This window comes from Tenericutes bacterium MZ-XQ (assembly GCA_002838205.1).
Classification (GTDB): Bacteria; Bacillota_I; Bacilli_A; order Acholeplasmatales; family Acholeplasmataceae; genus Mariniplasma.
The window spans coordinates 576,714-692,056 of sequence record CP017950.1 but is presented as its reverse complement, the minus strand read 5'-3'; the positions used below and the strand labels follow the sequence as shown (position 1 = coordinate 692,056).

Below are 115,343 nucleotides of genomic sequence, written 5' to 3'. Positions count from 1 at the left end.
GGTAGTGATGGTTTAGTGTTATCAGTTGAAGATGGTTTAAAAGTAGCTAGAAAGATCGGATATCCGGTCATGATCAAAGCGTCCAGCGGGGGTGGTGGACGTGGTATAAGTATTGTTCGTTCTGATGATGAATTTAAGAACGCTTTTTCTCGTACATCTTTAGAAGCATTGTCAAATTTTGGTGATGGATCTTTATATATTGAGAAATTTATAGAGTCACCAAGACATATCGAGATTCAAGTGATTGGCGATGAAGAAGGCAACTATGTTCATTTATTTGAACGTGATTGTTCAATGCAAAGAAGAAATCAAAAAATGATTGAAGAAGCACCAAGTCCAGTGTTAAATGATTTACTCAGAAGAAAGATGGGTCAAACAGCTTTAAAACTAGCTAAAGCCATCAATTATGTGAATGCTGGAACTGTGGAGTTTTTAGTTGACGCAAAGCAAAACTTTTATTTTATCGAAATGAATACTAGAATCCAAGTCGAGCACCCAGTTACAGAAATGATAACAGGTGTTGATTTGGTTAAGGAGCAAATTAGAATTGCTTATGGAAAAACATTAAGTTTTAAACAAAGGGATCTAAAAATTAATGGACATGCTATTGAATGCCGAATTAATGCTGAAAATCCAATGAAAAACTTTATGCCAACTCCAGGAAGAATTGAAAATGTATTATTTCCAGGTGGTTTAGGTGTACGTGTAGATACCCATATATATCCTGGATATAATGTTCCACCTTTTTATGATTCGATGTTAGCTAAGCTTATTGTTTATGCACCTACAAGACTAGAAGCGATTAAAAAGATGAGAGTAGCGTTAGAGCAATTTGTTATTGAAGGTATAGATACAAATATTGAGTATCAATATTTAATTATGTATAATCCAGAATTTATCAAAGGTGTTTATGATACTGGTTTTATCCAAAGATTCCACTTACTTGTGGAGGAAAACAATAATGAATGATTTTTTAGAAAAAAGAAAAAAAAGACTAGAAGAATTCAAAAAGACAGTTAGAAAAAAAGAAGTTTCTTATAAACCAATTGATATTCCTGAAGGCTTATTCTTTAAATGTGATCAATGTGGTGCAGCAATTTATGAAAAAACGCTGCATATTGGGCATTATATATGTCCATTTTGTGATTATCATTTTAGAATGGGAGCAAACGAACGTATTGACTTAGTGGTTGATGAGGGTTCTTTTCAAGTCTTGTTCGATGATATCGTATCGGTTAATCCACTAAAAATGGAACACTATGATGATAAACTAAATATTGGTAAACAAGTATCTAAAATAAACGAAGCATTTTTTTGTGGTACCGGTGATGTTGTTGGTATCAAAACTGCAATAGGTGTTTTAGATGCATCTTTTATGATGGGTTCAATGGGTAGTGCAGTAGGAGAAAAAGTAACTAGACTTATTGAATATGCAACTAAGCATAAGTTACCGCTTGTAATTTTTTCTGCATCGGGTGGTGCACGTATGCAAGAAGGTATTTTTTCACTGATGCAAATGGCTAAAACAAGTGCTGCACTAGTTAAACACGATGAAGCAAAACTGTTATATATCAGTGTTCTAACAAACCCGACAACCGGTGGTGTTGCGGCAAGTTTCGCTTCTTTAGGCGATATTATGATAGCTGAAAAATCATCTTTAATCGGTTTCGCTGGAGCAAGAGTTATTAAACAAACGATTAGACAGGATTTACCAGAAGGATTTCAAACAGATGAATTTCAATTAAATCATGGCCAAGTTGACATGATCGTTCATCGAAGTGAAATGAGAAAAACACTATATCATATCTTAAGATTACACCCGGAAGAAGGTGGATCTAATGCATAAAAGCGCATGGGAAATCGTAAAACTAGCAAGACACCCAAAACGGATAACTTCTAGAACACTTATATCGATGTTGTTTACCGATTTTATAGAACTTAAAGGTGATCGTTTATTTAGAGATGACCCATCCATTATTGGTGGTATAGCTAAATTTCAAACGATACCAGTGACTGTGATTGCTGAAGAAAAAGGCATGAATACAGAAGATAAGATTAAACATAATTTTGGTATGCCTCATCCTGAAGGTTACCGAAAAGCGATTCGCTTAATGAAACAAGCAGAAAAATTTAATCGTCCAATTATTACGATTATTGATACTCCAGGTGCATATCCAGGGGTTGAAGCAGAAGAAAGAGGACAAGCAAGAGCCATCGCACAAAACTTATTTGATATGATGGCATTATCAGTGCCTATTATTGTTATCGTTTTAAGTGAAGGTGGTTCTGGTGGGGCACTCGCAATAGGTGTAGGTGATTATATCGTGATGTTTGAAAATGCTATTTATTCGATATTATCACCTGAAGGATTTGCATCAATATTGTATAAGGATAGTTCCAAAGCTGAACAAGCTGCTGAAATTATGAAGTTAACTGCCAAAGATTTACTTGAATTTAACATCATTGATGAAGTGATATCAGAAAAAGATGGGCTTCATGAAAATCCAACATTTGGTGTGAATGAACTCAAAGATAAAATGACAACACGTCTAAAAGAATTACGGACTTTAAATAAGCAAACATTATTAAATCAGCGATATGAAAAATTTAGAAAGATCGGTGTATTTAAAGAGGGAGACATAGATGAATCAAACACAAATCAAAGTGATCTCTAGTGGAAAATATATACCTAAAGAGACAATAACAAATCAAGATTTAGAAAAAATGGTTGATACAAATCATGAATGGATTGTATCAAGAACAGGGATTGTAAAAAGACATAAAGCATCTGAAAGTGAAGAAAGTAGCGATTTAGCTTATCATGCTGCAATGGATGCTATAAGAAAAGCAAATTATGATATTAATCAAATTGATTTAATTATAGTTGCATCAATAACGGGTGATCAAATGACGCCTTCAACTGCAAATTTTGTTCAAACAAAATTAGGGATTACTCATGATTGCATGAGTTTTGATATAAATGCTGCATGCACAGGTTTTGTTTATGGATTAGAAATAGCTGCATCAATGCTTGGGTCAGGACGTTTTCGTTCAGCATTGGTGATTGGTTCAGAAAAATTGACCAAAGTCGTTGATTATACAGATCGTAACACATGCATTTTGTTTGGTGATGGTGCTGGCGCATTGATTGTAGAACCAAGTGAAAAAAAGGAAGATCAAGCATTTTTTTACAATGCAGCTAAACCAGATGAGTTATTATCACTGACCGTTGAAAAATATATCAAAATGGATGGTCGTAAAGTATTTTTGTTTGCAGTTGATATTATGCAAAAAGGTATCGAAAAAATGCTTAATGATGCTCATTTAACCATTGATGAGATTGATGCAATCATTCCACATCAAGCAAATATTAGGATTATTCAAGCAGTCTCTAAAGCGATGAATATTCCTATGGAAAAATTTGTTTTAAATATCGAAGCGTATGGAAATACTTCAGCAGCAAGCATTCCGATCAGCTTAGATGAATATATGTTAGATCAAAAAAATAGAAATCAAAAAGTGATATTAGTAGGATTTGGTGGGGGCTTTACATACGGAAGTGCTCTCATTCATTTATGAGGCATCTATGAAAAATATTTGTGAATTATTAAATATAAAGTATCCAGTCATTCAAGGTGGTATGGCAAATATCGCAACTGCAGAGCTCGCATCAGCAGTATCAAACGCTGGTGGACTAGGTTTAATTGGTGCTGGTGGGTATGATAAAGATTGGGTAAAAAATGAAATTAGAAAGATGAAGACACTGACAGATAAACCTTTTGGTGTCAATATTATGCTGATGAGTCCACATGCAAAAGACATCGCAGAAGTTGTTGTTGAAGAAGGTGTAAAAATCGTAACGACAGGTGCTGGTTCACCTGGGATTTATATGGAAAAATGGAAAGCAAACCATATGATTGTTATTCCAGTAGTGCCATCAGCAGCACTCGCAAAAAGAGTTGAGCGTATGGGTGCAGATGCAGTCATATGTGAAGGTACAGAAGCTGGAGGGCATATTGGTGAACTTACCACGATGGCTTTAGTTCCACAAGTTGTCGACCAAGTATCTATTCCAGTCATTGCAGCAGGTGGTATTGCAGATCATAGAGGTGTTTTAGCAGCTTTTGCACTTGGTGCTAAGGGAGTACAAATAGGTACTGTGTTACTAGCGACTAAAGAGTGTCCAATCCATTTAAACTATAAGTTGAAAATCGTATCTTCAAAAGATACAGACACGATTGTCACGGGTAGACAAACAAAAGCCCCAGTTCGAGTACTTAGAAATCCAATGGCTGTGAAATATATAGAGTTATCAAATCAAGGTGTTGATTTGGAGACACTTGAAAAAATGACTTTAGGGTCTTTAAGAAGAGCTGTTTTTGATGGAGATATGGAAACTGGTTCAGTCATGGCAGGGCAAATTAGCGGACTTGTTAAGGAAATAAAGACGGTTGAAGAAGTTTTACAAAACTTGTTTGATCCAGTTGATCAATATAGATTAAGTTTGGAAGTGATGAGATGAACAAATTAGCAATATGTTTTTCTGGACAAGGAAGTCAGTACTTAAATATGGGTATTGACTTTATTGATGGAGATTATCAATTTAATAATATGGCATTAGAAGCATCACGTTTATTAGGATTTGATGTGATTGAAGCGTTTAAAGATGAAGAAAAAATGAGACAAACACTTTATGTTCAGCCATTAGTTGCACTAAAATCTATATTTGGATATGAAAAGATAAAGTCACTAAATCCAATCATAAGTGCAGTAGAAGGTTTTAGTTTAGGTGAATATACTGCTTATTTTGCTGCAGAAGTTTTTGATTTTAAACAGATTTTAACAATCATTTCAAAACGTGCTTTATATATGGAAGAAGAAACAAAAAAACAAAAGGGACTTATGGCAGCAATCATAGGGTTAGAATATGACGATGTTAAATCGGTTTGTGATGGATTTGAAAATGAGGGCGTTTTAAAGTTAGCAAATGAAAACTCACCAAATCAGTTCGTTATCTCTGGTGAAGAACAACTTGTTCATCAAGCCGTAGAATTGCTTAAAAACAAAGGTGCAAGACGCGCAGTCATCTTAAATACAAGTGGTGCTTTTCACACACCTTTAATGAAGCATGCAAGTAAGAAATTAGTAGAAGATATAAAAAATAATGTTATACTAAAACCAAAGCAAAAGAAACTTGATATGTATATGAATTTGGATGCGACTTTATTAAGCGATGATGACATCTATACACATATTGAAAAACAAATGACGCATTCAGTCAAATTTATAGATAGTATCCAAAACATGAAAAAAGATGGCATTACACATATTTTAGAAATTGGTCCTGGTAAAGTGCTTACAGGATTAATTAAAAAAATCGATCCAACCATTGAAGTTATGAGTTTTGATACATATGAAAGTTTTGATGCTGTGAAAGGATGGTTAAACACACATGAATTTACAAAATAAAGTTGCGATTGTGACAGGAGGGGCTGCTGGCATTGGTCGTACGATATCTTTGGAACTTGCAAAACATGGAGCAAAAGTTGTCATCAATTATAGAAGCAGTGAAGCAAAAGCTTTAGAACTGGTTGAAGAAATCAAATCATTAGGCTCTGACGCATTAGCTATTAAAGCTGACATTTCAGATTTTAACCAAGCAAAGACATTGGTTGATGAAACAATAAATGTTTTTGGACAACTTGATATATTGGTTAATAATGCAGGTATCACAAAAGACCAATTAATCCTTAGAATGCAAGAAGAACAGTTTGATCAAGTGATGGATACAAATCTAAAAGGATCTTGGAACATGGCAAAACATGCTGCAAGACCACTTTTAAAATCAAATCAAGGTAGAATTATCAATATTTCAAGTATCATTGGATTAATCGGTAATGTAGGACAAACCAATTATAGTGCATCAAAAGCAGGCATGATTGGTCTTACAAAATCGTTAGCAAAAGAGTTTGGGACCAAGGGTGTGACTGCAAATGCGATTTGTCCAGGATTTATTGAAACAGAAATGACCAAAAACTTGGATCCAAAATTTGTAGAAGCATATTTAAATAATATACCTTTAAAAAGATTAGGACAGCCTATTGATGTAGCAAATGCTGTCGTGTATTTAGCAAGCAATTTAGCAAGTTACATGACAGGGCAAGTGCTAGTGATTGATGGCGGGATGGTGATGTAAATGGAAAAAAGAAGAGTAGTGATTACTGGTATGGGATTAGTTTCACCAGTAGGAAATGATGTAGATGCATCATTTAAAGCTTTAGTAGAAGGAAAAAACGGCATTGATTTTATTACCCTTTTTGATACAACAGATTGGAAAGTGAAAATTGCCGGAGAAGTAAAAAATTTAAATTTCGAAGATTATATTGAAAAAAAAGAAATTAGAAGAGCTGATCGTGTAACGAATTTAGGATTGGTTGCTGCTGCACAAGCAATGGAACAATCTAAACTAGATTTAGATAAAGTTGATTTATTTAGATTTGGTACATTTGTAGGCAGTGGCATTGGTGGGTTAACAACTATTTTTGAAGAAACTAAAACATCTGTTACACGTGGACAAGATCGTATATCCCCATTTTTCATTCCCAATGCAATCATCAATATGGTTGGAGCAAAAATCGGAATCAAATATGGTGCTAAAGGACCAAACATTCCTGTGGTAACGGCTTGTTCAGCTGCAACGAATTCTATTGGTGAAGCATTTAGATATATTAGAGATGGTTATTTAGAGGTTGCCTTTGCTGGCGGTGCTGAAGCACCAATTAATGATTTAGGACTAGGCGGATTTTCAAGTTTAAAAGCTTTAGATTTTTCTAATGATCCAGAATATGCATCTAGACCTTTTGATAAAACGCGAACAGGATTTGTGATTGCTGAGGGTGCAGGGGTGATGATTCTAGAAAGTTATGATCATGCTGTAGCAAGAAATGCTGAAATTATCGCAGAAGTTGTTGGATATGGAACAACAGCAGATGCTTATCATATGACTGCACCAGATGAAGATGCAGTTGGAATTACAGCTTGTATTACACAAGCACTTGCTGATGCAAAAATCAGTGCGAATGAACTTGATTATATCAATGCACATGGAACATCAACAGTTTTAAATGATAGACTTGAAACATTAGGGATTAAAAAAGCTTTAGGTGATCATGCATATCATGTAAGTATCAGTTCAACAAAATCAATGACTGGGCATGCTTTAGGAGCAGCTGGAGCTATTGAATGTATTACAGTAGTTAAAGCATTAGAAACGTCATTAGTTCCACCAACGATACATATACGTGAAACTGATCCTGAATGTGATTTGGATTATACACCGAATGTTTTTAAAAAACGTGATATGACTTATGGTATGAACATTAATATTGGCTTTGGTGGACAAAATGCAGCTGTGATCTTTAAGAAGGTGAAATGATGAAGTTAACATTAGATGAAATCAAAGAGATTATTCCCCACAGAGATCCTTTTTTACTTTTGGATGAAATCATCGAGCTAGATACATTTAAAGGTATTGGCGTTAAACATGTTACAGCAGATGAATTTTATTTCAAAGGTCATTTTCCAGGTAAACCTGTAGTTCCAGGTGTCATATTAGTGGAGTCTCTTGCACAAGTTGGAGCAGTTATTATCTTATCTCATGATAAATATAAAGGTAAAATTGCTTATTTTACAGGTATCAAAAGTGCGAAATTTAGAAAAAGTGTCGTTCCAGGAGATACATTATATCTTCATTGTGAAGTCACTAGAATTAAAGGACCATTTGGCTTTGGCAAAGCAGAAGCATATGTGAATGATGAATTAGTCTGTGAAGCTGAAGTGTCATTTGCGGTAGGCGTCTAATGCAATACACATATTTATCATTTGACAACTTAACATCGACAAGTGATATATTAAAAGAGCATTTTAGCTCTTTTTCTCATTTAACATTTATAAGAACTGATTTTCAAACAAAAGGTAGGGGTCAGTTTGATCGTATGTGGGTTTCTAATCCTAAGGAGAATTTATTATTTAGTGTACTGCTCAAAGATATTGATGTCTCTTGTTTGGAAGATATAAAAAAATGGATGATAGAAGGCATTACATCTTTGTTAGAATCACATGACATCACTCCCCGTTTTAAAGAACCTAATGACTTATATGTTGGAGTTGATAAAATATGTGGTATTTTGATGGAATCAAGAAGCCAAGGTAATATGCTTGATTATGTTGTCATTGGTGTAGGTCTAAATGTCAATCAAACAGAGTTTGTAAACTTAAATGCAACTTCGATGAGTTTACTTAAAGATCAGCATTTTGATATAGATCAAGTCATGCAAAATCTTATAGACAAGTTAATGAAATCCTATGTTTCGTGATATAATATAAAAAAACTACAAGGGGTATATCATGAATAAAAAAACAAAAGATCTGATTGTTGTGGGATTACTTTATATAATTGCGTTTGTTATTGCATATGTTGTATATGTATTTGTTAACTTAGAGTCTATGATATTAGCGTTATTAGTTGCTGATTTAGCGGCTATGGTATTCATATATATCATGAGCTTAATTTTAAATAACGCAAGCTTATATGACCCATATTGGAGTGTCATTCCACCGGTATTTTTAATTTTTGTTTTTATCGATTCAGGTAAGACACTCACATTGCCACATTTTATGATGATGTTTGCAATTAGCTTTTGGGCAATCCGACTCACTTTAAACTGGATCAAAGGATGGCATGGGTTTACTGAAGTTGATTGGCGTTATTTAATGATTAGAGATAAAGCGCCTAAATTATATTTTTTAACGAATTTTTTAGCCATTCAGTTATTTCCTACTTTAATTGTTTTTGCACAGCTAATTGTAGGTATAAAAATATTAACGATAAATCCTAGTTTAAATCTTTTGTTTACAGTTGGATTTTTAATGGTAATACTTGCAACAGTAATTCAATATGTATCAGACGAACAAATGCGGAAATTTAGAAAAGCGCATCTAGGAGAAAAAAAATGTATTGATGAAGGTCTATGGAGACTTTCAAGACATCCAAATTATTTTGGGGAAGTTACTGTATGGTGGGGGTTATATATCATGATGGTTGGTTTATCCAATCAAATCGATTTACTATACCTTTTAGCGCCACTTTCAATGACATTGCTTTTTGTATTTATTAGTATCCCAATGATGGAAAAGAAGATATTAAAGACTAGACCTGAATATAAACTTTATCAAGAACAAGTCTCAATGATTATTCCTTTTGTTCGAAAACAAAAAGAATCATCAGTTTATCAAGAAGAAAGTTGACATTTATAAAAAAAACTATATAATTAATTTTGGGAATGATGTCTCCCTTAGTACTTACTAAAACCGCTCAATGCTAATGACTTCTACAACTTTTTTTGTTGTAGAAGTTTTTTGTTTAAAAGGAGAAGAAAGATGTTACTTAGTGTCTCACTCATTATTTTAATCAGTTTAATGCTTGCCAAAATTTTTAATGTGTTAAAACTACCTCCGATTTTAGGGATGTTGCTTGCGGGTATGATAATGGGCCCATATGCATTAAACTTAATTGATTCTAGCATCATGAACATTTCTACTGATCTTAGAGAAATAGCACTTATTGTTATTTTGATTAGAGCTGGACTATCACTTCATGTGGATGATTTAAAAAAAGTTGGACGACCAGCAATATTATTATCATTTATCCCAGCGACAATAGAGATTATTGCGATTACCTTTTTAGCACCATTATTTTTTGATATTGATACTAAAACTGCTTTAGTCATGGGTGCTATCGTTGCTGCTGTATCACCAGCTGTTATTGTTCCTAGAATGATCAAACTGATGGCATCTGGATATGGTAGGCAAAAAAGAATTCCACATATGATTTTAGCTAGTGCATCGATTGATGATGTTTATGTGATTGTATTATTTTATGCATTTTTACAACTTGCTCAAGGAGATTCATTTCATATAAGTACCTTAATTAATATACCAATATCCATTGGATTAGGCATATTTATTGGTATAATAATAGGATTTATCACACAAAAGTTTTTTAAGATTTTTCATATGCGAGATACCATTAAGGTTTTAATCATATTTGCTATTGGCTTTTTATTTATGACCTTAGAAGATGTTTTAATAAATATCATACCATTCAGTGGATTGCTTGCCGTGATGGCATTTGGCATTGCAATCAACCATTATTATCCAATACTTTCAAAAAGATTGGTTAATAAATTTGAAAAAATATGGGTTGTTGCAGAAATAATGCTATTTGTTTTAGTTGGTGCACTTGTTAATTTAGACGTATTAGCTGATGTTGGTTTATCTGCAGTTATCTTAATAAATATCGCAGTCTTATTTAGACTTCTAGGTGTTTTTATTTCGTTGATAAAGACAAAACTAAATGCAAAAGAAAAATTATTTGTTGCAGGATCATATACACCAAAAGCAACCGTACAAGCCGCAATCGGGGCAATTCCGCTTTCTTTAGGACTTGCTCATGGAGAACTTATCTTAATGATCTCAGTGCTTGCAATCATAATTACAGCACCTTTAGGAGCAGTTTTCATTGATGTTTATGACAAAAAACTCCTTCAGAAACAAGAAAAATGATAAAAAAACACTAAAAAATGATGTAAATTTTATATAACTAAGTTATATAGTACACCTCAAATAGTGCACTTTTTGTTAATTAGTGTTAAAATAGTATAGGTATTATGATTACATCATGAAACAAAGGAGCAAAACATGAAAAGAAATAAATTTATTGTGATAGGATCAGGAAGATTAGGGTCAAATATCGCAACCACCATGTCAGAACACGGGGAAGATGTTATCATCATCGATGCTCAAGATGATTCATTTAGAAAATTGCAAGAGTCTTTTTCTGGTTATCAAGTTGTAGGAGATGCAACAGATTTATCAGTTTTAGAAAACTCTTATATTAAACACGCAAAAACAGTAGTAATTACAACTGATAGTGACAATGTGAATATATATCTTTCACATTTATGTTTTTACGTCTATAATGTCCCAAGAATATTTGTCAGATTATCTGACACAGATAAAGGGAAGTTGCTTGATGGAACAAACATTAAAGCTATCTATCCATTTAACTTATCCTATGATGAGTTTATGGACTTAAACCTTGAGGAGGATGCCCAATGAAAATCGTAATTGCAGGTGGAAAACACGAAGCAGACTTTATTGTTAGTAAACTAAAAAAAGAGCATCATCAACTCATCGTTATTAATCAAGATCGTGATTTCGCGACATATATCAGTGCAAATAACAACATTGATGTTTTTCCTGGAGATCCAACTAAAGCATATACATTATCAGATGCAGAAGCACAAAATGCAGATGTACTTCTAGCTCTATCAGATAACGATACAGATAATTACATCACATGTATAACAGCTAAAAAGCTATTTAATATTAAAAAGACAGTCGCAAAAGTTAAGAACCCAAAAAATGTAGAGCTATTTAAAAGATTAGGTATTGATAGTGTAATTAGTTCAACTTACTTACTTGCACAAACGATTTTAAATGAATCTTCAGTAGAAAATATCATTAAAACTTTATCCATTGAAGATGAAAAAATAGTAATGCTTGAAATTGGTGTTGAAGAAGAATATGCAATTGTCAATAAACGATTGATGGATATTAGATTTCCTAGTAATATTAATATCAGCTGTATCTTTAGAGATCCTCATGTCATTATTCCTAAAGGGGATACATTAATTAAAGAAAACGATAAACTCATCATTATTTCAACACCTAATGATCAAGATGAGATCGTAGAATTCATTCAAAAGAGAAAATAACAATGACGGAAAAAAAACATTTAACTGGATATCCATTAATATTTAATTATTTGGGTGTGTTTGCGATATTAATAGGCATTATTAATTTAATCCCATTGCTCACCATTATATTTTATCCAAATGAGATATCAGAAGCGAAAAATTTTTATATTCCAGCCCTTAGTTCCATGCTTATTGGGTCTTTAATTGTTTTTCTATATAGAGGACGAGAAAAAGAAAGATTGGAAAGATCTCAAGATGCAATACTCGTTGTAGGTATTTGGATTTTAGCAATTTTTATATCTTCATTGCCTTTTGTATTAACGGGTAATTACAATTTTACTCAAGCGATTTTTGAGTCAACATCGGGTTATTCAACAACAGGTTTAACTGTTGTTGATGTTACAGAAACACCAAATATCTATTTATTTTTTAGATCTTTATTGCAATTTGTCGGTGGAGTTGGTCTAGTTTTAGTGTTAACTTCAGCAATCTCAGATAAATTTGGTATGAGACTTTATAGTGCAGAAGGGCATAGTGATAAACTATTACCTAACCTTGTCAAATCTGGTCGTATGATCATGTCGATTTATATAGGCTATATTCTTGTAGGAACAATCTTACTTGTCATCTTTGGTTTAACACCTTTTCAAGCGTTAAATCATTCAATCACAGCGGTTGCGACAGGAGGATTTTCAACTGAGGCAGCGAGTATTGGTGCGTTTAATAAGGTTAGTGTTGAAATCATTATTATGGTTTTAATGCTATTAGGTGGAACAAACTTTTATGTGCATTTAATGCTTCTTAGAGGAAAACTTAAAAATGTATTTGGTCATATCGAAATTAAATTACTCGGCATATTACTTGTAGTCTTTATTCCGATATTAGTTATTAACTTAATTGGCATGTATGATGGAGATTTCTTTTATACACTAAGAATTGCATCATTTCAGTTTATCTCAGCAGTTACTGGAACTGGTTTTCAAACCATTGAAACATTTACCATTATGCCTCCTACATTTATGAGCATTTTGATTATTGTCATGGTCTTAGGTGCTGGTATGGGATCTACCGCTGGTGGTATGAAACAATATAGAGTTGCATTGGCTTTTAAGAGCTTATATTGGAACATCAGAGAGCAATTCGGTCATAAAAAGACAATTAGAACTCATTTCATTAATAAAATTGGGACAAGAACAATTATTCATAAAGATGAGGTAGTTCAAAACTACTCATTCTTAATGACATACTTATTAGCTTTAGTTACTGGTACACTAATATTTACAGGTTTTGGATTTACAGTTAAAGATTCACTATTTGAGTTTGCATCAGCTTTAGGTACTGTGGGTCTTTCAGTCGGTATTGTTCAATATCATGCGAACTCACTCATTTTATGGACTTCAACGATTGGTATGTTTTTAGGAAGATTAGAGTTTTATGTCATCTTTATTGCGATTGCTAAAGTGATTTTCAGCTTAAAACCTAAAAATAAACTATAAAATACTGTAAACAGAAATGATGTTCATGCATTGTTTCTGTTTTTTTGATATGATATAGGTATCATGCAAGTTGTCAGTGATTTTTGCATCTTATGTTTAAAAACTTGAATGATTCAGTTATTTTTCATATAGTGAAGATAGGAGGAACTCTAGATGATTAAAATCATATGGAGTAAGGATGAACTCACACATCTTAAAGAAAAACTTAACAAGCACCATATCCATTTTGTTGTCCTAGATGAACAAGAGACACTACCTAAAGATATGATTGGTATTGAAATTGACCAAGACCATCAGGATACTTTAAAGAAGATTTTCCAAGTCATCGAATATGAAAAAATGCAAATGTTTTTTCCAACAAACGATGGATTTGTCCAATTGCATCTACAAGATATTTACTACTTAGAGTCTTTTGGCGAAGATATATATGCACACGTTCATGGTAAAGTTGAAGTGATTAAAAAACCACTTTATCAATTAGAAGAAATGCTAAAACCTTATCATTTCATTCGCATCTCAAAGTCATATATTGTCAACACAAGGAAGATAAACTATATCAAAGTTGGGTTAAATGCAAAGTTAAAGTTAGAACTTAAAGATGGTTCAATATTAGAGGTCACTCGTTCCTTCGTCAAATCTTTTAAAGAAAGTTTAAATTTATAGGAGGTATGAAAAATGACAACTTTAGGATGGATTATCATTTCAAGTTTAAGTTTGGTTGTTTTGTATTTACTTTATAACCTTATTCAAGAAGTTTTAATGAATAAAAAACTTAACAAATTTAAAGGAAAACTTACTGGAGATAAAACTAAAGTCACACAGGTTCTGCTATACAGAAAAGCTTATCAAGTAGTTTTAGCAGCAATGCTAGTTTTCACGTTAAGCATTTCGGGTGTTTTTAGAGAAGGTATCATTCTTGAAAATCAAAAGCTCTTAACTCAAGCACATCAAGTTGGATCAAAATCCAAATTGTTATCACTGCTTGATGAGTTACAAGATAGATATGATTATGGCTTTTTTCCAGAAGCTGGATTAGAAGATGCTGTTGATGCTCCAGCTGATGAGGATAGCCAAAGAGATTTTATCGACACGAATGTTCAAGTTGAAGGTGTAGATGAAGCTGATATTATAAAGACAGATGGAGAATATATTTATTATGCTTCAAGATATTATTCTAAGATTAACGTTGTTTTAGTTAATGATGACTACGAAGTTGAAGTCTTAGAATCTATAGATCTTGGTGATGTTTATACAGAAGATATGTATTTAACAGAAGATTATATTGTTGTTGTTGGCTATACGTATCATTATTTTCCTATTGATTATACTGAAGGTGATATGGCTATTGGCTGGTATTATCAAGCACCGACAGGTACAGTCTCTGTGATAGATAGAGATACATATGACGTCGTTTATGAAGTTGAAACGGATGCTTACTTTTTTGATCATCGAATGATTGATGATGTAATGTACTTAGTTTCTACTAAATATTTATATGATACTGAAGATGAACTTAGACCTACCTTTATTGAAACTAAAGAGGGCATGGAAACAGAATCATTTGTTGATTATGATGATATCTATTATTATGAAGATGTCTTATCCACTGCAATGACAGTGATTACAAGTATCGATTTAAGTGATTTTAGTTATGATGCAGAAGCATTCTTAGGTGGTGTCAATCAAATTTATGCAAATCAAGAAAGCTTATATACCGCATTTAGCTATTATAATTATGATCAAACTGATAATGTCGGATCCTATGAGACATTAATCATGAAGTTTGATTTAAATACTGAAATGAGAGATATCACTTATCAAGGTGGACAAAGTATATTGGGTTATGTCGAGAACTCGTACTGGATGGATGAGTATGAAGGCTATTTAAGAGTTGTAACCACTGAGTTTTGGCCAGCTAAGAATAGACTTTATGTCTTAGAAGAAGACCTCGAAGAAGATCTTTTGAATGTTGTAGCAACCATCGATGAAGGTTTAGGATTAGAAAATGAAAATGTGAAATCTGTTAGATTCAACAAGGAGATTGGTCAAGTTGTAACATTTGAACAAACTGATCCACTTTACACTATTGATTTATCTGATCCAAGAAATCCTGTGATTTTAGAAAATCCAATTAAAGAAGAAGGATATAGCACTTATATGCATGTATGGACCGAAGATTATTATTTAATCGGATTTGGATTTGATGCAACATCTGAAGGAAGAATTACTGGACTTAAATTAAGTGCTTATGATACAAGATTAGAAGAACCACTTGAAACCTATAGTTTTGCCAGTGATAGTGAAGGATTTACTTATAGTTTCTCTGAAGCCATTTATAATCCAAGAGCTTTAATGATTGATGCGACTAAAGGTATTGTAGGATTCCCGATGAGCATGTATCATTATGATGAGTTTAATTATTATTATTAAAGTTCGTTCGTCATTTTCTTTATCGATTTTGAAAGTAATGATATTATTTCAGAACCTATCTTTATATCACATGATCAAACCGATTATTACATGCAAGTAGACCGTGGTATTTATATTGAGAACATTGTAAATGATGTTGTTACGGATCGATATATTTATACATTCTCATATGAACAAGTATTGGTGTATCACATTGAATCTGATACGATTATTCAAAAAGAGACATTAAATGAAGCCGTAAACGCATATAGAGACTAAAAGATACGATATGCGTTTCATATAAGGAAAAGGTTAAGGAAATCCTTAGCCTTTTTCTCTTTGTTTGTTATAATAGAAGTGGTGGTGATTCTATGAAATATAAAGTAGATATTTATATTGATGCTCCAATAGGAGATGTTTTTGAACTATATACTTCACAAAAGCATTTTGAAAATTGGGAGATTGGATTAAAAAGAATCGAATCTGAGTTTTTAGATATATTTGAGAAAGACGCAACAAGCTTCTTGATATTTGATAATAAAGGTCAAGACATGAAGATGAAGATGACGATTAAGCAAAAAATAGAACCAGAGTATTTAGATGTTACTTATGAAGTTAAGGGAGCTTATAATAGGTGTAAAAATAAGTTTTATAATGAAAATGGCAAAACCCTGTGGGTGATGGATGTTGAATTTATATTCGAAAAGGATATGGGTATACCTATTGAAAGGTTTATCGAAAAAACAAAATCTGGCATGGATGTTTTCAAACATTATGTTTTAGAACATGAAAATAACAAATAAAACAAAATGATATTGACAAATCATTTGTTTTTTAAGACAATAGATAAGGATTGAAAGAAGGAGTGAAAAATTATGTGGGATTTTATCGTTGATTTTTTTACTGCAGTTTCATTTTGGGAACTGCTATTAATATTTGTCGCAAAAATTATTGAGGTAACTATAGGTACGATGCGTATCATTTTAATTAGTAAAGGATATCGCAAGCAAGGTACCGCATTAGCGGTAGTAGAAATTCTTTTATGGGTATTTATAGCAAGTTCGGTTATTCAAGGTGTGACTGAGGCACCGATTAAAGGGATTGTTTATAGTGTAGGTTTTGCATTAGGAGTATATGTAGGTTCATTTATTGAAAATAGAGTCGCAGTAGGTAAAGTTTTAATTCAAGTGATTTCTGATAAAACTGGAGCTGATATGATTATGCGTGTTTTAAGAGCGAATGGTCATGGTGTGACTAGTATGGATGCACACGGAAAAGATAGTGAACGTACTGCCTTAATGATCTTTGCAAATAGAAAGAATAAGTTTGCAATTATGGATTTAATCAAAGATACTGATCCCAAGGCTTTAGTCGTTGCTAATGAGGTTTCTATTGTTCAAGGTGGGTATGTGAGTCCTTGGCGAAAATTAGCTAAATAAAGTATTGGAAAAATCGAATGAATTAAGTATAATAAATATATGGTTGGAGTTATAGCTCAGCGGGAGAGCACTTGCTTGACGTGCAAGGGGTCCCGAGTTCGATCCTCGGTAACTCCACCATTTATTTTAAATATAAATAGTAACCATATGAAAAAAGAATGTTCGTGTGAACATTCTTTTTTCTATGTCGTATAATTTGATTTAAACCATTGATCAGCTGCATTGGAGAATGTAAGTGGTGTATACTCCTTATTTTCTAGATCATCAGCAGTAATATAAGCAATCATATACTTGTTAAGATCGATTTCGTCTTTTACTTTATAATGCAGACCATCTCTAGTGAGTAACTGATCTTTGGCTAGTTTTTCTGCATTTATATATATCCTTACACCTGGTTCATAAACCATATTTGGATCGAATATAAGTTTGTTATTCTGTTTTGATAAGACAACTATTTCATTATAAAAACCGAAATCTCCAAGCATAACATAATCTAAGAAATCCTCAGGGTCTTTTAATTGTTTACCAATCGGTTCGTTTTCATTTAAATCTTTATCTTTAGTAGCTAAGTTCCAAGATTTAAGTTTATAACTCTTTTTAATGCTTGACCAAGAAGCCAAAGTTGTTGAATGAACCATGACCTTGTTTTCATATGCTCTTAGTGGACCTTTATGATCATGTCCATGATAAATGATTTCAGCTTCTTTAAGGATTTCTGTTGATATTCTTAGATCAACAGATTGATTGAGTTCTTTTTGATAATAGATCAAATCCATAAGTCTATATGCCCAATTAGGTTCCATTTTATTGATGATAGCAACATAAGTATCGTTTTCATAAGTTGTAAAAATTTTCGGACCGTCTGTTGATAATTTTACAATCATAGTTCACCCCAAAGTTTTTATATTTTTTCTTTCCTATTTTAACATAAAACTCTATATTCTCATAGTTCATATGAAAAAATGTTTAGCACACTAAAAATAAAGCAAACTATGATACAATAGTTATATTAAAAAGTAGATATGAAGTATTAACACGACCGTGTATTATCATGGTTTGCTGAGACTATTGAGGGTAAAATGAACAAAGAAAATGAAAAACTACTAAGAGAATATGATGTTAAAAAACTTTTAATAAAACTTTCAATACCAGCTTTTGTTGGTATGGCTATAAACGCATTATACAATTTTGTAGATGCGCTTTTTGTCGCACGTGCTGAAGGAGAACTTGCAATCGGAGGATTAGCACTAGCTTTTCCGATTCAAATGATAGTTATTGCTGTTGGACTTATGATTGGTATAGGTGCCTCATCTGTATTTAGTAGAGCATTTGGTAGAAGAGATTATCAAAAAATGGAAGATGCTGTTAATACAGCTTTAAGAATCGATGTTGTCTTAGCTGCTTTATTTTCAATATTGAGTTATGTGTTTATCAATGAACTATTAGTTTTCTTTGGTGCAACCGCAGAAAACATTAATTTTGCATATGATTATTTGAGTATTATTTTAATTGGTCTTATTCCGCAATCCTTATCCATTGTTTTAAATAATTTGACAAGAGCAGAAGGCCGATCAAAAATAGCGATGTATTCACTAGCAATATCAGCAGGTATGAATATCATTTTAGATCCAATCTTTATCTTTGATTTTGGGTTTGGAATGGGTGTCAAAGGTGCTGCAATCGCAACTGTTATCTCACAATTTATCGGATTAACATATATCTTTTTTAAAGCGTTAGACAAAGAGTCAAACTTAAAAATCAAACTTGATCGTTGGTTTCATATAGATTTTCAAACTGTAAAAGAAATGGTTGTTGTTGGATTTCCGACATTTTTAAGAAATTCGCTTGGGGCATTTTTAGCGATCATCATTTATAATTTGATTAATAGATATGGTGGAGAAGAACCTGGTATTTACATATCCATATATGGGGTTATTAATCGGATTATTAGTTTTGTCTTCCTTCCTAGTTTTGGTATTGTCCAAGGTATGGTTCCAATTGTAGGATTTAATTATGGTGCCAAAAACTATAAGCGAATGAGAGACACCATTATATTTTCTACCAAAGTCATTATGGTTTATTTTGTTATTGGATTTTTGTTTATTCAAATATTTTCCCCTTTCTTATTTAAAATATTCAGTAATGAAAATGATCCTTTATTTATTGATTATGGTGCTTATGCATTTAGGATTATATCTATTGGATTCTTATTGGTCGGGTTTCAAATCATCGTGAGTTCAGTTTTCCAAGCACTTGGATATCCAATTAGAGCAATGATTATTACTTTATCAAGACAAGTGGTTTTCTTTATTCCATTTGTATATCTATTTACATATCTATTAGATGATATGCTAGGTATCTGGATTGGATTTGCAGCAGCTGATATTTTATCAGGGTTAATTAGTTTAGTCCTATTATGGCTAGAAATGAGAACCATTCATAAAATTTCAGATACCAGTCCAGAATTAGTTTTAAACACATAAAAAAATGGCAACTCGACTTGAGTTGCCTTTATTTTTAAATCCAAGACTGTGACCAATCTTCAATAGCTTTGATCACTGGATCTAAAGCTTTACCTTTATCCGTTAAAGTGTATTCTATTTTTACAGGAGTCGTTGGATAGACTGTGCGTTTGACGATTTTTAGTTTTTCCATTTCTTTTAATTTCTCAGAAAGCACTTTTCCAGAAATCTTTAATTCAGATTCTAATTCGTTAAAGCGTTTCGGTCCATCAAGAAGTTGATGAATGATTAAACCTATCCATCTTTTACTTAAAATTTTAGATGCACTTTCGAATTTTACACAAATTTCACTCATCTTGCTCACCTCATTCGTTCTTATTATAACCGATTATCTTTAAAAAGCAAATCACTTTACATTATTAGATTACAAATGTATAATCAAGTTACAATAAGTAAGTAAAATAGGAGGAGTCATCATGACAGAAAAAAGATTAAATATTGGAATCATTTTAGGATCAACAAGAGAAGGTAGAGTAAGCCCTCAAGTCGGAAAATGGGTGAAAGAGTTTGCAGATCAAAGAAATGACGCAAATTATGAAATTGTAGATATTAGAGATTATCATTTACCTTTATTAGGTGAAAGTGATGATGTAAGTGGGATAACAAAGTGGAATGAAAAACTAGCTAGTTTAGATGCATTTGTATTTATTGCACAAGAGTACAATCACTCAATGGCTGCATCATTAAAAAATGCATTAGATTTAGCTAGAGATGCTTGGAATAACAAATCAGCAGGTATAGTATCTTATGGCTCTATCGGTGGTGCAAGAGCAGCAGAACATTTAAGAAATGTTTTGGGTGAACTACAAGTAGCTGATGTAAGAACACAAGTATTGTTATCGTTGTTTACTGATTTTGAAAATGGTAGTGTATTTAAACCACAAGCATTACATGAAACTAATTTGAAAACTTTGCTTGATCAAGTGAATTTATGGGGACATGCATTAAAACCAATCCGTTCATAAAAAGAAGTATCGAAAGATACTTTTTTTTGTTAACTAGGAAATTCTAATTGATAATTTAAATAAAAACAAACAGAAAAAACTCATCTAAAATGAGTCTGTAAAACGAGTCAACAAATTAATCAATAAGTTTATGATAAATATCTAAAGGCACAAACTGCAACTTACCACAATGACTACAAACATCAACGGGAAAAGCAGCACCTTCAGTCTCCATAAAGTGAGCATAACCAGAAAAATTGACAGTAAGTTCAAATCCACAGTGCAGACATTTCATATCAACCATGATATCAAAATTAGGCATCGATATAAATGCATTAAATGAAGCGGCGGGGCCAGCAATGAATCCCTGCTTAACAGCTGATTTATATTCAGCATACAAATTCTTTTTTTGAACAAAAGACATATGCACAGATTTAGTTTTAAATAGTTTAGGCATCGCTAAATAACCTCTCTTTTCGGTGATTTGGTAGATATGAAGCATCAAGATTTAAAACCATAGTAGAACCACACTGACATTTAAAGATGTCATAGTGATAAGTCTTAAGCAACAAAGTTCGAAAGTGAAGTTGATGTTTAAGATAAGTCAAAGATTTAGGGTTAACTAACTTTAACTCAGAGGCAATTTTTCGTTTTGTCCGATTTGAATAAAAACCGTAATAACGAATCAGATGAAATCCTTTATCAGGGATGTGTTTAATGAGACGTGCAATAAATTTAAAGACATGATCAGTGATGATTTGAGTACCTCGTTTATGATGTTTATCTGAAATTTGATCATCTTCATGAGGATCAAAATGCCAAGTGACTTGGTGATTGATATCATCGAAGTCATCAATTCTAGATTCAGAGATGGCTGGATGAGAAGCATATCTGGCGATGTATTTAGCAATCTTTTTGGCTGTAGACAAGCTAGATTTTCTCTTTAATTGAGGCCCGTAAGTGTAAAAGCCTTTTTTATACTTATGAATGAGATAACTTCTTAAGCGATTAAACTCATTATAGATAGAATTTGTCGCATGGGTTTTCAAATAGGCTGAGATGTTACTTAAGAGTCTATATTGCCAAAACATACGCAGTCTCTCAAAAGGAAAGAAAGACATGTTGGATAGATGACCATGAGCATCAATAAAGCGTTCAGCAACTAAAGCATGGATATGAGGATTGGTCTTCATATCTCTGCCATAGGTGTGAAGAAAACAAATGATGCCAAGTCTTCTATCTAATTGGTGGTCAGCCTTCGTTTTCTTAACAGCTTTATGAAGAACTTCATTTACAGTTTGAAATAAGATATCAAATAAGTCTCTATAAAGCCAAAAGAATTTACGCATCTCTTTAGCAACTGAAAAGACAAAATGTCTATGAGGGCACTTAAGTAATTTGGATTCAATCGCAAGTGTTCGAGCTTCTCGATATCTTTGATTACAAGAAGGACAAAACCTTGAATGACAAGAAAGACCTTGGATATGAAAGTTATCACAAGTTGGGCATTCATAGAAGAAGTAGCCATATTTGAAATCACGACAATGTATCATTTTTTCAACATTTTCGATAATTGAGGGACGTAGTTTATCTTCAAAATGAAGTTTAAATGAATCCCAATAGGTAGCAAATATAGATTGAATGGAAATGGAGTTATCTCTATATACTTTTAAATTAGATAGTTTAACAAGCTCATTGTTAAAGACATGTTCACCATGTTTAAGAGCAAGTTCTAATTGATCTTTAAATTTATACTTAATCACTATAGGTTCCATAAATCTATTATACAATGTGACTTTAAAAAGAAAAAGGCGATTTTTATCGCCCCTAGTGAATTTATTCACTTTTGTTCTGAAATTTAACATTTTTCATGTTAAAATATAATGATTGGATGGAGGCACACCATGACGAAAGAACAGAAAAAACAGCACTTAATTCTAAACGATCCTAACATTTATAAAGGATTACTTATACTATCAATACCTTTGATGCTTAATAATCTTATCAAGACACTTCATGATGTTGTTGATATGTTTTTTGTTAGTGAAATACCGGGTTATTCTACAGAAGCAATTAATTCTATATCTTTAACGTTTCCTGTGTTTTTCACATATATATCTTTAGGCATTGGACTTAGTTCTGCAGGGACAGCTCTTATTAGTCAACAAGTAGGCTCTAAACAAATGTTTCAAGCAAGAAAATATGCTAGTAATTTATTTGTGATCGCTTTAATTTTAGGACTTTTACTTAATGTAGGCGCTTATTTTTTTGCAGAACCTGTGATGAGACTTATGGGAACTGAAGGATTTGTTTTAGAAAACAGTACAAAGTATTTAAGAATTAGAGCTTTTGAACTTCCATTTTTATTTATTCTGTTTGCTTTTACTGCGATTCGTCAATCATCAGGAGATACAGTTACACCAGTGATATATGGTGTGATTACTGTTGTGATTAATATCATTTTATCACCACTTTTAATTACTGTTGCAGGACTTGGAGTTAGTGGCGCAGCATATGCAACATTAATTGCTCAAGTTGTTATTATACCTTTTATTATTTATCAGTTGTTTAACAGTAAAACTGGTGTAACGATTCAAAAAGAACATCTCATTTTAGATCCTGACGTAGCTGGCAAAATTATTAGATATTCCATACCAGCAGCTTTAGGGCAATCTATTACAGCAATAGGTTTTATCATCATGAATACATTGATTGTTACATATGGAGATCCAACTGTTGCTGCATTTAGTGTTGGTAATAGAATTAATAGTATTATCTTACATCCGGTTATGGCGATTGGCGGTGTGCTAGCTGCTTATTTAGGACAAAACATCGGAAATGAAAATCCGGAACGTGCAAGGCTAGCATTTAGAAAAGCGATGGTCTTATCTGCTGGACTTATGGGATTAGGATCATTTATCGTGATTTGGTTTAGAGCACCTTTATTAGGTATATTTATCAAAGACGATCCCGTTGCTTTAGCTTTAGGGGTTGAATATATGTTTTATTTATTGATTGGTTTACCACTCATGGGTATCTTTCAAACCTTTATGGGAACCTTTAATGGAACTGGTAATACAAAATTCACTTTCGTTTTTTCAATTACTAGATTGTGGATTTTAAGAATACCAATCATTCTAATGTTTAAGTATTTAACAGATGTTGGCAGTAGTGGGATTTGGTATGCAATGTTGATTAGTAATTTCGTCATTATTTTACCGGGTATTTATTTTTATTTAAGAATTGATTTCAAACCTAAAATAGAAATTGAAAGAAAACGTAATAAACTAGAAAAAATTCAAGAAAATGTATAAGTCTTTAAGATAAATCTTAAAGGCTTTTCTTTTTTTTAGTAATCTCATGATATAATTATATAAAAGAGGAAAGGGCTTTCATTATGTATAAAATCATTTACAAAAAATCATTAACACCTACAATTACATTGATGAAGGTACTTGCGCCTGATGTCACTAGACATGCAAAAGCTGGTCAATTTATCATTTTAAGAGTTGATGAAAAGGGAGAAAGAATCCCCCTTACGATAGCTGATATTGATCATGCTTTAAAGAGTGTAACCATTATATTTCAAGTTGTTGGTAAAACAACTTATCTTTTAAATATGCTAAGTGAAGGCGATGATATATTAGATTTTGTTGGACCTTTAGGAAAACCTACAGAAATTGAAAATCTAAAAAAAGTTTTGGTTATTGGTGGCGGTGTCGGCTCAGCAATCGCATATCCTTTATGTAAAGCACTATTCGAGCAAAATACTCAAGTAGAATTAATTTTAGGATTCAAATCCAAAGATCAAATCATTTTAAAAGAAGCCTTTGAAACAGTTACAAATCATCAATATATGACGACAGATGATGGCAGTTATGGTGAAAAAGGATTTGTGACAGATCAGTTGAATAAGATATTAAAAAAAGATCAATCATATGATCATGTTTTTGCAATCGGACCAATTCCTATGATGAAAGCTGTAAGTGATATGACTAAAAATTATCAAATACCAACAACAGTCAGTTTAAATCCAATCATGATTGATGGAACAGGCATGTGTGGAGGATGTAGGGTTAAAGTTGGAGATGGCATAAAGTTTGCCTGTGTTGATGGTCCTGATTTTGATGGTCATCAAGTCGATTATGATGCCTTATTAAAAAGAAACATGGCTTACCGATTAAAAGAGCAAAAAGACTTCGAAGATGTACTTAAAAGAGGTGAAGCATGAAGAACCTTTCATTAGAGAAAACAAAAATGCCTTTATTAGATAGCGAAAAAAGGCAGAATACGTTTTGTGAAGTCGCATTAGGATACAATTTAGAAGATGCTGTTTTGGAAGCAAATCGATGTCTGGAATGTAAACATAAACCATGCGTAGATGCATGTCCTGTTCATATCGATATTCCAAGTTTTATTCATGAAATCAAAGAAGAAAATCTTGAAAAAGCTTATCAAATCATTCTAAATGAATCGATGTTACCTGCGGTTTGTGGTAGAGTGTGTCCCCAAGAAAACCAATGTGAAAAAGTATGTGTCAGAGGTATCAAAGGTGAAAGTGTAGCCATTGGACGTTTAGAAAGATTTGCTGCAGATTATCATTATGAACATAGCGAATTAGGTTGTGGTTTTGAAATCAATAGAAATCATAAGAAAGTTGCAATTGTAGGTAGTGGACCTGCAGGATTATCTTGTGCATGTCAACTTTTAAAATTAGGATATGATATCACTATATTTGAAGCACTACATATGCCTGGTGGTGTTTTAGTTTATGGTATTCCAGAGTTTAGATTACCAAAAGCAATTGTAGAAAAAGAAATTCAGCAATTGATGATACATGGTGTTAAGTTAAAAACGAATACAGTCATCGGTAAAACTTTATATCTAGAAGATTTGTTTGCTGATGGATATAAAGCCATATTTATTGGAACAGGAGCAGGATTACCTCAGTTTTTAAATCTCCCAGGAGAAACTCTCAATGGTGTTTATTCTGCTAATGAATTTTTAACAAGAGTCAACTTAATGAAGGCATATGATTTAACATATGATACACCGATTTACAAAGGACAAATCGTCTCTGTTGTTGGTGGAGGTAATGTTGCAATGGATGCAGCCAGAGCTGCACTAAGATTAGGAGCTAAAGAAGTTCACATCATCTATAGAAGATCAATGGAGGAACTTCCAGCAAGAAAAGAAGAAATTGAACATGCCAAGGAAGAGAACATTGTTTTTGATATATTGACAAATCCAGTTGAAATATTAGGAAATGAAACTGGCTTTGTAAGATCTGTGAAATGTATGAAAATGGAATTAGGACAACCTGATCAATCAGGAAGAAGACGACCTATACCTATTGAAGATTCGTTATTTGAGATGAAGACTGATGTTGTCATTATTGCTGTTGGCACGACACCAAATCCACTAATATCTCAAACTTCTTCAGATTTAAAAACCAATGAGAAAGGGTGTATTATCACAAAAGATGATTCAGGCTTAACGACTAAAGCACATGTTTATGCAGGTGGAGATACAGTCACAGGGGCTGCAACAGTCATTGAAGCGATGGGTGCTGGAAAAAAATCGGCTTTAGCCATACATAAACTATTATCTTAATGAAAAAAGGGAGACTTTATGAGAATTAAAACACATCCGATTTTAAGTTTTGAACAAAAAGAAGAAATTGTATTTACTTTTGAAGGTAAAGAAGTTATTGGACAAAAAGGAGATACAATTGCATCTGCACTGGTTAATTTAGGTGTTGATGTATTTAGTTATAGTATTAAATTAAAGCGACCAAGAGGTTTTTATTGTGCGATTGGTAATTGTGCTTCGTGTAAAATGATAGTTAACGGAAAGCCAAATGTTAAAACTTGTATCACTAAGTTGGAACCACATATGGATGTTAAGATCCAACATGATAAGGGGGTCTACAAATGATTGAAAAAGACGTGCTCATCATTGGTGGCGGACCATCAGGATTATGTGCAGCATCCATGCTCATTGAAAGTGGACTTAAGGTGATGATTGTTGATAGAGGATTATCATTAGGTGGTCAACTTGTTAAGCAAACACATAAATTTTTTGGATCTAAAGAGCAATATGCAAAAACTAGAGGTTTTGATATTGCTAAGATCTTAATTGATCAAGTAAAGGACCATGGAAACTTAGAAGTCTTACAAGAAGCTACTGTTTTAGGTTTATATAAAGACAAAGTAGCAACTATTTCTTACCAAAATGAATATTTAAAAATCAAAGCAAAAACAATCATTGTTGCAACTGGCGCTAGTGAAAAGTTTTTGGCTTTTGAAAATAATGATCTACCAGGGATTTATGGTGCAGGAGCTGTCCAAACTTTAATGAATCAGTTTGGCGTAAAACCTGCAGATGAAATCATTATGATTGGATCAGGTAATATTGGCCTTATTGTAAGTTATCAACTATTACAAGCAGGTATCAAAGTTAAAGCTGTGATTGAGGCTTCATCAAAGATTGGTGGCTATAAGGTTCACGCATCTAAGCTAAGAAGGCTAGGAGTCCCAATTTACACCAATAAAACCATTAAAAAGGCGATTGGAACAACAAGAGTAGAAGCAGCTGAAATTGTATCGTTAGATGAGAAATTTAATGAAATTGAAGGAACATCAGAGATTATAAAGATTGATGGCATATGTATTTCTGTAGGTCTAGCACCGAGTTATCAACTGCTTGATATGGTGGATGCTAAATTAGGTTATATTCCTGAACTTGGTGGCACTGTTGCTTTAGTTGATGAAAAACATATGACAACAGTTGATGGCATATTTTCTTGTGGTGATTCTATCGGTATAGAAGAAGCATCATCAGCGATGATGGAAGGTTATCTCACAGGTTTATATGTTTCAAAATATTTGAATCAAGATCATTCGAAATATGTTGAACTTGTAAGAAAATACGAAGAATCTTTAGCACTTCTAAGAGGTGGTCCTTTTGGAAGTAAAACTAGAAAAGGATTAAAAGATATGAAGGAGATGATGGCAGATGTTAGATAAAACAGGTGTTGCTACAAAAGATTTAGTCTTATCAAGATTTTTTGATGAAAAAATACTTGCAAGACCTAAAGCGATTTTAGAATGTTATGAAGATATTCCTTGTAATCCTTGTTCAACAAGTTGTCCTTTTGATGCCATTCATATCGGAGAAGATATCAATAAACAACCAAAATTAGATCCTGAAAAATGTACAGGATGTGGCATTTGTGTTACTGCTTGTCCAGGACTTGCAATCATCGTTGCACAGATTAAGTTCAATCAAGCTGTTTTTAAAATTCCTTATGAGTTTAACCCTAAACCAAATGTTGGTGATAAAGTTGATGGAATTAATCGTAGTGGAGATAAGATTTGTGATGCAGAGATTATCAAAGTAACTACAAATAAGAAAAATGATAAAACAGCACTTATAGAAGTTTCAGTACCAATAGAATATCTACATGAATTTGTAACAGTGAGGATTTAATATGGATAAAAAGAAAATCATCATGTGTCGTTGCGAAGATGTTACCTTGGCAGACATCCATAAAAAATTAGATGAAGGATATGAAACATTTGAAGATTTAAAGAGACTTCTTAGAGTTGGTATGGGGCCTTGTCAAGCCAATACCTGTGGACATATCATCCAAAGAGAAATCGCAAGTTATTTAAAGAAAAAACCACAAAATATTAAACCCCATAAATCAAGACCTATGGTTCAAGGTATCTCTTTAGAAAGTATTGCTAAGGAGGCCAAGAAATGAAAAAACATGCAATTATCATTGGTGCTGGCATTAGTGGAGTTAGTATTGCATATCATTTAGCGATTAAAGGTGTAAAAGATATTTTAGTCATCGATCAAGGATATTTTACCAATGGCGCTACCGGTCGATGTGGTGCAGGTATTAGACAACAGTGGGCGACAGAAATGAATGCGATTATGGCTAAAAAGAGTATGGAATTCTTTGAGAAAGCTGAAGAAATATTGGAGTACGATGGTTCAGTTGAACTCAAACAAGAAGGATATTTGATTTTAGCAACTACTCCTGATGAAGTAAAACAGTTTGAAAAAAATGTAAGCATGCAAAATAAGCTTGGCATACCTTCAAAAGTAGTTTCTAAACAAGAAGCTTTAAAGATTGTCCCACATTTAAATGAGGATGCATTTATCAGTGCAACATTTTGTCCAACAGATGGTCATTTAAATCCATTTAAAACGACAGAAGCTTTTTATAAAGCAGCATTAAAACTAGGTGTTGAGTTTCACTTTTATGAAGAGGTTACGGGCTTAAAGCTTAAAGATGATCGTGTATCTCATGTCATCACTAATAAAGATACTTATGAGACAGATCTTTTAATCAATGCTGCTGGTGGGTATGCGAAAGAGATTGGCGAAATGGCTGGTATAGATATACCTGTTTATTCAGAGAATCATGAGATACTTGCTACAGAACCTGTTGAAAAAATTCAAGGACCGATGGTGATGTCATTTTCGAAAAACATTTACTGCCAACAAGTCCCACACGGAGCATTTTTAATGGGAAGATCAAATCCAGACCAAGAACCTGGTCATGATATCTCAAGTTCTTGGCAGTTTTTAGATGAAATGAGTAAAACCGTTTGCGATATGATGCCACTTGTTGGTAAACTAAATGTAGTAAGACAATGGGGTGGATCTTATAATATGTCGCCAGATCACCAACCAATTATCTCAAAAGCAAGTGAAGTCTCAAACTTTTACATGGCTTGTGGATTTTCTGGTCATGGCTTTATGTTAGCTCCAATGACAGGGCTTTTAATGTCAGAGCTTATTTTAGGATTGGAACCAACCGTCGATCTTAAATTTTTATCGATTGAAAGATTTAAAGATCAAGAGATTCATATAGAAAAATCAGTTGTATAAGAAAAGGAGAGAGAAATATGGCAATTTATAGCTACAAAACAGAACCACTTACAGATTTTACAAAAGAAGAGCATGTAAAGAAGTATGAAGAAGGATTAAGAACGGTTTACACTTATTTAGGTCAAACCTATGACTTAGTCATTGATGGCAAGCGTGTAAAGACAGACAAAAAGATGGATTCTTTAAATCCAGCAAACTTTAAAGAAGTTGTTGGGACCATCCATCAAGCATCCATCAAAGAAGCTGATGAAGCAATGAAAGTTGCTTTAAAAACGTTTGAAACTTGGAAACTTGTTGATCCTAAAGTTAGAGCAGATGTTTTATTTAAAGCTGCTGGGATCATTCGAAAAAGAAAGTTTGAGTTTGCTGCTTTAATGACTAAAGAAGCAGGTAAACCATGGCCAGAAGCTGATGCAGATGTTGCAGAAGCGATTGACTTCCTTGAATATTATGGTCGTCAAATGTTAACGTTAACTAAAATTGATGATGTTGTATTAAGTCGAAGAAACATTGAAAGAAACGAGTATCGTTACATACCTCTAGGTGTTGGTATCGTTATTCCACCTTGGAACTTTCCGCTTGCTATTTTAGTTGGTATGACAAGTGCTGCAGTGGTTTCTGGTAATACTGTGATCTTAAAACCTGCCTCTACGACTCAAGTCATTGCTTATAAGTTTGTAGAAGTATTAGAAGAAGCGGGACTTCCAGCAGGTGTTGTCAATTTCTTGCCGGGTAAAGGTAGTGAAATTGGTGAGTATTTAGTTAATCATCCAAAAACAAGATTTGTTTCATTTACTGGTAGTAGAGATGTTGGTATTGGTATATATGAAAAAGCTGCAAAAGTTCATCCAGGACAAATATGGCTAAAAAGAGTTATTGCTGAAATGGGTGGTAAAGATGCAATTATTGTTGATAGTGAAGCTGATATAGAACTTGCTGCAGAATCCATTGTAAAAGCAGCATTTGGTTTTAGTGGACAAAAATGTAGTGCATGCTCAAGAGCTATTATTGTTGAAGATGTATACGATCAAGTGGTTGACCGTGTGAAACGTCTAACGCATCAACTAAAAGTAGGTAATCCAGAAAAGCTAGAAAACTTTATGGGACCAGTTAATGATCATTTAGCATTTAAAAAGATTACAAGTTATTTTGAAGTGGGCGAAAAAGAAGGAAAATTACTTGTTGGTGGTACAGCAAGTGATGAAAAAGGATATTTCATTGACCCAACCATTTATTATGATGTTAAACCAGATTCAAGACTCATGCAAGAAGAAATCTTTGGTCCAATCTTAGCAATGTGTAAGGTCAAAGATTTTGATCAAGCATTAGATGTTGCAAACAACACTGAATACGGACTTACAGGTGCAGTGATTTCAAATAATCGCATGAATTTAGAAAAAGCTAGAAATCATTTCCATGTTGGAAATTTATATTTCAATAGAAAATGTACAGGAGCCATCGTAGGATATCAACCATTTGGAGGATTTAATATGAGTGGAACTGATTCAAAAGCTGGTGGTCCAGACTATTTGATCCTACATATGCAAGGTAAGACGATTTCTGAAGCTTTATAAATACAAGTGTATAAACATTTTAAAGAAGGCTTTACATAGGCCTTCTTTTTTTTGAGATTTTTATCGTCGCATAAGGCATATTTAAATTTCAATGCTTTTATCATTTTTTTTAATGTTATAATAGACTTAAACGAGTTAAAGTGGTGATAAATCCATGGATCAAGAAATAAAAAATTATACAGAAGATGTTTATAAAGAGACACAAAAAATCATTGATTTATTTGGACCAAGATTAGCAGGATCAAAAAGTGCTTTAGATGCTGGTGATTATATCTATGATTCAATCAATGAGTTTGCAGATGATGCTTTTAAAGAAGAGTTTTATGTCTATCAAGGTGCATTTCTTGGTTGGATAAGAATTTTGGTTTTTAATTATCTATGTGCACTTGTTTTTTTGTGGCTTGATTACGCATGGATATCATTTGTTTTGCTCATTTTGAGTGTGATTGTATTAGTTTTACAGTTCTTTTTATATCTACCTTTATTAGATAAGTTTTATCCAAAGAAAAAAGGGAAGAATGTATATGGCAAAATCGAGCCTAAAAATGAAGTTAAGCAGCAGATTATAATCAGTGGACATCATGATAGTGCTAGAATCTTTAACTTCTTTATTAGACAACCAAAACTCTATAATTTAAGGACTACAGGATCTATCGCATTAGTCATCATTTTATCGCTTGTATCCATGATCAGCTTTCTTACACCTTGGTTAGATGAATTATCTTTATATGTGAATATCACTTTTAGTATCACCTTTTTACTTGTTGGTCAAATGTGGTTTTTTGCAAGTAAAAAAGGGACACCTGGAGCAGGAGATAATTTAGTTGCTTCAATGATTGCTCTTGAGATTGGGAAGCATTTTAAACTTAAGGAATCTTTAAAACACACAAGAATCATTGTTTTAAGTTTTGATGCAGAAGAAGAGGGTTTAAGAGGTGCAAGAGCATATGTGAAAGCACATGAAAAAGAACTCAAAGAGATACCTACATATTTATTAAACGCTGATTGTCTCTATGATGAGAACGAAATGTTCTTTTTGACCAGTGATTTGAATAACTTTGTGAAGTTTGATGATGGTTTTACTGATGAATTATTAGATGTTTCAGAACTTGAAGGCATTTTTACTTTCAAACAACCTCTAGCGTTTCTAACTGGGGGAACAGATGCAGCAGAATTTGCAAAAAAGGGGATTGCCTCAACAACCTTAATTGGGATGCCTTGGTCCAACAGCAATCGTAATCAAAGTTATCATACGCCTAATGACACTCTAGAACATGTTCATTTTGAAGTCGTATATAATACAATGAAATTATTCATGGCTTATATTAAATATAAAGACAATAAAGTAGGTGCAAACGTTGAAGGAAGTTAAAAAAAGTTCAAAAAAGGTATATGAATGTTCTTTTATGAGTCTTTATGAAGATGATGTTATGTTGCCATCAGGCAGAACATCAGAAAGAATATATTTAAAACATCCTGGTGGAGCTGCAATGTTAGCTACAACACAGGATGACAAGATTATTTTAATCAAACAGTTCAGATATCCACTAGATGAAATCATATATGAAATACCTGCAGGTAAAATGGACGTTGATGAAGAGTCGTTCATGGCATGTGCGATTCGGGAACTCGAAGAAGAAACAACCTATCGATCAGATCATATTTCATTTTTATATGAACTATATCCATGTGTAGGATACAGCGATGAAAAAATTCAAATCTTTAGAGCTAAACATGCGTATAAAGTTGAAGATCCCCTTGCTAAAGACTTAGATGAAAACATTGATGTCTATCTGTTTACCAAAGACCAAACAAGAGATTTAATGCTCAAAAATGAGATCAAAGATGGTAAAACATTGATCGCAATTCAATATTGGTTAAACGAAAAATGATTGTATATAAAAACATTCATTTTTTCTTTGGCAGGGGTTTAAAAATAGCCAAAAAAAGCGTATAATAAAACTATGAAAGCGTTTTTATAACAAAGTACATAAGGAGAACTATTAAAGATGCAAATGACCGCTGTGATTAAAGAAAAAAGAGATAAGGGATGCAAACTAACGACCCGTGAAATCCCAAATCAGTTAGGTCCAAAAGATGTCTTAATTAAGGTGCTTGCGACATCGATTTGTGGTACAGATGTTCACATTTACAAATGGGATAAATGGAGTCAAGGAAGGGTTCAACCACCAAATATTATGGGACATGAATTTGCTGGTGAAGTCATTAAAATCGGTAAAGATGTATCTAAAGTGAAAATTGGTGATATCGTTTCGTCTGAAACGCATTTAGTTTGTGGTACGTGTGAATTTTGTCAAAGAGGGGAATATCACATTTGTGAGAATACAAAGATCATTGGTGTCGATACTGATGGTTGTTTTGCTGAATATATTAAAATGCCAGAGTTTAACTTAATTGTTAATAATCGAGATGTCGATCCAAAATACTTATCGATTCAAGAACCTTTAGGTAATGCAGTACATACCATGCTTCATTTTGATATTGTAGATAAAGATGTTGCAGTCGTTGGATGTGGTCCTATTGGTCTTATGGGAGTTAATATTGCTAAAGCAATGAAATCGAGAAAAATCATTGCGATAGAAGTTAACCCATATCGTATAGAATTAGCAAAAAAACTAGGAGCTGATGTTGTCATTAATCCTAAAGAAGAAGACGTCATCAAAAGAGTTTTGGAAGAAACAAACGGTAAAGGTGTAGATGTAGTTACAGAGTTTTCTGGAAATAAATCTGCCATTGAGGCTGCTTTTAAATATGTGAAAGCAGGCGGAAAAATGTCTATGCTGGGTATCACCGAAGATGAGATTACATTTGACTTATCCAATGATTTTGTCTTCAAAGGTATTACCATGTATGGTGTTGTTGGAAGACTTTTATTTGATACATGGGATAAAGTGAGTTATTTAATCAACAATCAAATGTTAGATTTAGAAGATATTGTAACACATACACTTCCACTAGAAGATGTTGAAAAAGGCATGGAGATTATGATGTCTGGACATAGTGGAAAAGTTGTATTGATACCAAAACATAAGGAGTGAGATTAGTGTCATTTTTAACAAGTAGAATTGAAGAATTAAAAAAAGATGGTGTATATCGTAAGTTACCAGTAAACGAAGGACCTTGTGATGCAGAAATCATACTGAATGGTAAAAAAGTCATCAATTTATCATCAAACAATTACCTAGGATTCGCGAATCACCCAAGATTAAAAAAAGCAGCAATCAAAGCGATCGAAACATATGGTGTTGGTTCAGGTGCTGTAAGAACTATCGTTGGGAATATGGACATTCATGAAAAATTAGATGAAACGATTGCTGCATTCAAAAAGGAAGAAGCAGCACTCGTTTTTCAATCTGGATTTAATGTGAATGCTGGCGTTATCCAAGCGATTACAACAGACAAAGATTTAATCATATCAGATCAACTCAATCACGCATCTATCATTGACGGTACTAAGTTATCAAAAGCTAGTCGTGCTGTCTTTAAACATAGTGATATAAAAGATTTAGAACGTATTTTAAAAGAAAGCCAAGGAAAATATGAGCAAATGCTTATTATTACTGATGGCGTGTTTTCAATGGATGGAGATATTGCAAAACTACCAGATATTGTTAAACTGGCTAAAACATATGGGGCACTCACTTATGTAGATGATGCACATGGTTCTGGTGTTTTAGGTGAAAGAGGTAGAGGTACTGTTGATCACTTCCATCTACACGGCCAAGTTGATTTTATTGTTGGTACATTATCTAAAGCCATTGGTGTTGTGGGAGGTTATGTAGCAGGTTCTATGGAAATGAGAGATTGGTTGCTTCATCGAGGTCGACCATTGTTATTTTCGACTGCAATGATGCCGGGAGCTGCAGCAGCAATCATCGAAGCATTTCATATGTTAGAGACATCAAGTGAATATACGGATAAATTATGGGATAATGCTAGATATTTTAAAGACAAATTATCAAAATTAGGCTTTGATATCGGTCATAGTGAAACACCAATTACTCCAGTGATGATAGGAAAAGAAGCGCTAACTATGGAGTTTTCGAAGCAATTGCTTTATAATGGAGTATATGTTTCAGGTATTGTTTTTCCAACTGTTCCGAAGAATACTGGAAGAATTAGATGCATGGTTTCAGCACTTCATACAAAAGATCAACTTGATCGTGCAATTGAAATCATGGAATCTACAGCTAAGAAACTAAATATTTTGTAAGAAATGAGGATCTTTCTATGCTTGAGCAACTAAAAAAATATTTTGATCACTTCCATGAGGCTGTATATATTGTTGATACACATAGGAAGATTTTATATTATAACCCTGTAGCTGAAACGATATCAGGTTTTTCCAAAGAGGAAATGGTTGGATCACATTGTTGGGATAATAAACTCAATCACATCGATGAAAGTGGTAAAAAATTGTGTTTAGATGGATGTCCGTTACAAAAATCAATCAAAGAAAACATCATCACTGATAATTATGTTTATCTTCAACATAAAGATGGATATCGAAAACTCGTTCATGTTAGAGCAATTCCTTTAGAAATTGAAGGCAAGATTATGGGTGCCATTGAGGTATTTACTGATGAGACATCAAAATCATTACTATTTGAAGAAGAAAAAATCACACAACTTATTAAGTATATTGATCCACTCACTGGATTACTAAACCGTCTTTTTATGAAAACAAAGCTCAACACTCTTTTAAAAGATAAAAATCTACAAGAATGGGGTTTATGTTTTATTGACTTAGATAACTTTAAAAGAACAAATGATTTATATGGACATATAGTAGGTGATAAGATATTAGAAGCTGTATCTAATACCATCTTAAACGCATTAGATCAAAATGATTTAGCATTTAGATACGGTGGAGATGAACTTTTAGTGATGTATCATAAAGCAGATGAAACAACTTTAAAAGCAAGAGCTAAAAACCTACAGATTTTAATTGATGCAACCACACTTAGAGATATCGATGATCCATTGATGACTAAAACATCAATGGGACTGACCATCATGAAAGAAAACACGAAACTTAAAGATGCAATTCATGTCGCTGATCAAGCGATGTACATTGCTAAAAAACAAGGAAAAAATGGCATTCAATATTTGGATTTAGAACAATATTTAACTAAGGATAAATTATGAGTGAAATTAAATATTTCGACATTGAAAAAAAGCCAGTTAAAGAAAAGATATACTTAACACCTTTAGCATGGCTTTTATCTTTACCAACCATATGGTTTAGAAGATTAAAAGTGAATAAAGTAGGCATTAAGGGATTAAAACCACCTTATATTTTACTTTGCACACACCATGCTTTTATCGATTTTAAAGTCACTACAAGGGCAATTTTTCCAAGAAGAGCTAATTATGTGATTGCAATTGATGGCTTTATTAAAAGAGAAAAATTGCTGCGCAATGTCGGTGGTATCATGAAAAGAAAGTTCACCAATGATACAGTCTTATTTAGACATATTAAATATGCTCTAGATAAGCTTAATTATATTGTAGCCATATACCCTGAAGCAAGATATTCTTTAATTGGTACAACCGCAATTCTTCCTGAGTCTTTAGGTAAAATGGTTAAAGCTTTAAAAAAACCTGTCGTTGTTCTAAATATGCACGGTAACTATTTAACACAGCCTGTTTGGAATTTGCATATGAGATATGTACCTTTAAAAGCAGATATGACAAAAATTTTGGATATTGAGCAAATCAATGCCTTATCAGTTGAGGCTATTAATGATAAAATAAAGACCGCTTTTGAGTATGATGAGTATCAATGGCAGTTTGACAATAAAGTAAAGATAGGCTACAAGCATAGAGCAAAACAAATGCATAAAGTTCTTTATCAATGTCCTTCTTGTAAAACTGAACATGAGATGGATTCAAATTTCAATAAGATATGGTGCAATCATTGTGGCAAAACTTATGAAATGGATGTTTATGGTAAGCTTAAAGCAACCAAAGGTATCACAGAGTTTTCTCATGCGCCAGATTGGTATGAATGGGAAAGAGAAAATGTTAGAAAAGAAGTTGTATCAGGGCATTATCATTTTGAAGATGAAGTCAATGTAGAATCACTTCCAAATAGTAAAGGATATATACCCATTGGACAAGGAACACTTATTCATAATCTAAAAGGATTTCTTTTAAAAGTTGATCATGATACATATCCCATCGATCTGAAGAAAGAACCGTTATCCATGTACGGATGTCATATTGAATATGATTACATGAAAAAAGGCGATTGTATCGATCTATCAACAATCCATGATACGTATTATATTTATCCAATCCATAAAAAAGATGTTGTAACTAAAATCAGTTTAGCAACAGAAGAAATATATAAATTAGAAAAAGAGAAGTTTAAACATGCAAATAAAGTGTGAACACATGAAAGACATGACAACTTGTGTAACTGATAACAAGCAAGAAGTGAGATATATGTTATCAAATGAAGTTGCAGAAGTTGATCAAAAAGAAATTGATATCATCGAAAAATACATACTCAAACCATCTGCTCATAGAAAAAAGGTCATTTGTCCAATTTTTTATACATGTGGTGGGTGTGATTTTTTACATACTACTTATGATTACCAAGTTCATCTTAAAGAAAAATACGTTGAAAATCTCTACAAGGATGAAGGTTTGTTTCATAAAGTTCATCCAATCATATCAAGTGATGTTCCACTACATTACAGACATAAAACAGTGCTTTCAGCAACCCCCAAAAAAGGTAAATTAAGATTAGGCTTGTATCAAGAAAAATCCAAAATGATTACACCTTTTTTAGGATGTTTTATCCATGATAAAAAAGCAAATGAAGTGTTTAGAACGATTGAGCAATTACTCAATCAATTTAAGATAGCAGCATATGATATTGATAAGAAACAAGGAATCATCAAGCATGTGATGATTAGAAAATCTCATCAAAGAGGAGATATGATGGTTGTTTTCGCCACTCAGGGCAATCTTTTTCCAAATGCTAAGAAGATATCACAAATACTTGTTAAAAAGCATCCTGAGGTAAAAACAACTGTTCAAAACGTGCACAATAAAGATACACATCTTGTCTTGTTGGAACAAGAGAAAACCATTTATGGACCTGGTTATATTTTAGATCAAATCGGAGACTTATCATTTAAGTTGTCACCAAGATCTTTTTATCAAGTGAACCCAGTTCAAATGCAAAAACTATATCAAAAAGCAATTGATATCGTAGATATTAAAAAAACGGATATTGTGTTAGATACATATTCAGGGATTGGTACTTTATCACTTTTAATCGCTAAAAAAGCTAAACAAGTTTATGCAATTGAAGTGAATAAAGATGCACATCAAGATGCACTTGATAATAAGAAGCATAATCAAATTGCAAACATTGACTTTATATGTGGTGATGTTGGTGAACATATGCTTAAGATCAAATCTAATATTGATGTACTTTTTATGGATCCAACTAGGGATGGCGCAAGCAAGTCATTTTTAGAGGATGTTATGAATCTTAGACCTAAAAAGATTGTATATATATCATGTGAACCTAAAACACAGGTTAGAGATGTTAAGATGTTATCTAAACTTTATGATATTAAGAGTATTCAACCTGTAGACATGTTTTCACAAACTGTTCATGTTGAGAGTGTGGTATTGCTTTCATTAAAAACATCTGAACCCACTTAGTCTTTTAACAGAGTGTAGTTTACCTTACTAAAATCCTATCATTTCAAATATGAATATAGTGATAAAAAGATTATAGGAGTATGATGCTAAAGATGAAAAAAGTTATTTTAATTATGGGACACCTTGCGTCATTAAAAACAACAATGGCTAAAAAGTTAGCAAGAGAACTTAATCTTATGTATTTTTGCAAAGACGATATTAAAGAAATCTTAGTGGACCAAATTGGCTATCGTGATCGTGCAGAAAATCTTAAGCTTTCTCATGCAACTTTTTTTATGATGTCACATGCAATTTCAAATATGCAAATGGATGGTATTTTGCTACTAGAAAGCAATTTTAAATATCATGAGTTGGATATCTTAAGAGAAAAGCATCAAGATGTCCAGTTCATCAGTTTATTTTTAACAGGAGACTTACTATAATAAGTCAAGCAATAAATGATAAAAAATAGTAAAAGACCTCACATGGAAGCCTATATAAGTTTTATGAACAAATAAGAGGTAGCTACACCCTCATTTGATTATTTGAAATGTGAATGATCAAATGTCAGTTGGTTGACACCTAAATAGTATATCGTGCGTATTAGTTTTCTAACAGAGTGAACCATGGCGACTTTATGATGTTTACCTTCAGCACGTTTCTTAAGGTAATAATCATAGAGTTTAGGATTCAATCTTAAGCCCGCAAAAGTGATTTGCCAAAAAGTCATTCTAAGTAATCCGGATCCACGTTTGACGATATGTCCTCTGGTTTCTATTGTTCCTGATTGATTGACAGATGTATCCAGTCCAGCAAATGAAACAATTTGAGCTGGATTTGTAAAGTTTTTAAAATCACCAAGTTCGGCGATGATAATTGCTGCAGAGATGATGTTGAGACCTGGAATGGTTGTCAGTGTTTGATTGATATTTTCCATGAGATGGATGATTTCATGTTCAACAGATTCAATGATTTCAGTTAACGTCTCATAGTGTTTTATGGAGTGTTTAAGAAGTAACAGATCAGACTGAGTTTCATATCCAACTGATGATTTAGCTAAAGATTTAAGTTTTTGAACTCTAACATAAGATAATCTGCCTTTAGAGTGACTTCTAATGGATTCATAGTCATTGTTAGAAAGTTTCGAAATTCTTGCTCTGGATTTGAACTTTTTAAGGATGAACATCGCACTACTAGAGAGTCTTTCGTTAAAAAAAGGTTTAAACTCAGGAAAGATACGATCAAGGATGTTTGTCAGTTCAATGAGTGTTTTAGAACGATTGACCATTTGAACATGACGATACCTTACCAGTTGTTTTAATTCGTTGATGTGGTAAAATTTAGTATGTAAGGTCTTGTAGTCAACAGAACCTAGCATACTTGAAATCGTTTTGGCGTCAACTTTATCTGTCTTTGTCTTACGTAACGATAATGCCTTGGAAAACATGTGCGTTAAGTAAGGGTTAAATTCCAGATAAGTATAACCAGATGCCGTGATAAACTGTTTAAGGTTTGATCCATAGTGTCCTGTTGACTCAAGACCTATTCTTATTTCTTTTGACTGATCTAAAGATTTTAAGACCTCAAGAAATAAATCGAAACCTAAACGATTGTTATCAAAGCTGAATGCTTTGATTTGAATACCTGCTTCAGTAGCTATGAAGCAGTCGTGTTTGTACTTAGAGATATCAATTCCGATTAAGTACATAAAAACACCTCCAATATAAGTTTTAGCACTGGGTAAGTCACAGATTTCTTATTTATGTAGTCTTGTGATGAAGCGTCAAGCGCTAACTTACTGATTGACATTAAAAATAAGAACTGTGGTAAGAGTCTCCTCCAATAGTCAAAGCTATATATAAATGACACAAATCCACAGTGCTTAATTTAATTATAACAATAGAAAGAAAGGAAGTTATACTCTAACTATTATTACAGTTTTGAGTATACAAGATGTAAATGTTCTATATGATAGATATTTAAAAAGACAAAAAAATAGACACGTTGCTCATCTTTCAACAGGGGAGATTCCTTTTGATATTTTTAAAGAGTCGATGTTTTCATATGACTCTATCAAATGTCTTGGACAATCTTATTTAATTGATACAACAGATGACCATCATGTCTATGAAAATATTAAAAAAATAACAACAGATTTTATACAACAATAAGGGGTGAGACTTATGAAGAAAGTCAGTGTAATTTTTGGAGCTCCCGGTATCGGGAAAACCACAGCAGCAAAAGTTTTATATCAAAGAATAAATCATGCTCAATATGTCGATGTGGATGATCTATGGCGTATACATCCATTTATCGTAAATGAAGAGAATAAAGTTTTAGTAGAAACCAATTTAAAACATTTGTATCAATCTTTTTTAGACCATCCGACGTTAGAGCATTTCATAGTGACATGGGTTGTACCAACTGAAGGTCTAAAAAATCTAATCTTTGAATGGTTTAAAGATAGTGAAGTTCATTTTTATCGTTTAGTTGCTAAAGAAGATGTCTATCTTAAAAGATTAATCAATGATCATAGAGATCAAACTAAGTTTGATGATTACAAAGCGATTAACTCAAAAAATGAATATAAAGATGTGAAAACAATTGATGTGTCTGAGATGGATATTAAAGATGTAGTTGATGTGTTGTATCAAGAGCTAAAGGGTGTTAACAATGGAGCATAAGTTAGAGCAATACATAGAAGATTATAAAATTATAAAGTTTTTAGGTAGAGGAAAGAGTGCATACTCATATTTGGTAGAGAAAAATGATGTATTTTATGTATATAAACAAATGCATCAAGAGAAAATAGATTATTATCATTTTGATGATAAACTAGAACATGAGTTATCAGCATATAAGGTATTAAAAGACAGTTCCATAAGAATACCTAAGTTGATCTCTTATGATCAAGAGAAACAATACTTAATCAAAGAATATATAGATGGACCCACGTTAGCAGAATATATTAGTAAAGGTACCTTTGATATCGATGCATTTTTAACACTTTATGCACATGCAATGGTTTTGGAAAAGCAAAAAATCAATATCGATTATTTTCCGACAAATTTTATTTATAAAGATGGCGAAATTATCTATATCGATTATGAAATTAATGAGTACCATGCGTCATGGGATTTCATCCATTGGGGCAGCCTTTTTTTGTTTCATCAAAAAGGATTTTTGCAGTATTTAAAAGATTTCAAAGATACAAGTTTACTTCTAGATGATCAAGGTTTACCTCAAGTAGATCCTGTAAAAAAAGAGCATGATGCTTTTATGGAACTTATAAAACTGCTACCTATTTTAGATATCATAGAAAAATTACAAAAAATTGAGATTAAACCTGTAATCACAAGAATATCGACAATCAATAGTGGCTTTGCAGCAAAAGTTTTTAAAATTGAAACTAAAGTTCAGGCATACATTTATAAGGTTTATGATAACTTATCAATTAAAGATAGTATTCGCCTAGAAATAAAAGCATATGAAGAGCCAAATCAATATATGCCAAAAATGTACGATCATGGGATGCATAATGGTTTTATCTGGATATTGTTCGAGTTTATTGATGGCGAAAAGACGATGGACTTATATCAAAAGACACAAGAAACTCGTCTTATCGAAGCATTTACAGATGCACTCATCAATGTTCATCAAGAAACTAATCAGCAAACATCTCATGATTTTATTGATGAAGAAATTCATCAAATAGAGCGTATTAACTCTAACTTGAAAGATCAAGGAATATCAAAAATCATTGAAGTCTTAAAAGAAAAAAAAGCAGACATAAAAGCATGTCCTTTATCAAGAATCCATGGTGATTATCATCCATGGAATACACTACATAAAGACGATCAAATGTATATCATTGATTGGATGTATCGATATGGCGATTATAGATATGATGTGATGTGGACATATGCACTTTTATATCGTAGCGGATTTGAAGAAATTGCAAACTTATTTTTAAAAAGATATCAAGATAAGCATCCGATCATCGATATGGACTTTTTCTTGACACTCGCAAATGTAAGATGGTTTGCGAATGTAAAATTATCATTAGTTAATAAGCAACAAGATGATTTATATGATATCATCAAATTTCAAAGAGAAAAACTAAACGAACTAAATCCGTTTTTCAAAGAGAAAATATTAAAGTTTAACTAAAATAAAGCCGTTTTAATGACTTAATCTTGATAAATTGTTATTATAGAAGTATAAATATGGCATATAACTAGGAGAAAACAATGAGCAACGAAAATAAAATACAAGCAAATGAGAAAGCTTGGGGAAAACTATCAAAAGATCATTATGAAACATATAGAAAGAGATTACTTGATCCTCACACAAAATTAAATCCTTTGGTTGAAAGTGAGTTAGGAGATATCAAGGGGAAACGTGTTTTACATCTTCAGTGTAACACAGGTGCAGATTCCATATTACTTGCTAGAAAAGGTGCAATTGTCACTGGTGTTGATTTAGTTGAAGATAATATCAAATATGCAAGACTGCTTGCAAAAGAGTTTAAAATGACTGATTTAACATTTATAACATCTGATGTATTAAAACTCATAGGAAAGATAGAAGATAAATTTGATTTAGTCGTCACTTTTGATGGTGTTATTGGATGGCTTCCAGATCTAAAGCAATGGGGTAAAGTGATTTTTCATTATCTAAAGCCTAACGGCGAGTTTTATCTTCATGATGCGCATCCAACAGCACTTATTTTTGATGAGGAACACATGGCTGAAGGAAACTTGATAGCAAGATATCCTTATTTTGGAAAAGATCCTGATATGGATCCTTACATCGGTGGTTATGCATCTGAAGCAAAATTTGCTGAAAACTATTATTGGAATCATACCATGGAAGATATTATCATGGGACTTATCGATAATCATTTGTCTATAACTTACATCAAAGAGCATGAAAAGTGTGTTGTAGGTATGGGTGGAAATTTAATTGATGATCAGGGATTATCTTATTATAAAGATTTCTTAGGCAAAATACCTATGGTATTGAGTTTAAAAGCTAAAAATAAAGGAGAGATATGATGAAAGCAGATACAATTCATATGACCTTTGAAAACGGGTTTGTTGGAGAAATGATTTCTCCATCAGGTAAAGTTAAAATAGGAAAACAAGATAACGGAGTTGCACCTTATCACATGCTGTTTGGCGCACTAGGATCTTGTTTTTATGCAACATTCTTAAGTGTTTCAGATAAAATGAGATTATCATTTGATAAGGCAGAAATTGAAATTTCAGGAACGAAAAGGGATCAAAGTCCTGCAACATTAGAGCAAGTTCATATGACACTTGTTGTCTATAACCCTTCAAATGAGGAAAAATTAAGAAAAGCAGCGCAATTAGGAGCTACTCATTGTTCAATTCATGAAACAGTGAGCAAGGTTGCGAACATCGATTTAGAAATTATTTTCAAATAAACGCTTGATCTCTAAAGTGGAGGTGAGTTTGTGAAAATCAAAAAAATAGTATTGTGGGCTTTACTCATGGTTGTTCTGATTTTTGGTGCAACCCTAGGGTATATGCTTATTTTGGATATCCCATTTATTGATGCTTTATATATGACAATCATTACGGTGTCTACAGTTGGATATAGCGAAGTTGCTGATATGACCCCACTTGCAATGTGGTTTTCAATCATATTCATCTTAATTAGCTTAGGCATGATTGGATATTTGGCGAAAGTCGTATTTGATTTTATTGGAGAAGCAAACTTCAATCTCACTTGGAGGAAAAGAAAAATGAAAAAACAAATTGAAAACTTAAATAATCATATTATCATTTGTGGAGCTGGTGAAACTGGTATCAATGTGATTAAACAAATGATTAAAAGAGATGTTGATTTTGTAGTCATTGATCACGATCAAAAAACAGTTGAACAGTTAAATGAACTTGATTGCTTATATATTTTTGATGACGCCACTAAAGAAGAAGTTTTGGTTCAAGCTGGTCTAGAAAAGGCAAAAGGTATCATTACTACTTTATCAACAGATGCTGACAATGTCTTTGTTGTACTAACAGCAAGACAACTTAACCAAGACATCCATATTATTTCAAGGTTTCATGAGAAATCAGCAGAAAAGAAACTTATTTTAGCGGGTGCAAACCAAACAGTATCACCAGATGAAATTGGTGGTAAAAAAATGGCTGCACTGATGATTTCTCCGCATGTACAGTTTTTTGTTGATAATATCATTGATACTAAAAACATGTCTATTGATATGGAAGAAGTTGTCATTAATGAAGACTCTATACTCATTGATAAGAAATTAAGAGACGCAAAAATTTCAGAAAAAGCTGGTTTAATCGTACTCGCAATTAGAAGAAATGAAGATGATTTTATCTTTAATCCTAAAGCTGATGAGATCTTAAAAGTGCTCGATAACATGATTGTTGTAGGCTCTAAAGATCAAATTCAACGCTTAAAAGAAATGGCTAATGATTTAGATTAAAGGAGTTTTCATGGATTATATCAAACATATACAAAATTATGAACCAAAAAATGAACAAGAATTGATGGACAAAAAAGCAATGCTTGCTTTTATTGAAAAAGAAGATGATCATTTGTTAAGATCAAACTTAGTCGCACATTTAACATCATCAGCCATTGTTGTCAATGAAACGATGGATAAAGTCTTGTTTTGTTATCATAATATCTATAAATCTTGGAGTTGGGTTGGAGGTCATGTTGACGGAAATCCCGACTTTTTAAGCGTTGCTATAGAGGAAGCGAAAGAAGAAACAGGCGTCAAAAATATAAGCGCTTGCTTTGACGATATTTTTATGATTGATAATATCTATGTACATAATCACATCAAGCATGGTGTTTTTGTTCCTGATCATCTGCACTTAAATGTTACGTATTTACTCATTGCTGATGAAAATGATGAGCTCACACATAAGCCTGATGAGAATCAAGGTGTCAAATGGTTTGATATAAATCATGTATTAAATCATGTATCCGAAGAAAGAATGAAACAAGTTTATATAAAAGCATTTAAACATATGAAAAATCGACGTTGTATGATCAAGTGAATTAAAAATTTGGAGGGCAATCATGCAAACAATGAAAGATTTACTTAAGTGGGTTGATGAAGTTAAAAACTTATGTCAGCCAGATCGTGTTTATTGGCTAAGCGGGAGTAAAGAAGAAGAAAAAGCATTTTATGATGAACTGGTTAGCAGTGGGAAAGCTATACAGTTAAATCCTTTATTAAGGCCAAATTCATATGCCTTTTTCAGTGATCCATCTGATGTTGCAAGAGTTGAAAAAAGAACATTTATTGCTTCAAAAAAAGCAGAAGATGCTGGACCAACCAACAACTGGATTGAACCTAATGCACTTAAAAAAACAATGACATCTCTGTATAAAGGTTCCATGAAAGGTAGAACGATGTATGTGATTCCATATATGATGGGACCACTGCACTCAGAAATATCTAAAGCGGGTATTGAGATAACAGATAGTTTATATGTTGTCGTAAATATGATCAAAATGACCCGTGTTGGATATGATGTCATAGAAGAAATCAAGCAAGGAAAATCATTCATTCCAGGGCTTCATTCAGTAGGGGCTCCGCTAGAGAATAACGAGAAAGATGTTTCATGGCCATGTGCGCCTATTGAACATAAGTATATCGCACACTTTCCAGAAGAAAGACTGATATTGTCTTATGGTTCTGGATATGGTGGAAATGCATTACTCGGAAAAAAATGTTTGGCTTTAAGAATAGCATCTAAAATCGCGAAAGATGAAGGATGGATGGCTGAACATATGCTTATTTTAAAAATTACGAATCCAGAGGGAAAATTTAAATATATCTTAGGCGCTTTTCCAAGTGCATGTGGAAAAACAAATCTATCGATGTTAGTTCCTACGATTTCAGGGTGGAAAGTAGAAACTGTAGGTGATGATATTGCTTGGATTTGGCGAAAAAAAGATGGGAAGCTATATGCGATTAATCCAGAAAAAGGATTTTTTGGGGTTGCCAAAGGCACATCTTATAAATCGAATCCTAATGCAATGAAAGCCATTGAGAAGAACACTATATTTACAAACGTTGCTCTAACTGATGATTTAGATGTATGGTGGGAAGGTATTGACCAAGAAAAACCTAAACATCTTAAAGATTGGCAACAACAGGATCATGATCCATCAATGAAGATTCCTGCTGCACATCCAAATTCTAGATTCACCACTGAAGCAACCGAATCTCCTGTCTTAGCAAAAGAGTGGGATGATCCAGAAGGTGTATTGATTTCTGCAATACTCGTTGGGGGTAGAAGACCATCAACCATACCACTTGTACATGAGTCATTAAGTTGGAACCATGGCGTTTTTATGGGCTCAATGATGGGTTCTGAAATTACTGCAGCAACCATTTCTGATGATATTGGAAGGGTAAGAAGAGATCCATTCGCAATGTTACCTTTTATTGGATATCATGTTGGTGATTATCTAAATCATTGGATTGACATGGGTAAAGATATTGATCCTGATTCGCTTCCTAAAATCTATTATGTCAATTGGTTTAGAAAAGATGCTCATGGCAATTTCTTATGGCCAGGATTTGGTGAAAATTCTAGAGTCTTAAAGTGGATATTTGAACGTGTTGATAAGCAGGCAACTGCAAAACTCACACCTATTGGTTACATACCAGAACTCGATAGTCTTGATTTGTCAGGCCTAAATATTACAAAGAAAACATTCAAAAAATTAACAGATGTTAATGTTTATGAATGGTTAAAAGAAGTTGATTCAATTCGAATATATTATCAAACGATTGGTCAAAAACTACCGCTTGCTTTAGAAGAAGAACTCAACCATCTAAAACATCGATTAAAAATGGAGTTATATGAAATGAAAAAACATAAAATGGGTTGTTATCTAAGTCCTATTGGACACATTTTATACGAACATGAGAATCATCATTTATATGGGTTAAGTATTGAAGAAGACTTCCATGAAGAAAGTTTTGTTTTTGAAAATGATGATATGATTGAACATGAGTTATCAGATTACTTTCATGGAGATCTAAAAAATTTTGATGTAGATGTCGTCTTTGAAAAAGGTACTGATTTCCAAAAAAGAGTATGGAATCAACTTTTACAAATACCCTTTGGACAAACCAAGAGTTATCAAGATATCGCAAATGCAGTAGGAAATCCTAAGGCTGTACGAGCTGTAGGTCAAGCATGCAAAAAAAATCCAGTTGGTATTGTTGTCCCATGTCATAGAGTGATTGGAAAGAACAATAAGTTAACTGGATATTCTGGTAAGCATTATATTCATTTAAAGAAAAAATTATTAGATATGGAAAAAGCGTTCCTCAGATAGGAACGCTTTATTTTACATGTTTATTGATCATGTGATATAAGTCTTTTGATTTAAAAGGTTTATACAAAATATCAGTCATTCCAGATGCATAACAGGCTTTAACATGATCATCATAAGTGTTAGCAGTCATTGCGATTATCGGTATGTTTTGATCTTTTTCACGAAGTTCTTTAGTTGCTTCAAAACCATTCATTTTTGGCATTGATACATCCATCAAAATGATGTCAAATGGATAATCTTTGAACTGATTCAATACTTCTATACCATTCTTAGCAACTTCAACTTTTAATTTAGCATTTTCTAATAACTGTTTGGTTGCTTTAAGGCTCAGCTTGTTATCTTCAGCTATTAAAACTTTTATACCTGGATTTGGCATAACTGTAGTATTCTGATCTACTTTTACTTGTTCGCTAGATAACTCAACTGGAAAAGAAATTGTCATTTTTGTACCACTGCCATAAGTGCTTTCAACATGAATGTGTCCATTTAAAAGATTCATGATCGTTTGAGTAATTGATAATCCTAATCCAGTGCCACCATAGGTATTATATATATCACTGTTAGCTTGGGAAAAAGGCTTAAATAGACGATTTATCTCTTTATCAGTCATACCTATGCCTGTATCTTCAATAGATATTTTTAATAAATGATCTGAAGTAACATCAGTTTCAACGTATAAACCTCCGTCTTCAGTGAATTTAATGGCGTTCGACAATAAGTTTGTTAATGATTGTTTAATTAAACTTTCATCCGATATAAATGTTATATTATTATAATGAGTTGTTCTAAAATATAAGTTTTTTTGCTCAAGGTTGCTTTTAAAGATATGGTGCATATCATCTATGAGTTTACTCAATAATATAGGGCTTTTTTTAATGACATAGTTACCTTGCTTCATTTTTGCGAAGTTTAATATATTATGAGTTGAATCAATCGTTTGGTTTAATGCTAACGTCACATCATTAATCAAATCCCTTTGACCATCAGTAAGCTGACTGTCTTTCAATAAATCAATTGTAGAACTTATGGTTTGTAAAGGGGTTTTAAGTTCATGACTCATTTCATATAAAAAAGATTCTTTAGCTTTAATTTGTTGTTCTAGTTCTTGGATCTTTTCTGTATATATGTTTATTTCATCTACAGGCACAAAATACCCAATATTGTTTTTATGATTAAAAATGATTTTCATGATATGGTTTGATTTTAGTTTAAAAATGGAATGACTGTCAGGTCTATTTTCTTTAATGATTTGAATGACTCTTTCTTGATCAAGTTTTTCAAAAAGATCAATAAACTTATCACAAGATAATTGCTGATTGACAGCTAAATATCGAGATAGTTTTTTTGACATCATCACGTATGCTTGATTGATGACTTCAAATGACATAAGGTTGTCATCCATTTCATAATCATCATTTTTCTTCTTTAGTCTTAGTTTCATTAAATTCACCATCTTTCAGTCATATTATAACATTTAAAAGTCAGTTTATTTAGAGTATAATATTTTGTTTCAAATAAAATATCTTTCTATATTTAACATTTTAATGGTAAACTAATGATAAACATCACACATCATAGATGTTTTTTAAAAACATATTCTGATATATAATAGATATATATGACATTCTTGAGGTATAAACATGAAGCGTTATACGATTAAATTGGGCATAGCATTTATCTTATCATATATACTACTCATGGTGGTAGTTGTTTTTGCGTATACTCAAATATCATCAAACTTCATGATGAATCAAGCAGAAGCCAATTTAATTAAATCAGGAGAGACTGTTACAAAAACCATTGAGATGCAACTGAATTACGATTATGATAAATTTAAAGAAAAAATCGATTTATATACTGCACAAAGTTTAAACCCGATAGAAGAACTTTTAAATCAAGATATTCCACTTGAGGTTATCGATCAACCATTTAGTTATTTTGGTGTAATGGATGTGATCAATAGAACTGTAACTATTGGAGAAAATACATATACATATGTAGATAGTTATCAAGTAGCAGATTTTGATCAAAACTTAGCATTCTATAGTTTTGATCGAGCTTTTGGAACGTCCAACTTGCCAATCATGTATGGTGTTTTTAAAGTTAATGAGTATATTGCGTTTTTCGAACTCGAACCGTATATTAATCACTTTCTGACGTCTGAAACCATTGAAAATGAATTTGTTTTTATGGGTGATGAGAACACCATTTATTTAACATCTCATTTTAGTGGAACACAATCGCTCTTTTATAATTATTTAAGAGATTCAGGTTATTCTGAAGATTATATAGACGTTATTAAACAAACTGTAGTCAATCACGAATCAGATATTTTTAGTCTAAATTTTCTAGGTACCGAATCTATATTATCATTTGTACCTTTAGAGATATCGTTATCTACTAGAGTATTTTATCTTGTTCAAATCTACGAAGAAACTCTTGTAATTGACTCTTTAAGTTATCTTTCACAAACTTTATGGGCATTATTTGCAGTAATTTTTATATTATTTTCTGTTACACTCATTGTTTTATATAAGATACTAGAACAAAAAGTTCATGATATCGAAAATGCTAGATTATCATTATATTATACAAAACCATATATCATGAAAGTTAGAAAAAATGGTAAAATCAAATCTTACAATAAAGCATTAAAAAACTTGTTAGGTAAAAATGATCGTTTTAAATATCTCATGGATTTCGATATTAAAGATGTACCTGAAGAAACACATATCGAAGAAATGTTACAACGTCAAAAATCGTTTACAGTTATTTTAGAAATTGCAGATGATGTAAAATATATCCATTTTGTCACAACCAGATCAACTGGTGGGTTTATTCTTGTTGGGGATGATATTACCCATATCGAAGGACGTTTTGATCAGTATCAAAAACTTGCATTATACAATCCAATTACGAATTTGCCAAACCAAAATGTGATTTTAGCAGATTTAACAGAGATCTTTAAAGATGAAGAAAAACTTGCACAATATAATGTACTTGCGATGTTCGATATTGTTTCGTTTTCTAAGATCAATCTTGTATTAGGTGAAGAAAGTGGAGACAGATTTTTAAAACTCATTGCAGAACTCGCCAATGAATCCTTGGAAGGATATCCTGCAAAACTTTATAATATTAAACAAGATCAATTCACAGTGCTTTTTAGGGGAATCGATAGTTTTAATTGGATTAAATCATGGGTAGATTTATTTTTACAAAAACTTGATAAACCAATTACAATGGATCGAAACTTCCTAAATGTTGATATAAAGATTGGTATCTTCAATATTGAGCCACAAAGATATGAGATTTTAACTCCTGATATATCATTAGAAAAAGTTAAATTAGCACTTAATCATGCCAAGGAAAGTACGGTTAACCCTTCATTTACTTATGATGTTGCGTTATCACTTGTTGCATCTAGAGAACAAAGAATGGAAATAGATTTAGCCAATGCGATTACCAACCAAGAGTTTCAAATGGCACTTCAAGCTCAATACAGTAATGATTTGGAAAGAATTGTTGGTTTTGAAGCACTTATTCGATGGACTAATCCTAAGTATTCAAGTGAATCACCACTTAAATTCATTCAAATGGCAGAAAAAAATAATATGATTGTAGATATTGGACGCATTGCACTTCATGAAACATTTATGATCGCAAAAGAGCTAGAACCCTATAATGTTCATATCTCATTAAATATTTCACCTGTTCAAATGCTTCAAGCAGGGTTCGTCAATGAAATTATGACCGTCTTTGATCAATACGACTTGAAAAAAGGTAGTATCAGTTTAGAGATCACCGAAACATTTTTGATCGATTCATTTGAACTTGTCATTAATAAACTAAACATCCTGAAACGTCATGGTTTTAACATCCACCTTGACGACTTTGGTACAGGTTACTCATCATTGCAGTACTTAAGAGACTTACCAGTCAATACAATAAAAATTGATAAAGCATTTATTGATGATATTGAAAGAGATGTTCATAGTAGAGCAATCGTAACCATGATTTCAAATCTTGCTAAGAACATTAATTTAGATGTTATTGCAGAAGGTATAGAAAACGAAAAACAAAATCAGCTCGTTTATAAAGCAGGTTGTAGTGTCATTCAAGGTTATATTATTTCACCACCAGTACCAAAACAAAAAGCAATTGAACTCATAAAGGCTTATAATATTGATAAAACGAAAACACTTCAAGTACCAAAAGCTATGAAGTCTAAGGAGGCTAAGCGATGAATTTTTTAAGAATATATGAAGCGAATCCAGGCATGACCATTGTATTGTTTGTTATTGTTATTTTGGTACTTCTAACCATGATATTCTTTTTAGCAAAATCATTTTTCAGAGAACACAAACGAATTGCTGAAGAAAAAGCCCTAACCATAGAAGGTGTCTTGACCAGATCAGAAATCCATTCAGTTATATCAACATATATTGCTAGATCAAATGATCAATTGCAGTTTAGTTTGATTTATATGGACTTAGACAAGTTTACTGATTTTGTGAATGCTTTTGGAAAAAAAGAAAGTGAAAAGATTATAGAAAGAATTATCAAAAACGTTGAGTATATTTTACCTAAAGGTGTGAAGATATCACGCATGCAAAACGATGAGTTCTTAATATTCTTATCGATGGACTTTGATAGAACAGAAGTTGTTGACTTAGCAAATAAAGTCAAGTTGGCTATTGGTAAACAAATAAAACTCTTTGGAGATACTCAGATAAACGCAACAGCATCGATCGCAATTGCTTTTTATCCAGTTCATGGATCAACACTTAAAGATTTATTAAACTCGCTTCAAATCGCAACTTATATCATTAAAAAGAATGGTGGCGACAATATTAGAGTTTATAGTGAAGAGATGAGTGATCAAGGTGGAGAACATGTTGAGTATTATTATCAAATCAAGCATGCCATTCAGCATAAAGAGTTCCAACTTTTCTATCATCCGATGATTGATGTTAAAAACAATGATATTTATGGTGTAGAAGCATTAATTAGATGGAATCACCCAGAACATGGATTGTTATCACCGTTTAAGTTTTTAGGTATTATGGAACAGTCTGGAGATATTCATTGGATTGGTTTGTGGGGGTTAGAGTCACTGGTTAAAACTTATCAAGAGTTAAAACAAGTATTTCCAAAAAAAGATATTAAGTTTTCAATGAACTTAAGTCCTAAACAATTAATGAATCAAACACTTCCTGATGATTTCCAAAAAATACTTAAGAAGTATAGAATGAACGCTGAACATATTATTTTAGAAATTATCGAATTTGCCATCTTTGAAAGACAAGAAACGATCTTTAACAATATCAAACAACTTAAAGAAATGGGATTTAATATCGCAATCGACGGATTTGGATTAGATTATGCAACATTATCTAAGGCTGAAAAGATGGATATTGATATTATCAAGTTGGATAATGAGTTTTTAAAAGAATCAGAAGCGTATATGAAGGCTAAATTTGCAACATTGCTTGTCGATTTCGCACATAAGAATGAATATAAAGTCGTTAGCGAAATGATTGAAACCAAAGAAATGATGGAAGAATCTAAGAATTATGACATCTCAATTATGCAAGGTTATTATTTTACAAAACCGCTATCTGCAGAAGCCTTAAGAGGGTATATAGGGACAGAAGCTTGGAAGCATCTACTTTAATCAATTATAGTTAATGAAAAGTAAATCAAAACAGATCAAAAGAAGGTTGTACAAAATTCAACCTTCTTTTTTTTGGCTTCATTACTTATTTCTTACATTCTACTTAAAAAAAAGTGAAATTAAATTGAAATATTTTAAAAAAACTATTTTTAATAACTGTGTTCAAGATAAATACTGATATGGCTTAAAAATATCAATAGGCCAATCTCTTTGATGAATATCACTTGATTTGATTGAAACATGGTTTGATATGACATATTTTAATGCCGCATTTAAGTGCTTGTCATACTCCAATTGATACTTTAAATACTTCATGAACCTAAACCACATCAAGTAACCCTCTAAATGTTTCGTAGATACGCCTCTAAATCTTCTAAACCAGGTTTTTAATTCACTATGATAATTATTAATAACTCCTAAACTGTATTCATCTTTGGTGTGTTCACCAGAAGGAATTTGTGTAACTGAACATTCTAATTGATGAGCAATATCAAAATAAGATGATTTACTATCTGATGTGATATGACTACCCGCTTTAACCTTACCTTTAATGGCATCGAAGATATCATCTTTCCACGGATTTCCTTGACCAACGACCTTCGTTAAAACCTGATCATTTTCATCAAGTGCGATAAGAACACAAACATGTTCATTAGAAACACCACGTAAAACGGCGGGTTCACCTTTCTTCTTAGCAGATCTTGGCATTTGTTTACCTTTCCAAGGACCCTTCATGTTAAGAAGAAAATAAGTTTCATCAATCTCTATTTCCCCAGACAGTTTGACAACTTCCTGATAGTCTTTCATCGCTTCGATGACTTTATGACGCCACGCAAAGGCAGTAGTCGTTGAAATCCCAACTTCAGATGCACTCTTTCTTAAAGATAGACCATAGAGCATACATTTGATAAACATCAACCACTGTTCATATGACTTCTTGGAGTAACGAACGATGGAATGATGGGTATCTGAAATAGATCTACTGGTTTGAGGATTGAGATACTTTTGACGACCAGTAGGTGTCTTACCGTTTCTAACATATCCGTTAGGAACTCGACGCTCTCTAAAGATGATTTTATGAAGAGCATTCGCAGCATCATTGATTATCTTTTGATTCAGCTGCATTTTCTTAAGCAGTTCATTATAATCATCAGCACATAAAGTTTGAATGATTGGGTACAATGTTTCTGGTGTTATAGCTTGATTCATGTTTGGTAGACTCCTTAAATGATAAATGTCCTTAAGCAACCAGCTTGAATAGGAACTTTCTTATCGCCAAACAAGAAATAGTGTCCAAGCTGGTTGATTAAAGACATCAACTTAAAAGGTATTCTATTCACTATTCTTGTTTGGCATAATCATTTTACCAAACGTAAGGTTATTATTCAATTATGAGTTATACAAAATCAGTATTTATCTTGAACACAGTTTTTTTAATAAAAAAGTAATGATTTCTTAAATAGTAAGTAATAGGTATAGTGATAGAATATGTCCGTGAAATGAGGTGATGTCATGAGCCATAAAAAGATTATAAAAGCTGAAAAAGCATTAAAAACAAACAAAATATTTAAAATAGGTATTATTTTGTCTGGATTATTTTCTTTAGCATTTGGCGTTGTTACATTTTACGGACAAGATTCAGGAAATTTTATGATGAGTATTGATCGAGATGCATATACTAGAGGTATTATTTTATCAACATCTGAAGATTTCGAGTATGCTCAACCAAGATTAATGACTGATCCAGTTGATGAAGCACGTGATTTAACTTACAGATGGTTAAAGATCAGTGAGGTTATGGATGCAGAAGGCAATTATGATGATCCCGATTTTGATTATGTTGCATATACTTTCTATATCAAAAACAATGGGGATGAAACAGTTAATGTCTCATATCACATTAAAATCACTGAAGTCTCAAGAAATATGGATGATGCAATTCGAGTTTTAATCATCAATGATGGTGTCGAAAAACTTTATCAAAAGGAAGATGCAAAAGATGAAAACAATGCATATCCAATTTATCCACCTTCTATCCCAACAGCAAGTTTATTCACTTCAGATGAGATTATAACCAGAGAGCTATTTACAAATTTCAAACCAGACGATGTTAAAAAATTTAGTGTTCTTGTTTGGATTGAAGGCTATGATCCAGATACAACAGATGACATCTTAGGTGGGAGCATCAAAATGGAAATGATCTTTTCTATAGAGAATAGATGATGAAAAAGCTATATATTTCCTTATTAACATTCGTCTTGTTCACTGTTATATTCGGTACAGTTACATATGCTTGGATTACAATCGCAACCATAAATAACATTGAAGGTATGTATTTAAGTGCTTCAACAGGAGATGAATTACAAATATCAACTGATGGATTTCATTTCAGCTCAACTCTAGATGAAGAAGCAATGCTAGAAATATTTAAGAATCAATCGCTCACTGATGTGACAACTATAAATGGGATTGATTTTTATAAAGGTGGATTAAACCCAACTGGACCAGCAAGAGTGAACAAAGATTATTTATCATTTGAGCTTTGGTTTAGAACAACAACGCAAGAAAGACATGTTTACTTAGTTAATGATGTATCAGATCAAATGAGTTATGACATTAATATGGAAGGTACTTATGTGATCTCAAAAGGTGTTGAATGGAAATCGAACGCAGATTTTATGTATGCTGAAGATGATATTGTAAGGGCTGGTGAGACTAGAACTTATTATGCCAAAGACAGTATTAGAATCGGATTTCAAGAAGTTATAGACTTACCTTATGATCAACGAGGTCATGATTCACTAAGAACATTGATCTATGATCCATCAAGGAATCCTCAAAGAGGATATGGATCATCCTATGGCGCTTATAGTTACTTTATAAGTACACAAGTAGAAAGCATAAGTTTACCTAAAGAAATGCCGCATACAGCTTATGAACTTACAAAAATTGCTGAAGACAATCCTTATCAAGCACTGGATAATCAAAGCCTTATCACTGAATTACAACCAACAGGTTACTATAATCAAGATGGAAAAGAGATTTATCAATCAAAAGTGATTGTCAATATATGGATTGAAGGCTGGGATGCAGATGCATTCAATGCAGTTTTAAGGGATTATCTAAAAATCCAACTTCAATTTAAGAATTTAAAACAAGCGATGGTTTAAACATAAACAATATGTTTACATAAAAAATATTAAAAAAATAAAAGGAGAATAGAAATGAGAAAAATTTCTAGAAGATTATTATTATCTACACTTACTGTTGTGTTAACAGTGATTGCGCTTGGAACAACAACATTTGCATGGTTTACAATTACCAATACAGCTAGAATTAGTTCATTTGAGACACAAGTTGCCGCTGAAGAAGGGATTGAAGTTGCAATTGGTATCATTGATGAAAGTTTATTAGATGCTGAAGAAACTAAATTCAAAGTTAACTCACCAGCTCATTTAAACTGGGTTACAACATTAACTGCTGCTGATATTGAAGAATATATTCAAGCACATGTTGAAACAGGTTTTAGATTTGAACATTTAACATCAAGTGATGGTAGAACATTTAAGACATTTACTTCAGATGCAGTTGGAAGCACTGTTCAAACAGGGTTTGTAAAATTACCAATTCATTTTAGATCAGGTGATGTTTATACAATTAACTGGTCAGCTGTAACACTTGCTGGTAGTAGCCCACTGCCTACATGGGTGTCAGATGTAGATTCATTTGTGAATGTTAATGGTGTAACTGTTTTACGTGGTGATACAATTTCAGTTGATCCATCGAATTCCATTAGAATTAGTTTTGATGATGGTACTACTGCAACAGTTTATGAAAAACCATATGCTGTAGGTTCAAACCTTGTACTAGGCACAGGTGGTGACCTTGGTGTTGCAGTTGACCCTGATAATGATCCAGGAACCGATAATAGTTATATCCCTCAAAATGTTGGTGCACATAGCTATTACTATGCTAAAACAAGTCTGTATCCAGATGGCATCAATGCTGTAAACACTGTGACTACAACAACTGATTTATTAGCACCAGATCCACTAAATGGTACAACTGTTCTAACACTTGCTCCTGGTCAATCTGCTGTTGCCGGTATGGAATATTATGCCGAAGCTACAATTTATATTTGGATTGAAGGTTGGGATCCTAATGCATTTAACGCAATTTTAGATGAATATGTTAACATTTCATTTACATTCAAAGGCGTAGTTATAGAGTGATTTCTATTTGAGGATAGATGAGGTTGCCTCATCTATCCCTCCTTATTTGGAGGGAGTATATATGGGTAAACTTAAAACAAGTTTAAAAATTGCAATGAATATAAGTTTTTACTTAATTATTATTGGACTCATTTTATTTGCAGTAGCAAATACAAAGATTAAAAAAGAAAATAACGTCGCAAACATTTTTGGGTATGGTTTTTTATCTGTACAATCAAACTCTATGTTTGGTGATTTTGATGATTCATTTGAAAAAGGAGACATGATTTTTGTCAAACTATTAGATGAAAATGAACGTGAAAATTTACTTGTTGGCGATATTATCACATATTATGATATGAGTATTAGAGCTTTTAATACACATAGAATTGTAGAAATTAATGTAGAAGAAAACTACTTGGTTACTCAGGCTGACTATAATCAAGTTTCTGAATCAACAAATACTGCGCCTGATCAACCAATTGCACTTGATCAAGCAATTGCGATATATGATGGACATATCGCAAATTTAGGAACCACTCTAGATTATGTTCAATCACCTAGTGGATTCGCAGTTGTAGTGATTTTACCTGTTGTGATTATCTTATTTTATGAAGCATTTAAACTATTTAAAAATATTATGGCTCTAAATAAAGAGAAACTAGAATTAAAGTATAAAGAAGATTTAGATAAAACTCATGAATTGTTAGAAATAGAAAAACAAAAGATGAGAGAAGCACTGATCAAGGAACTTAGACAAAAAGAAGAATAAATTTAAAGTTGGAGATTAATATGGTTGAATTTGCTCGTTATTATATCAACTTCATCAGAAAGTTCTTTCAAGACATTGGCAATTTCTTTAGCACTATTGTAAAAGCATTTGCCGATTTACTTTTTAAGAACACTCAAGAAAACTACGAAATCTTCATTGAAGCTAGTGAAAGCTATACTGCACTAGATTGGATTATTGGATTTATCGTCATTTTAATGAACCTGATATTTATCGGGTTTTTACTGATGAAATTATTTCAACTCTTAGGTAAATATATTCGATTTGTTAAAACAGAAATCGAAAAAGCTGAGCTTATCCAAGAAGTTGCAGTCTTAAGTAAACGAACAAAAGAGATCATTGAAGAGAAAAATAGAATCTTAGCATTACAAGTTGCAAATTTAGGTAAAACACCTCAAGAAATTGAGAATGAAATTCAAGATCAAGGTGTTAAAGATCTTATAGAAGAACCTGAAAAAGAAGAAGATGAAGGTATTAACTCTAGATTTGTGAAACTCACAAAAGTAGATATGAAATATAATTATCAAAAAGAAAAACTGTTTATGACTGAAGATGATTATATATCACTTGAAGAAATGACCACAAGATTTATTAATTTCTCAGCCTCACAATTAGGACTTTATTACAATAGAAAGATTATTTCTGCATTCTTTGCAGGTATGGCTGCATCAAAAACTATGATTTTAGAAGGTATTTCTGGTACTGGGAAAACTTCACTTCCTTATGCAATGGGTAAATTTTTTAGTAATGATGCGCATATCATCGCAGTTCAACCTTCATGGAGAGATCGTGCAGAAATGTTAGGATACTTAAATGAGTTTACAAAGAAGTTTAATGAAACAGACTTTTTAAAAGCAATCTATGAAACGACATATAGAGAAGATATCAATATCGTTGTACTAGATGAAATGAACTTAGCACGCGTCGAATACTATTTTGCAGAATTATTATCACTTCTTGAAATGCCTGATCCAAAAAAATGGTTGGTTGATATCACCAATGATACAATTGATGGCGATCCAATGAACTTAATTGATGGAAAGATATTGCTTCCTCAAAATGTTTGGTTTATTGGTACAGCCAATAAAGATGATTCAACATTTATTATTACAGATAAAGTTTATGATAGAGCAACTCCAATTGAAATCAACACAAAATCAAGTTTTATCGATGCACCAAAAACAGATGGTGTACGTATGAGTTCTGACTACTTAAACAAACTTTATAAACAAGCACAAGAAGATCATCCGATACGTGTTGAAACATTAGCAAAACTCGAAAAACTAGATGATTTCATCACTGTGAACTTTAAAGTGACTTTTGGTAATCGTATCATGAAGCAAATTAGAACATTTGTTCCAGTATATGTTGCATGTGGCGGTACAGAGTATGAAGCTTTAGATTATATGGTCGCAAGAAAGATTTTTAGAAAATTTGAAGGATTAAACTTACCATTTTTACAAAACGAGATTGCTGATTTAGAAAAAATCATCATTAAATTATTTGGTAAAGATCAGTTTGTGGAATGTCAAACATTCTTAAAAGAGTTAAAGATGTAAATCAAAGTAGGTGAAGTCATGAGAACAACTCAAATGAATATGCTAAAATCTATAGGATTTTTAATGCTATCTGTTTTCATGCTAGCTGTAGTGACATACGCTTGGTTTACAATAACTTATGAGAATAATACGAGTTTAACATCTAAGATATCAGGTGTTGAAGCCGAATATACATTTTATGTATATCAAAATCAATATCACTCAGGATCAAGTGCTTTAAATTTATATGACAATACTTGCACAGTACTCAGTCGTAGTGATTTATGCTATGAAGAAGTCACAAATCCAATTACACCAAAACTTATCGATGGAAGCGTCGCTCCTGGAGAAAGATTTTCATTTGCAATAGCAATCAATTCTATTGGTACAAATCAAGGATATGTTGATTTAGATATGGGTCGCATAGAATCTATTGGTTACGATATTGAAGCCAATAAAATTCAAAAAGCTTTTGGTTATGAAGTGACTAAAATTAGTCATTACCAAAACCAAGTTGAATCGGTAGATCATAAATCACTCTATCAATATCAAACATTTAGACATTTTGAAACAACTGAAGGACTTTATTATGATTTAGTTACTGATGTACCAATGATTTATGATATAAATTATCCATCAACGGTTATTATATACTTTGACGTTTATTATGATCCTACAATCTTTGGACAGGATTTAGATGGAACACCACACACCAATAGTCATGCATTTATTAATCAATCGATTATCATCAATGATATATACATGAATGTAACTTCCACAGCGAGTACACCATGAAAAAATACGTATTAGCTATGGTCGTATTCATGTTACTTTTATCGATGACGATGACTTTAGTTTATGGTTGGTTTACATATGTCCAAAGAAAATCAATTTCAACGTTTACATCAAATGATATTGATGTAATAGTATATTTAAACGAAAACTTAGCTGTTGAAACGATGGATTTATCTAATTTAGCATTTGTAGATTTTGAAGATGATATCTTGAATGACACTAATAAAGCATTAAATAATGTTGCGGAAGTCATGCATTTTGAAATGATTTTATCGGGGAGTTCACCTGTTTCTAAAAGTTTGATTACTTTAGATATTTATGACGGTTCCCATCCATTGATTTATCTTATTATGACAGATGACACAATTGTTGATTATCATAGTTATTTATTAACAGTAATAAATCCATTGGATACGAAAACAAATATTTTAGCGCAAATAGACGCACATAACGATTCACAAATGAATTTTTTAAGTTCACATATCATGCTTCCTGGAGAAACACAACATTTTAAAGTTGTGATTTGGGGAGACTATGATGCTTTAAGTGAGCCAAAAGATATAAAAAATTATCAAACAACGATGGCAGTTCAGTTTAGAATTGTCAATGCGTATGGTGATGTATCATGAGAAAAAACTATGTCATAATGATATTATTAATGATTGTAATGTTAGTCATAACATCATTAAGCTATTCATATTACATCAATGAAAAAGACTATAATTTAAATATAGACACTGATATTTATCAAGTTCATACAGAACTATCTTTTAATGGTGTTTTACATGATTACTTGAGTCCATATTATGATATTGAAAAGCATGCATTTATCATTAACTTGTACGATGATCAAGCAAACAACTATATTGGTAATTTATCTTTAGATTTAGTGTTTGAAGTGCCTATTGCATCGAAAATGAGATTTAAACTCAATGAATCTTATAAACTTACTAGATTTTATAATAATCAAGAACAAACAATTATCACTGAGATTATTTATCAAGAAAACATCAATGAAACCTATCATCCGTTTTCGTTATTAAAAAAAGGAAGTTATACAGACTTGTTAAGTCATAGCGATTATTATATGTATGCACTAGAAACATTTATGCCGGGACATCTATATAAGCTTAATATTATATCAGGTGGTATGGAGTATCCTACAAAAAATAATAGTTTATATTTTGAAACATGTTATTTGTATATGGATTATCGATTCGAGTTTGTTCAAGCTAACCGTTTTTCTCAAGTTTGGCAAGTGGATCCTTTGTTACTTAGTTAGGTGATTTTAATGAAATTTATGAATATGAAAAAAATAATCATCCTGTTTATCATGTTCGCAATGTTTCTAGCTTTAGGAACTTTTTTTCATATTGACAAAATTCAAGCGAATACATATTTAGATAATGATCCATGGTATGGAACTGATTTGGACTTTACAGAAATCAATCCATCATTCATTACATATGAAAGTAAGTATGTACCTTTTGAAACTATCATCAACAATCCTTTATTAGCTGATGAGGCTAAAGTATATGTGATAGAATCAGCATATGATCTTTATATGTTTTCAACTTTAAATAATGGTGTTGATTATGATATATATAGAAGACTTAGTTATGTCTTGGGTAATGATATCGATTATTATGATGTTGTTATAACAGATAGTTCTAAAACATTTGAACCTGTTGGATTTAGATATCCATTTTTAGGGACTTTTGATGGACAAGGTTTTGAAATTACCAATTTATATTTAGATACAATCTATGATTCCCTCACATACGAAGAGAAATATTTAGGATTGATCTATTTTTCCATGTTTTCTCATGTTGGAAGTAGTGGTGTAATTAAGAATTTAGGATTAATCAATCCGCTCATTATCCAACCAATTGAATGGGGAGCTATGCGCTATGTATCACCTTTAATTGGATTAAATGAAGGACATATACATCATGTTTACTATATTGATTTTAGAGATCATCAAGCAGGATTACATGCGGAAGGTGCATTTCAAATTTCAGGACTTGTTTCAAATAATCAAGGAACTGTTGAAGAAGCATTTGTTGCTAGTCCCCACATCAAGAGTTTAGCAGTTTTAGAAAACGAATCAGATGCTGCTGTAGTTGGTGAAAACTCTGGATATTTATATCATGTTTACTATGATCAAGAATTATTGCAAGATCAACAGACATCAAGGACTTATGGTATTGGACTTAATACTAATGATTTTCAAAATGATTTACTTTTTGACCAAGCATGGTATTTTAATTATGATTATGAAGGATTAACAGATAATCTTGATTTAAAACAACAATATCATTTGGATCAAACGTATCCGAATCTTCAAGGATTAAAAGTTAACAATCAAGTATTGGAAATTAATGATGCAATCGATTTGGTCTATATGAACGAACTTTTATCTAAAAGCAATTTATTTCGTTCAACCACCTATCAAGTTGTTCATGATATCGACATGAATCAAGTATCATATAATGCTTATAGACAAGCATCATTAGGCTTTAATGGTGTTTTAACATCAAGTCTACAGGATGAAACTTCAAGATTATATGAAAGAGATCCTTTACAAGGCGGAAATATTTCATATCATACAATCATTGGATTAGAAATTACAAATGCATCCTATGTAGGAAATCAAGCTATTTATGGCTTGTTTAGTGTTTTATTTGGTTGTGTTGAACATTTGAATTTCATCGATACCAAAGTTGTAACATCAGATATCGATGAAACATATGAAAGAGATTATCTAAGTGTGGGCATCATTGCTGGACAAACCAATTTAGGTGTTATATATGATGTTCATATCAGCGGTGAGATTCATCTTGAATCTACCACAGAAGCGATTGGAAATATATCATTAGGCATGTTTGTTGGTCAAGGAAGCGGAAGGCTTGAAAGTATTTCTTCTGAAGGTAGTATATATTTAAATGAACAAACATTTCAAACAAAATTAGATGAAAGTTCAATCGGTGGTATCATTGGTAAAGCTGACGAGACTTATATTATAGAAAGCATCGATAACACGTATAAAGAAGGTTTGTCATATATCAATCCATTTGAAGGAACGACATTTATTGGTGGTATGATCGGTTCTGGATCAGTAGAACAGTTAGATCATTTAATATCTAAAGGACATATCAATCTAACACATGCGTTTCATCAAAATATTTTATATGTAGGTGGTGTTTTTGGTAAGATCAGTTTATTAGAATCAAATATCTCAAGTCTATATCATACAGGAGTTATTGATGTTTTAGTCAACCAAAGCTTAACCATTCGTATGAATGGTATAGGACATGTGATATCTAATGATGTTAGTCATATGTTAACCAGCATCACAAATCATGGAGAACTTAATTTGATTTCTGACCCATTTTTATCATTAACTGAATTAAATCTCATGGATATTAGAGGTTCTTTTGGTTTAACTGTTGATGGAAGTGCAACTATTTATGGTCTTTATCAAACCAAAGATCAACTCATTGATCTATCATTGATAGATAGTTTTAGCGGTGTATTAACGCACATTTCAGATGAAGTGCTTCATGCAACAAAACTATATCAAAAAGGGAATTTTATCTTCCAATCAAGTAATGATTTAACACAAGACCACATTCAGATATCAGGTTTACTCCTAGGGTCACATTATCATCTTGATCATATAAGACAAGAAGGTTATATTGACATTAATGTTTATCATCAAAGTCAAAGATTTGATCAAGGTATTTTAGAGGTTTCTGGGATATTTGAAACTTTAAGTGATGGATATCAAGCAAGAAATATTTATCAAGGTGGACATATATCTATTGAAAAAGATGTTTTATTAGAAGTCAACTATGATGTTAAAGTAAGTGCTATAGGGATAAGACACTTAAATACTTCATTTTTTGCAGATAAACACATAGATGAGATGTCGATTGAAATCACTGATCAGATTGGTTCTATAGATACCTTTTTAAACAAAGGGAATGTTTATGTTTCTGGTCACTTTGATGGTAATGTAACAGCAACTGGAATCATGCTTTATAATTACGGGTTAATAACTCGAGTTATAAATTTGGGTGATGTCGAAATATTTAATGATGTTTTGACTTTAGACGATAAAGTTCAAGCTTCTGGTATTGTACATCAAATGATTGGCTCTTATGCACAAATAAAAGATTCAGCAAATCATGGTAGTATCAAAGCTGTTTCTAACACATCTTTAGGATATGCACATGCGAGTGGATTGGTGCTAAGAAATGATCAATTAGAAGATGGTGCTGATGTAAGCAATGGAAATCTACATAAACATCAAAAAATACTATTTAGTATTAATTATGGTGACATTTATGCTTTTAATAACTCTGATGAATCAAGCTATACAGTAAGCAATGAAACACGGGCTAAAGCATCAGGTTTTTTGGCTTTAGGTGTCTTATCAACAATCAACAATGCTAATTTTGGAAATGTATTTTCAAATCATTTGGCAAGTGCAATGATTGGCTTTTTATATCTCAATAAATTTGGAACTTTAGGGTATGATGAAGTATTCATCTCTAATCAAATGAATTATGGTAGAGTTAGAGAAATCACAGGATATAACAGTGTTGATCAATTGTTTAACATAGATATGAATCAAGCACCTCAAAACGTATCATATCATGCTTATGGCGCTATTGTTGGTAAAATCCATACAGGTACAAGTTCGTGGTCTTTTGCTGGAGATGTAGAGTATCCATTGGATAGAATTTACTTTGGATACTTATTAAACTTTGATGAAAAAATCGATATGTTTGATCGCGCTCCAACTTTATCAAGTACATGGTCTGATGTATATGGTGGAGATACTGAAGCTGCTAATGATGTAATTTTAGAAATGCAAAAATACATGGCGACAACAAATCCTGATGATCAATCAGCACCACCGTTTAACGAGTTTTATGCTGGTGGTTTTATTGGTCAATATTTAGGTAAGCAGATTTCATATTATGATTTAACAGATACTGAAACCGGTATGTTTTATGAAGACTTCGCATTTAGAAATCAACGACCAGCATACAAAGGTACAGATCAATACATTTTGGATTATATTCAGTATATTCCTAGAGAAAAGATAAATGATTATATGGTAGATAGATTAGAAGCAAATACCATCAATGAATATCCTGGTATGTATGCATTATCCAGTAGCAAAGGTATTGGGAATGGTATTTTCATTCCTGATAATTTTGAACTAGAAGGGTTACACGAGTATCATCAAGCATCACCTGATGGAGATCTAACTTATCTAGGAGATCCACATATTCCAGAATCTATTAGTCATGATTTATACACATCAATGAGACAAATCAAAGTTGATTTTGCTACAACCATTTATGATTTGGAAATCAAGCAAATTAATGGTAACGGTGAGATTATTGAACAAGGTGTTACATTAAAAAATCCTGTTATTGATCAAGAAAGAGCACTCATCACATATTATCTGCCTTCAAATGCAACTATTTTAGGTGATCAAACACCTACAATTATGAATGTTAATAGCTATGTTGAAGTATCACCACATATGACTGGCGCTAGAAAAGTGCTCGATCTTATTGGAAGTGGTGATCCAACATATACTTGGTTAGGCACACATAAAAAAGTAGATAATCAAATGGTTGAAATCGGACCTTATAAAGAAACAGGTGTATATAATCTAACATCAAACTTAGTATTTACTGACTCTACATCAAGAAGTAATCCATTATATAATTACTCAGGTGAAATATATGATACTATTGGTTCAACAAACCATATATTTACGCACAATCCACATATTTTAGAAGTTATTTGGATTTGGAATTACTGGTATACTGATGGCTATCAAGTGACTCCAAGTGCTGTTCAAAACCCAGGATATGCGCCTTATGAAGCTTACATGCAAAGTGGATATCCAACATTATACAAGTACGTTGGCCCATCAACTGAAGCAATTACTTATGTAGCTTCTGATAATATATCTGGAGTTTATGTCTATGAGCCATCTGATGTGAGGTTTATTGCAAATACGCAAGAAGGAACATATCAAATATCTGAATCAGCAAGTTTTGAATACTTAGGAACATCTCTTTTAGAGCCTATTAGTATTCCTAGAAGTTATGGTGTTTATGATCTAATGTCATATGAAGGGCAATATATAGACAGTGTAGAGGATCATTATGGCATGATCAGAGTTTATTCAAGCGCTTATAATTCAACAGATCCTTCAACATATAAGGATTATGATATTCGTGTTATAAGGACAGCCGATGAGTCTATTACAAATGTCTTAAGTTTATCTGTTAATGGCATGGATGCATTAAACCCTAGTGATAGTACACAAGAACTTACATCATTACTTAATTTAAATGGCACAAATGAAAATATTTTAGAAGTATCTTATGAGACGTATAACATCGCTGATTTATACGATATCATTCAACATGTAGAAGTATATAACTTTGATAACCAAGTTAAAATTCATTCATCATATTATCGATTAGATCAAGGAAGTGTAAGTACAGCATCAACCTTTGATAATTTGAATGGCTCATGGGGGCATGGTTCGTTTAGTATTAGTTTTACACCTCTTGAGCATTTTCCAAGTGGTAATTATGTACTAAAAACAACACTTTTAAGTGGTTCAGTTTATAATGTTCACTTTACTAAAGATGTCAGTAGTGAAAAAAGTGTATTAAACATGGTTTATCAGGGTGAATCAATGACTCCAACTGATAGTATTTATACATCATCTATTCCATATGGTATTTTTTATGATGCATCAGATGCACATACGAACATGGTTAATTTTACTAATCTATCAAGCTTTAAAGATGTGAGTTATGATATGATTAATGAATCTATACCTTCTTACTTAGAATCAATGACTATCTCATATTTTGCTTCTATTAGAAGTATAAGCTTGGATATTACTAAACTTATAGATAACAGATATCAATATGATATTATCTATACAATAGAAGCAGAAGATCAATCTACATCTGTGTTTACACATCGATTAATTGAAACTAGTATAGCATCAACACCAACTGATTTATATAAAAATGGTGGTCAAACAGAATCTTTACAATCCGTAGATGTTAAATATGAGGAAGCACCAAATATACGTATGGTCTACGATTTAGATCAGTTCTATATTTCTCATATTGATTTATTAGATGTTACACACACGTTTACACCATTAAATATGGCCGAAATTGCAGCACTTAATCAAGATTATTTTATCTCTAAAATTGAGGACGTCGGTTATGAAATTAACTTAAACAAAAATACTCCAAAAGGCAGCTACGAGTTTCAAATGCTATATGCAAATGAAATCACTCTTTGGGGTGAAACATTAACATGGGCATTTTCATTTGATTTGTTGTACATTAACAAACTTAGAAATAATGAATCAAAAGTTGAAGATATTTTGTTTGTTTCAGATACAATATTCTCGGGATTTAATACAATTGTTGATTATACATATATTGATACTGTAAGTTATGAAGGATACATGAATGATCCAAGTACAAGAAATATTAATGTATTACCTACCACTGGAGTTGTGTATAATGATTATGACGATTATCAGATCTATTATGTGATTGGACAAGTTCAAAAAACAAATTTGTCTTCGTATGAACCAGTTTTTTATATCAGTGATTACGCAAGAATCAGAAGAGTTATAGATCAAACACACATACATTATGATTATCAATCAGAAGATTTAACAGCTGATTTTGCACCTATGGGAGACACATTTAATTATGTTCAATATCGAGTTTATGCTGAAGATTATGATCAAAATCATATGAACTATACAGATTATTATGTTGCTGTACAAGATGTTACTAATAACATTCGTTTTGAAGTTACTATTGATAATCAGACTGGAGATTTGATAGAGGATATCTATTTTTCTATTGATATATGTCAAAGCGAAACAGAATGTGATGATACAACAACACTTTATCAAATGGGTGCCTTTGCATTATATAATGATTTGAGTGATTCATATGAACTTAATCTATTTCAAACAACTATGCATGGGACTTATATGATATATGTTGATCTAAGCATAGGATACACATATCAGATTATATTAGAAGAGAGCCAAATTGATGGCACAAGTTTTTATCTCGAAGATTCAATATTGCCTAGAAAATACCATATAACCATTGTCATAACAACAACTTTGGATCAAAATGAGTGGGGTTATACATATGAAAATACTCCACTATCATAAAACAATACATTTTTCTTTACTAAGTAAAGAGGATTTAAATAAAAAAAATAAAGCAAAAAGTGTTGACAAAAAGATTGACTTGTAATATGATTAAGGTACATATGGGAGAAAATCCAATGTTAAAGGCAAACTTAAGGGAACTTAAGGACGCAAAGCTAAAGGGCCTAGCACAGGTAGCCAGTTGTCATTAGAGATAATGATGCTGGCTTTTTATATTTTTAAAAGTAGATTAAAATTAATGTTATAAAGGCAAACCTAGGGAAACCTAGCGACGCAAAACTAAAGGGCCTGTTAAATGGTAGCCAGTTGTCATTAGAGATAATGATGCTGGCTTTTTGCTTTCCCAAAATGAATAAAAAAATAATGTTATAAAGGCAAACTTAAGGAAACTTAAGGACGCAAAGCTATAGGGCCTGAAAATGGTAGCCAGTTGTCATTAGAGATAATGATGCTGGCTTTTTGCATCTTATAAGAACAGGGGTGATGACATGCGACTTTCTACGATATTACAAGTGAAGAGAAGAAAACTAAGAAATCGAATATTCACCTTAGGGGTTATTGCAACTGGGATTATGAGTATCGCATTCGCTGTGATCACATTCTATGGTCAACAATCAGGAAACTTCGTTATGTCAATAGATTATGATGCATACAATAGAGGAATTATCTTATCTAGTGATGAAGATTTTACAAATCCGTCTCCAAGACTAATGACTGATCCTATTGAAGATGCAAGAGATATGACTTATAGTTGGCTAAAATTAGACGAGGTACAAAATACTGACGGTAACTTTGTTGATCCTGATTATGATTATGTAGCCTATACATTCTATTTAAGAAATGATGGTTTAGAAACAGTGGATATCACTTATCACATTAGAATGACTGAAATCCATAATGGTTTAGATGAAGCTATAAGAATTCTAGTTATAGAAGATGGTGTAGAAAACATGTATCAAAAACTAGATAAGTTAGAAGCAGGAGAAGAACCCCCTTATTATCCAAGTGTTATGCCAAAAACAAAACTATTCGTGAGTGATTCAATAGTTGCTAGAGAAAATTTTGTTAAGTTTGAACCAGGACAGATTAAAAAATTCAGTGTGATTATGTGGTTAGAAGGATATGATCCGGACACAACAGATGAAGTTTTAGGTGGAAGAATTAAACTTCAAATGAACTTTGCGATCGATGGATTGAACTAAGGTGAATCTCATGAGTATAAAAAAGGTATATATATCAATACTCACACTCATCTTAATGTTTGTCACATTTGGTACAGTAACATTTGCTTGGATAAGCTTATCAACAATCAATAATATCGAAGGATTGTCACTTGCTGCATCTGGTGGAGACGAATTACAAATTTCACTTGATGGCGTAAATTATAATTCGCAATTAACAGCTGAACAGCTTTATGAGATGTTTGAAAACATTAGATTAGTTGATGTAACTTCTACAGATGGGATTTATTTTGAAACTGGTGGCTTAAGAGATAAAGAAGAAGCAGTTCCAAATGAACATTATCTTACATTCGATTTATGGTTTCAAACATCAGTTAGAGAAAATCATGTTTATCTTGTAAATGATGTATCAAATCAAGTTGCATATGATACTTCAGCTGTAGGAACATTTGTTATCTCACATGGAGTTATGTGGACAGCAAAATATGATTTCTGGTATGGACCTGAAGAATCTGATATGATTTATAAAGGCGAAGAAGATAGATATTATGCAAGTGATAGTGTAAGAATTTCAATCTTAGAACTTAAAGATGAAACGAATGAAAATGACTTGAGAAATGAAGACGATTTAAAAAAATTCTTATTTGATCCTAGTGGTGATGAACTTAGAGGTTATGGAGTTCCATATGGACAATACAGTTATTTCATCGCTAGAACAAGGTATTTTATAGGACTTCCTAATGATATACAGGAAGTGAGTTACAGACTTACAGAAATTGATCCAAATAATCCTTATCAAGCATTAGATGATGAATCACTAATTGCAGTTTTACAAGAAACTGGTGAAATAACAGAATCTGGCAAGACTATTTACCGAGGAAAAGTTAGAATTAGTATTTGGATTGAAGGTTGGGATGCGGATGCATTTGATGCAGTTGAAAATGATAGACTAAAAATACAACTGCAGTTTAAAGCACTCATACCACCGCATGAACAAGGGTTAACTTAACGAAAGTTAATTAAAATATAAAAGAGAAAATAGAAAAAAATTTAAGGAGACTAGAAAAATGACAAAATTAACAAGAAAATTATTATTATCGATTATTACGGTCGTTCTTACAGTGGTAGCACTTGGAACAACGACATTTGCGTGGTTTACACTAACTAATACATCAGTTGTACAACCATTTGAAGCTGAAATCGTAGCTGACTCAGGGATTGAATTAGCAATAGGCAGTCACAATACAGGACTTACTAATCCGACCTCTTTAGAATGGGTTACAACTCTAACAACAGAAGCTATTCAAGATTATATCGAGGCAAACTATGGTACTTCTCCAATCTTTAATCATGTGACTACTCCAAATGGAATTGATTTCTACACTTTAGGTGCAACAGCAATTACAGGTACATCAAGTGGTTATTTAGAAATCCCATTAAACTTTAGATCAGATACTGCACAAACAATTGAATGGACATCCGTTTCTATGACTTCAGATTCATTGCCATGGACAGCAGATGTAAGTTTTATTGATGCATCAGGAACAGCTAGAACAGCTGGTGATATTTTTGATATTGATGCTTCAAATGCTATGAGAATCGCAATGCTTGAAGTTTACGGTACTGGAGATCATGTAGTTGCTTATGAAAAACCTTCATCAACTGCTAATGTTGTTTTAGGAACTGGTGGAGATTTAAGAGGTACTGAACTGGATCCAGATGCTACACCAGCAAGTGGTGATGAGTACTATCCAGGTGCTAATGGTGCAATGAATTATTACTATGAAAAAAATAACATGCTTCCATTTGATGCTGATGCTGTAACGACAATATCAACTGTAACAAGTATCGCTGGTGTAACTGTTATTACTATGGAAGATGTATCAGGATCTACAACTGATTATCAAGCAGATTATTTTGGTCAAGTTATGATTAGAATTTGGTTAGAAGGTTGGGATGCAAATGCATACAACTCAATTCTATCCAGAATGATTACTACAGAATTTGTATTTACAGGTGTTTAATATTTAATAAATATTAAGGTTTTTATAAAAGAAAATTAGCTTTCTAGTCTGGTAAGTGCGTTTAATTGCTAAATGCACTTACCAATCCTCTTGGATTATGCTAGAATAGACAGTGAAGGATAACAATTAAAAAGGGAGTAATTTAAATGGAAAACAAAAAGAAATCAACACCTAAGAAAGTATTATCAATTACGCTTAATTCATTGTTTTATATGATCATTGTCGTATTGCTAATCTTTTCACTTGCTAACATTAAAGTTAAGAAAGAAAATAATATTGCTAATATTTTTGGCGTAGGATTCTTATCTGTTCAATCAAACTCGATGTTTGGTGATCAAGCCGATTCATTTGAACAAGGTGACATGATTTTTGTGAAAATGTTAGATGAAGAATCTGTTATGGAATTAGAAGTGGGAGATATTGTTACTTATTTTGATATGACTATCAAAGAGTTTAATACCCACAGGATTGTTGAAATTAACGCTGAAGAAGAATATTTAATCACTCAAGCTGATTATAATCCAGTTTCAGAAAACACAAATACTCAACCCGATCAACCGATAAATTTCGATCAAGCTATTGCTACCTATTCAACAAAAGTATCAGGATTAGGTAACACTTTAGATTATTTACAATCTCCAACTGGATTTGCACTTTTTATCATATTACCAGTTGTGTTTATTCTTGCATTTGAAGGTGTTGTTCTTGGAAGAAATATTATCTCACTAAATCGTGCAAAAATGGAAGATAAATATGCACAAGAAAAAGAAGATACAAAGAAACTTTTAGAAGCCGAAAAAGAAAAGCTTCGTGAAGAATTACTAGCAGAGTTAAAGAAGGAAAACGAAAAACAATCTAAATAAATAGCTAGAAAGATCAAGGAGCGCATATGGTAGAGTTTGCTCGTTACTATATCAACTTCATTAGAGAGCTTTTTGCAAATATCGGTGAATTTTTTAGAAATCTTTTTGAAGTGTTTGCCGATTTATTTTTTCATGATGTTGTTGAATATTTTCAAAAGTTCATACTTTCAAGTACACAATATACATTGCTCGACTGGGTAATGGCTTTTGTTGTTTTGATAATTAATTTAGCCTTCATTGTATTTCTTGGACTTAAACTTTATCAATGGATATCTAGATATGTTAGGTTTGTTGGAAAAGAAATGGAGAAAGATGAACTTCTTGAAGAAATATCTTTCTTAAACGAAAAAACAGTTGAGTTAATTGAAGAAAAGAATAAGATTTTAGCTCTAAAGGTTTCAAACTTAGGTCTTTCCCCTGAGGAACAAAGAAAAGCAGAGAAAGACTTACTCGAAAATGAAGAAGAATCTGCAAAAGGCCCATCTAGGTTTACAAAACTTATTGCGATTGATAAAGAATATGAAAATCGCATGACACAAATCAGAATGAAAGAAGAAGACATGATTTCTTTAAGAGATTTGGTCACTAGATTTATCAACTTTTCAGCTTCAAAACTTGGTTTGTTTTACAACAGAAAGATTATCTCAGCATTCTTTGCAGGATTTGCATCTTCTAAAACAATGATTCTTGAAGGGATTTCTGGTACCGGGAAAACATCACTTCCTTATGCAATGGGTAAATTTTTTGGGAATGATTCCAAAATCATTGCTGTTCAACCTTCTTGGAGAGATCGAGCTGAAATGATTGGTTACTTAAATGAGTTTACTAAAAAATTTAATGAAACAGAATTTTTAGAAGCTATTTACGAAACAACTTATAGAGAAGATATATGTATCATTGTATTAGATGAAATGAACTTAGCACGTGTCGAGTATTATTTTGCGGGGTTATTATCACTACTCGAAATGCCAGATGCTGATCAATGGTTAATCGATATTGTACCTAGCTCAGAACCGGCAGACCCAAAGCATATTCACAAGGGTAAAATATTACTTCCACAAAATGTATGGTTTGTTGGAACAGCAAATAAGGATGATTCAACTTTTACCATTACAGACAAGGTTTATGATAGAGCAACCCCAATTGAAATCAATACAAAATCAGACTTTATTGATGCTCCACCGACAGATGGCATCACAATGTCTAATGATTACTTGCAAGAAATGTTTAGACAAGCAAATAAGGATCATCCGTTAAGCTTAAAGGCTATCCAAAATTTGGAAAAACTAGATAAATATATTACTGAGAACTTGAAAGTTACCTTTGGTAATCGTATCATGAAACAAATTAGAGCATTTGTTCCTGTATATGTTGCGTGTGGTGGCTCTGAAATTGAAGCCTTAGATTATATTGTAGCTAGAAAGATCTTTAGAAAGTTTGAAAGCTTAAACTTACCGTTCTTACAAACTGAAATTAGTGAATTGTCTACTTTATTGGATAGATTATTTGGTAAGAATGGATTTGTTGAATGTCAAGCATATTTAACCACAATTAAGAAATCATATTAGGAGTCCAAAATGAAAAAACTTAAAGACTTAAGAAATTTTCATCAAGAACTAAATTCAGTTTATCATGATTTGGAAATGGATTTTCCTTTTCCGAATGACTTCTATCAAGCCTTTTTATCCGGTGAAAATGAAATGTATCAAAAAAGTATTACAGAAATTAAGACATTTCATGAAGATTGGATACAGACCATTGAATCATTTTTTCCAAGTCTGAACAAAATCATTAAGGATCCTAAATCGGGATTAAGATATGAACAAGAAGTAGTAGCAATCGAAAAAGCTAAAAAAACAAATAGTGATTCAGTTAGACACTTAGCTGCCAATACACATCTAATAAAAGAGATGCGTGGTGGTGATGTTATTCCTAAAAGAATACTAACAACACAAGCAGAGATTGAATATGCAATCTATGAGAATAGATTTATCAAAACATTAGTTGATCGATTATTTGATTTTGTTAATAGAAGACATGATTTAGTTAAGAAAAATGTGGATTCATTTAATAAGAAACATTTTGATCTTAGATCGAAATTTCAAATTCAAGATTCAGAAGTTGATATGCATGTGAACTTCCAAGTAAAAGAAGATCTTGCAGATGAAAATATTAACAAAATGAATAATGAACTGTTAGGCAGAATTCACAACTTGTTAAAATTAATTAATGGCTTGAAACTAACACCATTTATTCAAGATTTGAAAAATGCAACACCTGTAAAACCTCCAATTATGCAAACATCAATATTGCTTAAAAATATTGATTATAAAAACTGTTATACATTATGGCTTTATTTAGATAAATATCATACATTAGATTTTGATCTAGATGTCAAAGAGCAAAACCTGACATTTGACCGATTCTATACAAAAAACATTTATCAATTAGCCTTACAAACATTTACTACTGTGTATGCAAATCAAAAAGCATTAGAAGATCATTATCAATACTTAGATATTCAAGAATATCAAAAAAGAAGTCCTAAAATTCTTAAAAAAAGAATGGAAGAACTTGTTGAATCAGATCCATCAATGGATGTTGAAGATGTTGCAATTAATCAATACTACTTAGAGCAGCAAAAAAAGCAATTTAAAAAATCGCTTGATCAAAATATAGAAGAGTCATCAAGTTTTGAGATTGCATTAAAAAGAGCGCTAAGAGAAACCATTGAAATCTCAAATGCACTTTACAAGTCATACTTTGATTTAGAAGATACAATGGATGATGATTATATCTTTAAACTACTAGTCAAAGAGGATAAAGAAGAAGAACTCCTAAATTTAAAAGAAAAACTAAGAGTTTCAAGAATTATTAGAGAGGTTAAAGAAGTAGATTATAACAACTCTATTCGTCTTGAAAAAAGATTGATGAAAGATATCGATCAATTAGATAAAGAATTTATAAAAGAAAACAAGCGTAAGATTAAAGAGGATGCCAAGAGAGCTGGTATAGAAGAAAAGATTAAGTTAGAAAGACAAAATTTGAAGAAGAATCAACAAGAACTTTCTAAATATTTAAAATTTGTTTCTGATACAAAACAAACACTAACATCCGAACATCAAGCTATTACGCAAAAAATAAATGAAACAAGAAAGCAAATCAAAGCTGAAGAAAAACGACTCCTTGATGAAGAAAAGAAAAAAGCACAACTTATATATAATCAGGAGTTGAAGAAGATTAGAGATAAACAAAAAGCAGAACGTAAACGCATGGAAGAAAAACTCAAGAAGCAAAGAAAGCTTGAAGAAGAAAGACTTAAAAAGCAACAAGAAAGAATAATCAAGCAATCAGAAGAAAGACTAAAAAAACAAAGAGAAAAGCTTGCGCATGAAACATTTAAGAAGATTGAACAAGCGATTAAGGAAGAAGAAATAAAATAAGGGATGTGAAGCTATGAGACAATCAAAATCTACATATAGACGCTTAATCATTGTTTCATCAATGTATATTGTTTTAGCTTTATCTATCCTATCGGTTTCGGTTTACGCCTGGTTTACTCTTACCAATATTAATAGAGCAAATCTTGTATCACAAGTTTCTGGTGTGGAAGCTGAATATCAGTTTTATATTTATCAAAATATGATGCATGAAGGTAGTCAAGATTTAAGTATAATAGATAATGTGTGTTCTGTAAGTGGTGAAGACTTGTGTTATGAATATATTCCAAATCCTACTTATCCACATTTGATTGATGGAAAAGTTGCTCCTGGCGAAAGATTCTCATTTGCTATAAAAATTATTAGTGTTGGATCTACAAATGGTAGGCTTCAATTAGACCTTGGAGGTCTTCAGTCTATAGGATATGATATAGAGGCTAATAAAATCCAATCAGCTTTCGAGTATGAAGTCACTAAAATCAGCTACATCGAAAACGATGTAGAAACAGCAGATCAAAAGGACAACGGTATCATTAATTATTATAATCAAGCATTTAATGTTGTAAATGATTCAATATATCCTTTGGTATCAAATGTACCATTAGGGGTGGAAAATCATTCGAATTCAATTATTGTAGTTTATTTTGATTTATATTTTAATCCAACAATATATGGCGAAGATGCATTTGGTACACCATATACAAACAGTAACATATTCATGGATCAAATTTTCAGAGTCAATCACATTTATATGACAGTATCAACATAGGGGAGCATATATGAAAAAAACACTTACAGGTATATTTTCTGGATTAGCCATTTTAATATTTATTCTATCCATCGGATTAATGATTTCGGGAACGATAGCATTAAGGAGAAATGAACCTGTATTTGTTTTTGGTAGAGCTGTAGCTGTTGTACCTACAGATTCAATGGTAGGAAATGAGCCTGATTCCCTGGATGTCAATGATATGGTTATCATTAGAAAAGCAACCATAGATGAAGTTGAAATTGGTGATGTTATTGTTTTTCAAGGTGTAAATGGTTCAGGAAATCCTATCTTAGTTATCCATAGGGTTGTTGATATTCAAGATGAAGGTATTATCACAAAAGGAGATAATAATTCATCAATTGATCAACCAAGTTATCAAGATTATGTGTCAAATGATAATTTTCAAGGCATTTTCCAGACAAAAATTACATTCTTAAAACCACTATCTCAAATGATGTCATCATCTAAGAGTCTTATTTTTGGGGGATTAGCAATTGTACTAACGATTATGCTCATTTCAGAAGTTATTCATCTCGTTAGAACATATCAAGATGAAAAAAATGAAGCCATAAAGAAGAAACATGAAGAGGAAATTGAAGCTTTAAAAGAGAAGCAAAAACAAGAAATCATAGAAGAGATATTAAGAGATAATCAAAAGTAAATCACTATAAAAATTTGGCAAAACTAGGGTGACCTAGTGACGCAAAGCTATAGGGCCTAGATATAGGTAGCCAGTTGCATCTATAAGAATTTATAGATCGACTGGCTTTTATGCTTTTCAAAGGAGGTAAACATGAAAAAAATATATGTATCAATGATTGTTATTTTACTCATAGTATCGACAATTATATCTATTTCATATGCTTGGTTCACATACGTTGAACGAAAAAGTTTAGCCTCTTTTGAAGCAGGTGAACTCTCTATTGATCTAAAAGCGAATGATTTAATGTTTGATTTTGACATTACACTACAAGATATAGTTTTTATTGATTATGAAAACGATCTAATCTTAGATAAATATGATACATTTAATCATTTGGCATCATCAGTAAAAATAGATATTCTTTCAAATGAAGACTCACCACTATCAAGACATTTAATAACTATAGATGAGTCTATATTAGATGATGGCCTCTTATATGTCATCATTTATGAAGGTGTTAATTTAGATGACACTTATACACTCATATCTGATTATCATACATATATTGCAAATGTTATTGCTGGGTACTCAGATAAAGCATCACAACTTCAAGCAATTAGTGATCATAATGCACTGATGATCGAAACTATGCACGATACTGTGATGAAACCATTAGATCAAATGACATTCCAAATTGTATTTTGGGGAGATTATAATGAACTCCAAAATCCAGAAACATATTTAGAACAAATATTTGAGATTAACTTGTTGATAGAATCTATAAATCACCAAGGAGACTTGATACCATGATTAGAATAAGAAAACTCAGGTTCTGGATGTCGCTGACGACTTTTATCTTAATTTTCATGACATCTCTCATTGCAATATATGCATATTTTCAAATTCAAGAAGATCATGGGATTGTGATCTTATCTGGAGAGTTTGAAGTTGAACTATTAGCATCATTTGACGGTGTAATTGTGGATTTAGAAAGTGATTACTATGATCATGATAAGAAAAAAATTGTTGTGAATATGTTTGATGAGAGTGCAGATAATTTTGTAAGTAAACTAAAGATAGATGTAAAGGTTACTCCTGTCATTGCCGCAAGAATGCGGATAAAAATCAAGCAAGAAACAGAGCTTATCAGATATTATATTGATCAGAATCCAGAAAACCCAATCCCACCATTAAAAGAAGCGGTTTATCATAGTGATCAAGGATATCCATATTATCCATTTTCGCCTCTCAGATTTGATCCTAGTTTTACAATAAAACAAAACGATGATGGTTTCATGTATTATGATCAAATTATTCCAAAAAGCAATGAAACTATTATTCCAGTGATTGAGTATGGAGATCCATATACGATTAGAGTGAATAGCGTTTTATATGAAGAATGCTTTATGTACATTGATCTTGAACTCGATATAGTTCAAGCAAATAGATATTCCGAGGTATGGGAAATACCTGACACATTTTTTAACGAGTAGGAGTAGTTATGAAAGTTTCAATGATTAGGAAAATGTTGATATTTACTATTATTTTTTCAACACTTTTATATGTTGGAACTTTTTTGCGTATAGATAAAGTATATGGTCAACCTTATGATCAATATCATACCTGGAATGGTTTTGATTTACCTTATCAACCGTTAAACCCAAGTGCAATTTCTTTTGAAAGTGATTATCTTCAGTTTTCAACCATCATGGATGTTGCAGATCCCAATACGATTGATCAATCAAAAACATATGTAATCGAGTCTGCCTTTGAACTCTATAGGTTTTCTGTCCTTGCAAGTGGATCTCATGATCAAATCTATTTATCATTAAATTATGCTCTTGGTCAAAATATTGATTATTATGATGCATTGAAAATAAGCATTGAAAACTTATTTATACCCATTGGCTTTAATGAGCCATTTACTGGCACATTTGATGGTCAAGGTTATGAAATAACTAACCTCATATTTAGACCTACAAATACAGTTGATGAGTATGATACATATATGCCAGGTTTAGTTTATTTATCGATGTTTTCTAAGATTGATACAACTGGTGTTGTTAAAAATTTTGGTTTGATTAATCCGCTTATCATTCAAGCTCTCGAACAAGGCGTCATGACTCATGTAAGCGTTGTTGCTGGAGAAAATAAAGGTTTAGTGGAAAATGTTTATTATATAGACTTAAGAGAACAATCATCAGGTATAAATGCTGAAGGTAATTTTCATATATCAGGATTGGTATCAAGAAATATAGGTACAGTGTCAAATAGTTTTGTTTCAACACCGTACATAAAATCACAAGCGATTCAATCTAATTTATCTACAAGTACTTTGATTTATGCAAATCAAGGTACAGTAAATAATGTTTATTATGATAGTGATGTTTTAGAAGATAATGACGCTTCAACACTTTACGGCACTGGGTTAACAACAAATGATTTTCAAAACCCACTTAATTTTAATGATGATTGGTATTTTAGAGATTCATATACAAGTTTGGCATCAGAACCTTCATTGGAATCACAATTTATCGTTGATAACCAATATCCTATTTTACAAGGACTAGATGTTGAAAATGGAGAACTGCTTATAAGTGATGCGGTTGATTTTGTATATATGCATCAACTGTTAGGATTATCTGGACAGTTTAGATCTGCAGATTATGTCATTACTCACGATATTGACATGAATCAAGTATCAAAGACAGCTTATAAAGCATCTAATACAGGTTTTAGTGGAACATTAAGTTCAAAAGCAATTTTAAGTTCTGATACTATATTATACGATCGATTAGCAAATCAAGGTGGTGACATTACACATCATTCAATCATAAACTTAAAAATAGAACAAGCAACTTATTTGGGTAACTATGCAAGTTATGCGCTTTTTAGCTCACTTTTTGGAACAGTAAAAGATATCAATATATATAACCTTGAGATATTAACAGAAGACATAGATGAAACTTTTGAAAGAACGAAAGTATTAGTTGGGGCAGTTGCAGGACAAATGAACCATGGAACAATTGAAAATGTACATGTAGATGTTAACGCACATGTTGTAGAATCAACAGAGAACCTAGGGCAAATTATTATTGGTGGTTTTGTTGGCGAAGGTGGAGGTGTGATCTCTCAATCAACAACTTCAGGAAATTTGACCTCTGATTTACAAGTTTACAATGTGAAATCTGCTGGCAGTGCTGTTGCAGGTATGGTAGCAAAAGCAAATGATTTATCTATTATAGAATCTATGTCAATGATAAATGTTAAGGGGATGAGCTATACTGCTGATTATACTGGTACAAGCTATGTATCAGGTATGGTTGGTTATGGTACATTAAATGAAATATATAAAGCAGTTTTTGATGGAACAGTTACTGCATATGAAAACGGATTTGTTGATACAGTTTATGTAGCATCTATGTTTGCAAATATTTTAGATGTCTATGGAAATATTGAATATGTATTTAATGCTGGAGAGATGGTAACCCATATCGATCAAAGTCTATCATTATATCAAAATGGTATCGGTTATTTTTCTGACTTAGAAAACGATCTTAATATAAGTAGTATGACTAATCACGGCATGATGGATATAAATACTATTGGTGTTTTGTCTGATACCGTTTTAGATGATATTGATGTATATATATCTGGTGTCTTGACAATAACAGATACATCAGCAACACTCTATGGGATTTATCATGATATTCTACAAAATCAAATAGATCTTTCACTTATAGATACTTACAGTGGTATTTTGACAAATCTTACAGATGATCAAATTGATGCAACAAAACTATATCAAACAGGACATCTTGATTTGTATTCACAGAATACATTAACCAATGATTTAGTACAGATTGCAGGTGTTGCACTAGGTGAAAGCATCAATTTCACTCATATAAGACAAACAGGTGATATTGAGATATATGTGGATCATATGACAAATCTTGTAACTAGTCCAAGACTAAATGTATATGGTGTTTTTGAATCATTGTCATTAGGATATCATGCAGAACAAATCATTAACACAGGTGATATAAGTGTCATAAAAGATGGTAGTGTGTATGCTAACTATGATGTTTATATTTCAGGTATATTAGGTTATCATAAAAATGAAGGTGCGATTTATGACGATTTAAGCATTTCTCACAATTCCATTGATATAACGAATGAAAGTGGCTATTTAGATACTTTACTAAATGATGGCGATATTCTTGTGAGAGGCGACTTTGACGGAAGTATTCGAGCTTCTGGTATCGTTTTATATAACCGTTCACTCCTAACGAATGCAATTAATCTTGGCGATATAGATATTGTAAATAATATTCAAACATCATTAGATGAAGTTGAAGCCGCGGGGATTGCGTATTTAATGAGTGGTGAGTATGCACAGCTTAAAGATGCAGCGAATCATGGAGATATTAGAGTTATCTCTAATACAAGTCTGGGATTTGCACATGCTGCAGGGATTGCAGTGAGAAATGATCGATTAGAAAATGGAAGTGTTCTCGTTCAAAATACGCATGATAACGAGCGAGCTAAAATAACATTCAGTATAAATTACGGAAACATATTTGCTTTTAGTAATGTTAATGAAAGTGGATATACAATCGTCAATGAAACCCGTTCTAAAGCAGCAGGTATTTTTGCAATTGGTATTTTATCGAGTATTAATAATGTGAATTACGGTAATGTTTATTCTAAATATTTAGCTTCAGGCATTATTGGATTTATTTATTATAATCGCTTTGGAACTGTAAACTACGATGAAGTTTTTATATCAAACTCAATGAACTACGGTAAGATAAGACAAATTACAGCATATGATAGTAGTATTGATGAACTATCATATAATAATACTGCGACTCCACCAACAAATACTCAATCAGGATTTGGAGCTATTGTAGGTAAATTTCATACTGGAACTACAACATGGCAATTTGTTGGGAACGTAAACTATCCGATAGATCGAATTTATTTTGGATACCTATTAAACTTTGATGATCAGATTGATATGTTTGCAAGTGCTCCAGCTCCGGATGCATCTAATTTCTATGATTCAGAAGAATTGATTGATACTTTTGATGGTGTTATTTCTGGAATGTTAGCAAATATGGCAACAACCAATCCAAATGATGATTCAGTACCACCTTTTACTGAGTTCACCATCTTAATTTATATTTGGATTTTTCCAGTTGAAAGACAATTCGGTCAAGATATTCAAAGTTATGAACTCAATGATGGTGAAGATGGTATCTTCTATGAAACATTTGGATTTAGATCTTCTAGACCAGTATTTGGTAGTACTGACCAATATATTAGAGATTATATTCAGTACTTGCCAAGAGAAAAAGTGAATGAACCACTGTTAGATCAAATTGAAGCTGATACTTCAAATACTTTTACTGGTATTTATGCATTATCTAGTAGTAGTGGCATTGGTAATGGTATTTTTATTCCAGATCATTTTGAAACTGAAGGGTTAAATATTTATGATGAGGCAAATCCGACAGGAGATTCTTCATGGCTAGGTGACTCCTTAACTCCCGGTACTATCAGTAATGATTTGTATCATTTGATGAGACAAATAAAAAGTGTGTTTGCAACAACAATTTATGATTTGGAAATAAAGCAAGTTGATAGCAATGGTGATTATATCGAAGACGGACTAACATTAACTGATCCTGTTATCGATGAAGCAAGAGGGTTATTAACTTATTATATACCAAGTAATGCTTTGATATTAAATGGACAAACACCACAAAATTTAACAGTATCAAAATATGTAGAGGTATCCCCGGGTATTACTGGCGCAAGATATGTGCCAAACCTTTTAGGTAGTGGTGAACCGACTTATAAATGGGTAGGTACACATAAAAAGGTTAATGATCAAATGATTCCTATAGGTCCATATGCTGAGCTATCAGGAACTACTGTTTATAATGTCGTAAGAGGAAATCAGTATTATGAGTATCAAGAAACTAGATTATCAAGATTAAATCCTCCACTTTATCAATATACAAACACTTCTGGATCAATTGGTACAGGAGTTATAGATGAAATTGTTGATTTTTCTGGTTATACAGTTACTCAGATTTGGTTCTGGACATTTTACAACATGGAAGGCTACCGTCTTGATCAAATTCAGACAGCATCTACCGGTTATGGCGCATATGAACAGTATTATGAGTCTGGTTATACAAGAGCATTATATCGCTATATAGGACCTAATACTGAACTTGTAACTTATGTAAATGCAGGATTAACACCAAATGTTACAGTTTATCCAGAATCAAATGTTTTCTTTAAAGCAAATATCGATGAACAAACTTACACAATATCCGATGGTGCTTCTTTGATCAATGATGGTACAGCAATTACAACAAACGTATCGATTCCTAGAAGTTATGGTATCTATGATCAAATGTATGATGAGTTTGGTTTTTACATTGATAGTGTTGAAGACCATTATGGAACTGTGAGAGTTTTTTCTGAAGCTTATGATGCACAAGATCCAGCTACATACAAAGATTATACAATTAGAGTTATACGTACAGCAGATCAAGAAATATCAGATTTGGATATATTACTTGTTAATAGCGTTAGTGCACTTCCAGGAAGTTTCAATGTTGAAAATGTAACGGCATCACAGAACTTATTTTATGAATATGATGGAACCAATGGTTATATTAGTTTGACTTATGAAACATTTAATATTTCTGATTTGTACTATTTGTTACCGAGTGTAGAGATTTTTGATAATAACACAGGTGTTAAGGTACATACTTCATTATATCGACTTGAAAAAGGTTATGTTTCAACCAACCAAGGATTTAATAATCAAACTGGTGAATGGGGTTATGGAAATGTGTCCATTGATTTCATACCAGAAGATGATTTTCCAAGTGGAGACTATCGTATACAAACAACTTTAATTACGGGTGATACTTATAGCATTAATTTCTCAAAACTAGAAAGTGGAAATGCTAATGTATTATCGTTAGTTTATCAAGGAGAGGAAATCACTCCGGAATCTAACGTCTATACATCTGAAATACCTTATGGGTTGTATTACATTGACGGTAACTCACAAACAGATTTTGTTAATTTTACAAATCTATCTAGTATCGATGATATATATTACTTAGATGTTCCATCATCTTTACCTAACTATTTAGAAGGTCTTGAGATCTCGACGTTTTCGACAATTGATTATATTGATTTAACGATTACAAAAATAGAAGGCTATAGACATCAATACGATATCATATATCACTTAGTTGCAGAAAATGGATCGACGTATACATTTACACATCGTCTTGTAGAAAGACCATTGTATCAAGATGTTGAAGTTGCATATAAAAATGGTGGCGAGTTACCATTGCCTTTAACTGTTATTGATATTTTCTATGAAGAAGGACCAACTTTACGTTTTGAGTACGACTTTAATGATGTTTTCTTCCCAAATGATCAAATACTTTCTGTATCTAGCTTTTTCACACCATTAAATGGTACTGATGATGCAACCGAAAACATAGACTACTTTATTTCGACAATAAATGGTATAGGATTTGAAGTTGACTTGAATAAAGCAACACCTAAAGGTGATTATCAGTTTATGCTTACTTACCATTCCGAGGTTGTACTATGGGGATATAGTTTTGATTGGACATTTGATTTCACACCTATTGATGCGACTAAGTTAAAAAATGATAATGCTTACCTTGAAAATATTTTGTTCGCATCAAACTCCGTTTTTGATTCTGTCATCGATGCTTTCTCAACAATTATCGAAGTTGATCCAATAACAGTTGCTGATTATGAAGGGTATTATGTTTATCCGATAGAAGACCGTACACAAAGAATTATTAATGTTCTACCGACTACGGGTATAGATTATGGAGATTATCAAAACGAAGTTGCATATTGGATTTTAGGTCAGGTACAAAGAACAAACTTAGCTAGCTATACACCTACTTTTTATGTTCCAGATGGAGCTAAGATATACAAAGTGATTGATGAAAACAATCTTCATTACGATTATCAATCACCTGAACTAACTGCTGATTACTCAGATTTCGGTGATGGGGTAAGTTTCACTTTTGTTCATTATCGAATCTATGCTGAAGATTTTGATGAAAATCCTAATAATTATGTTGATTATTACGTCACAGTACAAGATACGACAAATAATGTTAAGATTGATATTACTGTAATGAATGATACGACAAGTTTCATTGAAGAAGTGTTTGTTACTGTAAATGTTTGTCGTGTTGAAGAGGGAGAAGCGTGTGATATTAATAACTACTTAAATCAGATGCAATTATTTTCATATTTCAATCAAGAATTATTAGTATATGAGAATTTACCATTTGCAACTTCCACAGATGGAACCTATAAGATTGATGTTGATTTACCGATTGGATTTGACTTTTACATTGAAGCATCACAAGACTTAATTTCAGGAGACTACTTAGAGATTCCATCATCGAGAATTCCACAAAGATACTTTATAACGATTCACATTGTTGAAGGTGTTGTTTTGGATAAACTTTGGGGATATGATGAAACCTATCATTATACTCCTGTTGCACTTGAGCTTGATGAATTACGTACATATGTGGTAGGTGAAAGATTTATCTATAATGAGATCACTTATGAAGTTCAACCAGGGTATACTTATTTATATAGTGTTGGTTCAGAACCAGGTACATCATCATCACTTGGGTTGTTGAATACGAGTAGAGTTTATGATCCGTTTTCGACTTATATAGATGGTAATACTGTTTTTCACTTAGGTACATATTACAAAGCTTTAGATGTTTTAGCATCAGGTGTTGAACCCAGTTTAACATCGGTAAGTAATGGTTTATGGTTTGAGATTTCTGAGGTATGGTTAAGTTATAATCATTATCAAATCGGTGACATGGTTTTATATAATGGTGAATATTATACAGCACTTGCAAATCATCAAAACATAGTTCCAGATGCAAACCCACTTACCTGGGAGTTATATGTTGAATAAGAAAACGGCTTAGTCAATGAAATGACCAAACCGTTTTTTTCTTTAAGTTATTAGGATGATGCCTGCAGTTAAAGCTACAACAGCTAATACGAGTAACATGATGTTATAGCCCTTTTTACCCATGAGCTTAATCATTGCCTTGGATTTTGCATTGTTGTAAAAGAATGGGAATTGAAATAATAATCCTACCAGTATTAACGCACCATAGATGATTAAAATAATCGCTAGAGTATCCATAGTTTACCTCCTATAAGTTATGTTTTTTTGTATATAATTTAAAAAGTAATGTACCAACAATGATATGGACAATAACGCCAATGATGAAATACAAAGTTGATGAATTTAGGAAATAGTCTTGAGGGATCAGTTGCATAGAAATGATTCTTGATGTCCAAAATCCTGGGATAAATCCTAAAAATAGTTCTGTCCATTCTATTAAAAATAGTGATGCGATAGGTATTAATAAGATAATACCAGAAAGCTTCATGATGACAAATCCTTCTACTTTGTTATTTGCTAAAGCATTAATAAGCAGTGAGAATATCGGCCCCTGGAGTGGAGCAAGTACGATAATAAAAATTAAATCAAGGATATCAACGCTTTGATAAAAACCACTAAACATGATTAAAATGAATGTCGCAAATACACCTAATATATAGCTAATAAGTAATTTAAGCAATACATAATATCTAACAGATATCGGTGTAATTTTTAAACTAAGTAAAACTTTATCATCTTGATCATCTAATAATGTGAATCCTGTGATTGCACCAAACATAAAGCCATTAAGTAAAATGAAAACTAATACAACAATGTTTGACGCCATGGCAGAAGATTGTTCTTCTAAATAAGGTATTAAAAAGTATGCAATGATAGCCATAATGATTGGATAAATCGAAAGAAATAAATACATTTTATCTCTTGTAATACTTTTTAGTTCGTGTAATAATAATCTTTTTAGCATGATTACACCCCGCTTTGTCTAACAGCATAATCTTTAAACTTTGGAAGGACATAAAATTGAAATAACGCAAATCCTCCAAGAGATAAAATAATTAAACTGAGATAGAATTTCAAGGTTATCGGTGATCCAAAACCAGCTTCAATAAGATTAATCGCAGATTGTGTTGGTAGGATGATTAGAATGTATTCCCAAACTTCACCTTTGAGTAATATGTTAAAGAAATAAAGTGATGGTGGAATTAAAAATACAAATGAAAAGATCATGACACCAACAAGCATTGCCGTAAAGTCTTTGGTTTTATAGCTGAATATGAAGCCCAGTAATGAGTGAAAAGAAACAGATAGGATTAATGCTAGGATGATTAAAAACCAATTGACTTCAACATTTTTTAAGAAAAAGAATACCAAAATGATTAACATCGATGAGAATAATGTATGAATCGTATTTGCAATCACTTTTGATAAAATCATATCTTTGTGAGACACAGGTGTTACGAGCATCGTAGATATGGTGAACTCAGTTTTTTCGAAAAACATCATCGCACCAACATATAATATCGACATCATTGTCGCGTCAACAACGATAATAAAGGGTAGCAGTCGTGATAATACATCAATGTCATCAATAAAATATAGAAGTAAAAACCATATGATTGCAACAACAAAACTAATGGTTGTTACGTTATATTTATTGAGTCTTTGTAGCTCTCCTTTGATGAGAAGTAAGAGTTTATTCATGACCCAAATCAACTCCTGTTACCATGATAAAGATGTCTTCTAAAGTTGTTTCGCCTGAATGGATGGTTTCGATATTTTTATTTTTAATAAGGTCTATAAAGGCTTGATTTTTACCTATGTCATCCATTGGAAACTCTTGAGTTTCTGTATGATTATTATCACTATACTCAACTTTAATAGTTCGTTTACCATATTTGATTTTTAAGTTTCTTGGTGAATCTATTTCTTTGATTTGACCATCAACGATAAAAGCTACTCTATCACATAATTGATCGATGTCACTCATGATATGAGATGTAATAAATACTGTTCCACCTTCTTGTTTGAAAACGCGAATCATATCTTTTAAAATCATAGCGTTTGTGGGGTCAAGTCCATTGGTTGGTTCATCTAAGAAAAGCATTTCAGGACTATTGAGTAATGCTCGAACGATATTTAATCTAATCTTCATACCTTTAGAGAACTCTCCAACCATTTTGTCTTTATGTTCCCATAAACCTACTTTTTTCATTAATGCTTCAACATCATTGTGTTTTTTATAAAGCTTTAAGAAAAATTCAATATTTTCCATTGCAGTCATTTTCGAGAAGTGAATTGGCATTTCAAAACTCACACCAATATTTTCATAAAATGATTCACCTAATTCTAAAATGTTTTTACTGTTATAAGTGATTAATCCATCATATTGATCCAGTAACTTAATCAATATTTTTTGAGTGGTGGATTTACCTGCACCACTAGGTCCTAAAAATCCGAAGATTTCTCCTTTTTTGATTTCAAATGAAATCCCTTTAATGGTTTCCTCTTTGTTTTTCGGATACTTGAAATGTAAATCTTCTACTTTAAACATGTGTACATATTCCTTTCATTATAAGATCTATGAGCTCGCTAGCTCTTTGTTCTACTGTTTTTAAATTTGTAACTGTTTTAGACAGTTCTTCGATTGTAATTTTGTTCATGAGCTCATTTAGTACGGTTGATAATAATTTTGGATCGATATCATTTCTGATAAGTCCGTTGTTTTGATCTTTAATGATGTATGATTCATACATCATTTGTGCTTGTTTTAGTCCTTCTTGAAACTTCTGTTTTTGCATTAAACCTTCTGAACTCGTAACCTTTTTAGCAACTTTGACTAACTTCGGATAAGCTTTTTCAAATTCAATCCCTTTAATATAAATCTGTTTAAAACGGTCCATAAATGAGATATCTGTATCCATTTGAAACAATGGACCCCAGAATTTGAACTTAAGCAGTTTAATTTGTTCTAAGAAATAGTCAAATAAATCATCTTTATCTTCGAAGTATTGATAGAAGCTGCCTCTTGATATTTTAGCCTGCTTGATGATATTTTGGATATTCACATGTTCATATGCATGCAAACCAAGTTCATCAGTTATCGCATCCAAAATCCTGTTTTTTTTATCATCAGGTAAATTATAAAATGTTTGTGTTGGCATAGCCTACCTCCTTTATGACAACCTTGTCATACTGAGTTCAAAAAAAATAAAATTCAATATGACAACCCTGTCACAATTCATATTATATACCAAGGATTAATCATTGTCAACACTAAAAATAAAAAAAGAAGAAGTGCTAGACCTCTTCTGTATTTGGTTTTAAGTTAACTTTACATTTTCCATGAATCAGTTCATGTCTAATCCAAATTAAACCGATCATGATAAGAACTAATGATATGAGTTTATAAGGCAGACCTGCTAGTGGTAATGCAATGACTGAAAAAGCAATACCTACACTTGCAAAAAAAGCAATGACACATGTTGTACATCCATAGGTTAAGATACCAAATAATACAGATAGAAAACCAAATGTTGATCCCTTACCCTCTTTTCCTTTGAGTTCAACCATAACAGTTGAAAGATGCATGAGTAACGTCGATAATAGACTCATCACAATATTTAGTGTAATATTTGTTATCACTAAGGCTTGTCCATAAGTTTCTCGCATTTCTGAATAGCTCATGTTGAGTGAATCGACAACTTGATAAATTGCCATAAAAGCGATGAAGAAGAGTGAAGCTTGGACGATATATTTTTTTTCTTTTAGTTTTGAGATTGCTAGCTTAAACATAACATGCTCCTTTAAATATACTTAATATTTTAAATTAATTTAATTATATCATGAAAACTCATGTTCATACAAAAAGATGCAAAGATATATTTGAAACCATAGTTTCTTTTCATAAAATATTGTCTAAAATGAATATTGAATATCTCAATTTTAAATGTCTAATTCAATCATTTTTTTTATCTATAAAAATGCGTGAGATGTTTTTAATTAAGGTGATTTTGTGCTAAAATAAGAACGAGGTAATAAACATGAATTTAGACAAAAGAAAAGTAAGAGTCGAGTTGATGCAAGTGCTTTATCAATACGACTTATATCAAAGTGAAAAAATCACTTTTATACCAACATTTGAGATTGAGGAAAGTCAATCGGTTTTTAATGATATTATAGAGAAATTAGATGACATTGATCAAGTGATTGAGGATAATCTATATAACTACAGTTTATATCGTTTAAGTTATTTAGACCGCGCCATTATAAGGCTTGCTACTTATGAACTGATGCATACAGATTTGGCAAAAGAAATCATTATTAATGAAGCAATTGAACTTACTAAAATTTACACAAATTTAGATGATGAGAAGCAACGTAAGTTTAATAATAAGGTCATTGATCAAATCACAAAAGCCATTAGGGGTTGAGCATAGTTGAATCATCCAGTATATTTAACTGTCACTGCATTAACTAAATATATCAAGGTAAAACTTGAACAAGATAAGCATTTAACGCATATCTTAATTAAAGGTGAAGTCTCCAATTTTAAGCGTCATAGTCGGGGGCATTTTTACTTTACTTTAAAAGATGAAGGTGCATCTATTAGCTGTATCATGTTTTCAAGAGATACGATGGATGTGAGCTTCGAACCTAAAGAAGGCGATCATGTTTTAATTGAAGGACGTATGAGCGTTTATGAGCCAAGCGGTTCATACAGCATACAAGTAAAATCATTAAAGCTTGATGGCATAGGTGAGTTATACTTAAAATATGAAAAACTAAAGAAAGAACTGGAAGAAAAAGGTTATTTTGATCAAGCACATAAAAAACCAATTCCAAAATTCCCTAAAAAAATTGGAGTTATCACATCTCCTACAGGTGCTGTGATCCAAGATATTACAAACACAGTAACAAGAAGATATATGTTATGTGAGATTCATTTATACCCAGCACTTGTTCAAGGCCCTGGTTCTAGTGAAAGTATTAGAAATCAAATTTTACTAGCAAATAAAAAGAATGAAGTTGATGTTTTAATCGTTGGTCGTGGCGGTGGATCCATTGAAGACCTTTGGGGTTTTAATGAACTACCAACCATAGAAGCCATCTACAACTCAGAAATACCTATTATTACAGCGATTGGGCATGAAACTGATTTTACTCTATCAGATTTTGTAGGTGACTTAAGAGCGCCAACACCCACAGCAGCTGCAGAACTAGCGACACCTAATAAAGTAGATTTAATAGAAAAAATTAATGATTACAAATATCAAAATCAAAAAAATATGTTAGATTTTATAGAATTTTATCAAACAAAGATTCTTCATCTTGATCAAAGCTTAGAGAGAGTTTCTCCATTATCTAGATTGGATCAATATAAAAAAGATATATCAAAGCTTGATGATTTATTATCACTTCACATGACATCTTATATTGGTAATCAAAGGGTAGTTCTTGATAAACTTACTCAAAAAATGAAACATCCCCAAGATAAAATTGATTATTATAAAGAGAAGTTAGATTTAATAGATGGTTCACTAAATAGAAATATCCAACATGTTTATGAGTATAAAGTAGGTCGATTTGATGCACTGAAAAATGCTCTTAATGCACTATCTCCGTTATTGCTCATGGATAAAGGATATGCGATGATTAAAAAAGATCAACATGTACTTACTACGATTGATGATGTACATATGGATGATGATATCGAAATTGAACTACAAGATGGTTATATATACACTAAAGTAAAAGGAAAGAAGGAAAAATAATGGCTGAAAAATCATTTGAAACATTATTAAAAGAATTGGAACAAGTCGTAAAAGATTTGGAAAATAAGGATATACCACTCGATGAAGCAGTTAAAAAATATCAATTAGGACTAGAATTATCTAAAGCTTGTTACGAAATGCTAGAAAGTGCTGAAAAGTTAGTTGTTAAGGAGATTAAATCTTAAGATGAATCTTTTGGACATAAAAGATCCTTCATTTTTAAAAGATTTATCACTTAAAGAACTTGAAGCATTAGCAATAGATATTCGAACATTTTTAATTGATTCAATCGAAAAAACAGGTGGTCACCTAAGTTCAAATTTAGGTACAGTCGAACTGATTATTGCGTTACATCATGTGTTTAATAGCCCTGATGACGCAATCATTTTTGACGTAGGTCATCAAGCATATACACATAAGATTTTAACAGGCAGAGCGAAACATTTTGATACTTTAAGACAAACACATGGTTTGTCTGGATATATTAATTATAAAGAATCTATTCATGATCTTTGGGAAAGCGGACATGCAGGTACTGCACTATCTGCCCTTTACGGCATTTTATATGCAAAATCTCTTAAAGGAGAAAAAGGGGAAGGGATTGCTGTTGTTGGTGATGCATCCATTATGAATGGAATGAGTACTGAAGCGTTAAACCTATTAGGTAATGATGCTAAGCAGCGAGGGATCATCATTCTAAACGATAATCAAATGAGTATATCTAAAAGCGTAGGTTCGATATCAAGAGCACTTACAAGATTTAGAAGTAATCATTTTGTTATTAAGTCAAAAAGATTTTGGCATAGAGTTTTACCAGAATTTTTGATTAGAATTTTAAGTCGAATCAAAAGAAGTATAAGAACATTATTACAAAGGAAAAATATATTTGAAGATTTAGGATATATGTATATTGGACCTATAGATGGTCATGATTTAAAGAGTTTAATTTATCATTTAAAACGGATTAAACGTATCAAAGAAAGTATTGTCCTTCATATCATTACTGATAAAGGAAAAGGACATAAAGATGCTGAAAATGATATCGTTGGTACATACCATGGGGTATCTAAAAAAGATCAAGGCAATAAAGCTGGAATTTCATGGAGTGAATGTATCGCGGTTGGTTTAGATAAGTTGCAAGATGTCGAAAAAACATTTGTAATTATGCCTGCAATGACTGTGGGAGCTAAGATGATAGATTTTGAAAAGAAATACCCTGATCGTTATTTGGATATTGGTATTGCTGAAGAACATGGTGCATCCATGGCTGCCATGATGGCACATCAAGGGATTAAAGTATTTTATCCTTTATATGCTACGTTTAGCCAAAGAGCATTTGATCAAATCTTAAATGATATTTCAAGATCTGATCATCATGTTGTCTTTGGAGTTGACCGTGCAGGTATCGTTGGTGAAGATGGATCGACCCATCAAGGATTGTTTGATGTATCCATGTTTAACTTAATGCCAAATATGGTTATAACTATGCCATATGATGCTAAAGAAGCTTTTAATCTTTTATATTATGGGTTTATGAAACAGTCGCACCCGTTTGTGATTAGATATCCAAGAGGTGTTGTTGAGTTTGATAAAACGATGGATGTAACATTTGATGATATCAAACCGACTTGGACTTATCACAAAAAAGGGAATGAAGACATAGTTTTAATCAGTTATGGACCAAGTCTGGATTTGTTGTCTCAAGCGAGTGATCAATTAGGTGTTGATGCAACCATCATTAACGCAAGATTTATTAAGCCAATCGATGAAAACATGTTAAAAAACATATTTAGTAAAGATGTAAAAGTATTAGTTTATGAGGAAGTATCTAATATTGGTGGACTTTATCCACAAATATTAAGATACATGGCTAAACATGAACACCATCATAAAATTTTAGAGATGTCAATTACTGATCAAGTTGTCGAACACGGACATTATAACGATATGTTGAAAGCTTGTCATATGGATATAGATAGTATAGTCAAAAAGATAAAGGAACTGATTTAATGAGGCTTGATGTATATTTGCTAGAACAACATTATGTAAAATCAAGATCTCAGGCCACGGATTTCATTAAACGTGGTCTTGTTTCTATCAATGGTGAAGTTGTTTTAAAACCTGGTTATAAGATAAAAGAAGATGATTTGATAAAAATCGAAGAAGAAAAACACTTTGTAAGTCGTGCAGGAGAAAAATTATTTTATGCACTTATCGACTTTAAGATATCACTTCTTGATAAAGTTATCATAGATGTTGGTTCTTCTACAGGTGGATTTACTGATTGTAGTATTCAAGAAGGTGCAAAATTAGTGTATGCTTATGATGTAGGTACAAATCAAATGGATTTTCTCTTAAGGAATCATCCGAAAATAAGACTATTTGAACAAACTAATTTTTTAGATGTAGAAGTCGTTGATGCAGACGTTTGTCTGATTGATGTATCGTTTACATCGATCTTACCAATCATCAAGCATTTACAAGGCTTCAAAGGTGAAATGATCTGTTTAATCAAACCTCAGTTTGAAGCTGGACATAATAAGTTCAAGGGTGTAATAAAAGATAAAAAAGATATTGAACATATCTTAAAAAATGTTTTACAAGAGATTAGAAGTTATGGATTTCATTTAGTAGGTTTAAAAAAGGCGCATTTAAAGGGCAAAAAAGGAAATCAAGAATTTGTTCTTTATATGAATAGCATTAAAACAAATGATTTAAACATTAAAGATGTTGTTGGAGAGGTTATATGCTAAAATCCTTAAAAGTGAGTCATTTCGCTTTGATTGACGATTTAGAAATTGAGTTTAACGATGGATTAACTGCACTAACAGGTGAAACTGGTGCTGGTAAAACGATTATTTTAGAGTCTTTACATCTATTGTTTGGTAAAAGAAGCGACCAACAAATGATTAGATATGGCGAGTCAAAAGCCGTTGTTGTTGGGACTTTTCACTTGCCTAAAGATAAACAAGAAATATTAGGGTTAGATGAAGAAATCACAGTTAGAAGAGAAATCGATGCGAATTCTAGACATGTGATGAAAATTAATGATGAAGTCGTTACTTTGAATAGATTAAAAGAAGTCATGTCAATATTAGGAAATATCCATTCACAAAATGACTCAATGACACTTTTTGATCGCAATTACTACTTAACATTTATCGATCAAGTAGATTCTAAAAAAGTAGATGAACATTTAAATCATTATCTCATTAAAAGAAGTAAATTTTTAGATCAAAAGAAAGCCTTTGAACAGTTGAAAAATAAGAAGGAAGCATCTGTTGAGAAAGAATCATTTCTCGCATATCAAATCAAAGAGTTGGAAGGCTATAATTTAGTACCTGATGAAAAATTACATCTTGAAGAAGAACTAAACAAGCTCAAAAACTACGATAAGATTATGAACGAACTACAAATCGCATATACGTTTTTAGATGGAGAAATTTATCAAATTGATCATATATATGACGCATCATCAGCACTTGATAAAATCAAGCACCTAGATGAATCTTATCAAGATATGGCGGATAGACTATCCTCTAGTTATTATGAGATTGATGATGTGAAATCAAGGATTTATCAACAAATAGAAAGTCTTGATTTTGATCAAGACCGCTTTAATTTGATGCAAGAACGTCATTTTGAACTGATCAAAATTGAGCAAAAGTATCAAAAGGAAATTAACGATTTAATAGATTATTATCATGAGATTAAAAAAGAGTTGCTCATGATTACAGATTATGATGAGTACATCAAAGAAGCAAAAAAAGAGCTCGATGAAGCTTTTTTAGAAGCTTATCAAGCAGGGTTGAAATTAAGAGAACTCAGACAAAAACTTGCCAAAAAGTTATCTAAAGACATGATATTGGAACTTAAAGATTTAGATTTGGAAAAGGCTAGTTTTGATATCGTATTTGATGGTATTGAAAAAGAAGAAAAATATTTGCTTGAATCTGGACTTGATCAAGTAGAATTTATGATATCACTTAATGAAGGTGAACCGATTAAACCGCTTGCTAAAGTTGCTAGTGGTGGTGAGCGTGCACGATTTATGTTTGCATTAAAAAGCATTTACGCTAAATCAAATCAACTGAGTATGCTAGTGCTAGATGAAATCGATATTGGAATTAGCGGGAAAACGGCCGCAAAAGTTGCACAAAAAATGGCAGAACTTTCAAAAGATATGCAACTCATAGTGATTACTCATCTACCACAAGTAGCTGCTAAAGCAGATCATCACTATGGTATTACAAAACATAAAGAAAACAACCGCATGGTCACTCACATTACAAAACTTAACTTAGACCAAAGAATTGAGATGATTGGTATGATGTTAAGTGATGAAAAATTGAGTCATTTTGCGATTGAACAAGCAAAAATGCTATTGAAAAAATAGCTATATAAAGAAAAAAGGTGTTCCCACCTATTTCTTATTCATTAAGCATTACCATTAATGATGGATAAGATAAAACCAACTAAAATTAATCCTACCATTCCAAAAAATAAAACCCATACAACAGCTTTACCCCACCATGTTTCAGTTGGGTTTTTGTAATGATTCTTTTTTGGAGTTGTTGTTTGTTTTTCTTCTGTTTTTGCCATAATATCACCTCGTTTAATTCATCATGGTTTATTATACTATAAAAACGCTTTGAAAGGAAGTCATTTAAATGAAAAACAATGTTAAAATCATTTTTCATATTGATTTAAATGCGTTTTTTTGTAGTTGTGCAATTATTAAGGAACCTTATCTTAAAGATAAAGTCTTTGTTGTTGGTGGGGGTTCATCCATGAGAAAAGGTGTAGTATCTACAGCAAATTATGCTGCTAGAAAACTAGGCATTCATTCAGCAATGAGCGTTAATGATGCTTTGAGCATATATCCTAAACTTGTGATTGTACCTACAGACTTTAGATTATATAAAAAATATTCAAATCACTTTTTTGATTTTTTAAAAAAATATTCAGATTTGATTTTACCTGGTTCGATTGATGAAGCGTATATTGATATGACGAAAGCATCAGAACATAAACATCCCTTAGATTTAGCTAAAGAAATTCAACAAGGCTTATATGATACATATCAGTTGCCATGCTCCATAGGGATTGCTCCAACATTGTTTTTGGCGAAAATGGCTTCAGATCTAAAAAAACCGATGGGTATCACAGTCATTAGAAAAAAAGATATTGTTCAAAAATTATTACCTCTACCAATAAAAGAAATGTTTGGTATTGGTAAAAAAACATATCCAAGACTTATGGATCTAGGAATTATGACGATTGGTGACTTCATTAAAGAAGAGCACAAGCATAAAATACTAACACTCATGTCAGAAAGTTCTTATTTAAGCTATGTCGATCATATTTTAGGTAGAAGTAGTGATGTTATTGATCCTAATCAATATGCACTACCAAAGTCTATTAGTAATGAAACAACACTTAACTATCCAATGGATGAGTTTGACGCAATCATAGATGTCATAAAAGAACAGCTCAATGAATCACATCGAAGATTAGTTAAGGAAGAAATGGTTTGTAAAACTGTAAGCATAAAATTAAAAGATACGAACTTTAATCTTATGACAAGATCCTTTTCTTTCAACGATTATACGGATGATTATGATAAAATCTACGATCAAATCTTAGACCTATTCGAGAAAAATTATGATGGCACTCCAATTAGACTTGCTGGAGCAGGACTATCACAACTTCTTTTAAAAAAAGATTTGAAAATTGACATTAATCTATTTAACTATCAATCCTTTACAAAACGAGAAGAAGCATTTTATAAAAAAAAGGATGAAGCGTAGCAAGCTAAACTAAGTTAGCTTACTTAATCATCCTATAATACATCTGTAACAGATAATTTTGTTTGATGATGCCACGTGTTGGGATCATCTTTTTTATATTGCTTTAAAAAGTCTATGACTTCTTCAGTAACTTTTGTCGGCGTTGATGCACCTGAAGTTACACTAACTGAGGATATATTTTGTAACCAAGATAAATCAATATCTTCAACTCCCCCAATGAGGTAGCTAGGTATATTTTTAGATTTTTTAGAGACTTCAGCAAGCTTATTTGAGTTACTGCTTTTTTGATCACCAACTACAAGCATTAAATCGACTTTTTCTTGATCTAATACAGCTTGTTGTCTAACCGTAGTTGCATTACAAATCTCGTTATCAAAGATATAACTTGGATATTTCGTCTCTATAATAGCTAGTACTGATTGAATATCATACAAGCTTAATGTTGTTTGGTTAGTTACAAAAATCTTATCTCCTAAATCATTTGGAAGAAGCATGGCATCCTTTTCATGTTCAACAAATAAAATCGATGGATCAATATCTAAAATAGCTTCAGGTTCTGGATGATTTCTATGTCCAATATAAATCACTTGATAGCCCTCATCTAGTTTTTGTTTTACTGCTTTATGTACTTTTAAAACATCTCTACAGGTTGCGTTAAGGTATGTCAAGCCTTTTTCTTTTGCACGTTCAATCACTTTATCACTGATGCCATGAGCTGTAAAGATTACAGTTCCTTGATTGACTTGCTCAATCATTTCAAGTCGTGTTTTGCCTTTTTGATCAAGACTAATGACACCATATGCTTTAAATGCTTTTGTGATCTTTTGGTTATGTACAATTTGTCCTAAAACATAGATAGGTCTAGGATAAGATTCGGTTTTAATGACTTTTTTAACGATGGCCATTGCGTTTAAAACACCATGGCAATATCCTCTAGGTGTTAAATCAATTACTTTCATTTTCATCACCAATTCTATTATAACTTAAATATGTTATTTTTAAAGGCAATTTACTTTAGTATGATATAATAACTATGGTGATTTTATATGTATATTAAAGAGAAATTAGAAAATTTAGGATTTAAAACAACAACACCTATTCAAGATGGTGTTTTTGCTGCTATTGACCATAAAAAGCATTTGGTTGGACTTGCACCTACAGGAACAGGTAAAACACATGCTTACCTTTTACCGATTTTAGAAAGATTAGATGTTAATCTTAAGAAAACGCAAGTGGTTATCTTAGTACCAACCAATGAACTTGTTGTTCAAGTTCATCAAATGTTGATGTTAACTGATGATCGCTTTACAGTTAAAGCTTATGAAGCAAGTCGAGACAAGCAAAAAGATGTAGAATGGCTGAGAAAAGCACAGCCACAAATTGTCATCGCAACACCTAACAGATTAAAGTATCTAACTGTTGATGAACAAGCTTTAAGCATCAAAGATGCAAAATATCTTGTTTTAGATGAAGCAGATATGATGTTTGATGAAGAGTTTATGGGTTGGATTGATGGCATTATTGCCATGATGAATAACGCTAAATATCTTTTATTTTCTGCAACCATTACGAAACAAATGGAACCTTTTATTAGAGCATATTTTGGCACATATGATTTGATTGACACATCTAAATCACATGAGTTAGATATTGAGTATCAATTGATCAATATTAAACATCAAGATCGACTTGAAAGTTTAAAGAAAGTCATTAAACATATTAATCCATATGTATGTTTTATCTTTGTGAGTAAGAAGGAGAATCAAGATCTAGTTTATGAGTCATTATACGAGTTAGGTCTTAATGTCGTTAATTTCCAATCAAGCTTAGGCATTAAACGTAGAAAGCAAATCATTGATGAAATCAAACATATGAAATATCAGTATGTTGTTACCTCTGATTTAGCAGCACGAGGTCTTGATTTCAAGATTTCACACGTAATTCATTTTGATTTACCGCATCATTTAGAGTTCTTTATGCATAGAAGTGGTAGAACTGGTAGAATGTACGATTCTGGTATCGTTATTACGTTTTTAAATGTTGATGATCATCGTCGTATTGATAAACTGAGAAAACTCGTAGATTTTAAAGAGTATCAATTAACACCAGAGGGTTTAATTGAAAAAGTAAGTAAAAAAAGACCCTTGTCAGAAGCTGAAAAAAATGCAATCAAATCGGTTAAAAAACCTAAAAAGGTAAAACCTAACTATAAAAAGAAAAATAAAGAACAAGTCACAAAAGCTAAAAAACAAGCGAGAAGGAGAGAACTTTATGATCAAAATAGGTAGCCATGTTTCTATGTCAGGAGACGATATGTATTTAGGTTCAGTTAAAGAAGCCTTAAGTTATAACGCTAATGCACTGATGATATATACAGGTGCTCCTCAAAATACGATTCGTAAAAAAATGGATCAATTAAAAGCTAAAGAAGCTTTAGCATATATGGATGAAGTAGGGTTTGATATAAACGCAGTTGTTGTTCATGCACCTTATATTATGAATCTAGCAAATCCGAGTGCAGAAAAAAGAGATTTCGCAGTCCGTTTCTTAACTGAAGAAATTAAAAGAACTGCATTTATGGGTGCTACTCAAATTGTTCTACATCCAGGTAGTGCAGTAGGAAAAGATAGAGAAGAAGCGATTAGATGGATTGCAGAAGGTTTAAACAAAGTGATTGAAAACACAAAAGATTTAACCGTTAAAATCGCACTTGAAACGATGGCAGGTAAAGGTAATGAAGTTGGAAAAACGTTTGAAGAGTTAAAGTCAATCATCAACCTTGTTGAGCATAAAGAACGCTTGAGTGTTTGTTTTGACACATGTCACACACACGATGCTGGATATGATATTAAAAATGATTTTGAAGGTGTGATTAAACATTTTGATGAAGTCGTTGGTAAAGAGATGATATCCGTTTTTCATATCAATGATAGTAAAAATGTACAAGGTGCAGCTAAAGATAGACACGAGAATTTAGGCTTTGGCTATTTGGGATTCGATGCGTTATTAAAAGTAATATATCATCCAGATTTCCTAGATGTGCCAAAAATATTGGAAACGCCTTATATCGATAAAAAAGCACCATATTTAGAAGAAATTGAAATGGTTAGACAAAAGACTTTTGATCCTGACTTAAAAACAAAAATTGAGCAAAAATAAATAATGGGCAAGGCTGAATACAGATTCAGTCCTGCCCATTTTTTGTTATAAAAAAGCATAAAGCATAATTATGATTTAAGTGTTCATAATATGATTATATAAAGCCTCATATTGACTTGCCATTCTAGATACAGAATATCTGATGTGCATAGCTTGTTGAATCATGTTATCAAAATCTTCTTGATTATTGTGATATAAATCAAGTGCCTGATCGATGGCTTCTCTTAAATCGTCTTTATGATAGTTTTTAAAAGTGAATCCTACACCCACACCACTAAATTTATTGTATGGTGTAACAGTATCTTTTAAACCACCGGTTTCTCTAACTATTGGTAATGAGCCATATTTCATTGCGATCATGTGATTTAAACCGCAAGGTTCAAATAGGCTTGGAAGTAAGAATAAGTCACTTGAAGCATATATTTTTTGTTCGAGTGATACATCAAACCCTTCTTTATAGTAGACGTATTCCGGATATTTCTTTTGAAGTTTCATGAAATAAGATTCGTATAAAGCATCTCCTGAACCAACAACGATTAAATATAACGCTCCAATCTTTAAATAATCATCCAACACTTCCATCATGATATCAATCCCTTTTTGGCGTGCAAATCTATGGATGAATGAAACAATTGGAATATTTTGTTCTTCTTTAAGATTTAAATCTTTTAGTAATGCTCTACGGTTAATCTTCTTTCCAATTGAAAATGTATTTTCATCATAACCTTGATATATGTGCTCATTATTTTTTGGATTATAAAGTTCATCGTCAAAACCGTTCAATATACCATGTAAATCGTTTTTTCTTGATTTTAGTGGCCCCTCAAGTGAGAATCCGTAAAAACGAGTTAGGATCTCATCCTTATAGTTTTCAGAAACTGTGTTAATCGCATTAGCACGCATAATACCACATTTTAAAAAGTTAACTTGATTCATATGGATGTAAGTGAAATTTTTATGATTAAATAGTTTTTCAACTTCTAACCCATATGCACCTTGTTTTTCTAAGTTGTGGATGGATAATAATGTCTTGATTTTATTGAACTCATCATTTTGCTGTCTATAAAAGACATCTAGGAAAAATGGTACTAAGCTCGTTTGCCAATCATTTGAATGGATTAAATCCGGATAATCTTGTGTAAGTCTTACATACTCTAAAATTGCAAAATTAAAAAAAGTAAATCTTTCAGGATCATCATCATGACCGTAGTACTTAGATTTTGAGTAGTAAGTATCATGACCAACGAAAACATAGGTTAAGTGATCATAAGTTGTTTCATAGAAGGTTGCAACTTCTTCACGATTATCCATCTTAATTGTTGCTTGTCCTATATGTTTAAAACTTTCTTTTTGTGAGGCTATTTTTTTGTACAAAGGCGTAATGATTTTGATTTTATGCCCTTTTTTTGATAGTGCTTTTGGTAAAGCATAACTAACGTCAGCTAAGCCCCCTGATTTACTGAACGGATGTGCTTCACCACTACAAAATAGTATATTCATATGTTATCACCTAAACCAATTATACTTGAGATTTGATAATTTAACAAGAAGAGAGTTCATATGATTTTTGTTCTATCAAAAAGTTGTAAAAATGTTATAATAAGCCTGTAAGAAAATTAATAAGGGGATACATATGAAAAGACTTGTTATTGTAGGAACACAATGGGGAGATGAAGGTAAAGGTAAAATCACAGATTATTTAGCTCAAAAAGCTGATGTTGTCTGTAGGTATCAAGGTGGAAACAATGCTGGCCATACTGTGGTCTTTGATGGAAAGAAGTATAGTCTACATCTTTTGCCATCGGGCATTTTGAACCCAAGAATTGAAAATGTAATGGCAAATGGAATGGTCATTAATCCAAAAGCATTTCATGATGAGATTAAAAAAGTTGAATCTTTCAACTTATATATTTCAGATCGTGCACATGTCGTATTTCCATATCATATTGAGTTAGATAAAGCTTATGAATCTGATAAAAAGGATGTTAAGATTGGTACAACACATAAGGGGATTGGACCGACTTATACAGATAAAAGTGCAAGGATTGGAATGAGAGTATCGAGTTTTATTCATGAAGATAAGTTTCGTGAAGAACTTAAGCATTTGGTTGAATTAAAGAATAAAGAACTTAAGCATTATGGTAAAGATTTGATTGATTTTGATCAAGTTTATCAAGAATATAAAGGTTATGCAGATTTAATGAGACCTTACGTAACTGATACATCTTATCTATTAAACCAATATATTGAAGATGATAAAAAGATTTTGTTTGAAGGTGCTCAAGGTGTGATGCTTTGCCTTGATCATGGGACATATCCATATGTTACATCATCATCACCAACAGCTTCATCAGTACCTGTAAACACAGGCATTGCCCCATGGCTAATTGAGGGTGCAATCGGTGTGACTAAAGCATATTCAACACGTGTTGGTGAAGGCTTTATGCCAACAGAAATAAAAGATGAACTTGGTGATGAAATCAGAGTTAGGGGCAATGAGTTTGGCACAACAACAGGTAGACCAAGACGTATTGGTTGGCTTGATACTGTTGTTTTAAGACACACAAAAAGAGTCAGTGGTCTTTCATATTTGGCAGTGACGCTTTTAGATGTCTTATCAGGGGTTGATGAACTCAAAGTTTGTGTAAGTTACACATTAGATGGTAAAGAAATTGATTATGTTCCTGCAGATATTGATGATTTTATGAGATGTGAGCCTAATTACATTACATTAGATGGATGGTCTGATGATATAACTGGAGTTAAGCATTTTGATGAGCTTCCAGTAGCTGCAAAAAATTATTTAAAAACATTAAGTGAACTGGTAAAAGTTGAAATTGCAATCTTCTCAGTAGGTCCTGACCGTAATCAAACCATATTAGTAAAAGATGTTTTTTAAAAGGAGCTTCCTATGATTGAAAGATATCAAAGAAAAGAAATGAAACTTATTTGGAATGATAAACATAAATTTAATGCATATTTAAAAGTTGAGTTAGCAGCAAGCTATGCTTGGATGAAACTCGGTCTTTTTGATGAGCATACGTATCAAAAAATCACGAAAGCCTCATTCAAAATTAAAGACATTTTAGAGATTGAAAAAGAAACGAAGCATGATGTGATTGCGTTTACTCAAGCGGTGAAAAAATCTTTGGGTGAAGAAAAGAAGTATCTTCATTATGGGCTTACATCAACAGATGTTGTGGATAGTGCATATGGTTTACTTCTAAAACAAGCCAATAAACTCATTAAAAAAGATATACAATTAATGATGGAAGTGTTAAAAGAGAAGGCATATCTTTATAAAGACACACCAATCATGGGTAGAACACATGGTATGCATGCTGAAGTCACAAGTTTTGGGTTAAAATTTGCATTATGGTATGAAGATTTTAAACGTTTATATCAAGGCTTTATCGAAGCTTCTAAATTGGTTGAAGTGTGTAAAATCAGTGGTGCTGTTGGTAATTATGCTGCAAACACTCCAGAATTAGAACGCATTGCAAGCAAAAAACTTGGACTTAAAGCAGCAAATATTTCAACACAAACCCTACAAAGAGACAGACACGCTAGATACATACATCAACTTGCATTAATTGCTGCAGAGATTGAAAAGATTGCTGTTGAAATCAGACACCTATCTAGAAGTGAAGTTAGAGAAGTCAGTGAATTTTTCGATGTCAATCAAAAGGGATCATCTGCTATGCCTCATAAGAAAAATCCAATAAGTAGCGAAAACGTTTCAGGCCTTGCAAGAATACTGAAGGGTCATGTAACTGCAAGTATGGATAACATTGCCTTATGGCATGAAAGAGATATCTCACATTCATCTGTTGAAAGAATCATTTTAGTGGATGCGACAACACTTGTCGATTATATGCTAAACAGATATAGTGATACATTAAAAAAACTCATCGTTTATCCAGAAAACATGATGAGAAACATTGAGTTAACACATGGCAGTATACATGCACAACATGTACTTCATCATTTGATTGATCAAGGGATGGACCGTGATCAAGCATATAACATCATTCAAAAACTGGCATATCAATCGATTGAAAATCACCAATCGTTTGAAGCACTCGTTTTAGAGGATGAAAGTATTAAAAAATATATTGTAAAAGAAGATATAACGCGCATGTTTGATGTAAAAACTTACCTTAAATATGTCGATGTTATCTTTGATAAAGTATTTTCATAAAAGATTGGTTCAAATACTGAAAATATGCTTTATTTTCATTGATAAACCATAGCTTTTATGCTATAATCGTAATAGTCGAATTTAGGAGGATATGAAATGGCAGACAAATATACAAAGGTACAACCAAAAGTACATCCAATAACAATTTCCGCAATTGTTGGCTTTTTCGTATTAGTAATTGCATTAATCGTTGTTTTACAACCATCAGAAAAAGAAGTGATATATAATCAATATGAGTTATATGCTACCAATGATTTTACAGAAGATCATCCATTTACAAAAGTAGAGTATAAATCAACATTGTTTAAAAAAGGATTAGACAAAATTATTCCAGAAGAAGAACTAGTATTAGTTTATATTGGTGCGCCAAGTTGTACATCATGTCAAGCACACATTGGTGCATTTCAAAAATATTATGAATCTCTTAATTTTTCAGAATATGTAGATGAGATTAAATATTATGATCCATCAATTAATCCAACACAATTTGAGAATTTTATCGCAGCTTATGAAGGTATAGCAGAAACAACACCACAACTTATCATGTTCCAAAATGGTGAAATTTTATATCAATTTGAAGTGGTAAGTGCTGAAGATACGCAATTGTTAAACCGTAGTGTTAGAGATTTCTACGAAGAAGTTATTGATTTACTTAACGCATAATAAAAAGCACTCGCGTGCTTTTTTTAATAAGGAAGATAAAAAATGATTGAAACAATTAAACAAAGCATTAAGCAAAAAATTGAATCTATACATGGTATCGAAGACTTAATCGTTGAAGAACCAAAACGTGGATTTGCGGATCTAGCAGTTCCTCTTTTCAGTTTATCAAAACTATGGAAAATGAATCCTAAGATGGTTTTTGACAAAATTGAACAAGATGTTAAAGTAGAACATGTAGCTAGAGTTGAGTTCATGAATGGTTTTTTAAATATTTATTTAGAAAGAAAATCTTTATCTAAAATGATATTGAAAAACATCTATGAAAAACAAGAGCATTATGGTGATCAGTTATTAGAAAAAAAGGAAACTGTAGTGATGGACTATTCTTCGCCAAACATTGCAAAAAGTTTTGGTGTTGGACATTTAAGATCAACCATGATTGGTAATTCAATTAACCTCATTCATAAAAAATTAGGATATGAAACTGTCGCTGTTAACCATTTAGGTGACTGGGGTACACAGTTTGGTAAAATGATTGTTGCTTATCAAAAATGGGGCAACAAAGAAGACTTAGAAAAAAATCCAATTGCTGAAATGCAAAAACTATATGTTAAATTTCACGATGAAGAAAAAGTAGATGATACATTAGAACAGCAAGCAAGAGATGTTTTTAAAGCACTTGAAGAAGGTAATGAAACATATACTAAACTTTGGCAGTGGTTTAAAGAAGAATCTTTAAAAGAGTTTATGGATATGTATGAACTATTAAATGTATCATTTGATTCATTTGCTGGTGAGTCTTTTTACAATGATAAGATGGAAACTGCTGTTGCTGAGTTAGAGCTTAAAAATCTACTTAAAATTGATGATGGAGCAACGATCGTTGATTTAGGTGAAGATATGCCACCAGCACTCGTTAAAAGAAGCGATGGAGCAACTTTATATATCACAAGAGATTTAGCAGCAATTTTATATCGTCACCAGACTTATGGTGCTAATAAACTCTTATATGTTGTAGGTAATGAGCAACAACTTCATTTTAAACAATTAAAAAAATTGACAGATCTAATGGGATACGATTTTGATATCGAGCACATCAATTTTGGTTTAGTCTTAATCGATGGAAAAAAAATGTCAACCCGTGGCGGTAAGTTTAAACGCTTAGAAGAAGTCATTAAACAAGCAATAGAACTAGCAAAAGAAGCCATCATGAGTAAGAACCCTAACTTAAAAAATCAGGATGAAGTTGCCAAAAATGTTGCGATTGGCGCTATTATTTATAACGACTTAAAAAATGAAAGACATTTAGATGTTGATTTCAATTTGGAAAACATGCTCAAGTTTGAAGGACAAACTGGACCTTATTTACAATATAGTAGCGTTCGTATTGAATCTATTCTTAAAGGATATGATATCGATATTGATCTTGCTGATGAAAGTGTATATGAACAAGACCATTATTTTGAAATTGTTAAACAACTCGCACAGTTTCCAAATATCTTACATCGTGCAAGAGACTTGTATGCACCAAGTGTTATTTCGAAATATATTATGAGTCTTGCCCAAAGCTTTAATAGTTTTTATGGCAAAGAACGTATTGCTGTTGAAGATCAAAAGGTTTTAAATGCTAATTTGATGTTTGCAAGATCGATTCAAATCGTCCTTAATGAAGGATTGAGATTATTAGGTATTAAAGCATTAAAAGAAATGTAGAACCTATTGAAAAAATAAAAATAAAATGTTATGATAAGTTTGCTGTATTTAGCAAACTTAAAAAACCCCGCGTGATGAAATTGGTAGACGTGCCAGACTCAAAATCTGGTGGATGAATAATCCGTGCTGGTTCGAGCCCGGCCGCGGGGACCAAACTTTTATACTTAAAGATGTTAATCAATCAGCATCTTTTTATTTTTTTATATGCTATTAGAGAGGATGAGAACATTGGAAAAAATTTACGATGACATGACTAAAGTGAACAAAGGTTGGTCAAACGATGAAAAATACCTTGTAACTTATCAATCACAAACATGTTTTTTAAGGATATCTCCTATTCAACAACAATCAAGAGTTGAGCGTATGATTGCCTTTATGAGAAGAGTTGATGATTTATCTATTCCAATTTGTAAGCCAGTGGATTATAAAGTGGTTAAAAACAATGTACACGCTTTTTACACGTATGTAAATGGTAAAGACCTGAATGATGTTTTACATACATTTTCAAAAGAGGATAAGTATCGTTTAGGTATGATTTCAGGTGAGTATTTAAAAAAAATACATACCATTGATATGGAAGCAAACAGTGATCTTTGGGCAGAAAAATTTAATAAAAAAATAGATCATAAAATCAAACGCTATAGAGATAGTAAACTAGAAGTTCCTGAAATAGAATTGTTTATCAATTATGTTAATAGTCACAGAGATTTGTTGTTGAATAGACCCCAAACGATGCATCATGGAGATTACCATGTGGGCAATTTCATGCTTGATGAAACTGAAAAATTGGTCATTATTGATTTTGAAAAACATGATTTTGGTGATCCTTGGGAAGAGTTTAATCGAATTGTATGGTCTGCACAAGAGTCTCATGAGTTTGCTAGTGGTATGATTGACGGTTATTTTCAGCATGATATTCCAGATGAGTTTTGGAAATTATTGCTTTTATATATATCAAATAATACGATTTCTTCACTACCTTGGGGCTTAGCATTAAACAAAGAACAATATCAAGTGATGCTTAACCAAATGTATGAAATTTTAGATTGGTATGAGAATTTAAAGGAAATCATACCAACATGGTATATCAAAAAAAATAGATAGTAATATTTATCATACACAGTTCTAAGCTTCAAAATGCTACATTGGTAGACGTGCCAGACTCAAAATCTAGTGGACAATGAAAAAATGCGTTATGATTGTTCGTTATTATAAATATAGAATAATTGATTAGATAGGATCGCTCCTATGAGAGGTCAAGATAAAATAGTATTAGTGTAAATCCACATGAAGTGGATTTTTTTTTATAAAAAAAGCGTCAATAGACGCTTTTAGTAATCATAATCTTCGGTTTTATAAGTCTCGAGCAATGTTTCAATGTTAATATCTTGGTTATCATCAACACCAGGTACATTGAATCCGTTAATGTTATAAAATTCTCTAATAAAGGCTTTTGTGCCATTTAAATTAAAGATCTCTTCACCTTTAATAGTGTCCATAAAACGTTTAACTTCCTCTTGGACTTTAGGATCTAACTCTTTGTGATCAAGTCGAATCCTGTTTTTATCATCAACCAATCTTAAATTGCCATAAACCATATCTTTAAATAAGCGATGTTTGTGTTCAATTGTAGTTTCATGAAGTTTATGAGCTTTCATCACATCGAATAAACAAGATACATAAATTGGCATTTTTGGAATAAATACACTAGCTTTTGAAACGATTGCTTTACTAGATGACACTAGTGCTTCACCTTCATATTTTTCTTTAAGTTTCTCATTTAATAATAAAGCTTTTTCTTCTAAGTCTTGTTTTGCAAAACCAAGTGTACCATGTCTATAGATCTCATCTGTATTTGGTCCACCGATATATGTATATGAAATGGTTTTAAAGTTTCTCGCTAGAGCATCATTTTGATCGAAGAAATCAATCCAATCATACCAATCACTACCACCCATCACAAAAACAGTATCTTTAATGTCCTGTTCAGACGCAGGTTCTAAATGAAGATCTAAGATTTCCATAGATTTTAAATCAATCGTTTGGCCAGAGGCTTTTTTTCCAACAGGCTTAATTTGTGATTTAATGATATCTCCGGTTTCTGGGTGAGGTCTAGCTCCAGATGCTAACGAATATACAATAAGATCAAGTTTTCCAAATGTTTTTTTAACGTAGTCTAATACTTTTTGCTTTAACTCTATTCCAAAAGCATTGCCGTTAAAATCCTTATGAGTAAGTCCAGTTTCTTTTGCATAGTGTTCGAAGAAAATATTATTCCAATAACCAGCAGTACCTGTTTTACTGCCTTTTGGTTCATTTTCAAATGAAACATTAACAGTATTTGAACCGCCTTTAAATGCTAAGCTTAATCTAGATGCAAGTCCATAACCAGAAGAACCACCGATGATCAAGACATTTCTTGGACCTTGATAGGCATCAAATGTTTTGACTTCAGCAATATAATCCTCCATCATTTTTTTAATCCCTAAAGGATTTGAGTTTGTAAAAAAATTACTTCTAATTGAGGGTTTAATAATCATGATTTACTCCTTCATTTATAAAATTTCGTCTTCATGTGTTTCTATATATCTAAATTCAATGTCTGAGTCTAAGTATCTTTGAAATCTTTTTCTTCTTTGTCTAACTTCGTAACTGTCAAAAAAGAATAGGGAGAATGATTCCCATAATAAAAACCAACCACCAATGAATAACCCTTCTCTTAAAATGTTAAAGGTAAGAGAATCCTCATAAAATGAAACCATAATATATGCAAGTGTGATGAAAGTAAAAGCTAAAGTTATATAAGTTAGTATTTTACGGTTATTTAAACTCAGCTGTTTATTGATAAAATGAATAATCATCTTAAAATTATTATAGATCGCAGTTTTACTAGAAGATTCTAGTTTTTCATCTTTTTCAGTTAATGGTATACCAAAAGACAGCTTGACATGATGCTTCATGGGAATATCATAAGCTGCTGTTTCAATAAAATCTAATAATTCAGAATCTAAATCCTTTTTTCTTGTTGGAGACGCATCCCAACCATTAAAAAGTTCATGATAAGTCTCTAAAGAAACTTCGATCACATAATTTTTATCATGGTCATCAAACTTATATATTTGATTTAAATAACTTTTCTTTTTTGCCATATTTATCTAACTCCTACATATAATTATACACGATATGAGTTCAAAAATCTTTCATTTAGATTATATAAGAACTATTTTTTGCTTGTCTTTTTAAAAACTATGTTAAAATAATTTTTGAAAGAAGGGATGACATGAAATTGAAACAATTTACAATGACAACACTCAATGGAATGGTTTATGGTTTATTCGCAACATTAATCATTGGTGTGATTGTTCAACAGTTTGGTGCGTTACTTGGAATAGAAGTTATAGAAGTAAATTTGGCAAATACACTTAAATCTTTAATGGGTGTAGGCATTGGTATGGGTATAGCTTTAAGTTTAGAAATGAAAGGTTTAAAAATGGTTGTCGCATCCATTATGGGAGGGATTGCAACTAGTTTTAAATTTCAATTTGGCGAAGGCTTAGTTTTAGCAACTAACAATGATCCAGTGACAACTTATTTGGTTGTTATTATCGGAATAGCTTTTATCAATAGACTTCTTGTAAAAAGAACACCAGTAGATATTTTACTTATACCTTTATTTGGTTCAATATTATCATTCATATTAACTTTAGGACTAAGTGGTCCTATAGGTTGGGGATTATCTATGATTTCTACAGGTATTGATCAAGCAACTTTAATTGCTCCATTTCCAATGACTATTATTATAGCAGTTGTCATGGGGATGTTACTAACCGCACCAATATCAAGCGCAGCGATTGCAATCGCAATCAACCTTGATGGCATTGCTGGTGGGGCAGCACTTGTGGGTACGACAGTACAAATGATTGGGTTTGCTGTACAATCAAGAAAAGATAACAATATTGGTATGGTCTTATCTATAGCATTTGGGACATCGATGCTTCAATTTAAAAATATATTAAGAAAACCGATTATTTGGTTACCGACAATAATTACATCTGCGATTTTATCACCAATCATTGTATTGACTTTAAATACAGAAACAACAAAATTTGGTGCAGGTATGGGTTCATCAGGACTTGTTGGACAGCTTCAAACGTTGTATCAAATGGATTATAATCTAAATAGTTGGTTATCCATTATATTATCCATTGGGTTAGCAATCGTTGGTGTGTTTATCATTGATTTATTATTTAGAAAGTTTAACTTAATCGTTGATGGCGATTTAAAAGTAGGTAATGATATTAATTAATCATATTTATTACAATGTTTGCTTTTATGTCAATAAAGTGGACACATTAAGTAAGAAATTCTTACTTTGAGTAATACACTTGATAAGGCGTTTGATAATCGATTGAACTATGAATTCTTTTACGATTATAAAACCCTTCGATATATTCAAAAATAACCATTTTGGCCTCTTCATAAGTTTTTAAAACGATTCGACTTAGTTTTTCTCTTTTAATCAAAGAATGAAATGATTCAATCGGTGCGTTATCATAAGGTGTACCTTTTCTTGAATATGAGTGAATCATTTCATAATTCTCGATGAACTGTTCGACATCATAACTCAAATACTGACTACCTAAATCTGATTGAACGATAATACCTTTTGTTTGCTTAGTCTTATACACAGCTTGTCGTAATGACTCAAGGACGATTTCTTGTTTCATGTGACGTTGATAACTGTACCCAATGATCATCTTTGAATGAAGATCCATAACCGAGGCTAGATATGTCCACCCATCATAAACAGTCCAGATATAGGTAATATCCATCACCCATTTCTGATTTGGATAAAGTGTCGTAAAATCTTGATTCATGATGTTTTCTTTGTCATCAGGTGCTTTAGAAGATGAGCCAGGTTTGTATTTCTTGGTAGTGATGGATCTAAGCCCTAATCGCTTCATATAAACGCTTACGCGCTTAAGCGAAGCGTAATAGCCTTGTTTAATGAGTTCTTTTCGAATCTTTGGTGCACCATAAACACTATCAAATTCATTATAGGTTTCAATAATCTTTGACTCTAGCTCTAATCGTCTGATTTCTCTATCAGACATCTTGTGTTTAAATTTTTTGTATACAGTGCTACGATTTAAATGAAGTACTTTACACATCATCTTAATTGGATAGATATGCTTGAATAATTTGATAAAGTCTACTTTCTCTTTTAGGGTTTTCTGGCGAATATGGCGGTCGCTTTTTTTAGGATTTCATTTTCCATTTCAAGTTCCCTAATTCGCTTCTCTAAAGCTTTGACTTCTTTAGGTGTAATCGACTTTCCATCTTCAGTAGCGACTGGTGTGAAATCTTTAATCCATTTATAAATTGTCCCTGTGGGTATGCCATACTCGCGGGACAGCTTATAAACTGAGCTACCGCTTTGATTTAATTCGACTAATTGTTGTTTAAATTCGTTTGAATAACGATTGCCTGTTGAAGACATGAGATCAACTCCTTCCTTAATATTTTATCATAAGAAGGATTCTTACTCTTCGTGTCTACTAAACTATACTAACACCAACTATACTAACACCAGTTCTTTCTATTTTATGATAAAATATAAATATATATTATGAAGAAAAGAAAGTGGTGAAGTCTATGAACAAAAGAGTATATAACTCTACAGTAGGAAAGATATTTCGTACATTGGGGTTCTTACTTGTCTTAGTATCATCGATCTATATTTCAACTTATTTACTACTTCAAAACACAACACTTCCATTTGTTGATGCATTGCTTCCTTTTGCTGAGATAGCAGAAGATGTGATTAATACACTTCCACAAATGATTGGTGAATATGTTGGATTAGCTCTAGTTGTTGGCTTATTAATGATTACATGGGCGATTAGAAAAGGGATTATATTAAGAGTTTTAATTACAGTATTATTATTATTTGGATATTTTGAAAGTGCAATCAATAACTCATCAGCATTAGCAGCAATCACACTAGCGCAACCCTCTTGGATGGGATCTATATTAGATTTAGTTGAACCATTTTATAATCAACTGGTTAACTTAAGTGAGTATATTGTACCAGGTGCAATGCTTTTAGCGCCTATGCTACTGTGGGGATTGTTTGCAAATAAAAAACCTGGCAGATTTTCAGTGTTTATGCTTAGATTAGGTTCAATTACCTTATTCTTAGCGATCTTAATGTTGGTTTTAGGGCAATTGTTCTTAACAACTTTAGCAGCTGAAAATTGGTATTTAACATTAAGAACAATATTTTATTTATTAACTTATTTGTTCTTCTTAGTTGGTGGCGTCTTTGGTGTCATTGGATTTGCAAGAAAATAACGAATAAAAAAACATTTCAGAACGAAATGTTTTTTTTATGGTTTGTATTCACTTATAGAATAGATGAGAATCCTTTAAGCACAAGTTGTAAAAACTTATATATGAGATTTGGATGTTTTAAGTCTTTAATGTTAATAGATTGCTCTATAAGTTCACTAAAATGATCTTTCATATCTTTGATGGAAGGATCATTTTTTAAATACACACTATTTTCAAAATGTAAATATAAACTACGATAATCTAAATTTACAGTACCAATTAAAGCTTCTATTTGATCGACAA

104 protein-coding genes, 2 tRNA genes and 4 other annotated features (2 of these 110 cut by a window edge) are annotated in these 115,343 nt (G+C 32.1%); of the genes, 86 read left to right on the top strand and 20 right to left on the bottom strand.

What is annotated here, in order from left to right; all coding sequences use genetic code 11:
- From BK011_03455 to BK011_03360, 20 genes are all read left to right on the top strand, one after another.
- Nucleotides 1–969, top strand: partial view of an acetyl-CoA carboxylase biotin carboxylase subunit gene (locus tag BK011_03455; protein ID AUD64779.1) — the 3' portion only. Its footprint begins 396 nt before the window's first position; the window shows 969 of its 1,365 coding nt (coding positions 397–1,365); its start codon lies off the left edge, out of view; it ends in the stop codon at nt 967–969.
- The gene (locus BK011_03450; GenBank protein AUD64778.1) at nt 962–1,846 is read left to right on the top strand and encodes an acetyl-CoA carboxylase subunit beta; all 885 of its coding nucleotides are present in this window, start codon (nt 962–964) and stop codon (nt 1,844–1,846) included. The genes BK011_03455 and BK011_03450 overlap by 8 nt, the downstream gene beginning before the upstream one ends.
- Nucleotides 1,839–2,675, top strand: coding sequence for an acetyl-CoA carboxylase carboxyltransferase subunit alpha (locus BK011_03445; GenBank protein AUD64777.1), 837 nt, complete (start codon nt 1,839–1,841; stop codon nt 2,673–2,675). The genes BK011_03450 and BK011_03445 overlap by 8 nt, the downstream gene beginning before the upstream one ends.
- Nucleotides 2,644–3,579, top strand: a complete 936-nt coding sequence (locus BK011_03440) for a 3-oxoacyl-ACP synthase (protein AUD64776.1) — start codon at nt 2,644–2,646, stop codon at nt 3,577–3,579. Before BK011_03445 ends, BK011_03440 begins: the two co-directional genes overlap by 32 nt.
- Nucleotides 3,580–3,586: 7 nt before the next feature.
- Nucleotides 3,587–4,522: a 2-nitropropane dioxygenase gene (locus BK011_03435; GenBank protein ID AUD64775.1), complete on the top strand. Its 936-nt coding sequence runs from the start codon at nt 3,587–3,589 to the stop codon at nt 4,520–4,522.
- Entirely contained in the window at nt 4,519–5,469 is a 951-nt protein-coding gene (locus BK011_03430; GenBank protein AUD64774.1) for a hypothetical protein, read from the top strand. Before BK011_03435 ends, BK011_03430 begins: the two co-directional genes overlap by 4 nt.
- The gene (locus tag BK011_03425) at nt 5,453–6,196 is read left to right on the top strand and encodes a 3-oxoacyl-[acyl-carrier-protein] reductase (GenBank protein ID AUD64773.1); all 744 of its coding nucleotides are present in this window, start codon (nt 5,453–5,455) and stop codon (nt 6,194–6,196) included. Before BK011_03430 ends, BK011_03425 begins: the two co-directional genes overlap by 17 nt.
- Nucleotides 6,197–7,435: a beta-ketoacyl-[acyl-carrier-protein] synthase II gene (locus BK011_03420; GenBank protein AUD64772.1), complete on the top strand. Its 1,239-nt coding sequence runs from the start codon at nt 6,197–6,199 to the stop codon at nt 7,433–7,435.
- The gene (locus BK011_03415; protein AUD64771.1) at nt 7,432–7,860 is read left to right on the top strand and encodes a 3-hydroxyacyl-[acyl-carrier-protein] dehydratase FabZ; all 429 of its coding nucleotides are present in this window, start codon (nt 7,432–7,434) and stop codon (nt 7,858–7,860) included. The genes BK011_03420 and BK011_03415 overlap by 4 nt, the downstream gene beginning before the upstream one ends.
- Nucleotides 7,860–8,375 carry a biotin--[acetyl-CoA-carboxylase] ligase gene (locus BK011_03410; GenBank protein ID AUD64770.1) on the top strand — a complete coding sequence of 172 codons (516 nt, stop codon included), beginning with the start codon at nt 7,860–7,862 and terminating at the stop codon, nt 8,373–8,375. The genes BK011_03415 and BK011_03410 overlap by 1 nt, the downstream gene beginning before the upstream one ends.
- Before the next feature lie 31 nt (nt 8,376–8,406).
- A complete protein-coding gene (locus BK011_03405; protein AUD64769.1) occupies nt 8,407–9,306 on the top strand; it encodes a hypothetical protein in 900 nt (299 codons plus the stop codon).
- 132 nt (nt 9,307–9,438) lie between these two features.
- On the top strand, nt 9,439–10,623 hold the full coding sequence (locus BK011_03400) for a potassium transporter (protein ID AUD64768.1): 1,185 nt from the start codon (nt 9,439–9,441) through the stop codon (nt 10,621–10,623).
- Between the two features lie 135 nt (nt 10,624–10,758).
- A complete protein-coding gene (locus tag BK011_03395) occupies nt 10,759–11,178 on the top strand; it encodes a hypothetical protein (GenBank protein AUD64767.1) in 420 nt (139 codons plus the stop codon).
- Nucleotides 11,175–11,837, top strand: coding sequence for a hypothetical protein (locus BK011_03390; GenBank protein ID AUD64766.1), 663 nt, complete (start codon nt 11,175–11,177; stop codon nt 11,835–11,837). The genes BK011_03395 and BK011_03390 overlap by 4 nt, the downstream gene beginning before the upstream one ends.
- 2 nt (nt 11,838–11,839) lie before the next feature.
- Nucleotides 11,840–13,315: a hypothetical protein gene (locus BK011_03385; GenBank protein ID AUD64765.1), complete on the top strand. Its 1,476-nt coding sequence runs from the start codon at nt 11,840–11,842 to the stop codon at nt 13,313–13,315.
- Between the two features lie 153 nt (nt 13,316–13,468).
- Nucleotides 13,469–13,978, top strand: a complete 510-nt coding sequence (locus BK011_03380) for a hypothetical protein (GenBank protein ID AUD64764.1) — start codon at nt 13,469–13,471, stop codon at nt 13,976–13,978.
- A gap of 12 nt (nt 13,979–13,990) precedes the next feature.
- Complete coding sequence (locus BK011_03375) at nt 13,991–15,745, top strand: hypothetical protein (GenBank protein ID AUD64763.1); 1,755 nt, start codon at nt 13,991–13,993, stop codon at nt 15,743–15,745.
- 350 nt (nt 15,746–16,095) lie between these two features.
- Nucleotides 16,096–16,527, top strand: coding sequence for a hypothetical protein (locus tag BK011_03370; GenBank protein ID AUD64762.1), 432 nt, complete (start codon nt 16,096–16,098; stop codon nt 16,525–16,527).
- Nucleotides 16,528–16,599: 72 nt separating this feature from the next.
- Nucleotides 16,600–17,163 (top strand): hypothetical protein, encoded by a 564-nt coding sequence (locus tag BK011_03365; GenBank protein ID AUD64761.1) that lies wholly within the window; start codon nt 16,600–16,602, stop codon nt 17,161–17,163.
- A gap of 45 nt (nt 17,164–17,208) precedes the next feature.
- A tRNA-Val gene (locus BK011_03360) sits at nt 17,209–17,283 on the top strand.
- A gap of 62 nt (nt 17,284–17,345) precedes the next feature.
- On the opposite strand, the gene BK011_03355 is transcribed toward BK011_03360, so the two are convergent.
- Nucleotides 17,346–18,047 carry a hypothetical protein gene (locus BK011_03355; GenBank protein ID AUD64760.1) on the bottom strand — a complete coding sequence of 234 codons (702 nt, stop codon included), beginning with the start codon at nt 18,045–18,047 and terminating at the stop codon, nt 17,346–17,348.
- Between the two features lie 195 nt (nt 18,048–18,242).
- On the opposite strand from BK011_03355, the gene BK011_03350 reads away from it, so the two are divergent.
- Nucleotides 18,243–19,646, top strand: coding sequence for a hypothetical protein (locus BK011_03350; protein ID AUD64759.1), 1,404 nt, complete (start codon nt 18,243–18,245; stop codon nt 19,644–19,646).
- A gap of 34 nt (nt 19,647–19,680) precedes the next feature.
- Here the strand turns inward: BK011_03350 and BK011_03345 are convergent, their stop codons facing one another.
- Nucleotides 19,681–19,980, bottom strand: a complete 300-nt coding sequence (locus BK011_03345) for a transcriptional regulator (protein ID AUD64758.1) — start codon at nt 19,978–19,980, stop codon at nt 19,681–19,683.
- A gap of 121 nt (nt 19,981–20,101) precedes the next feature.
- On the opposite strand from BK011_03345, the gene BK011_03340 reads away from it, so the two are divergent.
- Nucleotides 20,102–20,650 (top strand): NADPH-dependent oxidoreductase, encoded by a 549-nt coding sequence (locus BK011_03340; GenBank protein AUD64757.1) that lies wholly within the window; start codon nt 20,102–20,104, stop codon nt 20,648–20,650.
- A 115-nt stretch (nt 20,651–20,765) separates the two neighbouring features.
- Here BK011_03340 and BK011_03335 read toward each other — a convergent pair whose 3' ends face one another.
- Nucleotides 20,766–21,086 (bottom strand): hypothetical protein, encoded by a 321-nt coding sequence (locus BK011_03335; GenBank protein AUD64756.1) that lies wholly within the window; start codon nt 21,084–21,086, stop codon nt 20,766–20,768.
- Complete coding sequence (locus BK011_03330; GenBank protein AUD64755.1) at nt 21,079–22,419, bottom strand: hypothetical protein; 1,341 nt, start codon at nt 22,417–22,419, stop codon at nt 21,079–21,081. The genes BK011_03335 and BK011_03330 overlap by 8 nt, the downstream gene beginning before the upstream one ends.
- A gap of 114 nt (nt 22,420–22,533) precedes the next feature.
- Here BK011_03330 and BK011_03325 point away from each other — a divergent pair, with 114 nt between their 5' ends.
- The 17 genes from BK011_03325 to BK011_03245 all read left to right on the top strand — a co-directional run bounded on the left by BK011_03325 (nt 22,534) and on the right by BK011_03245 (nt 39,239).
- Entirely contained in the window at nt 22,534–23,943 is a 1,410-nt protein-coding gene (locus tag BK011_03325; protein AUD64754.1) for a hypothetical protein, read from the top strand.
- Nucleotides 23,944–24,026: 83 nt separating this feature from the next.
- Nucleotides 24,027–24,860, top strand: coding sequence for a ferredoxin-NADP reductase (locus tag BK011_03320; GenBank protein AUD64753.1), 834 nt, complete (start codon nt 24,027–24,029; stop codon nt 24,858–24,860).
- Nucleotides 24,857–26,242, top strand: coding sequence for a glutamate synthase (NADPH), homotetrameric (locus tag BK011_03315; GenBank protein AUD64752.1), 1,386 nt, complete (start codon nt 24,857–24,859; stop codon nt 26,240–26,242). Before BK011_03320 ends, BK011_03315 begins: the two co-directional genes overlap by 4 nt.
- 18 nt (nt 26,243–26,260) lie before the next feature.
- Nucleotides 26,261–26,566, top strand: coding sequence for a pyridine nucleotide-disulfide oxidoreductase (locus BK011_03310; protein AUD64751.1), 306 nt, complete (start codon nt 26,261–26,263; stop codon nt 26,564–26,566).
- On the top strand, nt 26,563–27,657 hold the full coding sequence (locus BK011_03305) for a pyridine nucleotide-disulfide oxidoreductase (GenBank protein AUD64750.1): 1,095 nt from the start codon (nt 26,563–26,565) through the stop codon (nt 27,655–27,657). The genes BK011_03310 and BK011_03305 overlap by 4 nt, the downstream gene beginning before the upstream one ends.
- Nucleotides 27,647–28,120 carry a hypothetical protein gene (locus BK011_03300; GenBank protein ID AUD64749.1) on the top strand — a complete coding sequence of 158 codons (474 nt, stop codon included), beginning with the start codon at nt 27,647–27,649 and terminating at the stop codon, nt 28,118–28,120. The genes BK011_03305 and BK011_03300 overlap by 11 nt, the downstream gene beginning before the upstream one ends.
- Nucleotide 28,121: 1 nt before the next feature.
- On the top strand, nt 28,122–28,397 hold the full coding sequence (locus BK011_03295) for a hypothetical protein (protein AUD64748.1): 276 nt from the start codon (nt 28,122–28,124) through the stop codon (nt 28,395–28,397).
- A complete protein-coding gene (locus BK011_03290) occupies nt 28,394–29,536 on the top strand; it encodes an FAD-dependent oxidoreductase (protein ID AUD64747.1) in 1,143 nt (380 codons plus the stop codon). Before BK011_03295 ends, BK011_03290 begins: the two co-directional genes overlap by 4 nt.
- Before the next feature lie 17 nt (nt 29,537–29,553).
- Nucleotides 29,554–31,110: an L-glutamate gamma-semialdehyde dehydrogenase gene (locus BK011_03285; GenBank protein AUD64746.1), complete on the top strand. Its 1,557-nt coding sequence runs from the start codon at nt 29,554–29,556 to the stop codon at nt 31,108–31,110.
- A 154-nt stretch (nt 31,111–31,264) separates the two neighbouring features.
- Complete coding sequence (locus tag BK011_03280; GenBank protein ID AUD64745.1) at nt 31,265–32,482, top strand: hypothetical protein; 1,218 nt, start codon at nt 31,265–31,267, stop codon at nt 32,480–32,482.
- A gap of 34 nt (nt 32,483–32,516) precedes the next feature.
- Nucleotides 32,517–33,002 carry a hypothetical protein gene (locus BK011_03275; protein AUD66133.1) on the top strand — a complete coding sequence of 162 codons (486 nt, stop codon included), beginning with the start codon at nt 32,517–32,519 and terminating at the stop codon, nt 33,000–33,002.
- Nucleotides 33,003–33,119: 117 nt separating this feature from the next.
- Nucleotides 33,120–34,169: an L-threonine 3-dehydrogenase gene (locus BK011_03270; GenBank protein AUD64744.1), complete on the top strand. Its 1,050-nt coding sequence runs from the start codon at nt 33,120–33,122 to the stop codon at nt 34,167–34,169.
- Nucleotides 34,166–35,344, top strand: a complete 1,179-nt coding sequence (locus BK011_03265) for an 8-amino-7-oxononanoate synthase (protein ID AUD64743.1) — start codon at nt 34,166–34,168, stop codon at nt 35,342–35,344. The genes BK011_03270 and BK011_03265 overlap by 4 nt, the downstream gene beginning before the upstream one ends.
- A 17-nt stretch (nt 35,345–35,361) precedes the next feature.
- Nucleotides 35,362–36,279 carry a hypothetical protein gene (locus BK011_03260; GenBank protein ID AUD64742.1) on the top strand — a complete coding sequence of 306 codons (918 nt, stop codon included), beginning with the start codon at nt 35,362–35,364 and terminating at the stop codon, nt 36,277–36,279.
- On the top strand, nt 36,276–37,526 hold the full coding sequence (locus BK011_03255; protein ID AUD64741.1) for a hypothetical protein: 1,251 nt from the start codon (nt 36,276–36,278) through the stop codon (nt 37,524–37,526). The genes BK011_03260 and BK011_03255 overlap by 4 nt, the downstream gene beginning before the upstream one ends.
- A gap of 100 nt (nt 37,527–37,626) precedes the next feature.
- Complete coding sequence (locus tag BK011_03250) at nt 37,627–38,817, top strand: 23S rRNA (uracil-5-)-methyltransferase RumA (protein ID AUD66132.1); 1,191 nt, start codon at nt 37,627–37,629, stop codon at nt 38,815–38,817.
- An 83-nt stretch (nt 38,818–38,900) separates the two neighbouring features.
- Nucleotides 38,901–39,239: a hypothetical protein gene (locus tag BK011_03245; GenBank protein ID AUD64740.1), complete on the top strand. Its 339-nt coding sequence runs from the start codon at nt 38,901–38,903 to the stop codon at nt 39,237–39,239.
- Between the two features lie 98 nt (nt 39,240–39,337).
- Here the strand turns inward: BK011_03245 and BK011_03240 are convergent, their stop codons facing one another.
- Nucleotides 39,338–40,504 (bottom strand): hypothetical protein, encoded by a 1,167-nt coding sequence (locus BK011_03240; GenBank protein AUD64739.1) that lies wholly within the window; start codon nt 40,502–40,504, stop codon nt 39,338–39,340.
- A gap of 232 nt (nt 40,505–40,736) precedes the next feature.
- Between BK011_03240 and BK011_03235 the strand changes: the two genes are divergently transcribed.
- The 8 genes from BK011_03235 (at nt 40,737) to BK011_03200 (ending at nt 48,162) form a co-directional block, all read left to right on the top strand.
- Nucleotides 40,737–40,967, top strand: a complete 231-nt coding sequence (locus BK011_03235) for a hypothetical protein (protein ID AUD64738.1) — start codon at nt 40,737–40,739, stop codon at nt 40,965–40,967.
- A 12-nt stretch (nt 40,968–40,979) separates the two neighbouring features.
- Entirely contained in the window at nt 40,980–41,480 is a 501-nt protein-coding gene (locus tag BK011_03230) for a hypothetical protein (GenBank protein AUD64737.1), read from the top strand.
- Nucleotides 41,470–42,966 (top strand): hypothetical protein, encoded by a 1,497-nt coding sequence (locus BK011_03225; GenBank protein AUD64736.1) that lies wholly within the window; start codon nt 41,470–41,472, stop codon nt 42,964–42,966. Before BK011_03230 ends, BK011_03225 begins: the two co-directional genes overlap by 11 nt.
- A gap of 80 nt (nt 42,967–43,046) precedes the next feature.
- The gene (locus BK011_03220; protein ID AUD64735.1) at nt 43,047–43,853 is read left to right on the top strand and encodes a hypothetical protein; all 807 of its coding nucleotides are present in this window, start codon (nt 43,047–43,049) and stop codon (nt 43,851–43,853) included.
- The gene (locus tag BK011_03215; GenBank protein AUD64734.1) at nt 43,853–44,245 is read left to right on the top strand and encodes a hypothetical protein; all 393 of its coding nucleotides are present in this window, start codon (nt 43,853–43,855) and stop codon (nt 44,243–44,245) included. Before BK011_03220 ends, BK011_03215 begins: the two co-directional genes overlap by 1 nt.
- A gap of 66 nt (nt 44,246–44,311) precedes the next feature.
- Nucleotides 44,312–45,277: a hypothetical protein gene (locus tag BK011_03210; protein AUD66131.1), complete on the top strand. Its 966-nt coding sequence runs from the start codon at nt 44,312–44,314 to the stop codon at nt 45,275–45,277.
- 10 nt (nt 45,278–45,287) lie between these two features.
- Entirely contained in the window at nt 45,288–45,860 is a 573-nt protein-coding gene (locus tag BK011_03205; protein AUD64733.1) for a hypothetical protein, read from the top strand.
- 22 nt (nt 45,861–45,882) lie between these two features.
- Nucleotides 45,883–48,162, top strand: a complete 2,280-nt coding sequence (locus BK011_03200; protein ID AUD64732.1) for a phosphoenolpyruvate carboxykinase — start codon at nt 45,883–45,885, stop codon at nt 48,160–48,162.
- Between the two features lie 7 nt (nt 48,163–48,169).
- On the opposite strand, the gene BK011_03195 is transcribed toward BK011_03200, so the two are convergent.
- Entirely contained in the window at nt 48,170–49,603 is a 1,434-nt protein-coding gene (locus BK011_03195) for a hypothetical protein (protein AUD64731.1), read from the bottom strand.
- A 199-nt stretch (nt 49,604–49,802) separates the two neighbouring features.
- Here BK011_03195 and BK011_03190 point away from each other — a divergent pair, with 199 nt between their 5' ends.
- Nucleotides 49,803–52,406 carry a hypothetical protein gene (locus tag BK011_03190; GenBank protein ID AUD64730.1) on the top strand — a complete coding sequence of 868 codons (2,604 nt, stop codon included), beginning with the start codon at nt 49,803–49,805 and terminating at the stop codon, nt 52,404–52,406.
- Nucleotides 52,403–53,836, top strand: coding sequence for a hypothetical protein (locus BK011_03185; GenBank protein AUD64729.1), 1,434 nt, complete (start codon nt 52,403–52,405; stop codon nt 53,834–53,836). The genes BK011_03190 and BK011_03185 overlap by 4 nt, the downstream gene beginning before the upstream one ends.
- A gap of 162 nt (nt 53,837–53,998) precedes the next feature.
- Here BK011_03185 and BK011_03180 read toward each other — a convergent pair whose 3' ends face one another.
- A complete protein-coding gene (locus BK011_03180) occupies nt 53,999–55,045 on the bottom strand; it encodes a hypothetical protein (protein AUD64728.1) in 1,047 nt (348 codons plus the stop codon).
- 303 nt (nt 55,046–55,348) lie between these two features.
- On the opposite strand from BK011_03180, the gene BK011_03175 reads away from it, so the two are divergent.
- The 20 genes from BK011_03175 (at nt 55,349) to BK011_03080 (ending at nt 87,390) form a co-directional block, all read left to right on the top strand.
- A complete protein-coding gene (locus tag BK011_03175) occupies nt 55,349–56,059 on the top strand; it encodes a hypothetical protein (GenBank protein ID AUD64727.1) in 711 nt (236 codons plus the stop codon).
- The gene (locus BK011_03170) at nt 56,059–57,006 is read left to right on the top strand and encodes a hypothetical protein (protein ID AUD64726.1); all 948 of its coding nucleotides are present in this window, start codon (nt 56,059–56,061) and stop codon (nt 57,004–57,006) included. Before BK011_03175 ends, BK011_03170 begins: the two co-directional genes overlap by 1 nt.
- A 54-nt stretch (nt 57,007–57,060) precedes the next feature.
- Nucleotides 57,061–58,068, top strand: coding sequence for a hypothetical protein (locus BK011_03165; GenBank protein ID AUD64725.1), 1,008 nt, complete (start codon nt 57,061–57,063; stop codon nt 58,066–58,068).
- Between the two features lie 61 nt (nt 58,069–58,129).
- Nucleotides 58,130–58,819, top strand: coding sequence for a hypothetical protein (locus tag BK011_03160; protein ID AUD64724.1), 690 nt, complete (start codon nt 58,130–58,132; stop codon nt 58,817–58,819).
- A 20-nt stretch (nt 58,820–58,839) separates the two neighbouring features.
- Nucleotides 58,840–60,396 (top strand): hypothetical protein, encoded by a 1,557-nt coding sequence (locus BK011_03155; protein ID AUD64723.1) that lies wholly within the window; start codon nt 58,840–58,842, stop codon nt 60,394–60,396.
- An 18-nt stretch (nt 60,397–60,414) separates the two neighbouring features.
- The gene (locus BK011_03150; protein AUD64722.1) at nt 60,415–61,170 is read left to right on the top strand and encodes a hypothetical protein; all 756 of its coding nucleotides are present in this window, start codon (nt 60,415–60,417) and stop codon (nt 61,168–61,170) included.
- The gene (locus tag BK011_03145) at nt 61,167–61,799 is read left to right on the top strand and encodes a hypothetical protein (protein ID AUD64721.1); all 633 of its coding nucleotides are present in this window, start codon (nt 61,167–61,169) and stop codon (nt 61,797–61,799) included. Before BK011_03150 ends, BK011_03145 begins: the two co-directional genes overlap by 4 nt.
- The gene (locus tag BK011_03140; protein ID AUD64720.1) at nt 61,796–62,452 is read left to right on the top strand and encodes a hypothetical protein; all 657 of its coding nucleotides are present in this window, start codon (nt 61,796–61,798) and stop codon (nt 62,450–62,452) included. The genes BK011_03145 and BK011_03140 overlap by 4 nt, the downstream gene beginning before the upstream one ends.
- 9 nt (nt 62,453–62,461) lie before the next feature.
- Nucleotides 62,462–69,436, top strand: coding sequence for a hypothetical protein (locus BK011_03135; protein ID AUD64719.1), 6,975 nt, complete (start codon nt 62,462–62,464; stop codon nt 69,434–69,436).
- A gap of 114 nt (nt 69,437–69,550) precedes the next feature.
- Nucleotides 69,551–69,625: a binding site (cyclic di-GMP riboswitch class I), on the top strand.
- A gap of 49 nt (nt 69,626–69,674) precedes the next feature.
- Nucleotides 69,675–69,750 (top strand) — a binding site (cyclic di-GMP riboswitch class I).
- Between the two features lie 49 nt (nt 69,751–69,799).
- Nucleotides 69,800–69,874: a binding site (cyclic di-GMP riboswitch class I), on the top strand.
- Between the two features lie 50 nt (nt 69,875–69,924).
- Complete coding sequence (locus BK011_03130; protein AUD64718.1) at nt 69,925–70,638, top strand: hypothetical protein; 714 nt, start codon at nt 69,925–69,927, stop codon at nt 70,636–70,638.
- 10 nt (nt 70,639–70,648) lie between these two features.
- Entirely contained in the window at nt 70,649–71,626 is a 978-nt protein-coding gene (locus BK011_03125) for a hypothetical protein (protein AUD64717.1), read from the top strand.
- Between the two features lie 58 nt (nt 71,627–71,684).
- Entirely contained in the window at nt 71,685–72,641 is a 957-nt protein-coding gene (locus BK011_03120; GenBank protein ID AUD64716.1) for a hypothetical protein, read from the top strand.
- Between the two features lie 146 nt (nt 72,642–72,787).
- Complete coding sequence (locus BK011_03115; protein AUD64715.1) at nt 72,788–73,504, top strand: signal peptidase I; 717 nt, start codon at nt 72,788–72,790, stop codon at nt 73,502–73,504.
- Nucleotides 73,505–73,530: 26 nt separating this feature from the next.
- Nucleotides 73,531–75,072, top strand: a complete 1,542-nt coding sequence (locus BK011_03110) for a hypothetical protein (GenBank protein ID AUD64714.1) — start codon at nt 73,531–73,533, stop codon at nt 75,070–75,072.
- A 9-nt stretch (nt 75,073–75,081) separates the two neighbouring features.
- Nucleotides 75,082–76,947 carry a hypothetical protein gene (locus BK011_03105; protein ID AUD64713.1) on the top strand — a complete coding sequence of 622 codons (1,866 nt, stop codon included), beginning with the start codon at nt 75,082–75,084 and terminating at the stop codon, nt 76,945–76,947.
- Between the two features lie 13 nt (nt 76,948–76,960).
- Entirely contained in the window at nt 76,961–77,713 is a 753-nt protein-coding gene (locus BK011_03100; GenBank protein AUD64712.1) for a hypothetical protein, read from the top strand.
- 10 nt (nt 77,714–77,723) lie between these two features.
- Nucleotides 77,724–78,377 carry a signal peptidase I gene (locus BK011_03095; protein ID AUD64711.1) on the top strand — a complete coding sequence of 218 codons (654 nt, stop codon included), beginning with the start codon at nt 77,724–77,726 and terminating at the stop codon, nt 78,375–78,377.
- 6 nt (nt 78,378–78,383) lie between these two features.
- Nucleotides 78,384–78,459: a binding site (cyclic di-GMP riboswitch class I), on the top strand.
- 50 nt (nt 78,460–78,509) lie between these two features.
- Complete coding sequence (locus tag BK011_03090; GenBank protein ID AUD64710.1) at nt 78,510–79,169, top strand: hypothetical protein; 660 nt, start codon at nt 78,510–78,512, stop codon at nt 79,167–79,169.
- Nucleotides 79,166–79,852 (top strand): hypothetical protein, encoded by a 687-nt coding sequence (locus BK011_03085; protein ID AUD64709.1) that lies wholly within the window; start codon nt 79,166–79,168, stop codon nt 79,850–79,852. The genes BK011_03090 and BK011_03085 overlap by 4 nt, the downstream gene beginning before the upstream one ends.
- Nucleotides 79,853–79,860: 8 nt before the next feature.
- Nucleotides 79,861–87,390 (top strand): hypothetical protein, encoded by a 7,530-nt coding sequence (locus tag BK011_03080; GenBank protein ID AUD64708.1) that lies wholly within the window; start codon nt 79,861–79,863, stop codon nt 87,388–87,390.
- Nucleotides 87,391–87,432: 42 nt separating this feature from the next.
- Here the strand turns inward: BK011_03080 and BK011_03075 are convergent, their stop codons facing one another.
- From BK011_03075 to BK011_03050, 6 genes are all read right to left on the bottom strand, one after another.
- On the bottom strand, nt 87,433–87,627 hold the full coding sequence (locus BK011_03075) for a hypothetical protein (protein ID AUD64707.1): 195 nt from the start codon (nt 87,625–87,627) through the stop codon (nt 87,433–87,435).
- A 10-nt stretch (nt 87,628–87,637) separates the two neighbouring features.
- Entirely contained in the window at nt 87,638–88,354 is a 717-nt protein-coding gene (locus BK011_03070) for a hypothetical protein (GenBank protein ID AUD64706.1), read from the bottom strand.
- A gap of 2 nt (nt 88,355–88,356) precedes the next feature.
- The gene (locus BK011_03065) at nt 88,357–89,091 is read right to left on the bottom strand and encodes a hypothetical protein (protein AUD64705.1); all 735 of its coding nucleotides are present in this window, start codon (nt 89,089–89,091) and stop codon (nt 88,357–88,359) included.
- On the bottom strand, nt 89,084–89,941 hold the full coding sequence (locus BK011_03060; GenBank protein ID AUD64704.1) for an ATP-binding protein: 858 nt from the start codon (nt 89,939–89,941) through the stop codon (nt 89,084–89,086). Before BK011_03060 ends, BK011_03065 begins: the two co-directional genes overlap by 8 nt.
- Complete coding sequence (locus tag BK011_03055; protein ID AUD64703.1) at nt 89,934–90,551, bottom strand: hypothetical protein; 618 nt, start codon at nt 90,549–90,551, stop codon at nt 89,934–89,936. Before BK011_03055 ends, BK011_03060 begins: the two co-directional genes overlap by 8 nt.
- Before the next feature lie 136 nt (nt 90,552–90,687).
- Nucleotides 90,688–91,182 carry a hypothetical protein gene (locus BK011_03050; GenBank protein AUD64702.1) on the bottom strand — a complete coding sequence of 165 codons (495 nt, stop codon included), beginning with the start codon at nt 91,180–91,182 and terminating at the stop codon, nt 90,688–90,690.
- Between the two features lie 248 nt (nt 91,183–91,430).
- Between BK011_03050 and BK011_03045 the strand changes: the two genes are divergently transcribed.
- The 7 genes from BK011_03045 (at nt 91,431) to BK011_03015 (ending at nt 98,971) form a co-directional block, all read left to right on the top strand.
- Nucleotides 91,431–91,820 (top strand): hypothetical protein, encoded by a 390-nt coding sequence (locus BK011_03045; GenBank protein AUD64701.1) that lies wholly within the window; start codon nt 91,431–91,433, stop codon nt 91,818–91,820.
- 6 nt (nt 91,821–91,826) lie between these two features.
- The gene (locus tag BK011_03040) at nt 91,827–93,161 is read left to right on the top strand and encodes an exodeoxyribonuclease VII large subunit (GenBank protein AUD64700.1); all 1,335 of its coding nucleotides are present in this window, start codon (nt 91,827–91,829) and stop codon (nt 93,159–93,161) included.
- Nucleotides 93,161–93,346, top strand: a complete 186-nt coding sequence (locus BK011_03035; protein AUD64699.1) for an exodeoxyribonuclease VII small subunit — start codon at nt 93,161–93,163, stop codon at nt 93,344–93,346. The genes BK011_03040 and BK011_03035 overlap by 1 nt, the downstream gene beginning before the upstream one ends.
- A 1-nt stretch (nt 93,347) precedes the next feature.
- Complete coding sequence (locus tag BK011_03030) at nt 93,348–95,171, top strand: 1-deoxy-D-xylulose-5-phosphate synthase (protein AUD64698.1); 1,824 nt, start codon at nt 93,348–93,350, stop codon at nt 95,169–95,171.
- Nucleotides 95,171–95,914, top strand: a complete 744-nt coding sequence (locus tag BK011_03025) for a hypothetical protein (GenBank protein AUD64697.1) — start codon at nt 95,171–95,173, stop codon at nt 95,912–95,914. The genes BK011_03030 and BK011_03025 overlap by 1 nt, the downstream gene beginning before the upstream one ends.
- Nucleotides 95,908–97,557, top strand: coding sequence for a DNA repair protein RecN (locus tag BK011_03020; protein ID AUD64696.1), 1,650 nt, complete (start codon nt 95,908–95,910; stop codon nt 97,555–97,557). Before BK011_03025 ends, BK011_03020 begins: the two co-directional genes overlap by 7 nt.
- A 274-nt stretch (nt 97,558–97,831) precedes the next feature.
- On the top strand, nt 97,832–98,971 hold the full coding sequence (locus tag BK011_03015) for a hypothetical protein (GenBank protein AUD64695.1): 1,140 nt from the start codon (nt 97,832–97,834) through the stop codon (nt 98,969–98,971).
- Nucleotides 98,972–99,003: 32 nt separating this feature from the next.
- Here the strand turns inward: BK011_03015 and BK011_03010 are convergent, their stop codons facing one another.
- Nucleotides 99,004–99,930 (bottom strand): 4-hydroxy-3-methylbut-2-enyl diphosphate reductase, encoded by a 927-nt coding sequence (locus BK011_03010; protein ID AUD64694.1) that lies wholly within the window; start codon nt 99,928–99,930, stop codon nt 99,004–99,006.
- Nucleotides 99,931–100,017: 87 nt separating this feature from the next.
- On the opposite strand from BK011_03010, the gene BK011_03005 reads away from it, so the two are divergent.
- Nucleotides 100,018–101,259 (top strand): hypothetical protein, encoded by a 1,242-nt coding sequence (locus BK011_03005; protein ID AUD64693.1) that lies wholly within the window; start codon nt 100,018–100,020, stop codon nt 101,257–101,259.
- Nucleotides 101,243–102,130 carry a deoxyribonuclease IV gene (locus tag BK011_03000; GenBank protein AUD64692.1) on the top strand — a complete coding sequence of 296 codons (888 nt, stop codon included), beginning with the start codon at nt 101,243–101,245 and terminating at the stop codon, nt 102,128–102,130. The genes BK011_03005 and BK011_03000 overlap by 17 nt, the downstream gene beginning before the upstream one ends.
- Before the next feature lie 75 nt (nt 102,131–102,205).
- Here the strand turns inward: BK011_03000 and BK011_02995 are convergent, their stop codons facing one another.
- The gene (locus BK011_02995) at nt 102,206–103,630 is read right to left on the bottom strand and encodes a hypothetical protein (GenBank protein ID AUD64691.1); all 1,425 of its coding nucleotides are present in this window, start codon (nt 103,628–103,630) and stop codon (nt 102,206–102,208) included.
- Nucleotides 103,631–103,763: 133 nt separating this feature from the next.
- On the opposite strand from BK011_02995, the gene BK011_02990 reads away from it, so the two are divergent.
- The 6 genes from BK011_02990 (at nt 103,764) to BK011_02965 (ending at nt 109,811) form a co-directional block, all read left to right on the top strand.
- Complete coding sequence (locus tag BK011_02990; protein ID AUD64690.1) at nt 103,764–105,029, top strand: adenylosuccinate synthase; 1,266 nt, start codon at nt 103,764–103,766, stop codon at nt 105,027–105,029.
- 12 nt (nt 105,030–105,041) lie between these two features.
- Nucleotides 105,042–106,331 (top strand): adenylosuccinate lyase, encoded by a 1,290-nt coding sequence (locus BK011_02985; protein ID AUD64689.1) that lies wholly within the window; start codon nt 105,042–105,044, stop codon nt 106,329–106,331.
- A 96-nt stretch (nt 106,332–106,427) separates the two neighbouring features.
- Nucleotides 106,428–106,994, top strand: coding sequence for a hypothetical protein (locus BK011_02980; protein ID AUD64688.1), 567 nt, complete (start codon nt 106,428–106,430; stop codon nt 106,992–106,994).
- Between the two features lie 42 nt (nt 106,995–107,036).
- Nucleotides 107,037–108,707 carry an arginine--tRNA ligase gene (locus BK011_02975; GenBank protein AUD64687.1) on the top strand — a complete coding sequence of 557 codons (1,671 nt, stop codon included), beginning with the start codon at nt 107,037–107,039 and terminating at the stop codon, nt 108,705–108,707.
- Nucleotides 108,708–108,772: 65 nt separating this feature from the next.
- A tRNA-Leu gene (locus BK011_02970) sits at nt 108,773–108,860 on the top strand.
- A 66-nt stretch (nt 108,861–108,926) separates the two neighbouring features.
- Nucleotides 108,927–109,811, top strand: coding sequence for a hypothetical protein (locus BK011_02965; GenBank protein ID AUD64686.1), 885 nt, complete (start codon nt 108,927–108,929; stop codon nt 109,809–109,811).
- A 227-nt stretch (nt 109,812–110,038) separates the two neighbouring features.
- Here BK011_02965 and BK011_02960 read toward each other — a convergent pair whose 3' ends face one another.
- Nucleotides 110,039–111,247: a hypothetical protein gene (locus tag BK011_02960; protein AUD64685.1), complete on the bottom strand. Its 1,209-nt coding sequence runs from the start codon at nt 111,245–111,247 to the stop codon at nt 110,039–110,041.
- A 15-nt stretch (nt 111,248–111,262) separates the two neighbouring features.
- Complete coding sequence (locus BK011_02955) at nt 111,263–111,856, bottom strand: hypothetical protein (protein ID AUD64684.1); 594 nt, start codon at nt 111,854–111,856, stop codon at nt 111,263–111,265.
- Nucleotides 111,857–111,987: 131 nt separating this feature from the next.
- Here BK011_02955 and BK011_02950 point away from each other — a divergent pair, with 131 nt between their 5' ends.
- Nucleotides 111,988–113,013, top strand: coding sequence for a hypothetical protein (locus tag BK011_02950; protein ID AUD64683.1), 1,026 nt, complete (start codon nt 111,988–111,990; stop codon nt 113,011–113,013).
- A gap of 61 nt (nt 113,014–113,074) precedes the next feature.
- On the opposite strand, the gene BK011_02945 is transcribed toward BK011_02950, so the two are convergent.
- A complete protein-coding gene (locus BK011_02945; GenBank protein ID AUD64682.1) occupies nt 113,075–113,878 on the bottom strand; it encodes a hypothetical protein in 804 nt (267 codons plus the stop codon).
- Between the two features lie 53 nt (nt 113,879–113,931).
- Nucleotides 113,932–114,207, bottom strand: coding sequence for a hypothetical protein (locus BK011_02940; protein ID AUD64681.1), 276 nt, complete (start codon nt 114,205–114,207; stop codon nt 113,932–113,934).
- 155 nt (nt 114,208–114,362) lie between these two features.
- Between BK011_02940 and BK011_02935 the strand changes: the two genes are divergently transcribed.
- A complete protein-coding gene (locus tag BK011_02935; GenBank protein AUD64680.1) occupies nt 114,363–115,061 on the top strand; it encodes a hypothetical protein in 699 nt (232 codons plus the stop codon).
- Nucleotides 115,062–115,113: 52 nt separating this feature from the next.
- Here BK011_02935 and BK011_02930 read toward each other — a convergent pair whose 3' ends face one another.
- On the bottom strand, nt 115,114–115,343 hold the 3' end of the coding sequence (locus BK011_02930) for a cardiolipin synthase (protein ID AUD64679.1). The gene runs 1,255 nt beyond the window's last position; 230 of the gene's 1,485 nt are visible here — the last part of the coding sequence; its start codon lies off the right edge, out of view; its stop codon occupies nt 115,114–115,116.

What these genes read in the sequence shown, in the direction of transcription:
- BK011_03000 (AUD64692.1), top strand. Translation starts at nt 101,243, where the DNA reads ATGATCAAAATAGGTAGCCATGTTTCTATGTCAGGAGACGATATGTAT.
- BK011_03130 (AUD64718.1), top strand. Translation starts at nt 69,925, where the DNA reads ATGCGACTTTCTACGATATTACAAGTGAAGAGAAGAAAACTAAGAAAT.
- BK011_03065 (AUD64705.1), bottom strand. Translation starts at nt 89,091, where the DNA reads ATGAATAAACTCTTACTTCTCATCAAAGGAGAGCTACAAAGACTCAAT.
- BK011_03025 (AUD64697.1), top strand. Translation starts at nt 95,171, where the DNA reads ATGAGGCTTGATGTATATTTGCTAGAACAACATTATGTAAAATCAAGA.
- BK011_03285 (AUD64746.1), top strand. Translation starts at nt 29,554, where the DNA reads ATGGCAATTTATAGCTACAAAACAGAACCACTTACAGATTTTACAAAA.
- BK011_03380 (AUD64764.1), top strand. Translation starts at nt 13,469, where the DNA reads ATGATTAAAATCATATGGAGTAAGGATGAACTCACACATCTTAAAGAA.
- BK011_03045 (AUD64701.1), top strand. Translation starts at nt 91,431, where the DNA reads ATGAATTTAGACAAAAGAAAAGTAAGAGTCGAGTTGATGCAAGTGCTT.
- BK011_03310 (AUD64751.1), top strand. Translation starts at nt 26,261, where the DNA reads ATGAGAATTAAAACACATCCGATTTTAAGTTTTGAACAAAAAGAAGAA.
- BK011_03350 (AUD64759.1), top strand. Translation starts at nt 18,243, where the DNA reads ATGAACAAAGAAAATGAAAAACTACTAAGAGAATATGATGTTAAAAAA.
- BK011_03075 (AUD64707.1), bottom strand. Translation starts at nt 87,627, where the DNA reads ATGGATACTCTAGCGATTATTTTAATCATCTATGGTGCGTTAATACTG.
- BK011_03010 (AUD64694.1), bottom strand. Translation starts at nt 99,930, where the DNA reads ATGAAAGTAATTGATTTAACACCTAGAGGATATTGCCATGGTGTTTTA.
- BK011_03355 (AUD64760.1), bottom strand. Translation starts at nt 18,047, where the DNA reads ATGATTGTAAAATTATCAACAGACGGTCCGAAAATTTTTACAACTTAT.
- BK011_03140 (AUD64720.1), top strand. Translation starts at nt 61,796, where the DNA reads ATGAGAAAAAACTATGTCATAATGATATTATTAATGATTGTAATGTTA.
- BK011_03145 (AUD64721.1), top strand. Translation starts at nt 61,167, where the DNA reads ATGAAAAAATACGTATTAGCTATGGTCGTATTCATGTTACTTTTATCG.
- BK011_03195 (AUD64731.1), bottom strand. Translation starts at nt 49,603, where the DNA reads ATGAAACTAAGACTAAAGAAGAAAAATGATGATTATGAAATGGATGAC.
- BK011_03100 (AUD64712.1), top strand. Translation starts at nt 76,961, where the DNA reads ATGAGACAATCAAAATCTACATATAGACGCTTAATCATTGTTTCATCA.
- BK011_03415 (AUD64771.1), top strand. Translation starts at nt 7,432, where the DNA reads ATGATGAAGTTAACATTAGATGAAATCAAAGAGATTATTCCCCACAGA.
- BK011_03270 (AUD64744.1), top strand. Translation starts at nt 33,120, where the DNA reads ATGCAAATGACCGCTGTGATTAAAGAAAAAAGAGATAAGGGATGCAAA.
- BK011_03395 (AUD64767.1), top strand. Translation starts at nt 10,759, where the DNA reads ATGAAAAGAAATAAATTTATTGTGATAGGATCAGGAAGATTAGGGTCA.
- BK011_03450 (AUD64778.1), top strand. Translation starts at nt 962, where the DNA reads ATGAATGATTTTTTAGAAAAAAGAAAAAAAAGACTAGAAGAATTCAAA.
- BK011_03175 (AUD64727.1), top strand. Translation starts at nt 55,349, where the DNA reads ATGAGCCATAAAAAGATTATAAAAGCTGAAAAAGCATTAAAAACAAAC.
- BK011_03390 (AUD64766.1), top strand. Translation starts at nt 11,175, where the DNA reads ATGAAAATCGTAATTGCAGGTGGAAAACACGAAGCAGACTTTATTGTT.
- BK011_03290 (AUD64747.1), top strand. Translation starts at nt 28,394, where the DNA reads ATGAAAAAACATGCAATTATCATTGGTGCTGGCATTAGTGGAGTTAGT.
- BK011_03160 (AUD64724.1), top strand. Translation starts at nt 58,130, where the DNA reads ATGGGTAAACTTAAAACAAGTTTAAAAATTGCAATGAATATAAGTTTT.
- BK011_03135 (AUD64719.1), top strand. Translation starts at nt 62,462, where the DNA reads ATGAAATTTATGAATATGAAAAAAATAATCATCCTGTTTATCATGTTC.
- BK011_02990 (AUD64690.1), top strand. Translation starts at nt 103,764, where the DNA reads ATGAAAAGACTTGTTATTGTAGGAACACAATGGGGAGATGAAGGTAAA.
- BK011_03050 (AUD64702.1), bottom strand. Translation starts at nt 91,182, where the DNA reads ATGTTTAAGCTAGCAATCTCAAAACTAAAAGAAAAAAAATATATCGTC.
- BK011_03020 (AUD64696.1), top strand. Translation starts at nt 95,908, where the DNA reads ATGCTAAAATCCTTAAAAGTGAGTCATTTCGCTTTGATTGACGATTTA.
- BK011_03295 (AUD64748.1), top strand. Translation starts at nt 28,122, where the DNA reads ATGGATAAAAAGAAAATCATCATGTGTCGTTGCGAAGATGTTACCTTG.
- BK011_03445 (AUD64777.1), top strand. Translation starts at nt 1,839, where the DNA reads ATGCATAAAAGCGCATGGGAAATCGTAAAACTAGCAAGACACCCAAAA.
- BK011_03430 (AUD64774.1), top strand. Translation starts at nt 4,519, where the DNA reads ATGAACAAATTAGCAATATGTTTTTCTGGACAAGGAAGTCAGTACTTA.
- BK011_03335 (AUD64756.1), bottom strand. Translation starts at nt 21,086, where the DNA reads ATGCCTAAACTATTTAAAACTAAATCTGTGCATATGTCTTTTGTTCAA.
- BK011_03425 (AUD64773.1), top strand. Translation starts at nt 5,453, where the DNA reads ATGAATTTACAAAATAAAGTTGCGATTGTGACAGGAGGGGCTGCTGGC.
- BK011_03090 (AUD64710.1), top strand. Translation starts at nt 78,510, where the DNA reads ATGAAAAAAATATATGTATCAATGATTGTTATTTTACTCATAGTATCG.
- BK011_03245 (AUD64740.1), top strand. Translation starts at nt 38,901, where the DNA reads ATGCTAAAGATGAAAAAAGTTATTTTAATTATGGGACACCTTGCGTCA.
- BK011_02995 (AUD64691.1), bottom strand. Translation starts at nt 103,630, where the DNA reads ATGAATATACTATTTTGTAGTGGTGAAGCACATCCGTTCAGTAAATCA.
- BK011_02985 (AUD64689.1), top strand. Translation starts at nt 105,042, where the DNA reads ATGATTGAAAGATATCAAAGAAAAGAAATGAAACTTATTTGGAATGAT.
- BK011_03060 (AUD64704.1), bottom strand. Translation starts at nt 89,941, where the DNA reads ATGTTTAAAGTAGAAGATTTACATTTCAAGTATCCGAAAAACAAAGAG.
- BK011_03185 (AUD64729.1), top strand. Translation starts at nt 52,403, where the DNA reads ATGAATTTTTTAAGAATATATGAAGCGAATCCAGGCATGACCATTGTA.
- BK011_03320 (AUD64753.1), top strand. Translation starts at nt 24,027, where the DNA reads ATGTATAAAATCATTTACAAAAAATCATTAACACCTACAATTACATTG.
- BK011_03420 (AUD64772.1), top strand. Translation starts at nt 6,197, where the DNA reads ATGGAAAAAAGAAGAGTAGTGATTACTGGTATGGGATTAGTTTCACCA.
- BK011_02960 (AUD64685.1), bottom strand. Translation starts at nt 111,247, where the DNA reads ATGATTATTAAACCCTCAATTAGAAGTAATTTTTTTACAAACTCAAAT.
- BK011_03030 (AUD64698.1), top strand. Translation starts at nt 93,348, where the DNA reads ATGAATCTTTTGGACATAAAAGATCCTTCATTTTTAAAAGATTTATCA.
- BK011_03210 (AUD66131.1), top strand. Translation starts at nt 44,312, where the DNA reads ATGGTTGTTCTGATTTTTGGTGCAACCCTAGGGTATATGCTTATTTTG.
- BK011_03070 (AUD64706.1), bottom strand. Translation starts at nt 88,354, where the DNA reads ATGCTAAAAAGATTATTATTACACGAACTAAAAAGTATTACAAGAGAT.
- BK011_02975 (AUD64687.1), top strand. Translation starts at nt 107,037, where the DNA reads ATGATTGAAACAATTAAACAAAGCATTAAGCAAAAAATTGAATCTATA.
- BK011_03280 (AUD64745.1), top strand. Translation starts at nt 31,265, where the DNA reads ATGGATCAAGAAATAAAAAATTATACAGAAGATGTTTATAAAGAGACA.
- BK011_03215 (AUD64734.1), top strand. Translation starts at nt 43,853, where the DNA reads ATGAAAGCAGATACAATTCATATGACCTTTGAAAACGGGTTTGTTGGA.
- BK011_03315 (AUD64752.1), top strand. Translation starts at nt 24,857, where the DNA reads ATGAAGAACCTTTCATTAGAGAAAACAAAAATGCCTTTATTAGATAGC.
- BK011_03055 (AUD64703.1), bottom strand. Translation starts at nt 90,551, where the DNA reads ATGCCAACACAAACATTTTATAATTTACCTGATGATAAAAAAAACAGG.
- BK011_03230 (AUD64737.1), top strand. Translation starts at nt 40,980, where the DNA reads ATGAAGAAAGTCAGTGTAATTTTTGGAGCTCCCGGTATCGGGAAAACC.
- BK011_03255 (AUD64741.1), top strand. Translation starts at nt 36,276, where the DNA reads ATGAGTGAAATTAAATATTTCGACATTGAAAAAAAGCCAGTTAAAGAA.
- BK011_03110 (AUD64714.1), top strand. Translation starts at nt 73,531, where the DNA reads ATGGTAGAGTTTGCTCGTTACTATATCAACTTCATTAGAGAGCTTTTT.
- BK011_03155 (AUD64723.1), top strand. Translation starts at nt 58,840, where the DNA reads ATGGTTGAATTTGCTCGTTATTATATCAACTTCATCAGAAAGTTCTTT.
- BK011_03015 (AUD64695.1), top strand. Translation starts at nt 97,832, where the DNA reads ATGAAAAACAATGTTAAAATCATTTTTCATATTGATTTAAATGCGTTT.
- BK011_03105 (AUD64713.1), top strand. Translation starts at nt 75,082, where the DNA reads ATGAAAAAACTTAAAGACTTAAGAAATTTTCATCAAGAACTAAATTCA.
- BK011_03035 (AUD64699.1), top strand. Translation starts at nt 93,161, where the DNA reads ATGGCTGAAAAATCATTTGAAACATTATTAAAAGAATTGGAACAAGTC.
- BK011_02965 (AUD64686.1), top strand. Translation starts at nt 108,927, where the DNA reads ATGAGAACATTGGAAAAAATTTACGATGACATGACTAAAGTGAACAAA.
- BK011_03080 (AUD64708.1), top strand. Translation starts at nt 79,861, where the DNA reads ATGAAAGTTTCAATGATTAGGAAAATGTTGATATTTACTATTATTTTT.
- BK011_03440 (AUD64776.1), top strand. Translation starts at nt 2,644, where the DNA reads ATGAATCAAACACAAATCAAAGTGATCTCTAGTGGAAAATATATACCT.
- BK011_03325 (AUD64754.1), top strand. Translation starts at nt 22,534, where the DNA reads ATGACGAAAGAACAGAAAAAACAGCACTTAATTCTAAACGATCCTAAC.
- BK011_03375 (AUD64763.1), top strand. Translation starts at nt 13,991, where the DNA reads ATGACAACTTTAGGATGGATTATCATTTCAAGTTTAAGTTTGGTTGTT.
- BK011_03095 (AUD64711.1), top strand. Translation starts at nt 77,724, where the DNA reads ATGAAAAAAACACTTACAGGTATATTTTCTGGATTAGCCATTTTAATA.
- BK011_03085 (AUD64709.1), top strand. Translation starts at nt 79,166, where the DNA reads ATGATTAGAATAAGAAAACTCAGGTTCTGGATGTCGCTGACGACTTTT.
- BK011_03275 (AUD66133.1), top strand. Translation starts at nt 32,517, where the DNA reads ATGAGTCTTTATGAAGATGATGTTATGTTGCCATCAGGCAGAACATCA.
- BK011_03180 (AUD64728.1), bottom strand. Translation starts at nt 55,045, where the DNA reads ATGAATCAAGCTATAACACCAGAAACATTGTACCCAATCATTCAAACT.
- BK011_03240 (AUD64739.1), bottom strand. Translation starts at nt 40,504, where the DNA reads ATGTACTTAATCGGAATTGATATCTCTAAGTACAAACACGACTGCTTC.
- BK011_02945 (AUD64682.1), bottom strand. Translation starts at nt 113,878, where the DNA reads ATGTGTAAAGTACTTCATTTAAATCGTAGCACTGTATACAAAAAATTT.
- BK011_03405 (AUD64769.1), top strand. Translation starts at nt 8,407, where the DNA reads ATGAATAAAAAAACAAAAGATCTGATTGTTGTGGGATTACTTTATATA.
- BK011_03120 (AUD64716.1), top strand. Translation starts at nt 71,685, where the DNA reads ATGACAAAATTAACAAGAAAATTATTATTATCGATTATTACGGTCGTT.
- BK011_03385 (AUD64765.1), top strand. Translation starts at nt 11,840, where the DNA reads ATGACGGAAAAAAAACATTTAACTGGATATCCATTAATATTTAATTAT.
- BK011_03165 (AUD64725.1), top strand. Translation starts at nt 57,061, where the DNA reads ATGAGAAAAATTTCTAGAAGATTATTATTATCTACACTTACTGTTGTG.
- BK011_02935 (AUD64680.1), top strand. Translation starts at nt 114,363, where the DNA reads ATGAACAAAAGAGTATATAACTCTACAGTAGGAAAGATATTTCGTACA.
- BK011_03220 (AUD64735.1), top strand. Translation starts at nt 43,047, where the DNA reads ATGAGCAACGAAAATAAAATACAAGCAAATGAGAAAGCTTGGGGAAAA.
- BK011_02950 (AUD64683.1), top strand. Translation starts at nt 111,988, where the DNA reads ATGAAATTGAAACAATTTACAATGACAACACTCAATGGAATGGTTTAT.
- BK011_03170 (AUD64726.1), top strand. Translation starts at nt 56,059, where the DNA reads ATGAAAAAGCTATATATTTCCTTATTAACATTCGTCTTGTTCACTGTT.
- BK011_03300 (AUD64749.1), top strand. Translation starts at nt 27,647, where the DNA reads ATGTTAGATAAAACAGGTGTTGCTACAAAAGATTTAGTCTTATCAAGA.
- BK011_02955 (AUD64684.1), bottom strand. Translation starts at nt 111,856, where the DNA reads ATGGCAAAAAAGAAAAGTTATTTAAATCAAATATATAAGTTTGATGAC.
- BK011_03225 (AUD64736.1), top strand. Translation starts at nt 41,470, where the DNA reads ATGGAGCATAAGTTAGAGCAATACATAGAAGATTATAAAATTATAAAG.
- BK011_03190 (AUD64730.1), top strand. Translation starts at nt 49,803, where the DNA reads ATGAAGCGTTATACGATTAAATTGGGCATAGCATTTATCTTATCATAT.
- BK011_03410 (AUD64770.1), top strand. Translation starts at nt 7,860, where the DNA reads ATGCAATACACATATTTATCATTTGACAACTTAACATCGACAAGTGAT.
- BK011_03340 (AUD64757.1), top strand. Translation starts at nt 20,102, where the DNA reads ATGACAGAAAAAAGATTAAATATTGGAATCATTTTAGGATCAACAAGA.
- BK011_03200 (AUD64732.1), top strand. Translation starts at nt 45,883, where the DNA reads ATGCAAACAATGAAAGATTTACTTAAGTGGGTTGATGAAGTTAAAAAC.
- BK011_03400 (AUD64768.1), top strand. Translation starts at nt 9,439, where the DNA reads ATGTTACTTAGTGTCTCACTCATTATTTTAATCAGTTTAATGCTTGCC.
- BK011_03260 (AUD64742.1), top strand. Translation starts at nt 35,362, where the DNA reads ATGCTTGAGCAACTAAAAAAATATTTTGATCACTTCCATGAGGCTGTA.
- BK011_03305 (AUD64750.1), top strand. Translation starts at nt 26,563, where the DNA reads ATGATTGAAAAAGACGTGCTCATCATTGGTGGCGGACCATCAGGATTA.
- BK011_03125 (AUD64717.1), top strand. Translation starts at nt 70,649, where the DNA reads ATGAGTATAAAAAAGGTATATATATCAATACTCACACTCATCTTAATG.
- BK011_02940 (AUD64681.1), bottom strand. Translation starts at nt 114,207, where the DNA reads ATGTCTTCAACAGGCAATCGTTATTCAAACGAATTTAAACAACAATTA.
- BK011_03115 (AUD64715.1), top strand. Translation starts at nt 72,788, where the DNA reads ATGGAAAACAAAAAGAAATCAACACCTAAGAAAGTATTATCAATTACG.
- BK011_03370 (AUD64762.1), top strand. Translation starts at nt 16,096, where the DNA reads ATGAAATATAAAGTAGATATTTATATTGATGCTCCAATAGGAGATGTT.
- BK011_03005 (AUD64693.1), top strand. Translation starts at nt 100,018, where the DNA reads ATGTATATTAAAGAGAAATTAGAAAATTTAGGATTTAAAACAACAACA.
- BK011_02980 (AUD64688.1), top strand. Translation starts at nt 106,428, where the DNA reads ATGGCAGACAAATATACAAAGGTACAACCAAAAGTACATCCAATAACA.
- BK011_03365 (AUD64761.1), top strand. Translation starts at nt 16,600, where the DNA reads ATGTGGGATTTTATCGTTGATTTTTTTACTGCAGTTTCATTTTGGGAA.
- BK011_03150 (AUD64722.1), top strand. Translation starts at nt 60,415, where the DNA reads ATGAGAACAACTCAAATGAATATGCTAAAATCTATAGGATTTTTAATG.
- BK011_03435 (AUD64775.1), top strand. Translation starts at nt 3,587, where the DNA reads ATGAAAAATATTTGTGAATTATTAAATATAAAGTATCCAGTCATTCAA.
- BK011_03205 (AUD64733.1), top strand. Translation starts at nt 45,288, where the DNA reads ATGGATTATATCAAACATATACAAAATTATGAACCAAAAAATGAACAA.
- BK011_03345 (AUD64758.1), bottom strand. Translation starts at nt 19,980, where the DNA reads ATGAGTGAAATTTGTGTAAAATTCGAAAGTGCATCTAAAATTTTAAGT.